The sequence below is a fragment of the Mesorhizobium sp. B2-3-2 genome (assembly GCF_006442295.1).
In the GTDB taxonomy this organism is placed as follows: Bacteria; Pseudomonadota; Alphaproteobacteria; order Rhizobiales; family Rhizobiaceae; genus Mesorhizobium.
In genome coordinates, this window is sequence record NZ_VFWA01000004.1 from 55,188 (window position 1) to 166,618 (window position 111,431).

A 111,431-nucleotide genomic window follows, 5' to 3' on the forward strand; every position below is an offset into this window, starting at 1 on the left:
GCAAAATGTCGGCGCCTTCGGCGACCTGCGCCTCGTGATTGGCTTTCAGGATCGGCAGCCCGGCCTCGCCGGCGAGAATAAGATAGCCGCCCTCGCGAAAACCGATGTCGGCGTCCGCGCCGAATTCTTCCTTCAGCCGGCGGAACAGTTTCAGCGTGAATTGCGACAGGCGGATGTTTTGCGGAATCGAGAATTGCTGGCGGATCGAGGCCATGGATAGCGTCGTCGCCGCATGGGAAAATTGCGGGTCGCGCTCGACCAGGGCGATCGAGCCGGAAAAGCCTTCCTCGCGCAGATAATAGGCGATCGAGGAGCCGACGATGGCTCCGCCGATGATGACGATGTCGTAGCGCACGTTTCAGGCCTTTCCGAATCGAGCCGCGGATGGGAGTCACGCGGTTGGCAAAACAGTGTCGAAGCGCGTGCCGCGCCCGGAGTCAACCAGCCGCATCGTGCCATCCTGCGCTTTCAGGAGGGCCAGCGCGATGGCGAGCCCCATGTAGGTAGCGTCGGTAGAGCGCCGCGCGATGCCGCCTGCTCCTTGCTTCAACCCGCGGCAGGCGGCATAGATTTGGCATGACGACCGATCCCTACCGCCCGCGCCGCTCGGTGCTCTATGTCCCCGCCTCGAACGACAAGGCGCTGGCCAAGATGGCGCAGCTTGCCTGCGACGCCGTCATCGTCGATCTGGAGGATGCCGTCGCCCCGGCCGACAAGGTCGCGGCGCGCGAAAGGCTCGCCGGCCTCTTCAGCAATCGTCCTGATACCAACCATATTGGCCGGCGCTGCGAGATGATTGTGCGCATCAATGCGCTCTCCAGCGAATGGGGCGACGCCGACCTGCTGGCGGCGGCCAAGGCGGAGCCGGACGGCATCCTGCTGGCCAAGGTGGACACGCCCCGCGACGTGCTCGAGGCTGGTGACGTGCTCGACGACAATTCCGTTCCCGACAGCGTGAAGCTATGGGCGATGATCGAGACGCCGAAGGCCGTGCTCAATGCCGGCGCCATTGCCGAACTTGGCCGCGATCCCGCCTCGCGGCTCGATTGTTTCGTTGCCGGAACGAACGACCTGACCAAGGACATCGGCATTCTGACGACGCCGGACCGGCGTTATCTCTTGCCGTGGCTGATGCAGATGGTGCTGGCGGCGCGTGCCGGCGACCTCGATATCCTCGACGGCGTCTTCAACGATTTTCGCGCGCTCGATGCTTTCAGCCGCGAATGCGCGGAGGCGGCCGCCATGGGCTTCGACGGCAAGACGCTCATCCATCCCGCCCAGATCGAGGCGGCGAACCGCGCCTTTGCGCCGTCGGCGGAGGCCGTGGCCAAGGCGCGCGCGGTGAAGGAGGCCTTTGCGCTTCCGGAGAATGCCGGCAGAAACGTGATTGCGCTGGAGGGAAGAATGGTCGAACGGCTGCACCTGGCGCAGGCCGAAAAACTGCTGGCGAAGGCGGCGGCCGTCGGCGCATGATGTGCCGTGTTGGATTGGCGATCGCGGGCGATGGACTGACGACAGGAATTGAATGATGAAACTCTACCGCTTTCTCACCGCTCCGGACGACGCCAGCTTCTGCCACAAGGTGACGGCGGCGCTGAACAAGGGCTGGCACCTGTTCGGCTCGCCCACCTACGCCTACGACAAGAAGACCAAGACCATGCGCTGCGGCCAGGCCGTGGTGAAGGATGTCGAAGGCCAGGAATACGGGCCGGACACCAAGCTCAGCGATTGGTAGGCCCTCGCATCCACAGCCACGCCGCCAGCCAGGCGATCGATGCCGCAAGCGTCGCCAAGCCCAGGTCAAGAGCGAGCTCCGGAACGAACGCACGAAGCGCGATCGGCACCGCGCCAATGAGATAGAGAGCGAGAGGAATGCGCGGCACGCCTCTTGCAACGGCGAGAGAGATCACAAACGCCAGCGTTCCAACCAGAAAAAGAACCGAACTGGCGACCAGAGCGAGACCGAGCGGCCCGGTCCGCAGCTCGACGATGGTTGTGAGCGGAAGCTTCGAGAATACCAGATTGATCACTGCTTCCACGCCTACCAAACTTGCCAGTGCAACGAAGTTGACGACAAACGCGACAGTGCCGAACAGCCCCGCGCGCCGGCCAAATGCAAGAAACAGGCCCACGACGAGGCCAAGCGCCAATATCTCGGCGACTGGCGCGAGAAGTTGCGTCAGATCGGTGGTCGCGATGAGCGAGCTGCGTTTAGCCGCGTTGACCAGAAGAATAAGCGCGCTTCCCATCCCGGCGACGGCGGCAAGCCGATAAAGCGTGAAGCTGGGCACAGTCGCGCTCGACTGAACAATCGCGAAATTCTCCTGCTGAAGTTCTTCGGCTGGACTCTGACGCGAAATGACCGATTGCGGGCGGGGTGGGGCTGTTCTGGCGAGCATGTTCGTCTCCTCAGCGGGAGTTCGGGAGCCGCGAAGACCGCAGGCCTGTTCCGATCCCATCAGTAATCACTGCTTACATGCTCTGGCCGGAATTGTAAACGGCGATTACATAGATCGCGGAATCATGCTACAGAGGCGGGAGCAGCTCCGCGGAACGAAGGGAAAGAGATGGCAAAAGCCAAGGCGCCTCATCGCACTGGTTACCACCATGGCAATTTGCGGGAGGTCCTGATCGATGCCGCGGTTCAACTGGTCGAGGAAGGCGGCCCCGATAATGTGAGCGTGCGCGAAGCCGCAAAACGTGCCGGCGTTTCCCCTGGCGCGCCGTTCCGCCACTTCAGCAACAAGACCGCATTGATGACGGCTGTCGCGGAGCAGGCAATGAGCCGGTTCCGCTCGGAGATCACGGATGCGGTCGAGAAGGTTGCGACGGACGATCCGATCGAACGCTTTGCCGCTGTTGGAATCGCCTATTTGCGCTGGGCAATTCGAAACCCCACCCACTTCCAGATCATCTCGACACGCAATCTTATTGATTGGGATGCTTCAGAGTCGCTGCGTCACGATAACGAAGCGGTGCGTTCGCTGATGGAAGCGTCAATGGCAGAAGCACAGCGACGAAACATGCTCCGGTCGGACGACATGGCAGAGACCCAGATAGCCGCGAGGGCGCTCGTCTACGGGCTCGCACGCATGTACATTGATGGACATTTTGCGCAATGGGCAGTGGCAGGACATACCGGGGAGCAGACTATGCAGAACGTATTAAAACATTTCGTCACACTCATTGTGAAATGACGGTCTGACGTAGAACCGTCACTCGGCCGCCTCTTCGATCTTCTCCATATCGTCGTCCGACAGGCCGAAATGGTGGCCGATCTCGTGGATCAGCACATGGGTGACGATGTCGCCCAAGGTCTCCTCGTTCTCGGCCCAGTAGTCGAGAATGGCGCGGCGGTAGAGCGTGACGCGGTTCGGGCCTTCGCCGGTCTGTGGGTTCCAGCGCTCGGCAATGCCGCGTCCCTCGAACAGGCCGAGCAGGTCGAAGGGCGTTTCCAGCGACAGGTCGTCCATGATCTCGTCGGTCGGGAATTCGGCGATCTGGATGATGATCTCGCCGGTCAGCTTGCGAAAATCCTCGGGCAGATGGGCGTAGGCCTCCAGCGCCAGGAACTCCATCTCGTCGATCGACGGCGAAAGCTGGTCATGCCAGACGCGGGTCTTGTAGATGCGGGCCATGCTTTGTCCTTTGATCCCGGCATATAGGCTTTCGCGCCACAATCGGCAAATGACGCGGGATTTCCCCGGTTCAAACCCGGAGCAGGGAATTGCGCATGGCGCCGGGGGCCGTTTCGCCTGGCTTGGGGGCGCGGCCGGCTTTCCCGGCCAAACGCGACACTCCTACCGGAGAGGAATAAATTCCCCGTGAGTCTGCTTGACTCTTGGGGTCGCCTCTGGAATCAATAGGAACATAACAGGAACAATTGTGAGTGGAAGCTGACCGTCATGGCGATGACCGCCGTGGCGCGGGAGACTGTTTTTGCCCTGCGCCGCCAGATCGCGAAGATCGAGGGAACGCTGCCCGAGCGCCTGCAGGCGCCGGCCGGCGCGGCTTCCGACGACGGCATGGCCGACGCGGACCGCACCGTGGTCCGGCGCGGCATCGCCGTGGCCAGGCCGGATGCTTTCCTGCGCACCGGCGTCGGCCGGCTCGATGCCCTCTTGGGGGGCCATTTGGGCGACGATCTGGGCGGCGGCCTGCCGAAAGCGGCCTTGAACGAAATCCATGGCGTCGAGACCCGCGATGCCGGAGCCGTCGCCGGCTTCGCCCTGTCGCTCGCCAGCCTGATCCTCAAGCCCAGCCTGATCCTCAAGCAAGGATCGCGATTGCCGGTGCTTTGGATCGGCACCCAGGAGGTTTTTCGCGAGGCGGGCTTTCCCTATGCAAGGGGCCTCCACGCCGCCTTCGGCATCGAGCCGGAGCAATTGCTGTTTTCCGAGGCGCCAAGGCTCGCCGATGCGCTGTGGGTCGCCGAGGAGGCGGCCCGCATGACGGCGCTCGCCGCCGTCATCCTTGAAGTCCGCGGCAATCCGCAGCGGCTGGACCTGACCGCGACGCGCCGGCTGCACGCCCGCGCGCAGAGCGCCGGCCGGCCGGTCTTCCTGCTGCGGCAGGCGGCCGAACCCGAACCGACGGCGGCGCCCGTCCGCCTCATCGTCTCGCCGGCGCCGGCAGGGCCGCGCGACATGGTCGCCGGGCCGCTTGCCGGCTCGATCGGCCGCCCCGCCTTCACCATCAACATCGGCAAGAGCCGCATGGCCCTGCCAGGACAATTCATATTGGAGTGGAACCCCGATGAACGCGTATTCGATGAAAGAAAGATTGGGGAAAGAAGGGCCGGGGAAGAACGAGCAAAGAATCCTGTCCCTGTGGTTTCCCTATCTCGCGGCCGAACGGATCCTGCGGCAGCGCCTGGGGCGGTCCTGGCGTTCCCGGCCGTCGGATCACCGGCCGCTGGTGATCAGCCATCGCGACAGCAACGCGCAGCGCATCTTAGCCCTCGACGAGCGGGCTGAGGCGCTGCATCTGAAGTCCGGCATGGGCATTGCCGACGCGCGCGCCATGCATCCGTCGATCGACATAGTGGAGGCCGATGCCGAAGCCGACCGGCGCCTGCTCGAAGGCCTTGCCGACTGGTGCGACCGCTACACCCCGCTGGTGGCGCTCGACGGGACCGACGGCCTGTTCCTCGACGTCACCGGCTGCACCCATCTTTTCGGCGGCGAACGCACCATGCTGGACGAGATCCTGTCGCGCTTCTTCCATCAGGGCTTCGACGTTCGCGCCGGTCTTGCCGCGACGCCCGGCGCCGCCTGGGCGGCGGCGCGGTTCTGCGGCGACCGCATCGTTGCCGGCGGCGAGGAGGAAGCGCTTCTGGCGCCCTTGCCGCTGGCGGCGCTGCGCATCGCGCCGGAAATCCGCGCCAGCCTTGAAAGCGTCGGCCTGCGCACGGCGGGCGCGGTCATGGCCGCGCCGCGCGCGCCGCTCGCCCGCCGCTTCGGCGGCTCCCTGCTGTTGCGCCTCGACCAAGCGCTCGGCCGCCTCGACGAGGCGGTGTCGCCGCGCCTGCCCGTCGCGCCGCTTTCGGTCGAACGCCATTTGGCCGAGCCCGTCACGCTGACAGAGGACATAGAACGGCTGGTGGGCATGCTGGCGACGACCCTGAAGATCGACCTCGAGCGGCGCGGCGAAGGCGCGAGAAGCCTGGCGCTGCTCTTGTTCCGCGTCGACGGCGCCGTCAGCCGCATCGCGCTCGGCACGTCGCGGCCTATGCGCGAACCCTTGCTGATCCAGAAATTGTTTCATGAGAGGCTGGCCGCCCTCGAGCAGCATATCGATGCCGGCTATGGCTTCGACCTGGTGCGGCTCTCGGTGCTGGCGGCGGCCGTCTTCGACATGCCGCAAGCCGACCTGACAGGCGAAGCGACCGACGACGGCGCCGATATCGCGCTGTTCGCCGACCGCATCCGCGCCCGGCTCGGCGAGGGGGCGGTTCTCAAGCCGGTCGCCGTGGAAAGCCACCTGCCCGAGCGTGCCGTCGCCACCATCCCCTTCACCGAAAGCCCGCGCCGCACCACGCCGCCGAAGAAACCGGACAGGATGCAGGCGCCGATGACCATCTTCCCGCCGGAGCGGCCGATCCGGCTTTTCCGCTCGCCCGAGCCGATCGAGGTGCCGGCCACCGAAATGCCCGAGGGACCGCCGCTGAATTTCCGCTGGCGGCGCGCGCTTTACCGGGTCGCCCGGGCCGAAGGGCCCGAACGCATCGCGCCGGAATGGTGGCGTGAATTTTCAAGCGACGACGCGGCGTCGACACGCGACTATTTCCGTATCGAGGATGCCGACGGCCGCCGCTACTGGCTCTACCGGCAAGGTCTCTATGGCGGCTCTGAAATCCCGCCGCGCTGGTTCCTGCACGGGGTCTTCGCATGAACGCGCTGACCGCCATTCCCTATGCGGAATTCGGCATCCAGTCGAATTTCTCCTTCCTGCGCGGCGCTTCCAAGCCGGAAGAGCTGGTCGTCGCGGCCAAGCTCATGGGGTTCTCCGCGATCGGGCTCGCCGACCGCAATACGGTGGCGGGCGTGGTGCGCGCCTGGCAGCAGGCCAAGGTCGAGACGCTTGCTTACCACCCCGGCTGCCGGCTGGTCTTTTGCGACGGCACGCCGGACATTCTCGCCTATCCGCGGAACCGCAAGGGCTGGGGACATCTGTGCCGCATGCTCACGCAAGCCAATCTGCGCGAGGAGAATGAAAAAGGCGCGACCCTTCTGCGGCGCGACGATCTTCTCGAATGGGGCGATCTGATGTCGCTGGCGGTCCTGCCCGACCTGACGGCGGGGGCCGAGGGAGCATTGGCCCTGCTTGGCGAGCTCAAGCATCGTTTCGGCAAAAGCCTGCGGCTTGGCGTTTCGCCCGATTATGCGGGAAACGACCGCTTCAGGATCGAGCAGGCGGCGGCGATGGCGGAGCTGGCCGGCCTGCCCTTGATGGCGACCAACGACGTTCTCTACCACACGGCCGAACGGCGCCCCCTCCAGGATGTGCTGACCGCGATCCGCCTCAACATTCCCGTTTCGGAGGTCGGGCTGGAACTCACGGCGAATGCCGAGCGCCATCTGAAGCCGCCGTTGGAGGTGGCGCGCCTGTTCCGCAGGCATCCGGAGGCGCTGGCCGAAACGCTGCGCTTTGCGCAGGAGCTGACCTTCTCGCTCAGCGACCTTCAGTACAACTACCCCGACGAGCCGACGCAATCGGGCCTCGGCCCGCAGGCGGAGCTGGAAAGGCTGGCGCGGGAGGGGGCGGCCAGGCGCTATCCCTCGGGCGTGCCGCAATCGGTGACGAAGCGCATCGAGGAGGAGCTCGCCCTCATCGAGCGCCTGAACTATGCCCGTTATTTCCTGACCGTCCACGACATCGTCACATTCGCCCGCAGCCAGGACATTCTCTGCCAGGGGCGCGGTTCGGCCGCCAATTCGGTCGTCTGCTTCTGCATCGGCATCACCGAGGTCGGGCCGGAGCGGATCGACACGCTGTTCGAACGCTTCATCTCCGAGGAGAGGAACGAGCCGCCCGACATTGACGTCGATTTCGAGCATGAGAAGCGCGAGACCGTCATCCAGTATATCTACGAGAAATACAGCTCCAAGCGCACCGCGCTGGCCGCCGCCGTCATCAGCTATCGCGGCCGCTCGGCGCTGCGGGAAGTGTCGAAGGCGATGGGCCTGTCCGAGGATGTCAGGGCGTCGCTGTCCGGTTCGATCTGGGGCTGGTCGACCTCCGAACTTGGCGAGAAGGAAGCCCGGGCCGGTGGCCTCGACCGCACCGATCCGGTGTCGCGACATGTGATGGAGCGCGCCAACGAGATCATGGGCTTTCCGCGCCATCTCTCCCAGCATGTCGGCGGCTTCGTCATCACCAGGGACCGGCTCGACGAGATCGTCCCCATCGTCAAGACGGCGATGGAGGAACGCAAGATGGTCGAATGGGACAAGGACGATCTCGACGCGGTGAAGATCCTCAAGGTCGACGTGCTGGCGCTCGGCATGCTGACCTGCCTGAAGCGCGCCTTCACCTTGCTGACGGACCATTATCCGCAGGCGCGAGACCCTTACGGGCAGCCCTATGTCCTTGCCACCCTGCCGGAAGAGGCGGAGCCGGTCTATAAGATGATCGGTCGCGCCGACACGATCGGCGTCTTCCAGATCGAATCGCGCGCGCAGATGTCGATGCTGCCGCGTCTCAAACCAAAAGAATTCTATGACCTTGTCATCGAGGTGGCGATCGTGCGGCCCGGCCCGATCCAGGGCGACATGGTCCACCCCTATCTGCGTCGCCGGCAAGGCAAAGAGCAGCCTGAGTATCAGAAACCGGAGCTGGAGGCGATCCTCCACAAGACGCTGGGCGTCCCTCTGTTCCAGGAACAGGCGATGAACATCGCCATCGTGGCCGGTGGCTTCAAGCCGGGCGAGGCCGACGAGTTGCGCCGCGCCATGGCCACCTTCAAGCGCACCGGCACGATCGGCAATTACCGCCGGCGGATGATCGACGGCATGGTCGGCAAGGGCTACACCCGGGACTTCGCCGAACGCTGTTTCAAGCAGATCGAGGGTTTTGGCGAATATGGCTTTCCCGAAAGCCATGCCGCCTCCTTCGCGCTGCTGGTCTATGCCTCCTGCTGGTTCAAGACCTTCTATCCCGACGTGTTCTGCGCCGCGATCCTGAATTCGCAGCCGATGGGTTTCTACCAGCCGGCGCAATTGGTGCGCGACGCGCGCGATCATGGCGTCGACATCCGCGAGGTCGACGTCAATTTCTCCGTCTGGGACTGCACGCTGGAACAGACGACTTTCGACCCGGCCCGCATCCTGCCGCGCCATGCCGAAATGCGCGGCGTCATCGCGACGCAGCACGCGGTGCGGCTCGGCTTCAGGCAGATCAAGGGACTTTCCGAGGAGCGCATGGAAGCCTTCGTCGAGCGGCGCGGTTCAGGCTACGCATCCGTCCGGGATGTCTGGCTGCGCTCCGGCCTCGATGTCGGCGAGCTCGAAAGGCTGGCGCAGGCCGACGCTTTTCGGTCCATCGGCCTCGACCGCCGCGCGGCACTATGGGCGGTGCGCGCGCTGGACGGCAAGAGCGCCGCCGAGAAGCTGCCGCTGTTCGACCGGCCAGCCCTTGGCCTGCGCGAGCTGGAGCCCGAAACGAAACTGCCGAAAATGCCGCTCGGCGAGCATGTCATCCATGATTACCGCTCGCTCGGCCTGTCCTTGAAGGCGCATCCGGTCGCCTTCCTGCGCGAGCGGCTCGACCGGGCCGGGGTCATCCCCAATGCCAGGTTGGGCTCCGTGCGGGACGGACGGCGCGTCTCGGTCGCCGGGCTCGTTCTGGTGCGGCAGCGGCCCGGCAAGGGCAATGCGGTCTTCCTGACGCTGGAGGATGGCGAGGCCGTCGCCAACGTCATCTTCTGGGAGCGGACCTTCGACCGTTTCCGGCCCATCGTCATGGGCGCGCGCTTCGTCAAGGTCACCGGCAAATTGCAGTCGGAATCGGACGTCATTCACATCGTCGCCGAGAAGATCGAGGATCTGACGCCCTGGCTGACGGTGCTCCTGGAGGAGGTGAAGCCGGACGCGCCGGCCCGGCAGGATATCGCGACGCTGGCGGACAAGGCGGAAAAGGTCATGCCCAGGGGGCGCAATTTTCAGTAGGGCCAGGGCGTGATCTGCGGCAAAAAGAAATCGTCCGATACTGATAAGGCAGCGGGACAGCGCCCCCCTCTGCCCTGCCGGACATCTCCCCCACTTGGGTCCCACTTGGGGGGAAATTGGCAGCTTCGGCTGCAGCGCTCTTTTTTGGACGTTGAAAATTGGCGAAAGCCGTTGTGACGTCCGGTCTCCCCCTCGTGGGAGAGATGTCCGGCAGGGCAGAGGGGGCGCCGTAGAACGCCGGCCTCAATGACCGCCCCGTCACGTCGAGCCGGCCGGCCCGCCCAGTCGGGGCGGCGACAGCACGTCTTCCGCCGGGATGCTCCGCGCCTCCGAAGGCAGCATGATCGGGATGCCGTCGCGCACGGGATAGGCGAGCTTGGCGACCCGCGAGATCAGTTCGCCGCGCTCGGGATCCCAGGCCAGCGGCCCCTTGGTCAGCGGGCAAGCCAGTAGCTCCAGCATCCTGGGGTCGACATTCGCTCTCTTTCCGTCACGCCCATCCGCCGCCATCGTGCCCTCTCTCAACATCCTACTGCAGGCTCGAGCCAAAATCCTCGTTCTCGCGCGCCAGCGCCATTTCGGTGATGGCGATCAGCGTTTCGGCGCGGGTTTTCAGATCGGCCGCTTCGAGCAGTGCCTGCTTCTCGGCTGGTCCATAGGGCGCCATCATCGACAGCGCGTTGACCAGCATGGCGTTTTCGGCCCGGCTGACGCTTTCCCAGTCGGCCTCCAGATCGTTGGCCTGAAGATAGGAGCGGAACGCCCGCAGCAGCGCCGGCCGGTCGACCTCCGCGGCCGCCTGATCCTCGTCGAGATCGGCGAGAAAGGGGGCGATCTTGCCTTGGCGGAACGGCGTCTTGACCGTCAGCTCATGGGTGACACGGAACCGGCACACGCCCTGCAGCGAAATCAGGTAGCGGCCGTCGCCGGTCTCGGAAAGCGCTATGATGCGACCGGCGCAGCCGACATTACAGAGCTCCGGCTCGCCATCGTCGCGCAAGGCGCCGTCGAGGCTGGGCTGGATGACGCCGATCAGCCGGGAGCCGGCGATCGCCTCGTCGACCATCTGCAGGTAGCGCGGCTCGAAGATGTTGAGCGGCATGCGGCCGCCCGGCAGCAGAAGCGCGCCCTCGAGCGGAAAGACCGGAATGGTCGACGGCAGATCCTTGCCGAGCCGGTAGTGAGCGTTTCCCGCCTGCACCTCGTTCCTCCGATCGCTTCGCCCGGGAAGCGCGTCCATGCCGCGATCCGCCTGTCGCCGCCCGGGCTGTTGGCTTCCCGAGGGAAAGGCGGGCCGGATTGGTCCTATCTGGCGCGGCCGGCGCCGGGTGCAAGCCCCGCGCGGCCATTCGGCCGCGCTGGCTCAGGAAAACAGCAGCGACGACAATTTGCGCCGCGCGGCAAGCGTCGCCTCGTCGGTCATGCCCCAGGCCTCGAAGAAGCGCAGCAATTGCGCCCTGGCGCCGTCCTCGTTCCAGCCGCGATCAGCCTTGATGATGGCCAGGAGATTGTCGGCGGCCGCGTGGCGCTCGCCCCTGGCGTTCTGGACCATGGCCAGATCGAAGCGGGCCTGATGGTCGTCGGGATTCTCGGCCAGGCGGCGCTCGAACTCCGCCGGGTTGCCGAGTTCGGACGCTTGCGCGGCCAAGGTCATCCTGGCGCGCAGCGCGGCCAGCGGCGGCGCGTCGGCCTTGGCCTCCGGCGCCCGCGCCAGCATCGCCTCGGCGCCTTCGACGTCACCGGCCTCGAACAGCAATTCGCCCAGCCCCGCTATCGCCTCGATCGTCTCCGGCGCCTGCTCGAGCACGGCGTCATAGATGTCGGCCGCCGTCTGCACGTCGCCGGCCGTGCGGGCCTCGGCCGCCGCCGCCAGCGCCTCGGTCACATCAGGCGCCCCATTGCCCTTGCCGCCGACCTTGTCGATGAACTGGGCGATCTGGCTCTCGGGGATGGCGCCCATGAAGCCGTCGACCGGCTGGCCGTCCTTGAAGGCGATGACCGCGGGAATGGACTGGATGCCGAGCTGGCCGGCGATCGAGGGATGGTCGTCGATGTTCATCTTGACCAGCTTGACCTTGCCGCCGGCGGCGCGGACCGCCTTTTCCAGTTGCGGCGTCAGCTGCTTGCACGGCCCGCACCACGGCGCCCAGAAATCCACCAACACCGGCTGGCGGCGCGATTCCTGGATGACGTCGGCGGCAAACGCCGCGGTGGTGGTATCCTTGATGACGTCGCCGGCGGGCACGGCGCCAGCCGCAGGTTTTTGCGGTTCCGCGCCGCCGCCATACTGCACCGTCGTGGCATACTGGCCGCCGCTATTGCCGAAGGAGCCGCCAAACGGATTGTTGTCACTCATGTCGTCGCCCTTTCGGTGGCGCCAGCGGATCGGCGCACTGTCCTTGGTTGGAAACCGGTTTCGCCATCCATGTGGCGATCATGCCGAGACTTTCAAGATAGCAGCATCGTGCCCGGTTGCCTCGACGAATCTGACGAGGTCGCCCGATGCGATCGACGTCGTCGCCTCATTGGTCAGCGGATGCGCGTTGATCACCGCATGCCGCATCAGCGCCTCGTCGAGCACGACCTTGACCCTGTGCTGCGTGTCGTTGATCAGGCCAAACACCGTGACTGCGCCCGGCGCGACGCCCAGAAGCTCCATCAGCATCTCCGGCTTGCCGAAGGAAACGCGGCCGGCGGCGCCGATCACATGATGGATCTGCTTCAGGTCGACGACAGCGTCCTCGCCGACCGTGACCAGGAAGAAGGCGTCCTTCTTGTCCTTCAGGAACAGGTTCTTGGTGTGGCCGCCGGCGATTTCGCCGCGCAGCTCCTGCGAATCGGCGACCGTATAGAGCGGTGGATGGCGTTTCGTCGAAACGGCGATGCCGAGTTCGGCAAGAAAGGCAAAGAGCTCGGCTTCGGTCCTGGGCATGGGTTCTCGTCTTCGGCTGGTTTTCCAGCCATGCCGTTTACGGCCAATGACATGGTCGAGACAAGACCGCCGCGCGACGCGGCGCCGAATCCTTCCGGCTGCCGCCGGCGGCCCCGCCTGCCTCCTCCGGCGCATTGAAAAAAGCCTGCGATTTCCCTGTTGCAATCGCCGCGCTCTTCAGCCATATAGGCCCGGCTTGCGGCCCAAAGCCGTGCGAGCGGGTGTAGCTCAGGGGTAGAGCACAACCTTGCCAAGGTTGGGGTCGAGCGTTCGAATCGCTTCACCCGCTCCAGTTTCCCTTCAGGGATCAAGCAAACGAAAAGCCGCGGTTTCCCGCGGCTTTTTCGCTTTCTGGCGGACCTCGACAGGATAGGGCGCCGGGGCCGCGGCGGCCCCGCGGTCTTTCGTCGCGATCCTTCCGGTCACGTGCTCCGGTCACATAAGGTTACAGTGAGGAACGGTACCGGTTCAGGCTCGTTAGCCCTGCATCCAATCCAACCATGGAGGAAAACGATGCAGGATATTTCCGGCAAGCGCGTCGCCATCCTTGCGACGAGTGGTTTCGAACAGTCCGAGCTTGAAGTGCCGCTGAGCAAACTGCGCCAGGCCGGCGCCGAGGTCGAAATCGTGTCGCTCGAAAGCGGCAAGATCAAGGGCTGGGACCACAAGGATTGGGGCCGCGAAGTTCCGGTCGACAAGACCTTGGACGAGGCCCGGGCCGATGCCTACGATGCGATCGTTCTGCCCGGCGGCGTCATCAATCCCGACCTCTTGCGGGTCGAGCGCAAGGCGCTGGATTTCATCAGTTCGTTCTGGTCGGCCAACAAGGTCGTCGGCGCGATCTGCCATGCGCCCTGGCTTCTGGTCGAGACCGGGATCATCAAAACCCGCCGCGTCACATCCTACAAGTCGATCAAGACCGACGTGATCAATGCCGGCGGCTTGTGGCAAGACAGCGAGGTCGTCACCGACCAGGGGCTGGTCACCAGTCGCAATCCCGGCGATCTCGATGCGTTCTGCGACAAGCTCACGGAGGAGATCAGGGAAGGGCGGCACGACAGGCGGGCCGCGGCTTAGCACCGAGCCTTGTTCACCAGCCGCGCCGCGAAGGATCTCGGCCGGGGCTGTTCAGGGACTCTTCGCCCCTTCCGCCTTTCGCAGCGACGCCTGATGCACCAGCGACGTCCAGCTGTTGGTCGAGGCAAGGTGGCAGTAGAGCAGGCTGAGCGCGCCTGACTTCCTCAGGTCGAGGAAGGCCTCGTCGCTCAATCTGTTGAAGGCGGCCTCGTCGATCACCTGGAAATCGGTGAGGTTCAGCACCTCGCCTCCTTCCAGCGTCACCTTGCTCTGGCGCGGCGCGAACAGGGCATGCGCGTCGATCTTGTCGACCATCTCGCGGGTCGCCCTGAAGTCGATCTGGAACTGGTTGCAGAAGGCGAGCGCCTGCTTCGTCGCCTCGGTCGCCTCGTTGCCGCTGAAGAACGGCAGCACCTTGTCGTCGCGGAACGGCGCCAGCAGCTGGTCGATGACGCGCTCGCTCGCCCGGTCCACGCACAGCGTCAGCCGGCCGGGCTGCTTGGGATCGTCGGCGAGGATGAAGGGATAGCGGCGGACATAGGCGGGGATATAGTGCGGCCCGGCCCACTTGCCGTCGGCGTCGACGAACAGGTTCTCGTCCTGGCGCAGGCCGGTGATGATGACGGGCGCCTTGGCGGGGCCGATGAAAACGATCGGGTAGGAGCGCATCGCCGCCGGCATCTCCGAGGCCACCACCGGGATGGCATGCGCCGAGCGGGCGAAGGAGAAGTCGCTGCGCGCCGTCAGGCCGAGCGAGCCGTGCCGCGCCGGAGTGAGCGCCTCGGGCCTGGAATAGAACAGCGGCAAGGCCTCGCCCGCCGTTTCCGTCTTCGCACCGCTGTCAGCCATGTGTCCGTTCTCCTCCTCGCGCCGGCCAACCGGGCCGGCCCGTCCAGCATTGAATTCCCAAAGCGGGATCTGTCTTGTTGCGCCGGCCTCGCTTCGAAGCAGTTCCCGCGCAGGACAAAGTCCTACAGCGTCGCCGTCGCGCATAAAAGGACAAGCGCTGTTGTATTTTGGCCTTTGCGCCTTAATCGCCTTGCAGGACGCCCGCAACCATACGGGGCCCTGGAGCGGTTCACCGTTCCCGGAAACGGCGAGCCGCTCTATCTCCTTGTTTTTGCGCAATTCCCCAGGGAAAGCGCTGCGCGCCTTTTCCGGGAAAACCGTACACACTTTTCCTGGAATTGCTCTATGGACAGCTTGCCGCGAAGCGGCGACAGTGGCCTCGCATGGCCAAATTCCGGGAGCCGTAGCGGTCTTGCGTCCGGAATTGCGAGGAAATGAGGAGCCGGAGCGGGGCTGCGCTTGGCCGCCCGCTCCAGCAAGCGCTTTGAGGCGGGGTGGCATGGCGTCGGCATCGGATTTCGAACAGGCGGTCGGGCAGGCATTCACCGTCGAGGCCGGCGGCAGGCAGATCGCGCTCGAATTGAGTGCGGTCAATCGCATCGCCTTCAGCCCGCGCCCGGGCGGCGGTTTTTCGCTGCTGTTCAAGGGCCCGCGCGAAACCGCGCTGCCGCAGGCGACTTACCGCTTCTCTGGCAATGGCGACACCCACGATATCTTCATCGTGCCTGTGGCCGCCGACGCGACGGGGCGGCTTTATGAGGCGGTGTTCAATTAGGGCCTGTTTTTGGACGTCCATCGAGGCCAGTTGCCTTATGATTGGGCGGAGGCCCCTGCCGGCACCTTCTCCCCCGTATAGTGACGGGGAGAAGGAAGACTGCCGCGTCCTCGGCACATTTCTTGCGCCATTGGCAATTGGCGAAATCGGCGGCAACGGCGCATGAGGGGCAGCGCCAACGAATGGCCGGGCACTCACGGATCGCCACCCCGCGGCGGCGCGCACGCCATCAGGTCGTAGACGCCCTTGTCCTCGACCGCTGCGAAGCCGAGCTCGAGATAGAGCCGCCTGGCCGGATTGTTCTTCTCGACATGGATCGAGGCCGATTTGCCCGATGACCATGCCTCGTCGATGAGGTCGCGCAGCAGTGCTGAGCCGTGGCCCTTGCGGCGATGGGCCGGCAGCAAGGCGATGTCGATGATGCGATGCTGGCTCGGCCAGCGCTCGATGTAGAGGCGGCCTACGGGCTGTCCGGCCCGCTCCATCACCAGCCAGTCGGCTTCGGGATAATGCTTGCGGTAATGCGCGTGCTGCGCCTGGAACTGCATGTCGAGGAAGGCGGCTTTCTGCGCCTCGCTCCAGTCCGTCACGTCCAGTTCTTCGATACGGGTCGAGGCGTAGAGCCGCGCCAGGAACGGCATGTCGGCCTCCGTGGCGGGGCGGAAAGTGAGGCCGGCCTGCCGCGACCGCGGCCAGGCCGGGAGCCGCTGCGCCTGTTTCGCTTCTGTCACGCTGCCTGACGTCACACCGGCGGCGTCAGGTCGCGCACCACGGCAATCTGCTTGAGGTTGCTGGTGGCCAGCGCCGTCCAGGTCCACTCCCATTCCGAACTGTCCATGGCCATCTGATTGATGGTCCACAGACCATTCGTGCCGTCGTTCTGGATCATCATCGAGAACAAGGCAAGACGACCATCGGCATTGTAGTCGAGCGACAGGCGGGTGTTGGCGCCGGAGGCGTTGAAATCGCGCCATCCCGACCAGTTCTGGGTTGTGGCGTCGTATTGGGCGTTGAAGGAGTGAACATGCTGCTGGTCGGAGGCGACCAGCACGATGTCGCCGTCGCCCTGGATGCCGGCGCAGAGCGTATATCTGGGAACCCTGCTGTAGCCGGGCGTCGCCCAGGCCGTCCAGGTGTCGGAACCGGCCGGCAATTGCTTGGTGTGCAGGACCTGGCCCTGCTGCGTCATGGCAAAGAGATTGGTGGCGCCCAGCGGACCGACAATCGGCGCCATTTCCGTGAACGGGTAGCCGGCGTCGATCTGCACCCATGGCGTCCAGTCGGCGACCGTCAGCGCCTGCGCCTTGGCCTGCTGGCAGCGATAGAGATGGAGGGCGGAGTTGATGCCGAACAGCGCGATGCGGCCGTCAGCCTGGCGCAGTGCGGTGATCGCCACTAGCTGGCCGGTCAGCTGAATCCAGGCGCTCCACGGCTGTGCCGGCGGCCTGAGCTCGTCGACGGTCACGACGATCGGCGTCGTCGTGCCGGGCGGTGTTATGGTCTTCTGCACTTGAACTATCACATCCGGGTTCTGGTAGATCCACCAGACGCGGCCCAGATTGTCGGTGAGGAAGATCTCGATGCGGCCGTCGGCATCGCGCGCCATGCACAGCTTCTGGTAGCTGGCGGCGCCGGGCGGAGCGCCGATGCCGACCGGCGCGGTCCACTTGTCGATCGGGCCGATCTGGTTGGCATCCTCGGTGATGAAGGACAGGCTGGTGGTGCCCGACGGCTGCGCAACCACGGCGACGCGACCGTCCTTGGTGAGCCCTGCGGTCATGATCACCCAGGCGCCGGGCGCGATGACGGACCAGGCCGACGGCCATGGTCCGTTCGGCGAGGTCTGCGCCTTCTGGATCAGTTGTCCCTTGGCGGAATCGATGCCGACGACCATCAGCCGCGACAGTTCGAAAAAGGACCCGCCGGCGGGCATGTGCTGGTAGGCCGGCGCAGTACCGGGTCGCCGCGAGCGCGCGCTCTCGCGAGCCTTGGAGGCGGCCCTTGGCGCGGCTGCCGGCTTCTTGGCCCCGGCGGCCTTCGATTTTGGTTCTGCTGTCTTGGCCATGATATCGGTCCTGCCCTGTTGGCGGGGAATTTAGCCTCTCGGCGGGAAGACGCCTTGCAGCGCGATGCAGAAGTTACAGGTGAGGTAGGGTTGCAGGTTGTTGTGCGGCTGGTCGCCGCCGGCGGGCGGAAGCGATTGAGGATTCATCTGGGTCAGATTGGTCGCTGAGGTATAGATTGTCGCGTTAGCGGATTTGGCTAGGCTCCGCGTCAACGACGGCGCATTGAGTTCGCCCAGATCGATATCATGGTCGCGCATTGCGTGGGTGTGGTTTGGAATTTCCGATTCGAGCAGGGTGACCGTTTCCGTACCGCCAGGCTCACCAAGGTCATGTAGGGACAGACCTGGTCCTTGTCCCGGGTGCATCGGCGCTCGACCCTGCAGATCGGGCAAGGCAAAATTCGACGTGCCGTTACCACCATAGGTGGTGCCCAGCAGCGAGAACAGCGCCGTGTTCTGCGACAGCGGCAGCAGCTGTCCATCGCACCATGCCCAACCCTTAGGCGCGAAATTGAATGGAAAAATACGGATCTCGGCGACGAATGGGTCGGCCATGATGTCCTCTCAGGTCGGCGACGGAAAGATGCCGAAAAGTGAAATGATAAAGTTGATACAAAGATACGGCTGGAAATTGTTGTGTGGCTGGCTGCCACCAATGGCCGTTACGGCCTGCTGGGCCATGTTCGTGTCGGTACTGTCCTGGATGTAGGGCAGGGCACCGCCACCAATCTGTGCAACGACCTTTCCGCTAGGACTTGTATCTTGACCAATGTTCATGGACGCCATCATCGGATGGCTATGCGAAGGAATCTGAGAAATTGTCAGATTGACGTCCTCTACCCCTCCCGTCTCCGCAAGAATAAAGCCGGCGCCTTGGTGGATGGGCAGGCGGCCTTGCAGATCAGGCAAGGCGAATGTGCTCTGCCCATCGCCGCCATAAGTGGTGCCGATCAACTGGAAGAGCGTCTCGTTCTCCGAAATCGGCAGCAACTGCCCGGCGCAAAACATCCAACCGGCCGGCGCGAAATTCCCGGCAAACATGCGAATCTCACCTACATAAGGCTGTGCCATTTCTGCGCTTCCTCAATTCGGCGACGGGAAAATGCCCTGTAGGGCGATGCAGAAGCTCAGCGTCAGGAACGGCTGCATGTTGAGATGCGCCTGACTGCCGCCGACACTGGTAATCGTGCTCGGGCTCAGCGTCGTCACGTTTGCGAAGTCGCTATACAGCCGCCCAGGAACCACACCCAAAACGTTCCCAGCACCATCTTGGCTACTGCCAGTACCTGTGCTGGCCTGGGCAAAGTGAACGTGTGTCGGTATTTCGGAAATCGATAGCGTATGGCTTTGCGCGCCACCGCGTTCGCCAAGTGTGTGGCTGCTTCCGACGTGGATTGGAGTGCGTCCCCTATAATCAGGCAGTGCAAAATTGACCCTACCGTCACCGCCAAAAGTGGTTCCAAGCAGTGAAAATAGCGCCTGGTTCTGGTTGATCGGCAAAAGCTGCCCGTCACAGAGAGCCCAGCCCTTGGGCGGGAAGACGAATGACATAATCCTGATTTCCGATAGAAATGGCTCGGCCATGTCTCGCGCCCTCACTAAATGTTAGCAAAATACACAGAACGACAGGAAAGTCTACTTAGGTTTTTTTGGACGGTACATTTATGCCGATAATAAATAGTATTTACGCAACAAATGAACAGATAAGCGATGTATATCTTGACATAGCTGAGGAGTGTCGCCCTCAACGCATCCGCTCCGGCATCAGGGGAACGGGGGAGTGGCAAGCCCGGTAAATCCGGTCGAGTCGGCCGTCGTGGTAGACGTAGAAACAACTGTATTGCGGCCGTTGAGATAAGTGATCGCGGCGGCGAGATCCGTGGCACCCCCGGCGTAGCCATTAAGATTGATCGTCCCGTTGTTGCGCTGACGTACCCGGATGTCACCAGCAGCCATGCTGCCGCCAAGCGAATGGGTGAAGGTGTTGGCGAGAGCACCGGTGCCGCCTATGTTCAGATCGACGGACGAACCATCTCCCGACGGCGACGCGATGCCTGACTGAACGAGAATGCCAGCAACTGCATTTCCGGCTCCATCTAGTTTGATGTCAATCGCGTTGCCGGTAATCTGGGCTAGGATGCTGCCGGCGCCGTCTTGGCCGGTCTGGACAAATATGGCGCGTTGCGTGCCCGCATAGTCGATCGTGTTATTTTTGATTCCCACCCGCATGGCGCCACCGCCAGCGTTGAACACCGATATGCCGTCCGCTATCAGCCCGTTGGCGACGGTGATGGTGTTGCTTTCAATTCGAGCATCAAAAGTAAAGCTGTTGTCGAACGCCGACCCGAGCAGGCTCACTGCGACGAAGTCGCCCGCGGCTGTACTGCTCAGCGTGTTGCCTGTGGCGACCAGGCTCACATCGCTGTTGTCGCCGGCGCTGACGGACAGCTGATCGTTGTTGCTGCTCGATGTGCTGTTGATGACGTTCAGGTTCATCGTTGCCGTATCGAAGGCGTCCGCCACGATACCGCCGCTGAAGTTGCCGCTCGAATTGGCCCCCGAGAAGTTGATCGTAGCGTTCGAGGTTCCACGGATGCCGAACAGATAGCCGCTGCCAAGCACGGCGCTGGTCGAGCTACCGCCTGAAATCGTCAGGGCGAGTGTGCCCGACTGTGTCTGCAAATTGAAGTTGTCGTCGCCGCTGCCAGTAATCGTGGTGTTGGTAACCGCGCTGGTGCCGAACATATTGTAGAAATGGATGCCGTCCTCGTCCGCCTCATTGCCGGCGTTCGATATACTGCTGTTGCTCAGCGTAAAGTTCGAAACGATATTGCCGTTGATGCCTTGCTCGGCCCCACCCGAAACGGCGATCCGGTCCAGCGTCACCGTAGAGACATTTTGAAGGTGGATGGCGGCGTTGGTCACGAGGTTGTCGCCGCTAGAAAGTCCCGAATTGTCGGCATCGAGATCAGCGGTGCCGGCATTGGTGAAGTTCATGTTCTTCAACGTGATGTTGCTCGCGTTGATGAAACTGGCGCCGCGCCCGGTTGTGTTCTGAACGGTGCCGCCCGAGCCGGCGGCAGTACCGACACCCGTCACCGTCAATGCACCCGAGCCCGTATTGTTCAGTACGATGCCGTTAGTACCACCATTGGCCGAAATGTTCTGGAAGGTCAGTCCCGAGCCGCCGATCGTCGTGTTGGCGACGTTGAGCGCGGTGCCGGTACCGGATGTTATCGTGTTGCCGGTGCCCATCACCGTCACCGTGCCGCCGGTGGTTGCTGCCGGACCCGCACCGGTGGCGTTGAAGCCGATGCCGCTGGTCGTGCTGATGACCAGGCCGCCATTGGTGAAGTTGACCGTCGCGCCGGCATTGTCCGTCAGGTTGACGGCTGTCGCGCTGCCCGACGTGATCGACTTGGAGGCACCAGAGAAAGTAATCGTGCCGGCGGTGTTGTCGTCCAGGAGGATGCCGGTCTGGCCGGCCACATTGTGGCTGATGTTGCCCGAGAGCGTGATATTGCCGGCGCCAGCGGCGCGGTCCTGGATATCGATTGCACGGCTGGTTCCGCTGGCGATGGTACCGGCATAGGCGAAAGCCGCCGTGCCGCCGGTGTTGGCGCCGCCCGCACCGTCGCCGATGCGGATCGTGGCACTGCCGCCGCCGACCAGCGCGCCACCGCCGAGGTTGACCGTTCCGCCGGTAACGGTGTCGAGGATTACGGCGCTGCCGCTGCCGGCGCTCGTGTTCGTGGAAGCGAAGGTCATGCCGCCGGCGCCGACAGCGACGGTGTCCATGTTAACCGCCGCGCCGCTGCCGGTCGAAATCGTGTTGCCGGACCCCGTGACGCTCACCGTGCCGCCGCCTGTGGCGCTGAAGCCGATGCCGCCTGTGGTGGTGATGGCAAGACCGCCATTGCTGAAGTTTATCGTCGCGCCCGTATTGGTCGCCAGCTCGACAGCGGTGTTGGTGCCGGTGGTCAATGTCTTGGTGGCACCGCTGAAGGTAAACGTGCCGCCCGTGTTGCCATGGACGAAGATGCCGTTGTCCAAGTCGCCGCTGGCGGTGAGATTACCGGCCAGAGTGATCGTGCCGCCGGTGACCCCGGAGATATCGACGATCTTGCCGGCCAGGGTTTTGCCGACCGTACCATTGTAGGTGACGTTTGAAGTGCCGCCATTGACAAGGAAACCGACACCGCTCGGATTGGTGATCGAGGTGCCGGTGCCGAAGCCGAACGTGCCGCCCGACCCGGTCGTGATATCGACGCCGGCATCGCCGCCGGCGAGCGTCGTCGTGCCGTTAAAATTGTAGGTGCCGTCGGCATTGTCGAATTGCAGGCCGGTGCCGTTGGTTGCCGACAGCGTGCCGGTCTGGAAGGTGATCGTTCCCGTGGTGTGGCCGGCGATGGCGATTAGCGCGGCATTGCCGGCCTGGGTGATGTTGCCGCTATAGGTGACGTTCGCCGCGCTTGCGTCGACGTTGAAGGCCGTGCTGTTCGGGGTAACGATCGAGGTGCTGGTGCCGAAGTTGAACGTGCCGCCCGAATTGTTGACGATATCGATGCCGGCGTCGCCGCCATTCAAGGTCGTCGTGCCGTTGAAATTGTAGGCGCCGTCGGCATTGTCGAATTGCAGGCCGGTGCCGTTGGTTGCCGACAGCGTGCCCGAGAAGGTCAGCGTGCCCGTATGGCCTGCTGAAACCGATACCAGAGCCGTGTTGCTCGCCTGGGTGATGCTGCCGCCATAGGTGGTGCTTACGGTGCCACCGCCGACGCTGAATGCCGTGCCACCGCCGCCGCTCAGCGCGCCGGTGCCGAGGCTGGCGGCGCCGGTGACATTGGTCAGGACGACACCGCCGCCGCCGGATGACGTCGAGTCGAGCGTGATGTCGAGGGTGGCATTGGTGAGATCGATCGCCTTGTAGCTGGTGGAATTCACCGTTTCGCTGCCGGCGGTGGCGATGATGTTGATCGTCCCGCCGGGGCCGGTAATGCCAGCGCCGGTGGTGGTGTCGATTGTCAGCCCGCCGTTGAAGCTGGTCGTGCCGCCGCCCTGGAACAGGCCAGCTCCGCTGGTCGTATCTATGTCGGCGAGCCCGCCGACGTTGAGCGTGCCGCTCTCCCAGCCGATGCCGCCGCCCGTCGAGGCCGTGTTGTTCACCGTCACCGTGTTGAAATTGAAGGTGCCAGTGGGATTGCCGGCGTTGGAACTGATGCCGGCGCCCGTCGTGCCGGTGACGGTGGTCGCGCCGGTGACCGTGAACGTGCCGGTGACGCCGTCGAAGATGATGCCGCTGGCGCCGCCGCTGGCGGTGACGCTGGCCACCGTCAAGTTTACGGTCAGCGGGTCGAGATTGAACGCTGCGCCGTTGGTGGTATCGACCGTGCCGTCGCTGCTGTTCAGCGTGAATGTAGTGGCGGGCGGGCCCTTGGTGTCGACGAGCACGCCGGTGCCGCCATTGTTGGCAACGGTGAAGGTGCCGAGATCGAGCGTACCACTGGTGCCCGTGAGGCTCAGGCCGTTCCCCTGGACGCGCGCACCAGTGGTGCCGATGTCGAGCGTGCCGGCGCTGACGAAGCCGCCGGCGCCGTCGGAATCGAAACGGACATTGGTGAAGGCGATGCCGCCGCCGGTGCCGCCGACGACCGTGTTGCCGGAGAAGGACCGGATAGCGATCGAGTTCTGCGTGTCGCTGATGTTCTGGCCGGCGAAGGACGCGGCCAGCGCGGATCCCGTCGATTGCAGCGAATTGCCATCGATCGAAAGCAGCAGCGTGTTGGACGCCGCGCCTGATGTGGAGAAGTCGAGCGCCCTGCCGCCGGCTGATATGTCGTTGTTGCGGAGGAAGAAACTCGACGCGGCCGACGCATCGACGGCAATACCGGCGCCGGTGCCGGTGTTGCGGAGGATGAGATTCTCAATGCCGCCGGTGATCGGGCCTGTACCACTGGTCGCCAGGGTGATCACCGAGCCGGCAGTGTTGCTCTGCAGGATCGGCCGCAGCGTGTCGATGCCGGCCGGTGCGGCGATGATCGGCGAATTCTGCACCGTGGTGAAATGGAATGCCGCCGACGCGCCGCTGCTGGTGTCGACACCGAGCTGCGAAACATCGATGGCCGCATCGTTTTGCCCGAAGGCGAGCAACACCTGCCCGTCATCGAGCTGGAACGACGTGCCGCTCAGGTTGATCGTTTCCTGGCTACCGGTGCCGTTCTTGTCGATCAGCACAATGACATTGGCCGTGGACGCCTGGGCGTTGGCATAGGTGCCTGGATTGAGGAAGCTGCCGTCGCCGCCGCCGGTGGCATCGGTGGTGACGTAGTAGACCTTGTACGCGGACAGGTTCGACGTGTCGCCGGTGAAGGTGACGTCGTTGAAATTGTAGTCGCCATTGGTCGGCAGGGTGTCGGTGGCGTGGATGACCTGGCCACCGGTGGTCGCGATCGTCGATTCGGCCAGGCCCGCGCCGTCGCCGAACACCAGCCTGGCGTTGGTGGCGCTGGAGAACTGGACGCCATAGCCGACATTGCCGATGGTCGAGGTCTGGCCCGCCGGATTGTTGTTGGCGGCGTCGCCGAGCTGGATCGTGCCGGTGCCGGTCGTGCCGGCCATGTCGATGCCGATCGTGCCGGCGAAGCTGCCGCCGTCGACGTCGAAATCGCCCGCCGTGATGGTGCTCGCGCCGAGCGAAGCGCCATTGAGATCGAGACCGATCGCGCTCGGGGCATTGAGGCCTATCTTCAGGCTATCGAAGTCCAACGTCGAGCCGAGCGTGCCCGAAATGTCGACGCCGCGCGAGGTGATGCCTTCCAGGTCGACCGCGCCGAGATCGAGCCCGCCGCCGCTGACATTGTTGAGCGAAACGCCGGTCGCCGCGTCATTGGCCGAAACCGAGCCGAAAGTGATGCCGCCCGCCCCGACGCTCGCGCCGTCGAGCTTGAGCGCGGTGCCTGTCGTGGTGGTGATGGTGTTGCCGGAGCCGCTGACGGTGACCGTGCCGGAGCCGGTGGTGCTGGCGATGAAGCCGGCGCCGCTGGTCGTGGTGATGACGAGACCGCCATTGGTGAAGGCCAGCGTGCCCTTGGTCTGAGGGTCCATTACGTATACAGGCGCTTTGACGATGGCATCGTTGGCGCCGGTGTCGAATTTCTTCGACGTGCCTGAGAAGGTGACTGTGCCGTTGGCGGAGCCGCCGATAGCGACACCTTTGCCGCCGCTGTGGTCGATGGTGCTCGAAATATCGTATATGCCATCGGCATGACCAAAGAAGTCGAAGGCTGTCGATGACGTGGTGGAATTGACTGACCCGCTCATGTTCAGACGGGTGCCGTCGCCGCTGGCGCTCAACACCGCGCCGGCACCGATCGTGATCGAACCGTTGTAGGTCAGCGTGGTAAAGGCCAGGTCATTGCCGCCGCCGAGGCTGAGGGCCGCAAGGGTGGTGTTTGTGATGCTGGCGCTGCCGTTGACGCCGACGTTTACGGTTCCGCCCTGCGAGCTCTGTTTGATGCCGAACTGGCCGCCATCGATGGTCAGGGCGGATCCCGCGACATTGGCGATGTTTATGGTGCCTACCTGAGGCCCACCAATGTCGAACCCGGTATAGCTGACGTCGAGATCGGTCGTGCCGGTGAAATTAACCTCGCCAGTGCCGCTCAGGCCGAACAGCGAGGCGCCTGTGTATCCGGTATCTCTCAGGCCGCCGATGTCGACGTCACCAGCGAGGACAGAGCCCCACAGGAAGACGCCGGCGCCATCGCTGTTGGATTTCGCCGAGATGCTGTCGAAGGTGACGCCATCGCTGCCCACATCGGCGGAGGATATGACCAACCCGTTGCCGTTTGAGGCGGCGATCGTGTTGCCGGCGCCGGACACGCTGACAGTGCCACCATAGCCGGCGACGAAGCCTGTCCCGTCCGTCGTCGTTATGGCCAGGCCGCCCTGGGTGAAGTTGATCGTGCCGTTCGTGTTGGGCGTCGGCGTACCTGCCGGAAAATTGCCCAAGAGGCCGAGATTGACGCCGTCCGTCGCGCCCGAGCTGATCTGCTTGGTCGTGCCGGAGAAGGTGACCGTCGCCGCCGTGCCGTTGTCGATGCCGGCAACGACGACATTACCGCCGGCGGAGGTATTCACGGCGTCGGTCAGATTGCCCGACAGCGTTACAGAACCGCCGGTCAGTTCCTGGATCGAGACCGCCGCGCCGGTGCCGTTGCTGACGATAGCGCCGGCGTAGGATATGTTCGCGTTGCCGCCGCTCGCATTGGTGGCCGAGCCGACATTGAAGGCCGTGCCCGAACCGGTGTTGGTCAGCGTGCCTGTGCCGAAATTGAACGTGCCGCCGAGGTTCTGCAGGTCGATGCCGCTGCCGGAACCGAACGTCGCGCTGGTCGAGGCGAAATTGATGTTGCCGGTGATGCCGTCGAGCGCCACCGCCTGGGCGTTGGTGGCATTGACCGTGCCCGTCAGGACGTTGATCGTGCCGCCGCCGGTGGCGCTGAACGCCGTGGCGCCATTCGTGGAAATGCCCACATCGGTGAAGTTGATGGTTGTGCCGAGATTGTTGGTGAGCGAGACGCCGTTGCCGCCAACGGTCACCTTGTCCGTGAAATTGATCAGATTGCCGCCGTGATTGGCGATCGAGATGCCGCCGCCGGTCAGCGTGCCGGCCGGCCCGCCATTGGGCAAGGTGCCGCGCGTCACGGTGATATTGCCGGCGCCGCCGTTGACGTCGAGCAGCGTGCCGCCGACGTTGACGTTGTTGTTGGTGATCGACAAGTTGGTGTCGAGGCCGGCGACCTTGAACGCCGTCTGGCCGGCGGCGACATTGCTGACCTTGACGCCTTCGATGACGATGCCGCCGGCATTGTTGAAGCTGCCGGCGCTCTGGTCGATGGTGAAGACCGAGCCGCTGCCGCCGGTGAAGTCGAAGTCGGTGTTGCGCACCTGATTGCTGCCGAGCAGATGCAGGGTATCGCTGCCCGTGCTCCTGACCACGCCTGCGTCGCCGGTGACGTCGCCGCCGGTGGCGCCGAGATTGCCCTGCACGTTCACCGGCTGGATGGTGCCGGTCGTGGTGATGGCGTTGCCGTTGCCGAAGCCGGTGATCGACTGGCCGGAATCGAGCGTGAACGGCGTGCCGCTGAGATCGACCGTGCCAACGAAGGCAAAGGTCTGCGTGCCGGCCAGGAGATCGGCATCGGCAACCGAGATGGTATTGACCGACGTGCTGAGCCCAAATGTGCCGGCGGCGATGACGCCGCCATTCTGCGACACCATGGTGGTCCCGCCGACGGCGCTGGCCAGATTGGCGTTGCCGGTGAAGGCAACGTCGTCGAAATCGTAATTGCCGGTCGCGGCGAGGCCCACCGTGTTGACGGTGAAATTGCCCGCCGCCGCGGTGATCGTGGAATTGCGGCCGTTGGCGTCGGCGAATTCGCCGTCGCCGAAGGTGAAGTTGGCATTGGCGCTGGTCGCCGTCGTCTGGCCGGACGACAGGTCGACGCCGATGCCGGCGCCGGAGATCGACGACCCGGTCAGGAAGGTGATGGTGCGGTTGCCTGTCGTCGAGGACAGGTCGATGCCGCGCGAGCTCGCATCGTCATTTCCGGTGATGGTCGTCAGGCCGAAACCGGCCGTCGTGGCCGAGCCGGCGAAGTCGATGGCCTTCTGGTTGGCGCCGGCGCCCAGGCCGCTGACGGTGGTCGTGCCGAAATTCACGTTGTTGTTGGTGCCGCTGAAATTGATGCCGGCCATGTTGGCGGCCGCGCCCATGGTCACATTGGTCGTGCCGAAGCTCACCTGGCCGGCATTGCCGGAAATGTCGATGCCGTTGCCGCCAGCGCCGGTGATCGTGACCGCGCCGAAGGCCGCGCTGGCGGTGCTGGTGACGCCCGCGATCGAAAGGCCGTCGCCGGTCGCGCCGGTGATCGACAGCGTGCCGCTGACCTCGAATGTCGAGCCGCTGCCAAGACTGGTGATCGACGCGCCACCGCCGCCGGTCGCCGTCAGCGGACCCGTGAAGCGGATCGCGGTGTCGGTGGGGGCGATCGTCTCCCCGATATCGAAGAGGCCGCCAGTGCCGGTCGAGGTGATGGAGCCGCCGAATGTGATCAGGCCGCCGGTGGTGCCGTCGATCCTGACGGCTTTCGCCGCGCTGCTCTGGCTGATCGTGCCGTCATAGGCGACGTCGGCCGACGAACTGCCGATAACGATCGCGCTGCCGCCGGTGTTGGCGATGGAGCTGGCCGCCCCGAAGGTCAGGCTTCCGCTCGAGCCGTTGAGGATCGCGATGCCGAGACCGCTGCCGCCTGATATGTCGAGATCGGCGAAATTGGCGGTGCCGTCGAAATTATTGACCAGCAGCGCGATGTTGCTGCCGCCGGCGATCGTGGTGGTGCCGGTGAAGTCGACCGTCGCGGATGTGTTGGCCAGCACGACGCCGTTCGGCACCGACCCCTGGATGGTCAGATCATTGACAGTGATCGCGCCCGACGCGCTGCCGAGGTAAAGCCCGATCACCCCGCCCAGGATCGTCACGCCGGTGCTGGTGAGACCGTTGATCGACGCCGTGCCGTCGATCGCCAGGAACGAGCTGTTGACGCTGAGGTTGGAGACGGTGTTGCCACTGGCGAGGTCGATCGTGTTGCCGGCGCCGTTGTTCAGCGTCGCGCCGCCGAAGCCCGTCGGATCGCTCATCGTCGCGCCCGTGACGACCTCGGCGCCGGTGACGTTGGCGGGCGGCCCGCCCAGGCTGATGGTGGCGCCGTTGGCGAAGGAGACCAGCGACTGGCCGCTGGCCAGCGTGAAACCGTCGGCATCGGTGTCGGTGGTCTGCACCGCCGCCGTCTTGACCAGCACGAAGGTCGTGTTGGCGTTGGTTGTCAGGTCGTCGGCGGCTGCGGCATCGATCAGGTTGGCGACGCTGGAACCGTCGCCGGTACCGGTGCTGGTCGAGCCGACGAAGACGACGTCGGCCGTGTCGAACAGTTGCGGTCCGACCAGGTGCGTGCCGTTGAGGGCATAGGTGCCGCTGCCGGCGAGCAGGCCGCGCATGTCGAGCGAGGCGATGACGCCTGATATCGACGCGCCGCCGGCCGCGCCGAACGAGAACGCCGTGTTGGCGGTGCTTCCGGCCAGGCCGTTGGTGCCCATCTGGACGCCGGTGTCGACACCGGTGATGACGCCGCCGCCGATGCTCACCGAGCCGCCATTGGTGCCCGACAGGTCGATGCCGATCGAGGAGCCGCCGGAACTGCCGCTGATGTCGAGCGTGGCGGCGGTGAAGGTCGAGGTGCTGCCCGAGAGGTCGAGCGCGGTGGAGCAATTGCACAGGCCGGTGATATCGATGTCGTCGAAGCTGATATTGCCGTTGGTGCCGACGACGTCGATGCCGCTATCGAACGGCTGGTCGATGGTGACGGCGCCGCTGAACGAAACGGCGCCGGTGTTGTTTTCCAGCCAGATGCCGTCTCCGGGATCGGACATGTTGACCGGGCCGCTAAAGGTGATCGTGCCGGCGCTGCCGGTGGCGAGGATGCCCTGGTTGTCGATATGGGTCAGGGTGACCGGCCCGCCGAAGGTGACCGCGCCGCCGGAATTCTGGAGGTCGATGCCGACGCCGGTGATGTCCGAGATGTCGACGGCTCCGAAAGTGAAATCGGCGGTGCTGTCGAAGATGCCGAGGCCGCCGAGAGAGGCGTTGCTGACCGTCGTTGCGCCGGAAATGGCGAAGTTTCCGGATACGCCGATGAGTATGGCGCCGAACAGGCCGCCGTCCTGCGTCAGGCTAGCTAGCGTGACGTCGAGATTGGCGCCGAACATGGCGACCCCGCCACCGCCGTTGCCAGAGATCGCGCCGCCCGTGGTGCTGAATGTGCCGGCCGCGGAGAGAACGTTGACGCCGAAGTCGAAATTGTCGGATGCGTTCAGTGTCTGGAACGCGTAATTTCCGTCGCCGGTGATGGACAGGCCGCTGCCGCCATTGCCCGAAAGCCCCGTCGTGCCGTTGAAGGCATAACTGCCGTCGCCGTCGATACGCAGGCCGTCGCCGACATTACCGGTCGAGGTCAGATTGTTGGCGCTGACATTGCTGGCGCCCTCGAACAGCAGCCCGTTCAGGCCGGCGCCGCTGACATTGACGCCGCCTATCGTCACGCCGGTGACGTTGTTGCCATGGATGCCGTTGCCGCCGGGATTGGCGTTCGAGAGGTTGAAGTCGAGCAGCGAGGTGTTGTTGGCCAGCGTGACCGTGTCCGCGCCGGCCGAACTGGTCAGCGTCGCCGCGCCGGCGGCGTCCGAGACGGCGCTGGCGTGCTCGACGTTGTCGCCCGTGACGTTGACCGGGATGCCGCCGAGCGAGAAGGTCCGCCCGTTGCCGAACGAGGCCAGCGTCTGCCCGGCGCTCAGCGAGAATCCATCGGCGTCGTCGATCGTGCCGCGATTGACCAGCACGAAGATCGCGGAGCCGTCGGTGTTGGCATCGGCTGTGGCGATCGAGGCGAGGTCGAGCAGCGAGGAGCCGGTGCCCGAGCCGGTCGCGGCGGCGCCGACGAAGATGACATTCTGCTGGTCGAACAGTTGCGGGCCGCTGAAGGTGGTCGAACCGAAGGCGTAGTGGCCGAGCGTCTGGTTGAGGCCGCGCGCGTCGAGCGAGGCGGTGATGCCTGATATCGAACCGCCGCCGAAGCTGAATTCGGCATTGGCCGAATTGGCGAGCGAGCCGGCCATGCCGAAGCGCACGCCGGTGTCGACGCCCGTGATCACACCGCCATCGGTAATGACGATCGTTGCCCCGCCCGAACTCGGCGAGGCGAGGTCGATGCCGATCGAGCCGGCCGCACTGGTGCCGGCGATGTTGAGCGACTGCGCGGTGAAGTTCGTATGGCTGCCGGAGAAGTCGAGGCCGGTGCCGACGCCGAGGCCGGAGATGACGATGTTGCCGGCCACAACCGCCGCGTTGACGCCGGCAAACGAGATGCCGTCGCCGGCGGGAGCGCTGATATCGATATCGCCGAAGCGGATCGCCGCCGGCGAATCGGAAATGGCGATCGCCGGCCCTGACGTGTTCGAAACGGTAGTGCTGCCGTTGACGGTGAAGCTGCCCGCCACCTGATCGAGCACGACGCCCGACGTGCCGCCGCTCTGAGTAATCGAATCCAGCACAACATGCGCGGTGATCGGATCGATGAAGACGCCGACGCCGCCATTGCCCGACACGGTGCCGCCGATAGTGGTGAAGCTGCCTGATGTCGAGGTGCCCTGAACGGTTATGCCGCGGTCGGCATTGTCCTTCGCGTTGAGCGTCGCGAATGTGTAGGTGCCATGGCCGCTGGCATCGAGCCCGTCGTCACCATTGCCCTGCAGCAGCGTCGTGCCGGCGAAATTGTAGGTGCCGTCGCCTTCGATGTGCAGGCCGTCGAGGCCGTTGCCGGTTGCAGTGAAATTGGAACCGGTGATGCCGGTCGAGGTGCCGGTGAAGGCGGCGCCGTTGCCGCCGCCGCCTGTCACCGTGACATTGGTCAGCGTGGCGCCGGTGATGTTGTTGCCGAAGATACCGTCGGCGCCGCCGGTGATGGTGATGCCGTTCAGCGTGTCGCCGTTGCCGAGCGTGATCACGTTGTTGGCGACGTTGGTGCCTTGGATGGTGCCGTCGCTGCCGCCCAGATTGAAGGTGCCGGTGCCACCGCCGAACAGCTTCGCGGTGACGCTTTGGCCGCCGCCGATGACGGTCTGGCCGTCTGCGAGCGTCGTGCCGGTGGTGGTGATGTTGCCGTTGCCGCCCAGCGCCACCACGAAACCGCCCGCGCCTGCCTTGGTCACCGCGTCATCCAGCGTCGTCGGATCGGCCAGCGTGCCGGCGCCGGCCAGGCCGCCATCGGCGTAGTAGAACTTGCCGAAGGCGGCATTGGTGGCGGCGTTGATGGCGACGCGGGTCGTCGAGCCGCCGGGCAGATCCTGGCTCTGAATCCTGACGCCGATGTCGCCGCGCACCCGCTCGTTGACGCGCTTGCGCAGGCCTTCGCTGACCGGATAGACCGGCTCCGGCCCGCTGTCCGCGCCGCCTTGGCCGGGATTGAACGGGATGCTCAGGCGCACGCTGCCGGCGAACTGGGTGTCGTCGCGATTGTCGTTGCGCACCTCGCCGGTGAAGGTCAGCGCCGTTCCGGTGCCGAAGACATCGCCGATCTCATATTCGATGCCGGCCTTGACCCCGGTGACGCCGCGGTCATCGCCATGCGGATCCTCGAAATGATAGCCGCCTATGTCGAGCCGCAGCGAATGCTTGTCGGGAAGGTTGAGCGGCACCCGCGCGCCGACCTCGCCCTCGATGCCCCAGGCCGCGTAGTCGCGATGGTCGAGCACCGAGATCTGCTCGATCAACTGGTTCGAGACCATCGACAGGGTCGAGGATACCGAATGGTCCGTCGTGTCGCCCTTGATCGGCACGAAGACGTTCACATGCGCGTCGAAATGCGGGGTGATGGCCTCGGCCCCGAGCGTGGCTGACGTGAACTGGTTGGAGTTGTAGTTCTCGACATTGAGATAGGCGTAGCCGCCGAGCATCAGGTCGGGATTGACGATGCGGCGAATGCCCAGGCCGACGTCCTGGCCGAACGCGTCCTTGAAATCGTGCTTGGCCCTGACGTCCAGGAACAGCACCGATTCGGCGGTCTGCTTGATCGGGATGAAGCCTTCGAGCGCGGCGTTGCCGCCATTGTTGTCGGCGCCGACGATAGCGCGTATCTGCGGCTGCCAGAGGGCGTCCTCGCCATAGGCGGCCACGCCTGACAACGCCAGCGCCAGCGTCGAAAGCGCCGTCGTCTTCCAGAGATGCCTTGCAAAGCGCGAACGACCATAGGCCACAGGCACGCGGAAATCCTCCCCGCGCGCTGCCATGCCCCCAACCTGCCGAGACGTCTCGGTAGTTCCCATCCCTGGCCGCCCTTTGGGGACTGCTCGCCCCGCACCAATTCTTGCGCGAATTCTATTGTATGGCGAGTCCCCAACGTCGTGACTGCTGTTGTTGCGCCGTAAAGTTCTTACCTGTGACAATACCGCAACAGTAATTTTGCCGGCTCTCCTCGCCGGGGCGCGGCTTCCGGAACAGTCAGGAGTATTGTATCAAGCCGCCGGCAGGAAAATACCTGTCGTTTCGAGAAAAATGCGGGGCATGAAAGAACATGGCAGCCATTTTAGCGCGTGCTAATCTGTTAAATCTGACCGCGACACTGGGCGCCCTGGGGCTGATCGCATCGGTCGCCGCGCCGGCTCTTGCGGAGGACGCCAAGCCGGCGCAGCCCCCGCCCGCTCAATCTAAGCCGGCCGACGCCAATCCATGGGCAGTGAACTGTTCAAGCGGCGCGGCGAACAGCGAGCTCCAGTGCCAGGTTTCGCAGAATCTGACCGAAGCCAAGACCGGACAGCGCGTGCTGACCGTGACCGTGCGCCGCGACAACGGCAATGGCTCCCTCGCCATGCTGCTCGCTTTGCCGCACGGGCTGTTCCTGCCCTCCGGCGCCAGCTACCAGATCGATCAGGGCCAGAAGACGACGATCGCCATCCAGACCAGCGACCAGAACGGCGCCTATGCCGCCACGCCGCTGCCTCCGGAGCTGATCAAGGCGATGAAATCGGGAACCAATCTCAACATCGGCATGGAATCGGTGACCCGCAAGCCGGTCACCATCCCGGTTTCGCTGGCCGGCTTCACCGCCGCCCTCGCCAAGCTGGAATCGATCAAGTAGCGGGCTCGCCGCGCTCCCCTGCCTCCGTCGCCGGGCAATGCTCCAGGCCACGACAAGTTCCATCTTGTGGCGGAGACTACCGGCATCGTGCCGCTTGATTGTCCGCTTCCGCAATGCTCCGATATCGCTTCAGCCATCCGGAGAGAACCATGACCGGCTTTGTCGACCGCCAGCGCGCGACGCAACTGATGCAACGCGCCGGCCTGCAGGCGCTGGTGCTCTCGGCGCCCGAGGCCTTCCACTATGCGACCGGCGCGTCGATCGGCCCGGCGGGGCTGTTCCGACGTGCCGGCGCCGGCTTCGCCGTCATTCCGGCCAAACAAGACCTGCCGATGGGCGTCGTCGTCGCGGACTTCAATGCCGCGCAGCTGCGGATCGCCGCGCCCGAAGCGGTTGTGCGTCCGCACCCGATCTGGATCGAATCCGCGCCAGTCGAGATGGCAGCCCAAGGCCTTCCCCTGGCGGAGCGTATCGAGGCCGGCCTTGTCTCGCTTGGCCGCGCGCCGGATTTCGCGCGGCCCGCCATCCTCGATCTCGCCGGCTCGGTACGCCAGCTGCAAGCCTTGCTTGCCGAATTCGGACTGGAGCGCGCAACGTTCGGCATTGACCTCGACTTTGTTCCGGCCGCCGATTTCGCGGCCCTGCAGGCGCTGCTGCCGCAGTGCCGGATGGTCGACGGCTCCCCGGTCCTGGATCGGCTGCGGGCGATCAAATCGCAACGCGAGATCGAGCTCCTGCAGCAAGGCATCATCCTGTCGGAAGCCGGGCTGGAGCGGCTGCAGGTCGATGCGATGGCCGGCATGCGGCCGGCCGATCTCGTCGCGCTCTACCGGCAAGGTGTTTCCGACGCTGCGACTGGGCTGTCCCATCCGGTGGCGACGGCGGAATATGTGACGCTCGGCGCCCGGGCCAAGGGCGCTGACGCCAAGGCCATATCAGGCGATCCGCTGAAATGCGACATGGTCTGCACGGTCGGCGGCTACGCCTCCGACATGTCGCGCAACTACACCTTCGGACCGCCTTCCGCCGATCAGGCAGGACTGCACGCTATCGCCGAGCGCGCCTTCGAGGACGGGTTGGCGGCACTCATGCCGGGAAATTCGCTCGGCCATGTGCACCGCGTCGCCACCGACAGCCTGGCGCGGCAAGGCCTGCGCTCCTGGCGCCGCGGCCATTTCGGCCACGGTGTCGGGCAGTCTGTATTCTCGGAGCAATGGCCGTTCATCGCGGCCGACAGCGATGTCCTGGTCGAAGCCGGCATGGTGCTGGCCTTCGAGATTCCGCTCTACATCGACGGGTTGGCGAGCTTCAATCTGGAGGATCAGTTCCTGATCACGCCGGACGGGCCCGTGGCCATGAATCGGCTGCCGAGGCGGCTGGAGAGGATTGGATAGCGGCGGCGCCGTAGAATGCGACGGGGGTATTGGCTCCCTCCATTCCGCGCACCTAGCCGCTCACCGGCGGCCTTCTATCCCTCCACGGCATCTCCCGTTCGAGCTGCGCCGATGCTGCCAGCACCGTCGCCTCGTCGCCGTAGCGGCCGACGAGCTGCACCCCGATCGGTACGCCGTCTTTCGACCAGCCGAGCGGCAGGGAGATCGCCGGCTGGCCTGAGATGTTGAAGGGGAAGGCGAACACCGCATCCGACCATTTGGCGTTGTAGCGGTCGATGTCGGTTTCCGACATATCGTAATAGCCGAACGGGCGCGGCAGTTGCGTCAGCGTCGGGGTGATGAAGAGATCGTAGGGCGAAAGGTTGCCGACGATGTCGCGGCCGACCTGCCTGAGCTGCTCGACATCGGAGATGTGCCTGGTGCCGCTGATGGCGCGGCCGCGTTCGATGATCGCCCAGGTCACGGGCTCAACATCACCCGATGTCACCGGTCGGCCGATCACGGTTTCATGGTAGTCGAATGTCGCGGCCGTCTGCACGCAGGTCATGTTGGTGTAGGTTGCCCACACGGAATCCGCGTCGAGCGGCATGTCGTGTTCCTCGACATCATGGCCCAGCCGCTCAAGCCCCGCGACGGTCGCCAGCACCGCCGCCTTCACTTCGGCGTCGATGGCCGTGCCGTTGGGCGGAGTGACGGTGAAGCCGATGCGCAGCTTCTTCGGCGCCTGGGCCGACAGGCTGAGCCAGGAGGCGTCGGGGACCGGCGGCGTATAGGGATCGCCGGGCAGCGCGCCGGATACCGCGTCGAGATAGGCCGCCGTGTCGCGCACGCTGCGCGAGCAGCAGAGAAAGTACGCGCCGCCATACCAATAGTCGCCGAACGGCGCCAGGCTGACGCGTCCGCGCGACGGCTTCAGCCCGACGATGCCGCAGCAGGAGGCCGGAATGCGGATCGAGCCGGCGCCGTCGCTGGCTTCCGCGATCGGCACCATGCGCGAAGCTACGGCCGCCGCCGCGCCGCCGCTCGAGCCGCCCGGCGTGATGCCTTCCTTCCACGGGTTCTTCGTCGTGCCGTAGAGTTTTGGCTCCGTCGTGATCGACCAGCCGTTTTCGGGCGCGTTCGACTTGCCGACCAGCACCAGCCCGGCCGCCTTCATGCGGCGGACCACTTCGGTGTCGAAATCGGCGACCACGTCTTTCAGATAGAAGCAGGAATTGGTGTTCGGCGCGCCGGTCCAGGACGAGGCCAGTTCCTTGAGCAGGAACGGCACGCCGGCAAAGGGAGCGTTCTTGTCGACCGTCTGCGCCTGGGCACGCGCCATGTCATAGAGGCGATGGATGACCGCGTTGAGCGCCGGGTTGAGCTTCTCGACTAACGTGATCGCCGCTTCGACCAGTTCCGCAGGTGAAACCTCGCCCCGATGCACCAAGTCAGCAAGATCCAGCGCATCGGAGTTCGCATAGGTTTTCAGCAGGCTGTCGGTGACCATGTCTCTCCTCCCGGTTTTGTGCCTTGCGCCGCCGCCCGAGCTATCGCTTCGGGCCAACGTTGGCGCCGCCCCTCAGCCGCCTGCCGGCACCTTCTCTCCGTAACGACGGGGAGAAGGAAAGCGCTCTGATGCTACCGACCCGCCTCCCGTTCTTCTCGGGAGAGGGCTGAGTGAGGGGCGGCGCCGACCTGAACTGCTGCCCCCAGCAGCGCGCTTGTCTCACGTCAGCTCGACGGTGCGCCCCAATTCGATGCTCTGTTCGGCGGCGAGCACGATGCGCAGGCTGTTGACGGCGGCGTCCATCTGCTCGGTCAGATCGAGATCCTCGCGGATGGCGCGCAGGAAGAAGGCCTGCTCGCGGTCGCAGAGTTCCTGGTGGCCGGGCTCGTCCTCCATGCTGACGATCTCGTCGGGTTTCGAAAAGTTCTTGTCGGCGTCGACCGCCGCATAATGGATCTTCAGCGCGTCGGTCTTTGTGTGGCGGTCGATGTCGGCCGAGTTCGAGACCTCCGCCGCTTCCGCTGCGCTGCTCGCCTGCTGGCCGGCGACGATCGATACCGCGCCCTTGGGGCCGACCACGTCCTTCACGAAATAGGCCGTCTCGCTCATCATCGGGCCCCAGCCTGCCTCGTACCAGCCGACAGAACCGTCATCGAAGGTGACGTGGAGGTGGCCGTAATTCTGCTTGTCGGCCTCCGCCCAGAGCTTGGCGCCGATGCCGTGCACGCGCACCGGCCTGGCGCCGGTGAGCTGGCACATGACATCGACATAGTGGACGCCGCAATCCACGATCGGGATCAGCGAATCGATCAGGTTCTTGTGCCAGTGCCAAGCGCTGCCGCTGCTCTGCTGGTTGAGGTTGAGGCGCATCACCAGCGGCTTGCCCAGCGTCTTGCCGACCTCAATGAACTTGATCCAGGATGGATGCACTCGCAGGATATAGCCGAGCACCAGCTTGCGGTTCCTGGCACGCGCGGCTGCCACCACCTTCTCGGCATCCTCGATGTTGGTGGCGAGCGGCTTTTCCATGAACACGTGGCAGTTGGCCGCTATCGCCTTCAGCGCGTATTCGGCATGGGTGTTGGGCCAGCTGTTGATCGACACGGCGTCGGGCCTGGTCTCCTTCAGCGCGAGGTCGAAATCCTCGTAGAGCGGATAGCCGGCAAGTTCGGCGGGGATTTTCTTGTTGCTCTTGATCGAGCGGCTCATGATGCCGACGATCTCGAAGCCGTCGGAGCGGTGATAGGCGCTGGCATGCGAGGCGCCCATATTGCCGAGACCCACGACCAGCACTTTTACCTTATCGGCCAAATCAGCCTCCCAATTCTTGATTGAATCGCGAGCGGCAAAGCTCTTGCCGCCGATCTCGGTCATCGAAGCTTGCGCCGCCCCTCATCCGCCGGCCGGCACCTTCTCCCCGTGTAGTGATGGGGAGAAGGGAGACGGCCGCAACTTCCGCGCCTTTTCTTGAGACGCGGGAGACTGGCGAAGCCATCGACGACAGCGTCTTTCTCCGTCACTATACGGGGAGAAATGCCCGGCAGGGCAACGGCGCCGGCGCAGCCATGCCTTGCCCCTACTTCACCGCCGAATCGAACAGATGCGCCTTGATCTTCTCGACATCGAGCGCGGCAAAGCCCTCCGACAGCTTGACGCCGTCGGCATCGGCCTTGACCTTGGCCTTGTCGAAGTCGTTGGCCGCGGGAATGAGATCGTTGGTGCAGACATCCTCGGCCTTAACCGGATTGGTGATCTGGCCGATCTTGTGGATCTCGTCGAAGAAGCCTTGCCAACTCGCCATGTCGTGCGAGCCCCAGCCGCCGCGCTTGTCCATGTCGCCGCGGAAGACGTTGATCTGCTGCAGGATCGATGTGGTGCCGAGCTCCGGCCCGAGGTTCTTGGCCAATGTCGGGAACTGCTCGAACACCGCTTCGACCGCCGCGCGCGGGTTCTGGTAGCCGAATTCGAGCCCCATCGCCCAGCCGCGCAGATATTTTTCCAGGAACGCCTTCTTGTCGGGATCTTCCAGATCGGCCGCGCGCACGACGAAGGTGTTGGCCGGCAGCTTGGAGTTCTTCACGCCGAGCCAGTATTCGAAGTCGAGGCCCTTGGCAATCCATTCGGCGCGCAGCCCCTCCCACGACAAGGCCGCGTCGCCCTGGCCGCCGGCGAGCGCCGTGCCCCAGGTCGGCCAGCCGGCCTCGACATACTTGACCTTCTTGATGTCGACGCCTTGCGCGGCGAGCAGCGGATCAGTGATCGACTGCCAGGCGGCGGAGCCGAGCAGGATGGTCTTGCCTTCCAGCTTCTTCAGGTCGTTCGTGCCCTCGCCCTTGCGGAAGGCGATTGAGAACGTGTCGCGCGCGCCCATGTGGAACACCGACTTCAGCTTCATGCCGTTCTGGATGGCGAAGGAGAACACGCCGGGCGAGGGAAAGCCCATATCGGCCTGGCCGACATCGACGAACTTCACCGTCGCCGTGCCGTCCGACGGGCCCGGCTGCATGTCGGTGTCGAGCCCGTCGAAATAGCCTGCCTTCTTGGCTGCCCAATAGGGATAGTCGTCTAGCACTTCGAGCGTGCCGCGCGGCGAGATCCAGGTGAATTTTCCATAGGCCGCCGCCCTGGCCTTCAAGCCCGATGCACCGAGCGCGGTGGCGGTCACGACGCCGGCCGCGGTCACCTGCAGGAAGGTGCGGCGGGTGATGCCCGTTCTTGTCGCCGTCTGGAATGAGTTTTCGTTAGTCATGGCATTCCCCTTTTGTTGATTGCCCTTTTTATTGATCGATGGCTGTCGCCCGGCTCCCGGGCGCTTATGGTCGCGCTCAAGCCTCCCAGCTCGCCCATTTCTTGCCGATCAGGAAGAACAGCACGTAGATCAGGATGCCGAGCGTCGACAGGATCAGCACCACGGCGAAGAATTGCGGCATCTGGATCATCGACGAATAGGTGGTCAGCCGGTTGCCGAGGCCGAAGCCGCCGCCGACCATCTCGGCGCCGACGGCAGTCAGCAGGCCGAAGATGGCGCCGATCATCAGCCCGACCAGGATCATCGGCAGCGCCATCGGCGCGCGGATCTTCCAGAATATCTGCAAGGTGCTGGCGCCGTAGGAGCGCGCCAGCGCGATCTTGGCGCTGTCGACGCGGCGAAAGCCGGTGGCGGCGTTGATCATCACCATCGGCCCGGCGGCCAGCGCCACAGCGATGATGCGCGGCGTATAGCCGAAGCCGAAACGCAGGATCAAAAGCGGCACCAGCGCCAGCATCGGCGTGGTGACGAGAAGCAATATGTAGGGCGCTACGATCTTCTCGGCGAAAGGGAACTGGGTGATGACGGCGGCCAGCACCAGGCCGACGACGGCGCCGATGGCGAAGCCGGAAACCAGCTCGACCAGCGTATAGCCGAGATGCGGCGCGATCAGCGGGAATTCGTCGAACAGCGCGTAGGCGATCGAGCTTGGTGGCGGCATGATGTAGAGCGGCACGTGGAACAGGCGCAGCGCCAATTCGATGCCGCCGATGATGATCACGGCGACAGCTATGATCGCCGCCACCTCCTTGCCCGACTTGATGCCGGGGCCGCTGGCGAAGGCCGAGAGATTGGTCAGGCTGACGTCCTGCCCATCGCCGGACTTGGCACCCGATTTGGACTTCGAGAATTCCGGGATGGCGTCGCTCACGGCCTGATCCTCACGATCTCGGCGCCGACGCGTTCCTGCTCCGGCGCCTTCGGCCTGACGCGCTCGCCGACGATGTCCATCTTGATCCGGTTGGTGAGGTCGAAAACCTCTTTCGTCGCCATGATCTCCAGCGAGCGCGGCCGCGCGAACGGCACGCGATATTCCCGGGCGACGCGGCCGGGCCGCGCGCTCAGCACAACCACGCGGTCGGAGAGAAAAATCGCCTCCTCGATCGAGTGGGTGATGAAGACAATGGTGGTCTTGGTGTCGAGCCAGATCTCCTCGACGAGACGGTTCATCTCCTCGCGGGTAAAACTGTCGAGCGCGCCGAACGGCTCGTCCATCAAAAGCACGGAGGGTTTTGGCGCCAGCGCCCGCACGATCGCGGCCCGCTGCTGCATGCCGCCCGAAAGCTCGCGCGGGAACTTGCCGCCGAAACCGTCGAGCCCGACGCGGTGGAGCAGATGCGCGATCCAGGCGCGGTCCGGCTTCTCGCCCTTGATCTCGAAGGGGAAGCGGATGTTGGCGTCAAGATTGCGCCAAGGCAGCAGGTTCGCTTCCTGGAACACGATGCCGATGTCGGGATGCGGGCCGTTGATCTTGACGCCGTCGAGCCGGATCTCGCCGCCGGTCAGGCTGTGCAAGCCCGACATCGACCACAAAAGCGTGGTCTTGCCGCAGCCGGAAGGGCCGACGATCGAGACGATTTCATTGGCGTGGACGTCGAGGCTGCAGCGGTCCAGCGCCAGGAGGTCTCCGGATGCCGTGTGATAGATCTTGGTCGCTGCCTGCACACCAAGCTTCGGCGCTGTTGCTTCGCCCGCGTTCATCCGCCCCTCGGAGAGTGCGTCCAATCGACTGCCAAAAATCAGTCTGTAACTATCCTACTTTGGTGTCAAGCGAAGAGCGCGACAGTTCCGCCGTTGAGGGCCGCCTATTCCTCTATATATCTGCTTTCATTGTCTTTTCTTTGTCTTGAAATGCGTGTTGCTTTCCTACATACTCGGGAAAAGCGGCGCCGGAAGACGGATGGCGCAGACCGGTAAAGCCGGCGGCATGCCGCAGCGGCACGCAGCAGTTGCAGCGGGTCACGCGCATGGAACGACAGCGTGCAGCATGGTAAGAGGTCGACAAGGGACCAGGGAAGACCACTTCATGACCGAAGCTGACAGCCGGGAAGGCCTGATGACGGACGGCGAGGCGGACGGGCGCGAGCCTGTCCGGCGCATTCCCGACATCATCTCGCTGGTCAAGGATTCCTATGCCGAGCTGCGTCCGGCCGAGCGCCGCGTCGCCGATGTGGTGCTCGACGACGTCAAATACGCGGTCGATGCCTCCAATGCCGCCCTTGCCCAGCGTGCCGGCGTCAGCGAACCGACGGTGACCCGCTTCTGCCGCGCCATCGGCTGCGAGGGCGTGCGTGATTTCAAGCTGAAGCTGGCGCAGAGCCTGGTCGTCGGCGCGCTTTATCTGGACACCTCGCCGGCCAGGGAGAGCGACACCGGCATGCCGTTCTGGAACGCCGTGTTCGGCGAAGCGCGGCGGGCGCTGCAGGAGGCCGAACGGCAGCTCGACCCGGTCCAGCTGCAGAAGGCCGCCGAACTGATCGCCAAGGCGCGCCAGGTCACCGTGTTCGGACTGGGCGGCAGCTCTTCGGCGCTGGCGCAGGAAACGCAATACCGGCTGTTTCGCTACGGCATATCGATCAGCGCGCAATGCGACCCCTATCTGATGCGCATGACGGCCTCGACCTTGAAACCAGGCGACCTGGTGATCGCCATTTCGGCGACGGGCCGCACGCGTGAGGTGATCGAGGCGGTCGAACTCGCCAAGCACTACCGCGCCAACGCCATCTGCCTGACGGCGCCCGATACCGAGCTCGCCCGCGTCGGCGATGTCAGGCTGACCGTGGCGGTGCCGGAATATCCCGATACGCTGAAGCCGACGGCATCGCGCTTCGCCTTCCTGGCCATGATCGACCTCATGGCGGTGGCTGCCGCCTACAAGCTCGACGGCTCGGCCCGCGAAACGGTGCGCCGCATCAAGTACAACGCCCAGATCCACCGCACCGGCAAGGAGATGGAGCCGCTCGGGGATTGAGGCGCATTTTTTCCTTCTCCCCTTGTGGGAAGGTGGATCGGCGCGCAGCGCCGAGACGGTTGAGGGGTGTTCCAGCGGAGTGAGGCGTTGGCATTCCCTGGAGCACCCCTCATCCGACCTCGCTGCGCGAGGCCACCTTCTCCCACAAGGGGAGAAGGACAGGACGGGCGGCGCTGACTTGAGAAGTAAAGAGGGAAAGAGAAAAATGCTCGAAATGGCACCGACGAAACAGGCGGCCGCATGGCTCGCATCCCTGGCGCAAGCGCTCGAAGCCGGCGATGCTCCCGCCGCGGCCAACCTGTTCGTCGACGATTGCTACTGGCGCGACCTCCTGACCTTCACCTGGAACGTCACCACGATGGAAGGCCGCCAGGCGATCGCCGACATGCTGAAGGCGACGCTGGCGACAACCAAGCCCTCCGCATGGCAGCTCACCGGCGAAGCCACCTCGGACGAAGGCATCATCGAGGCCTGGTTCACCTTCGAGACCGCTGTGGCCTCGGGCCAGGGCATCATGCGCCTGCGCGACGGCCGCTGCCGGACATTGTTCACGGCAATGACCGACCTCAAAGGATTCGAGGAGCGCAAGGGCGCGGCGCGGCCGCTGGGCGTGCGCCACAAGGCCGATCCGGAGCGCGAGACCTGGTCGGAGGCGCGGGCGCGCGAGATCCGCGAGCTCGGCGCTTCGGAGCAGCCCTATTGCCTGGTCATCGGCGGCGGCCAGGGCGGCATCATGCTGGGCGCGCGGCTCAGGCAGCTCGGCGTGCCCTCGATCGTCATCGAGAAGAATGCCCGGCCGGGCGATTCCTGGCGCAAGCGCTATCGCACCCTCGTGCTGCACGATCCGGTCTGGTACGACCATCTGCCTTACATCCCGTTTCCCGACAATTGGCCGGTCTTCACGCCCAAGGACAAGATGGGCGACTGGCTGGAAATGTACACGCGCGTCATGGAGCTCAACTATTGGGTCGCCACCAGATGCGTCAGCGCCAGCTATGACGAGGTCGAGAAGGTCTGGACCGTGGTCGTGGACCGCGTCGGCCAGCACATCACGCTGAAGCCGAAGCACATCGTTTTCGCCACCGGCGCCTATGGTCCGGCGCGGCCGATCGACCTGCCCGGCGCCGATCGGTTCAAGGGCGAGATCCTGCATTCCAGCCAGTATTCCAGCGGCGAGAAATTCCGCGGCAAAAAGGTCGCCGTCATCGGCGCGGCGAGCTCCGGGCACGACGTCTGCGTCGATCTCTGGGAAAGCGGCGCCGAGGTCACCATGATCCAGCGTTCGCCGACAACCGTGGTCAAGTCGGACACGCTGATGGAAGTCGGTTTCGAGATCTTTTCGGAGAACGCGCTGGCGCGCGGCATCACCACCGAAAAGGCCGACATGATCGTCGCCTCGACGCCCTTCGCGCTGGTGCCCAAGGGCCAGCGGGCGCTCTACGACGTCATCCGCGCACGCGACGCCGCTTTTTACGAGCGGCTTGGCGCCGCCGGGTTCGCCCTCGACTTCGGCGACGACGAGACCGGCCTGCTGATGAAGGCCTACCGAACCGGCTCCGGCTACTACATCGATGTCGGCGCTTCGGACCTGATCATCGACGGCAAGATCGGCATCCGCAGCGGTGTGGCGATCAAGTCGCTCACGCCTAGCGGCATCCTGTTCGAGGACGGCAGCGAGCTTGAAGCCGACGCCATCATCGCCTGCACCGGTTATCAGTCGATGAACGAGACCGTAGCGCAAATCGTCTCGCGCGAGGTCGCCGACAAGGTCGGCCCGTGCTGGGGCCTCGGCTCCGGCGTCAAGGGCGACCCCGGGCCATGGCAGGGCGAATTGCGCAACATGTGGAAACCGACGGCGCAGGAAGCGCTGTGGTTCCACGGCGGCAATTTGGCGCTGTCGCGCTTCTATTCGAAATATGTGGCGCTGCAGATCAAGGCGCGGATGGAGGGAATTGCGACGCCGGTTTACGGGGCGGTCAGCAACGCACAGCGGTGACGTTCTATCTCACCCACGAGAGGGGAGATTGGCCAATCATCGCCCGAAATGCCTCGCCGCCACCTCGACATGCGTATGGTTTGCATGCGTCTCGAAACGCTCGGTGTCGCCGATATCGTTCACCGTCTCGTTCGGCCACCAGGCGCCGCCGATGGCGATGCCTTCGCAGACCAGCCGCTGGTCGGCGACCAGCGAGGCGCCGACCGCATCGACGAAAGTGAAGCGGCCGGAATGCTGCCGCAGCAGCGCGACGTCGCCGACTGTTCCGACCTTGAGCGTGCCCAGATCAGGCTGAGCGATCGCCTGCGCCGGCGCTTGCGTGGCGGCGCGCAACACCTCGACCAGCGGCATGCCGAGCGCCAGCAGCTTCGACATGCACACCAATATGTCGAAGGCCGGACCGTCGACGCAGTAGAGATGCACGTCGCTCGAGATGACGTCGGGCGCCAGCCCTTCGGCCAGCATGGCGCGGGCGACCTCGAAGTCGAACGAGCCCATGCCGTGGCCGAGATCGAAGATGACGCCGCGCTCGCGCGCCAGCCGCATGTCGGGCCGCACCGCGCCGGAGGCGAAGACCGGTGCATTGGGAAACGGCCGGAAGCAATGAGTGAGAATGTCGCCGCGGCGCAGGCGCGGCAGCACTTCCGAGCGCCCGGGCGGGGGTTCGTCTATGTGCGCCATCAGCGGCAGACCGGATTTGTCGGCCGCCTCCAGCGCCAGATCGACCGGCGCGATGCCGCTGGCTCCGCCGGCATGCTTGCCGGAGCGGACCTTGACGCCGACGACGACGTCGGTGTGCTCGCGCACCGCCGCCACCACCTCGCGCGGTTCGCAGAGCCTGAGATCGCTGCACTCGCCGACCGACACTGTTTGCGAGAAGCCGAAAATGCCGGCGAAGGAGATGTTGACGTAGGCCAGGATGCGCACCTTCGAGCGCTCCATGACATGACGGCGAAAGCCGAGGAAATTGCCGGCGCCGGCACTGCCGGCATCGATGAAGGTGGTGGTGCCGCTCTTGGCCGCCAGGTGGTCGGCATCGACGCCGAGCGAGGTGCCGCCCCAATAGACGTGGCTGTGCAGGTCGACGAGGCCCGGCGCGACGATGCGGCCCTTGGCATCGATGACGCGGGCCGCGCGGTCGGCGGGAATGTCGGCATCGATGGCGGCGATGCGGCCATCGGCGATGGCGAGATCGCGCGGCGCGTCGAGCCCGGCCGCCGGATCGATCAGCCGCCCGCCCTTGAACAGAAGATCAAATTGCATCGGGCGCGCCTCTCCGCTTCGTTCCATCCTCGTCGACGGCCGTCAGAGCGGCCGATAGGCGACGGCTTCCACTTCGATCTTGATGTCGATCATAAGCCGCGATTCGACCGTGGTGCGGGCCGGCGGGTTCTTCGGGAAATGCCTGGCATAGACGGTGTTGAAGGCACCGAAGTCGCGCGCGTCCTCCAGCCAGACGGTGGTCTTGACGACATCGTCCATGGTGCAGCCGGCCAGCGCCAGCGCCGCCTTGACGTTGGAAAGCACCTGCTCTGTCTGTTCCGCTATGCCGCCCTTGACGACGATGCCGTCGCCGCCGACCGGCACCTGGCCCGAGACATAGACGAAGTCGCCGGCCCGCACCGCGGGTGACAGCGGGACATGCGATGTTCCAAAACATTGTTTGGGCAAGAGCGGACCTCCTCTGATGATATGGCGGGACACTATGGGAGCGCCCGCCTCGGCCGAGATTTACCCCGATCGAGGCGATCCCGATAGAGGCCTTGTTGGAAAGCAACATTCTTGGAAATCCACGTTGCTTTATTACAGAAGCGCTTGCATCGTGCGCTCGCCGGCCGGGCTCCAAGCCATTCGGGCCGGGCGCATTTCCAGAGCGGAGAACCTAGAATGACCTTCGACAAGAATCCGTTTCCATCCGGCGATGCCGACCGCCACGCGCTTTGGGAGATGCTGGTGCGGCGCGACATCGATGCCTTCATTGGCCAGGACTGGCCCATGGTCGAGGATGATTTCGTCGCCGAAAGCTTCTTCGGCATGCACGCGCATTTTCTTGCCAACGCCGACGCCTGGCGGCTGCAATTCCCCAGGCTGGAGATCTACCGCGACGAGTGGCTGCGCCAGGCCAAGGAAACGGCGGCGACCAAATTCGCCGAGCCGCTGCGCGAGGCGCTGTTCCGCGTCACCAACCTGCGCGACATCGATGTCGACGGCGACCGCGCGGTGCTGCACAAGAAATTCGACGGCACCGTCGCCAAGGCGGATGGCGGCGTCGACAGGCTGAAATGGCAGACGCTGTATTTCTGCAGGAAGGTCGGCGGCAGCTGGAAGATCGCGGGCTTCGTCGGCTACATGCCCTATCCGCTGGGAGGCTGAGGCGGGCGTATTCATCCGGATCGCCTGTGGGCCGAGTGCTTTAGCGATCGATCCGCGTCGACAGGATGATCGACGACGACGTCCGTTCGACCCCTTCGAGGGCGCCGATCTGGTCGAGCAGCGTGTCCAGGTCCTTGATCGACGGCGCGTCGGCGATGACGATCATGTCGAAATTGCCGCTCACCGAATGCAGCGTCCTGACCGGCGCCAGGGCGCGCAGGCTGCGCACCACCTTGTCGGCGAGCTTGGGCGTCACGGTGAGCAGCACATGCGCCCGCACCAGTCCCTGTTCATAGTCGGGCGCAAGCTTGACGCCGTAGCCGGCTATGATGCCGCGCTGCTCCAGCCGTTCGATGCGGCTCTGCACCGTAGTGCGCGACACGCCGAGCCGGCGCGCCAAAGCGGCGGTCGAGGCGCGCGCGTTCTCGCGCAGCAGGGCAAGCAGGGCCTGGTCGGCATCACTGAGCATTTCAACGAACCTGGTCGGCATATTGATTAAAACTGTACTTCATTTCGCACAATTCCACGCTTCCTTTCGTCCGGCAAGCCGCGATTGTAGCGGGGCAAATCAACTGTCGGGCGAGGGAACCGCATCATGAAGAACATTGTTGTCGTCGGCGCCGGCAAGATCGGCTCGACCATTGCCGAGATGCTGTTTTCAACCGGGGACTATCACGTCACCCTCGTCGACCGCTCGGCCGCGCAGCTTGCCGCGGCCGAACTGCCTGACGGCGTCGAGACGCTGGAACTCGACATCGCGGCCGCGGGCACGCTGGAAGCTGCGCTCGCCGGCAAGTTCGCGGTGCTCAGCGCCGCTCCCTTCCATCTGACCACGCGTATCGCCGAAGCCGCCGCAAGCGCCGGCGTGCATTATCTCGACCTCACCGAAGACGTCGTCTCGACCCGGCGCGTAAAGGAACTGGCGCGTTCGGCCGACAGCGCCTTCATCCCGCAATGCGGGCTGGCGCCCGGCTTCATCTCGATCGTCGCCAACGATCTCGCCAGCCGCTTCGACACGCTGGAAAGCGTGCGCATGCGCGTCGGCGCGCTGCCGCAATATCCTTCGAACGCGCTGAACTACAATCTGACCTGGAGCACCGACGGCGTCATCAACGAATATTGCGAGCCCTGCGAGGCGATCGTCGAGGGTGAGCTGGTCGAGGTGCCGCCGCTGGAGGAGCGCGAGGAATTCTCGCTCGACGGGGTAACCTACGAGGCCTTCAACACCTCGGGCGGGCTCGGCACGCTGGCCGAGACGCTGAAGGGCAAGGTGCGCACGCTCAACTACCGCACCATCCGCTATCCCGGCCACGCCGCCATCATGAAGGCGCTGCTCAACGATCTCGGCCTGCGCCATCGCCGCGAGGTGCTGAAGGATATTTTCGAAAGCGCGCTGCCAGCGACGCTGCAGGACGTGGTCATCGTCTTCGTCACCGTCTCGGGGCGCAAGAACGGCCGCCTGCTGCAGGAGACCTACGCCAACAAGATCTATTCGAAGCGGGTCGGCCAGACGGTGCGCAGCGCCATCCAGATCACCACGGCGTCCGGCATCTGCGCCGTGCTCGACATGCTGGCCGACGGCACCTTGCCGGCGACAGGCTTCGTCAAGCAGGAGGACATCGCGCTCGACGCCTTCCTCGCCAACCGCTTCGGCCGCGCCTACGCCCAGCACGAGATGGTCAGCCGGCTGGCGAGCTGAAGCCCAGCGGACAATCAAGGTCATCGGGACAACCGCCAGCTCCGTCTGGCCTATGGCGGCGCGTGGTTTTTGCCCGCAAAGTGGTTGCGAACACCCCTTTGCGAGAATGCCATGCGAAAGCTGATCTCCACCGGTTCGCCCTTCGAGAAGACCGCCGGCTATTCGCGCGCCGTGGTGCAGGGCGACTGGTGTTTCGTGTCCGGAACGACCGGCTATGACTATGCCTCTATGACGATGCCGGAGACGGTCGAGGCCCAGACGCGCAACTGCCTGGCAACCATCGCCAAGGCCTTGCTGGACGGCGGCTTCGACATGGAAGATGTGGTGCGCGCGCACTACTACATAACCGACCAGGCCTTCGTCGACGTGGTGTTCCCCATTCTCGGCGAGGCGTTCGGCGAGATCAGGCCGGCGGCGACGATGATCGTGTGCCAGCTCAACAAGCCGGAGATGAAGATCGAAATCGAGGTGACGGCGCTTCGGCGCACAGTCTGAGGAGGGCCAATGCCATGAAGGTGCGGCGCATCGTGGCCAATATCGAGACGCGGGACATCGCGGGGGCGAAGCGCTTCTATCACGACGTGCTCGGCCTCGATGTGCTCATGGATCAAGGCTGGATCGCCACCTATGGTTCCGGGGAAAGAATGCAGGCGCAGGTCAGCTTCATGGCGCAAGGCGGGTCGGGCACGCCGGTGCCGGACCTGTCGATCGAGGTCGATGATGTCGATGCCGCGCTCGACGCCATGAAGGCAGCCGGCTTCGCCATCGAATACGGGCCGGCCGACGAGCCCTGGGACGTGCGCCGCTTCTATGTGCGCGATCCCTTCGGCCGGCTGGTCAACATTCTCTCGCATCGGTGAATATCTCCAAAGCGCCGAGGCGACGGCAGACCTGGAAATGTTGGCGGGACAGCGCCCCCCTCTGGCCTGCCGGCCATCTCCCCCTCAAGGGGGGAGATTACGCACTTAGCCGCCTTCGCCAATTGTTCCTCCTTGCGTCGCAACCGCTTGGCGTTTAGCAAGGCCGCGGTCGCACAGCGCCGCGCGCCTCCTTGGCGCGCAAAGGGCTCTGTGCAAAATCGAAGCGAAATCTTTCTGGGACGGTTTCTCCATGGCAACGAAGCATCTTTTCCTGCTCCCCGGCGACGGTATCGGCCCCGAGGCCATGGCCGAGGTCAAGAAGCTGATAGCGGCCATGAACGAGAAGCTCGGCAGCGGCTTCGCCACCGACGAGGGGCTGGTCGGCGGCTCAGCCTACGATGCACATGGTGCCGCGATTTCCCATGCCGATATGGAGAAGGCTGTTGCCGCCGACGCCGTGCTGTTCGGGGCCGTCGGCGGTCCGAAATGGGATGCCGTGCCTTACGAGGTTCGCCCCGAGGCCGGCCTGCTGCGCCTGCGCAAGGACATGGAGCTGTTCGCCAATCTCAGGCCCGCGATCTGCTATCCGGCGCTGGCGGCGTCCTCCTCGCTCAAGCAGGAGGTGGTCGAAGGCCTCGACATATTGATCGTGCGCGAACTGACCGGCGGCGTCTATTTCGGCGAGCCCAAGCAGATCATCGATCTCGGCAACGGCCAGAAGCGCGGCATCGACACGCAGGTCTACGACACGTTCGAGATCGAGCGCATTTCGGGCGTCGCCTTCGAATTGGCGCGCACGCGCAAGAACCATGTCACCTCGATGGAAAAGCGCAATGTCATGAAATCCGGCGTGCTGTGGAACGAGGTCGTCACCCAGACCCACAAGGCCCGCTATTCCGACGTCAAGCTCGACCACATGCTGGCCGATGCCGGCGGCATGCAACTGGTGCGCTGGCCCAAGCAGTTCGACGTCATCGTCACCGACAATCTGTTCGGCGACATGCTGTCCGACATCGCCGCCATGCTGACCGGCTCGATCGGCATGCTGCCTTCCGCCTCGCTCGGCGCGCCGGATGCCAAGACCAAGAAGCGCAAGGCGCTTTACGAGCCGGTGCACGGTTCGGCGCCCGATATCGCCGGCAAGGGCATCGCCAACCCGATCGCCATGATCGCTTCCTTTGCCATGTGCCTGCGCTATTCCTTCGGCATGGTCGATGAAGCCGACAAGCTCGAAGCGGCAATCGCCGCCGTGCTCGATCAGGGCCTGCGGACGAAAGACATCATGTCCGAAGGCATGACCGAGGTCGGCACGGTCGAGATGGGCGACGCGATCATCGCCAAGTTCCTGGGCTGAGCCCATGACGGTCGACGTCCGCCGGGCGACGACCGACGACGCGACGGCGCTCGCCACCGTGCTGTGCGAAATGGCGGTGCAATACGGCAACCGCCGCTCGACCACGCGCGCCTCGTCGGCGGCACGGAAATGGCTCGCGAGGAAGCCCGGCCTATCCGCATTTCGCGCTGGCCTTCGTCGAGGGCAAGGTCAGCGGCCTGGCGTCGGTGGCGATCGCGCATTCCGGCATCGATCTCGAGCGGTTGCTGTTTCTCAAGGACCTGTTCGTGCGCGACAAAGCTCGCAACGCCGGCGTCGGCCGGGCGCTGATCAGCTTTCTCGCCGGCCATTGCCGACGCCACGGCATCAGCTGCATCGACCTGACCACCGAGAACTGGAACGAAGGCGCGCTGCGCTTCTACGACCGGCTTGGCGCCGAACGTCATGGCCAGAAGCTATTTCTCAGGCTTTCGGACGAGGCGCTGGGGGCGATCAAACCCTGACACCGGTCGGCACGGGCCCCCAAGGGTTTTCGCCCAGCTGAGGCGGCATAAGCCCGAAGACTAGCAGGGCGATGCCACCGATGAGCGGGATGAAGCAGAGCAGGGCAAACCAGCCGCTCAGGCCGGCGTCATGCACACGCCGCACGAGGAGCGCAATCCAAGGCAGGATCAATCCCGAAAGGAAAACCAGGAGGGGTATGAATCCTATGGACCCTATCGGCGCCCTGTCCGCGTTGGTTTCGAAGCCGTTGATCGCCAGGTCAACAAGTATCCCGAAGCCGAAAAGCGTGAATATCCCGAGAGTGTAGAATAGCCAGAAGGCCCAGAATTCCTTGCGGCGGGAGCGTCCGTTGAAATTGCTGTAGTCCGCAATCACCGCGCGCCAGAAGTAAGCCCACAGCCCTGTGGGGTAGGCCGGCCGATTTGGGGCAGAACGGCTGGTCTGCCGTGGCTGACCGGTACTAGACGGCGGTGCGGCCGAGGCCACCGCGACTATGTTATGCGCAGTGCCGTCGTCCGGCCGGAACTCGACAAGAGCACCCCTGACTAGGATGAGTTCCTGGCTCAGATCGATACGGGAAAAGATATAGCGTTTGCCGTCAATTCCGTCGATGTAACCATAGTCCTGACCTTCGTCATAGTGGAACACCGCCCCGCGCATGCTCTGCCCCCATTTCACGTTGCGTCGCCACATACTACTCACGATTGCATATATTACAATACGCACGCGATACTACGTTCTGACGCCCGCCGGCACCGCTCTCCCCTGGTGATGAAGCCGAAGCCCTGGGCCTCGTCATAGTGAAGAACTTCGCCGCGCATGTCCCGATCCCCGAACGCCCCGCCCAGACTGTTCAAAGTTCCGGCGGATCGCAAGGGCGGGCATGAAAATGCGACGGCTGCCCTGGCGCCGGAAGACCTCAGCTCGGCCGCTTCTTCGCCTTCTTGTGTTTCGGCGGTCCGGCGTTGTCGAATTTCGGCTTGCCCGGCTTCTTCGCCCAGGGCTTCGCGTCCGATGCGGCGGGGCGCTGGTCGCCAGCCGGCGCGCGCTTCTCGAATTTGCGCTTCGGCGCGTTCGGGTCGAACGGCGCCTTGCCGCGATGCGGTTTCTTGTCGGGGCTTGGTGGCTGGTAGCCGGCGCGCGACAGGTCCGGCGTGCCGTCCAGCCGTTTCACCACGATGTTACCTTGCAGTTTGCGGTCGGGACCGATGGCGGCGAGGAAACGGTCGGCCCAGTCGGCTGATATCTGCACGAAGGTCTCTTCCGGCTGCATCTTGATGGCGCCGATCTCGCGCTTGGTGATGCTGCCGGTGCGGCACAGCATCGGGATCAGCCAGCGCGGCTCGGCATTCTGCCGGCGCCCCACCGAGAGCGAGAACCAGACGCTGGCGCCGAAATCGTCGCGGCGGGCGAAGTTTTCGCCCGCCGGTCTTTCACGCGACGGCGTGAACGGCGCGATTTCCATCAGATCCTCGGGCGCCGAGCGGCTGGAGCGGCACAGCCGCACGAAGGCGGCCGTCACCTGTTCGGCGCCATGCCTGGCGAGAAGCGCGTCGATGAAGGCGCGCTCGTCGTCCTTCACCGGTTCGTCGAAAGCGGGATCGGCAAGGATGCGCTCGTCGTCGCGGCGGATCACGTCGTCGGCGGATGGCGGACTTGCCCATGTCGCGGTCAGCTTGGCGCTCGCCAGCAGCCGTTCGGTGCGCCTGCGCGCGCTGCCCGGCACGATCAGTGCGCTGACGCCCTTGCGCCCGGCGCGTCCGGTGCGGCCGCTTCGGTGCAGCAGCGTTTCCGGGTTGGTCGGCAGGTCGGCATGGATCACCAGTTCGAGATTGGGCAGGTCGATGCCGCGCGCCGCCACGTCGGTGGCGATGCAGACCTTGGCGCGGCCATCCCGCATCGCCTGCAAGGCGTGGCTGCGTTCGTTCTGGCTGAGCTCACCCGAGAGCGCGACGACGGAAAAATTGCGGTTGTTGAAGCGCGCGGTGAGATGGTTGACGGCGGCACGGGTGTTGCAGAACACCAGCGCGTTCTTCGCTTCGTAGAAACGCAGCACATTGATGATGGCGTTCTCGCGGTCGGCCTGGGCGACGCTGAGCGCCCGGTACTCGATGTCGAGATGCTGCTTTTCCTCGCCGGCGGCCGAGATGCGCACCGCGTCCCGCTGATAGCCCTGGGCGAGGGTTGCGATGGAGCGCGGCACGGTGGCCGAAAACATCAGCGTGCGGCGCTCGGCCGGCGCGGCGTCGAGAATGAATTCCAGGTCCTCGCGGAAACCGAGATCGAGCATCTCGTCGGCTTCGTCCAGCACCACCGCCTTGAGCGCCGACATATCGAGCGAGTTTCGCGTGATGTGGTCGCGCAGCCGGCCGGGCGTGCCGACGACGATATGGGCGCCGCGCTCCAGCGCGCGCCGTTCCGTGCGCATATCCATGCCGCCGACGCAGGAGGCGACCGTGGCGCCGGTCAGCTCGTAGAGCCATTCCAGTTCCCGCGTCACCTGCAGCGCCAGCTCGCGCGTCGGCGCCACCGCCAGCGCCAGCGGGGCCGCGGCATGGGCAAAGCGTTCGGCGCCGCCCAGGAGCGTCGGCGCCATGGCAAGGCCGAAGGCCACCGTCTTGCCCGAACCGGTCTGTGCCGACACCAGCGCGTCGGCCTGGCCAAGTTCCAGGACCGCCTTCTGCACCGGTGTCAGTTCGGCATAGCCGCGTTTTTCCAGCGCCTTCGCCAGCGCCGGAACGATACCTTCGAAGTTGGACATCTCGCTCTTTCGGAATTCAGGGTTCTGCGCTCATCATGGAGCACGAGGCGGGCCGGCGCCACGCCAGCCAGACAATCTCAGCCGTTCGTACTTGCTGGCGCCGCTCTTGTACAGGGCAAGCGGCACCGCCTTTCCTTCTCCCGCAAGGAGGGAAGGAAGAAACACCGCTGATTGACTCTTTATCGAAACCGCGTAAAAGCCCGCTTCGAACGGGATCGTTTTTCGATGCGCGGCCTTTTGATGGCTCTTCTTGCATTCGACGCCCCCAGCCTCAATGAGCATCATTGGGCCGGGCATCTCGGCGCGTCCCCCCGTTCCAGCAATATAACGGCCAAAACCACCACCAAAACGGTGTGATTCCCTTGGCCTGACCACCCTCTCCCGGGTTCGGCCCGGGGGACGGAACCCGCACCTGGCCGGCGGGTTTTCTCCAACAACCAAGCGGAGAGGGATAGGAGATCTTTATGAGTTTCAAGGTTGCGGTAGTTGGCGCCACGGGCAATGTGGGCCGCGAAATGCTCAACATACTGGAAGAGCGCGGTTTTCCGGTCAGCGAAGTGGTGGCGCTTGCCTCGCGGCGCAGTCAGGGCACGGAAGTGTCGTTCGGCGACCGCACGCTGAAGGTCCGGGCGCTCGACACCTACGACTTTTCCGACACCGACATCTGCATCATGTCGGCCGGCGGCAATGTCTCGAAGGAATGGTCGCCCAAGATCGGCAAGCAGGGCTGCGTCGTCATCGACAATTCCTCGGCCTTCCGCTACGACGCCGACGTGCCGCTGATCGTGCCGGAAGTGAACCCGGACGCGATCTCCCTGTTCACCCGCAAGAACATCATCGCCAACCCGAACTGCTCGACGGCGCAGCTTGTCGTGGCGCTGAAGCCGCTGCATGACGCGGCCACCATCAAGCGCATCGTCGTGGCCACCTATCAGTCGGTGTCGGGCGCCGGCAAGGAAGGCATGGACGAGCTGTTCACGCAGACACGCGCCGTGTTCGTCGCCGACCAGGTCGACGTCAAGAAGTTCACCAAGCGCATCGCCTTCAACGTGATCCCGCATATCGACGTCTTCCTCGACGACGGCTTCACCAAGGAAGAGTGGAAGATGGTCGCCGAGACCAAGAAGATGCTCGATCCCAAGATCAAGCTGACGGCGACCTGCGTGCGCGTGCCGGTCTTCATCGGCCATTCGGAAGCGGTCAACATCGAGTTCGAAAAGCCGATCACCGCCGACGAGGCGCGGGACATCCTGCGCGAGGCGCCGGGTTGCCAGGTCTTGGACAAGCGCGAGGACGGCGGCTACATCACGCCGCTGGAATCGGCTGGCGAGGACGCCACCTTCATCTCGCGAATCCGCGAGGATTCGACCATCGACAACGGCCTGTCGATGTGGATCGTTTCCGACAATCTGCGCAAGGGCGCCGCCCTCAACGCGGTGCAGATCGCCGAGCTGCTGGTCGAGCGCGGCCTGATCCAGCCGAAGAAGAAGGCGGCATAGTTCTCGCTCACGGGCTCGGCCTTTGGCCGATTCTGGTCTCGCTCACGGGCCGCACCGCCGCTGCCGCGGCTGGCCCTGCGCGGGCGCGCCGGACGACCGGCGGCCTGCGGTCGCAGGCTCGGTCTTTGGCCGTAGCTCCCTTCTCCTCGTCCCTATACGGGGAGAAGGTTCCGGCAGGCGGATGAAGGGTAGCGCAGGCGCATGATGCGATAGGTCACTCCCGGTTCTTTTCCGCCAACCCCACCAATATCGCGATCGCCTCTTCCGCCCGGTCGGCCGGCACGAACAGATGGTCGTGATAGAAGGCGGAGACGGGATTGACGCCCATGCCTGCGGCAGCAAGGCGCGCGGTGATGGCGGCGAGGAAGCCGACGGCTTCCAGCGACGAATGGATGTTCAGCGTTATCATGCGGCAACGGAAAGCGGCTTCCAGCCCGGCTGCCTGCGCCTCGTCTTCGAGCAGGATCAATGTCGTGCCTTCGCGTTCGCGAAACAACATGACCGCTTCGAGCCCTTCCGGAACCGATACGCCCGCCGGCAGCGTGGCGAAGACATGGATGCCGGCAATCAATTCCGGCGTCATCGACGCCAGCAATGCCTTTAGATCTGTCTCTCCGGCCATGTCGCCTGCTCTTGTCTGACGGGCCACGCCCGCCGGCTCTTCATATACGCGACCCAAGCGCGTCGATAGCCGCGCCGGCGCGCTGCACGGACGAATCGGCGAAAGAACTGCGCTATGGCGTGAGAATATCAACCATTTCAAATGCTTGCCGGAGATCGGCATGGCCTTGGCAGGGGCGGCCAAGCGCCGGCCTTCAATGTCTAGGGATCAAATTGGCCGTCTGGGAGTTAAGAACATGGCGGCGAGGACGGCGATCCCCGTGAGAGAGGAACGACTATGAAGAAAATCATGACCATTCTGGTGCTGACGGCAGCGCTTGGCGCCTGCTCGCAGACGGAAAAAGGCGCGGCTGTCGGCGGCCTGGGCGGAGCGGCGATCGGTGCGGCGGTGGCGGGCGATCCCGTCCAGGGCGCCGTGGTTGGCGGCGCGGTCGGCGCCGTGGCCGGCGCTTTGATCGGGCGGGCCAGTGAACCGGGCCGCTGCCGTTATCGCGATAGCCGCGGCCGTGTCTATATCGATCGCTGCCCGAGCGGGTATTGAGAGGCGCCATCCGCCCAATGAATTCGAAATAGCAAACGGCGGGCCCTTAGCCCGCCGTTTCGAAAACGCCGATCGATGATCGATTACTCGGCCGTGGCGGGCTCCGCCGGTGCGGCCGCGGCCGCCGCGACGGCGGCAGCGGCGTCGTCCTGCGCCTTCTTCAGAAGCGCGGCGCGCTCTTGCGCCTTCTTGCCGGGCTCGGCCTTCTTCGGGTTGGAACGGGCGTCGCGCTTGGCGAGGCCGGCCTCGTCGAGGAAGCGCAGCACGCGGTCGGTCGGCTGGGCGCCGTGCGACAGCCAGTGCTTGACGCGCTCGGCGTCAACCTTGACGCGCTCGCCGTCCTTCGGCAGCAGGGGGTTCCACGAGCCGAGCGACTCGATGAAACGGCCGTCGCGCGGCGAGCGCGCGTCGGCGACGACGACGTGGTAGTAAGGACGCTTCTTCGAGCCCGCGCGGGCCAGTCTGATCTTCAGTGCCATTTCTTATCTCCTAAAAGCTCTGATTTCGTTGATAGGGTTGCGGCTAAATCTTTGTCTTCAGCCGGTTTTCGTCACGGCGTTGGCAGCGGCGATCTGTTCGTGGTGGCGGATCACTTCGCGGACGACGAAATTGAGGAATTTCTCCGCGAAATCCGGGTCGAGATGCGCATCATCCGCCAGCTGGCGAAGCCGGGCGATCTGCTGCTGTTCGCGCGCCGGGTCGGCCGGCGGCAAGCCGTGCTCGGCCTTGAGCAGGCCGACCGCCTTGGTGCAGCGGAAGCGCTCGGCCAGCATGTGGATGAGGGCGGCATCGATGTTGTCGATCGATGCACGGTAGCCGGCTAGGATGGTGCGGGCGTCCGCCATGTCCTTTTCCTCGTTCATCCGTATTCTCACTTCTTCTTGCCAAGGCCCGGCAGTCCGCCTCCGCCGAGGCCGGGAAGCCCCGGAAGTTTCATGCCGCCGGGTAGGCCTGGCAGGCCGCCGCCGGGTAGGCCCTTCATGCCGCCGAGGCCGGCGGCCTGCGCCTGCTTCTGCAAGGCTTCAAGCTGCTTGGGATCCATTTTGGAGAGGTCAGGCATGCCGCCCATGCCACCGGGCATCATGCCGCCGAGGCCCATCTTGGAGGCGAGTCCGCCCATCATGCCGCGCATCAGGCCGACGCCTTTGCCCTTGCCGCCCATCGCCTTCATCATGTCGGCCATGCCGCGATGCATCTTCAAGAGCTTGTTGATCTCGGCGGCATCGGTGCCGGAGCCGGCGGCGATGCGCTTCTTGCGCGAATGTTTGAGAATATCGGGGTTGGCGCGCTCGGCCTTGGTCATCGAGGAAATGATGGCGAGCTGGCGGCCAAACATCTTGTCGTCGAGCCCGGCGGCGGCCATCTGGTCCTTCATCTTGCCCATGCCGGGCATCATGCCCATGATGCCGCCCATGCCGCCCATTTTCGACATCTGCTGAAGCTGCTGGGCGAGGTCGTTCAGGTCGAACTTGCCCGACTGCATCTTCTTGGCCATCGCCGCCGCCTGCTCGGCGTCGATGTTCTCGGCGGCTTTTTCGACAAGCGAAACGATATCGCCCATACCGAGAATGCGGTCGGCGATGCGCTTGGGGTGGAACTCCTCCAGCCCGTCCATCTTCTCGCCGGTGCCGATCAGCTTGATCGGCTTGCCGGTGACGGCGCGCATCGACAGCGCGGCGCCGCCGCGGCCGTCGCCGTCCATGCGGGTCAGCACCAGTCCGGTGATGCCGACGCGCTCGTCGAAACTCTTGGCCAGGTTGACGGCGTCCTGGCCGGTCAAGGAGTCGGCGACCAGCAGAATCTCGTGCGGGCTCGACACCTTCTTGATGTCGGCCATCTCGACCATCAGCGGCTCGTCGATATGGGTGCGGCCGGCGGTGTCGAGGATGACCACGTCGTGGCCGCCGAGCCTGGCCGCCTGCACGGCGCGCTTGGCGATGTCGACCGGGTTCTGGCCGGCAACGACAGGCAGCGTCGCTACCTTGACCTGCTCGCCGAGCTGGCGCAACTGCTCCTGGGCGGCGGGGCGCCGCGTGTCGAGCGAGGCCATCAGGACCTTCTTGTTCTGACGCTCGGTGAGCCGCTTGGCGATCTTGGCCGAGGTCGTCGTCTTGCCGGAACCCTGCAGGCCGACCATCATGACAACGACAGGCGCCGGCGCGTTGAGGTCGACGGCGACGCCTTCGGCGCCGAGCATGTCGACCAGTTCGTCGTGCACGATCTTGACGACCATCTGGCCGGGCTTGATCGACTTCAGCACCGCCGCGCCGACCGCCTTCTCGCGCACCTTGTCGGTGAAGGAGCGCACCACTTCCAGCGCCACGTCGGCCTCGAGCAGCGCACGGCGCACCTCGCGCAGTGCCGCCGAGACATCCGCCTCCGACAGCGCGCCGCGGCCGGTCAAGCCGTTCAGGATGGAGCCAAGGCGCTCCTGAAGTGATTCAAACATTCTGTTTCCTTTTCCCTGGCAACCGGATGGTGCCCGAGAAGTAATGCGTTCGCGCCAAGTGTCCAAGTCTCGTGGCAAGCAAAAGCCAAAACCAAAAAGCACCCGGGGGCGCACAGCGCTGCCGGGTGTTGGCCTCCAGGATCTGTTTACAGCAGTTGGCCTCAAAGAGGCCTCGGCGTCCTGGTCGGCTTGCTCGGAGGGATACTCGTCGCGGAATTCGGGGCTGTAGACAGGAAAACGGCCGCGGAGTCAAGACAAGGACCGTTCCGTCGGTCTCCCCACGCAGGAATCAGGTCGCCTTCGTTCCGTCTGCAGGTTCGGCCGAGACCCTCAGCGGCGAGCGCGGATGTAAGAGCAGCAGTATCGTCAGCAGGCTGCAGGCGATGCCGATCATGGCGATGAGGACCGCATCCGACGTCGCCCAGCCCGGCCCTTCGAGAGGTCTGGCGGTAAACAGGGCGAAGGAATTGTAGCTCTCCTGATGCGAGATCAGCAGGAAGCCGGTCAGATTGTTGCCGAGATGGGCACCGAGGGCGGCGCCCAGATTGCCAGTGGCATAGACCACCAGCGTCAAAAGCAGCGCGAAGGCGGCGATCGAGGCCAGCACGGAGGCGTTGATGGCCGCCGAGGAGCTCGGGCTCCAGTGGAGCGAGGTGAACAGCAGGCCCGGCAGCAGCGCCCAGATCAACGGGCTCCTGAAGCGGTACGCCAGACCGCGCAGCAGGTAGCCGCGGAACAGCACCTCTTCCGACGACGTCTGCAGAAAAGTGAACACCAGGATCGGGATCAGGAACAGCAGCCAGGACGACAGGGCAATCGAGCCGCGCGCGATCTCGGGCTGCATCAGGTAGAGCAGGACCTCGGACACGAGCGAAGTGACCAACACCGCGATCAGTCCCTTGACGAAGCCCGATCGCGAAATGCGACGGCTGTTGCCGAGGAGCGCCGACAGCTTCTCGCCATGCACCCAGCGCATGGCGATCCAGAGGCCGATCCAGATACCGGCAAAAGAGGCGAGCGCGGTGAGGATGCCGACGGGCGACGCAAGGAAATCCTGCATGCCGCCGGCTGGCGCAGCCGCGCCTTGCGCTGTCCGCCAGGCGAAAAAGGCGTAGGTGCCGCCCAGCAGCACGACCACCGTCGTCGCGGCCCAGAACAGGAGGACGATCCCGGTCCCGAGAACCAGGCGCGGCAGGGTCGTCTTTTGGTTGGCTGTGTTTCGATAATGCTCGAAGGCGGCAGGATCCGATATCACGATCTCTCGCAAGCTGGTGCTTCGCGTCGCATGATTTATGGGATCGGACGGTTCTGCGCAATCATTCCTGTTCGGTACGCCCCACCAGCCATCGGCGCATTCGCCCCGCCCTCGCCTGCCTGCCGGCAGGCGAAAGGCATGCTCCGATGATTACCCGCGCCTATCCGCTTCAACGCACCACATACACGATGCGCCGCGTTTGCGGGTCGATCAGCGCCGGCTGGCCGTTCACATAGACGTAGCGGTAGTCGTAATCGGGGATCTCGCGCAACTCGACGCTCTCGGGCAATACGGCCCCGGTGACCACCTCGCCCTCAAGGTAGACAGGGTCGACGCGATGCGTGTCGACATAAGTCCTGACTTCGGCGGGAGGCTGCGGGATGGCGTCCTCGACCGGCTCGCCGGCGATGATCGAGCCGGTGTAATCGGTGGAATAACCCTCGGGCGGTGACACGACGGCGACGCTGGAGCCGAGCGGACGTCGCGTCAACACGACCCGGTTGCCGCCGAAATCAGCCGTCACATAGTCCGAATAGACCCAGCCCTGGCCACCGGCTTCGGCGATGGTGCACCATTTGCTGTTTTCGATACAGCCATTGAGCGTCGCCGACTTGCCGGCGGCGAGCACACCGATGACAGGATATTGCGGGCCTGGGCCGGCGCGGACGTTGAGATCGGTGATTGCGGAGACGGGGGTGTCGGCCATGGCGGCGCCCGAGAAGAGCGCGAGCATTCCGGCAACCGCGGGAAACAATAGGGATTTCATGGTTTCTCTCCGTTTCATGGTCCCTCGGCAGCGAAAACGGGAGAGCGGCGCATGCGTTCCAGCTAAAATGTTGAAGCCAACTCACGATTTGTTCCCGTTTCTTGCGGCAGGCCGGTCAGAAGGTCGTGAACGAAGGCCAGCTTGCGCGCGGCGACATCCGAGATGACGAAGGGGTAGAGGTCGGGCAGACCCATGCAGCGATTGATGGAATTGGAGGCTTCCGACAGCACCAGCCAGCGGGACAGAATCCTTTCGAACGGCTCGGGAGCGGGTGTCGGCTCGGACGGCGCTGGTTGCAGCATGCCCCCGGTGTCGCCCTGGGGCAATTCGTTGGCTTCCACCGTCTCCAGCCGGCCGAGCGGGAAGTTCAGCGCATGGACCATTTCCAGCGTGTCGGTGATGTGCAGGTGGTGGGCCCAGCTTTCGGCCCAATCCTCCCAGGGATGGGAGGTGGCATAGGGCGAGATGTGGCGTTGCTGCCAGCCGGGTGGGGCACCATTGGCATAGTGGTTCTTCAATGCCTGCTCGTAGCCGGTGCGCTCGTCGCCGAACAACGCGCGGAAGGCGTCAAGCCTTTGCGGATTGTCGCGGATCAGCCGGTCCCAGTAGTAGTGGCCGAGCTCATGGCGGAAATGGCCGAGCAAGGTGCGATAGTTCTCGCCCATTTCAACGCGCCGCCTTTCGCGCTCGGCGGAGTCGGCTTCGGCGACGTTGAGGGTGATCAGGCCATTGTCGTGGCCGGTCAGGATGCGCTCGCCGCCCGGGCCGCCGCCGATCGGATCGGCAAGGAAGTCGAAGGCAAGGCCGGCCTCGTCCGCGGGGTTCTGCTTGGGTGTCACCGGCAGTCCGAAGGCCAGCAGCGAATAGACCGCGCGCTTCTTCGCCGCCTCGACGCGTATCCAGCGGCGGCGGTTGCCGTCGACGGAGAGGTCCGGGATCAGCTGGTTGAGCGCGCAGGCGCGGCAGAAGGGCTGTCCCGCCTCGGCCATCCAGTTGCAGGCGCATTCGTCGGCATTGGCGCATGGGGAGCCGCCGTCGGCACCGGACAGGGCAAAGCGGGCGCGCTGCGGATCGTAGAGCACGGCACTGGAGCAGTTCAGGCACCGGGCGTTCTCGAAATAGAGACGATGGCCGCAATGAGGACAGTCGAAGAGTTTCATCTCGGTCTCGGACCACGGAACAGGGGAAAGCGCGTCGTGCAAAACGCCGGCCGACAAACGTCGTTCCCCCTGTGACGTCATTGAGCAACATGGCGCAAGGATCGTCAGGCCATGGGCGGTTCTTGCCATAATAATTGCTTGATCGTAGGCAAATTCCCATCCATTGGCCAGCTTGCGCGCGCGACAGTGACAAGTGCGCGTTTCACTGGCAAATTCCGGCCGGGACGTGATTCAGGCAACCAGGAGAGAACAACATGGCATTTCTTGCCAAGGGTAAGATGTTTGCAGCGGCCACTGTGGTGGCGATGCTTGCGCTGGCGACGGGCGCACAGGCGGCGGCCAGCTGCGGCAAGACCGGAGCCGGCTTCGATGCCTGGAAGCAGGACTTCGCAGCGGAGGCCAGGGCCGAGGGCGTGGGTTCGAGAGGGCTGGCCGCCCTGGCCGGCGCGACCTACGCGACCAGGACCATTTCCGCGGACCGCGCCATCCACAAGGCTTTCAGCGGCTCCGTGGAAGCTTTCATGAAGCGCCGCGGCGGGGCGGCGATCATTTCCAGGGGCCGGGCGTTGAAGAAATCGAATGCGGCGCTGTTCGACAAGATCGAACGGACCTACGGCGTCTCGCCGGGCGTGCTGCTTGCCATCTGGGGCATGGAGACGGGCTTCGGCGCCTCCATGGGCAACCAGAACACGGTGTCCGCCATTTTGACGCTTGCCTATGACTGCCGCCGTCCGGACTATTTTCAGCCGCATGCCATTGCGGCCCTGAAGCTGGTCGATCGCGGAACGTTGACCGCCGCGTCGGTCGGGGCCATGCATGGCGAGATCGGCCACACGCAGTTCCTGCCCGGAAATGTCCTGAAATATGGGGTGGGCAGCGGAAACCTGCGCGACAAGAGCATCGCGCTGGCATCCACGGCCAACTTCCTCAAGGCGCATGGTTGGCAGGCCGGCGCGAGCGCTCAGTCGAATATGGGTGCAATTGCTGGCTGGAACTCGGCGAGTGTCTATCAGCAGGCCATCGCCCGTATCGCCACCGCAATTGACGGCGAGTAATCGTCAGGGCAGTTCACCGTTTCACGGAAACGGCTAAACGCTCCATGTCTTTGTTTTTGCGCAATTCCCAAGGTAAAGTGCTACGCGCTTTTCCCGGAAAAACCGTACACTTTTCCTGGAATTGCTTTCCAGCAGAAAGCCCGGCCGCGATGCCGGGTTTCCTGTTCGCTGACCGGGTGAGTGGTCAGCCCCGGCGGTTGCGTGCGGCCAGCGTGCGCAGCCTCAGCGCATTGAGGCGGATGAAGCCCGCGGCGTCCTTCTGGTCGTAAGCGCCGCGGTCGTCCTCGAAGGTCACCAGCGCGTCGGAATAGAGCGTCTTGTTTGACTTGCGGCCGGTAACGATGACATTGCCCTTGTAGAGCTTCAGACGCACCGTGCCTTCGACATCCTCCTGGCTCTTGTCGATCATCGCCTGCTGCATCAGCCGCTCGGGCGCGAACCAGAAGCCGTTGTAGATGAGTTCGGCATAGCGCGGCATGAACTCGTCCTTGAGATGGGCAGCTCCCCTGTCGAGCGTGATCGATTCGATGGCGCGGTGCGCTGTTATGAGGATGGAGCCGCCGGGGGTCTCGTAGACGCCGCGCGACTTCATGCCGACGAAGCGGTTCTCGACGAGGTCGAGCCGGCCGATGCCGTTGTCGCGGCCGAGATCGTTGAGGGCGGCCAGCATGGTTGCCGGCGACAGCTTCTTGCCGTTGAGCGCTATCGGATCGCCCTTCAGGAATTCGATCTCGATCTCGGTGACCTTGTCCGGCGCGTCCATGGGCGAGACGGTGCGCTGGTGCACGAATTCCGGCGGCTCGCTCCACGGGTCCTCAAGCACCTTGCCCTCGGAAGAGGAATGCAGGAGATTGGCGTCGACCGAGAACGGCGCGTCGCCCTTCTTGTCCTTCGGCACCGGAATCTGGTGCTGCTCGGCGAAGTTGATGAGGTCGGTGCGCGACTTGAACGACCAGTCGCGCCAGGGCGCGATGACCTTGATGTCGGGATTGAGCGCATAGGCCGAAAGCTCGAAGCGGACCTGGTCATTGCCCTTGCCGGTGGCGCCATGGGCGATCGCGTCGGCGCCGGTCTCCTTTGCGATCTCGACGAGATGCTTGGAGATCAGCGGCCGGGCGATCGAGGTGCCGAGCAGATAGGTGCCCTCATAGACGGCGTTGGCGCGAAACATCGGGAAGACGAAGTCGGCAACGAATTCCTCGCGCACGTCGACGACGCGGATGTCCTTGATGCCCATCAACTCGGCCTTGCGGCGCGCCGGCTCCAATTCGCCGCCCTGGCCGAGGTCGGCGGTGAAGGTCACGACCTCTGCGCCGAGCTCGGTCTGCAGCCATTTCAGGATGATGGATGTGTCGAGGCCGCCGGAATAGGCGAGCACGACCTTCTTGACGTCTTTTGTTTTCGACATTTGGCGGTTTCCGCGACAAGAGTTCTCGGCCGGCGAGGTATCACGCCGTTTCCGGTCACCGCAAGGGGATGAACGCGGCAAGGCGCGGAGAAACAGGCATCCGCGACAGCTGGATCATTCTTTCGGTCGCACAACCGCTGGCAACCACAGTAGCCATTCGTTATAGCAGCGTCTTTAGAGCCAACGGACCGCCCATGTCCTTCATTCCCGACACCGCAACGCTGATCCAGTTCGCCATCGCCACGTTCATCCTGGCGATCACGCCGGGACCGGACATGACGCTGTTCGTCTCGCGCACGCTGAGCCAGGGCCGCGCCGCCGGCTTCGCCTCGATGGCGGGGGCGCTGTGCGGCACGCTGATCCACACCACGCTGGTGGTGGTCGGCGTCTCGGCGCTGATCGTCGCCTCGCCGATGGCCTTCTTCGTGCTGAAGATCTTCGGCGCCGGCTATCTCGTCTTCCTGGCCTGGCAGGCGATCACCAAGGGCTCGGCCTTCTCGCCGGAGAAGAAGACGGGCCCACAAATCTCGCTGTTCCGGAGCTGGATGGTGGGACTGGGCGTCAACCTGCTCAACCCGAAGATCATCCTGTTCTTCATGACCTTCCTGCCGCAATTCGTCTCGGCGCATGATCCGCACGCGCCGGGAAAGCTGTTCTTCCTCGGCGCCATGTTCGTGGTGCTGTCGACCCCGGTGACGACCCCGATGGTGCTGGCGGCGGAGAAATTCTCGGCGGCGATGAAGGCCAGCCCGCGCGTGACGCGGGTGGTCGACTATCTCTTCGCCGGCGTGTTTTCCGCGTTCGCGCTCAAAATCCTGACTGCCCAGGCGAAGTAGGATTTTGCTGTTCGCTGCTGATCTCTTCCGAACCGGAGGTCAGAAAAGCTTCCCCCTTACGCGGGCGCTCGGTTCGGGGTCACGGTTCGGCTTTCCACCAGCTTCCGGCCCAGCGTCCGGCGCTGAGCCAATAGAAGATGCCCCCGACCATGCCGCCGCCGATGACGGCGGCCATGGCGCGCGGCTCGGTGACGGCGAATGGCGTGTCGCCCATCTGGTCGGCGAAGCCGAGGAAGACGGCGGCGACGATCGCACCGGCCAGCGCATAGAACAGCCAATCGCGCCGGCCGAGGATCTCGGCGATCAGAATCGCGAGGGCCGCCGGCATGAAGGCGAAATAGGCGGCAAACAGCGCGACGAAGGGGATCGAGAAATAGAGCGAGGCGGTCGCCGCCGGCTCCGCATGCGCCGGCGTATAGCCGAGCGAGGCCAAGAACAGGACATTGAGGAACGCGCTCGCCGCCAGCGCGGCGACGGCATAGCCGAACAGGATGACGGCAAGGCGCACGATATAGGCGACGAGACGGGTCATTGCTGATCCCGGCGTGTGAGATGACCGGACTTGCGCCCGGCCAGAAACCAGTAGACCGAACCGGCGGCAATGCCGGCGGTGGCCAGGAAGCCGAGAAAGCCCGGGTTGAAAACAAACCCTCCGGCCGAGCCCGGGATGAGAACCCCGAACGCGATGGACGTGATCGCGCCCGTGGCCGCGAAGTAGAACCACCCCCGAAGCGACAAGCGTTCGGCCATGAAGATCGCGGGGCCGACGATCAACAGGGCGCAGACCGCCACTGTCACTACCGTGAGCGGGAAGGAAACCAGCCAGTCGAACGCGAAAACGATGGACCAGTTGCCATATTCGAGCCCTTCCAGAAGAGCGATCAGCAGCACAGGCACCAGGATCGAGGTCAGCACGGCGGCGATATAGCCGACTGCTATGAAGACGAAGCGCTTGAGCCCGGCGACGAGACGCCTCACGCCTCCCCGTGCCCCGCGATCATCATGGCTTCCAGCGCCAGCCGGTCGACCTTGCGCATGCGCTCCGATTCCGACTTGAGCTGGCCGCAGGCGGCGAGGATGTCGCGGCCGCGCGGCGTGCGGATCGGCGAGGCATAGCCGGCATTGTTTATGTAGTCGGCGAATTTCTCGATCGTCTCCCAGTCCGAGCACTGGTAGTTGGTGCCAGGCCATGGGTTGAACGGGATCAGGTTGATCTTGGCCGGAATGCCCCTGAGCAGCTTGACCAGCGCCTTGGCATCGTCGAGGGAATCGTTGACGTCCTTCAGCATCACATATTCGAACGTGATGCGCCTGGCGTTCGACAGGCCAGGATAGGCGCGGCAGGCGGCGATCAGCTCCTTGAGCGGATACTTCTTGTTGATCGGAACCAGGAGGTCGCGCAGATCGTCATTGGTGGCGTGCAGCGAGATGGCGAGCATGACGCCGATCTCCTCGCCGGTGCGGAAAATCTCCGGCACCACGCCGGAAGTCGACAGGGTAATGCGGCGCTTGGAGAGTGAAAGACCGTCGCCGTCGGAGGCGATCAGCAGCGCTTTCTTGACCGCCTCGAAATTGTAGAGCGGCTCGCCCATGCCCATCATGACGATGTTGGACACTTTGCGGCCCTCGGCCGGCACGATGGCGCCGTCGGGCGTGTCGCGGTCGGGGAAGTCGCCGAGCCGGTCGCGCGCGGTGAGCAACTGGGCGAGGATTTCCTCGGCCGTCAGGTTGCGGACCAGCTTCTGGGTGCCCGTGTGGCAGAAGGAGCAGGTCAGCGTGCAGCCGACCTGCGAGGAGATGCAGAGCGTGCCGCGGCCTTCCTCGGGAATGTAGACGGTCTCGATCTCGACCGGGCGGCCGGCGCCGCGCGGCGGAAAGCGGAACAGCCATTTGCGCGTGCCGTCGGCGGAGATCTGTTCCTCGACGATCTCGGGCCGCGCCACGGTGAAATGCTTGTCTAGCTCGGCGCGAAGATCCTTGGAGATATTGAACATGCCGGCGAAATCGGAGACGCCGCGCACATACATCCAGTGCCAGAGTTGCTGGGCGCGCATTTTTGCCTGACGCTCCGGCACAATGCCGGAAGCAATGAGGGCCTCGCCGAGCTCGGCGCGCGTCAGGCCGATCAGCGACGCTTTTTCGGCCGGCACGGCGCGGGCGCGCAAGGCGTCACGGGCGCCTTCGGCGGTGAGGTCGAATGAAAGGGTCATGGTTGCACTGATATAAGCGGTTTGCGGCCGATTTCATCCATCGGCCCGATATGAAGCGCGGCCCATAGCACAGCTTGGCGGCGGAGTCATGCGATGGCGAGGCGATCCGTGTGCCGACCGATTGATAGATGCGCTGGCCGGTCAGGCCTGCGGTCCGTGTTTTTCGACTGAAAACGGATCACTTGATCGTGTTGAAGTAACGGTTCTCACCGCGTGTTCGAACCCCTGGATGGGGCAACCATGCCCCGACAAATGGGAGTATGCAGCATGAACTCTATCAAGCTCGCCGTCATTGCCGGCTTCGTCGGCCTTTTCGCCTCGCAGGCATTTGCCGAAGACGCGATGGGCACGATGACCATGATGAAAGCAGGGCAAGTCACGGCAATCATGCCGGACGGGCATATGGGCACCATGACGCCGGATGCGAAAACGAGTGCCGAGATGATGAAGATGGCAAAGCCGATCAAGCACTGCATGATGATGATGACCGACGCCAAGGGCAAAGCCTTCATGATCGACACGTCGACCAAGAAGGCTCAGGCGGAATGCGAAAAAATGGCTATGTGAGGCCTGCCATCGATCGATGTTCCCGCCGGCTCGGAGGTCGGCGGGGGCTATTCGAGCCTTGTCCCCGGAGGCCGATCGGAAAACGATCGGGATCATTGCGGCGAACCGGGCATAGCTCATGGTTCCTTGTTCATGGTCCCAAACCGCCGCCATGGACATTTAGTCAGGTCCGTCGTCCAATCCACGTTCGATGCGAATGCTTGATCGAGGTCATGCCTGTGTTAGGGCTGGGTTCCGTCGAGAGGACAGACATGGCCGGTACAGTGCGAAAATACCCCTTGCTGCGGCGTTCGCGCGCCATGTGGGGCTCTCGCCGGGTGTGGCAGCCGCGGCTGGTGTTCTGGGCCGGCGCAATCTGCATCGGCATGATCAGCGTTATGTTCGCGGTGCTGGCCGACAAAGCGCAGGCGTTGTTCCACGCCATGATCGGCGATGACGGCGGCTGGCGCTTCTATCTGCCTTTGGCGATCACGCCGCTCGGCTTCGTGCTGTGCGCCTGGCTGGCGCAAGCCTTCTTCCCGGGCTCGCAAGGCAGCGGCATTCCGCAGGCGATCGCCGCGCGGCATCTGCGCGACGACGACGACCGCGGCCATATCCTGTCGCTGAAGCTGGTGGCGGGCAAGATCGCGCTCACCCTGGTCGGCCTGTTCTGCGGCGCTTCGATCGGCCGCGAGGGACCGACCGTGCAGGTCGGCGCGTCGTTGATGCTACAGGCGGCACGCTGGGGCGGCATGGCGCAGGCGCGCGGCCTGATCCTGGCCGGCTCGGCCGCCGGCATCGCGGCCGCCTTCAACACGCCGCTCGCCGGCATCGTCTTCGCCATCGAGGAAATGGGCCGCACCTACGAAGCGCGGACCAACGGGCTGGTGCTGACGGCGGTGATCCTGGCCGGCATCGCCTCGCTCGGCCTGCTTGGCAACTACACCTATTTCGGCGTCTCGAAGGAGACGATCTCGTTTGCCGCCGAGTGGCCGCTTGTCATTGCCTGCGGGATCATCGGCGGCGGCTTCGGCGCGCTGTTCTCGCTCCTGGCGCTGAAGGCAACGCGCCGGATCCGGCGCTGGAACACGGGGCAGCCCTTGCGGCGCGCCTTGCTGGTCGCCGCCATCTGCGGGCTCGGCGTCGCGGCGATCGGCATCGCCTCGGGCGGCTTGACCTTCGGCACCGGCTACGCCCAGGCGCGCGGCGCCGTTGAAGGCACGCCGCTGCCCTGGTTCTTCTTCGCCGAGAAGTTCCTTGCCGGGCTGCTGTCGATGGTCTCTGGCATTCCGGGCGGTATCTTTGCGCCTTCGCTTTCGGTCGGCGCCGGCATCGGCAGCTCGCTCGGCCTCGTCTTCGGCGCCAGCACGGGTGCGGCCGCGTTGCTCGGCATGGCCGGCTATTTCGCCGGCGTCGTGCAGGCGCCGATGACGGCCTTCGTCATCATCCTGGAGATGACCGGCAATCACGACAATGTCATCGCGCTGATGCTGGCCTCGATGCTGGGCTACGGCACGGCGCGCATGATCTCGCGCGAGCCGCTCTATCATGCGCTGTCGCGCGTCTTCATCGCGGAAGCCATCCGCCGGCGCAGGGCGGAGGCGGCGCCGGAACAAGGCCCGGCCTGAAAAGCAAAAGGCCGGACTCAGCGGTCCGGCCCTCTGTTCAAGCGAAGCTTCGACTATTTGCAGTTGGCGATCGAGGACAGCGCCGCCGAGATGCCTTTCAGCGAGAACACATAGGAGGTGGTGTTGCCGCGGCCGGACTTGGCCTGCACCTTCATGTCGGTGCCGGATTTCATGGCGGCGATCAGCACCGGCTCCTCGGCGGCGTTCTCGACCCAGGCCGACTTGCCGCGCGTGAACATCGAAAACGTCTTCTTATCGATGGTGACGGTGGCCTTGGAGTTTTCCTGGAAGGTGTAGCCGGCGATGAATTGCGGCTCGTAGGACACCTGCTGGCCGGGCCGCTGGCTGACGAAGAAGAACATGTCGCCATGGTCGAGCGTCGGCGGCTGCTTGTCGGTCGGCACGGTGAGGACATAGCAGACCTTGCCGCCCGATGCCTGGTAGCTGTAGGTGCCCCAGGCATTGTGCTGGCCGATCTTGGTCGCCTGCTGCGCCATCGCCGGCGCTGCGAAGGCCACCAGGACCAGGCTCGAAACTGTAGCAATCAATCCGCGCATCGTTTTTCCCGTATTCCAAATGGTGCGGAGGCAGGCCGCGTGGCGTCCTGCCGTCGCTTCATTTTGATTTAATCTGGGTTACCAAACGGTGAATACCTCTGAGAAAAGGACGCTCACCCCAGGAAACCGCCGCCGTCTTCGCGCCGCCGCCTTTCAAGCGGCTGGCGCGATGTCCCTTCGGCGACTTGGAGGGCATGAAAGCGGCAAGAGTTTGACTTTTCCACAAGCCCTCTGAACGCTGGTGTCCAGAGCGCGCGAAGGCGGTGCCAGGGCTCAACCCCTGTCTGATATGGCATCCTTGGCGGCCTGCCGGTGCGCCGGCGTGATATGGGCGCTGACGGCGGTGATCGCTGCGGTGAGCACGGCGATATCATCGGTGAAGCCGAGGCCGAGGACGAAGTCGGGGACCATATCCACCGGCAGGACGAAATAGCCGAGTGCCGCCACCAGGATGCCTTTCGCGCGCAGCGGCGTGTTCTTGTCCATGGCGCAGTAATAGGCCGCGACGACATCTTCCATGAACGGGATCTGCCGCGCGGCCTTCTTGGCCGTGCGCCAGAATTTCTCGCGCACCTCGCCCTCGCCGCCCAGCCGGTCGCCAAAGCCGAAGAAATCAAAACCGGATTTTTGCGCCATCAATTTCTCCTTGCGGGCTCAAGCGCTTGCCTGCGCATGGCCGCGGGGCAAAATGTGGTGAAACCCGACGCTTGCTGCAAGAGCTTGGCGGATCGCTAGGCTGAAAATCGGAATCAGTCTTGACCGCGTCGAGCCGAAGTTTAGGGACGTTGTACCGCGTCGCCCACCACCTAGCCGACAAAGCGGTTCATCTTCTTCGCCAACTCGATGTCAAGCGCCGTGACGCCGCCGGCATCGTGGGTGTTCAGCGTCACGTCGACGGTTTTGTAGACATTGGACCAGTCGGGATGGTGGTCCATCTTCTCGGCAGCAAGCGCGACGCGGGTCATGAAGGCGAAGGCTTCGGAGAAATTCCTGAAGGTGAACGTCCGGTTGATGGAAGCGCCATCCGCAGCCAGCGACCAGCCTTCGAGGCCTGTCAGCGCCGCGATGATGGCTTCCTTGCCAAGTTTCTCTCTCGTCATGTCCGGTTCCTGTGCTATTTCGAAGATGACCTTCACCATAGCGCGGATCGATGAGCACGAAGCCCATAAAATCCATTCTGTTCGTTTGCCTGGGCAACATCTGCCGCTCGCCGCTGGCGGAAGGCGTGCTTCGTTCCGTGCTGACGGAACGTGGACTGGGCCGGGACATAGTGCTCGATTCGGCCGCAACCAGCGACTGGGAGGCGGGCTCCGCCCCTGATCGGCGTTCGATCGCCATCGCGTCGCGCCACGGCATCGACATATCGGAACTGCGGGCACGCAAGATCACGCCCGAGGATTTCTCGCGTTTCGACCTGATCTTCGGCATGGACAGCTCGAACGTCGCCGACCTGAAGAGGCTGGCGCCAGCCGCCGTGCGCGACCGCGTCCACCTCTTCCTGGAATTTGCACAGGGAAAGGGCCGCGACGTGCCGGATCCCTATCACCACGGCGAGGAAGCCTTCGCCGAGGTCTACCGCATGATCCGCGAAGCGTCGGAGGCGCTGGCGACCCGGCTTGCCGCGCGCGTATCGGCGCCGGACAGCGGCCAGGCTTCCTCCACGATGTAGGGGCCGCCGCCGACCGAATCGCGCGACGACATCAAGACGAACCGGCTGATGCGGAACGGCAAGGTCGAAAAATTGCCGCGCGCCGAAAGATACTGGGCGACGTCCAGCGGGCTCGAATTGCGCAGGCGCGCCAGTGTGACATGCGGCATGAACTTGCGCGGATCGGCCGGAATGCCGAGCCGCTGGCAAATGCGCTCGATTTCAGCCTGAAGCGCCGCGAGGTCCGGCGAGGCAGAGACCCCGGCCCACACGGCATGCGGTTTCTTCTGGCCGAAAGCGCCAACGCCCGACAGCGTCAGCGGGAAGGAGGGACGGTGGACGCGGTCGAGCGCGTTTGCGATCTCGTCGGCGACATGGCCTTCGACATCGCCGATGAAGCGCAGCGTCAGATGGTAGTTCTCGACGTCGATCCAGCGGGCCCCGGGCAGGCCGCCCCTGAGCAGGGACAGCGAAAGGGCGGCGTCACGCGGAATTTCGAGGGCGGTGAAAAGACGCGGCATGAAGAGCCTCCCTTCCTCGAATCGAACTGTGCCCCTAGCGAATCATCGATAATCAAGCGGGGCAAGAGATTTGTTGGTCACAGGTCTCGTCGAAAGATTTCCCCAACGGAAAGGTCTCCCCCGCTCACGATCCTCCAGGCACCGCCGCGATGGCCTTCTCGACCGCGGGCAATATACGCTCGACCATCTGGGCGACCCCCTTGGCGTTCGGATGCAAGCCATCCTCAAGCTGCAGGGCGGACCGGCCGGCTACGCCGTCGAGAAAGAACGGGTACAAGGTAACGCCGTATTTTGCGGCCAGTTCCGGAAAGATGGAGTCGAAGGCGTTCTGATAATCGGCGCCGAGATTGGGCGCTGCGCGCATGCCGGCCAGCAGCACGGCGATCTTGCGCTGTTTCAGCTTGGCCAGCATCGTATCCAGGTTCTTGCGGGTGATGTCGGGCGAAACGCCGCGCAGCATGTCGTTGGCGCCGAGTTCGAGGATGACAAGCTGCGTGCCGTCCGGCACCGACCAGTCGAGCCGCGCCAGCCCGCCGCTGGACGTATCGCCCGAAACGCCGGCATTGGCGACGATTACATCCCTGCCCCTGGCGCGCAGCGCCGCCTGCAGCCTGTCGGTAAAACCTTCTTCCGGTCCGAGCCCGAAGCCGGCCATCAGGCTGTCACCGAAACCGACGATCTTGAAGGGCTCGGCGCGTGCCGACGAAATGGCGCCGCAAATGACGAGGAAAACGATCAGGCCTGCGGCAATTCTGCGTTGGAAAGACATGCGGCAGGTCCCATATGACAGAGAATTCTTCCGGCAACGGCCCGGCGGGCGGAGCCTTCATCTCCATATAGGACGCTTTCATTTTGACAGAAGCCGTCATCGAGCTGAAAGACGTATCGCTGACATTGGGCGAAGGCGCCTCGTCCGTCCATGTGCTGAAGGGCGTCAGCCTCGATGTGGCGCGCGGCGAGGCGACCGGCATCGTCGGACCGTCGGGGTCGGGCAAGTCGACGCTGCTCATGGTCCTCGCCGGTCTGGAAAGGGTCGATTCGGGCACGGTACGAATTGCCGGCGAGCTGCTCAACGACAAGAGCGAGGATCAGATCGCATCGTTCCGTGGGCGAAACGTCGGCATCGTCTTCCAGTCCTTCCATCTCATTCCCAATATGACGGCGCTCGAAAATGTCGCCGTGCCGCTGGAGCTGGCCGGCCATGCCGATCCGTTCTCGGTGGCGGAACGCGAGCTGGCGGCCGTCGGTCTGAGCGACCGCGTCACGCACTATCCCGGCGAACTTTCGGGCGGCGAGCAGCAGCGCGTCGCGATCGCCCGGGCGCTTGCGCCATCGCCGCGCATCCTCATCGCCGACGAGCCGACCGGCAATCTCGACCATGCGACCGGCAAGCAGGTCGCCGACCTGCTGTTCGCCAAGGCGGCCGAGCGCGGCATGACGCTGGTGCTGGTCACGCATGATCCGGCGCTCGCGGCGCGCTGTTCGCGCCAGGTCTCTATGCGCTCCGGCAGGATCGAGGCGCCCGCGCCGACCAAGGCCATCGCCTGATGTCGCCGGCGCGGACGTTAAAACTCGCCGTCCGCTTCTCCTTGCGCGAGATGCGCGGCGGCCTGGCCGGCTTTCTGATCTTTCTTGCCTGCATCGCGCTCGGCGTCGCGGCGATCGGCGGCGTGAATTCCGTCGCGCGCTCGATCAGTGCCGGCGTTGCCAACCAGGGCCAGACGCTGCTTGGCGGCGATCTGCGCTTCCAGCTTAACCAGCGCGACGCAAGCGACGCCGAACGCGGCTCCCTCGATGGGCTGGGCACCGTGTCGAGAACCGCCAGCATGCGCTCGATGGCGCGGCTTGCCGACGGCTCCGATCAGGCGCTGGTCGAGGCCAAGGCCGTCGACGAGGCCTATCCGCTTTACGGTGCGCTGGAAACCGAGCCGGCGTTAACGAAGCAGGAACTGTTCGGCGAACAGTTCGGTGTTTTCGGCGCGGCCGCGCCCGACCTGCTGTTCGAACGGCTGCATGTGAAGCTCGGTGATCGACTGAAGCTCGGAACCGCCACCTTCGAACTGCGCGCCAGGCTGGTCACCGAGCCCGATGCCGTGTCCGAAGGCTTCGGTTTCGCGCCGCGCCTGATGATCTCGACGGAGGGCCTGGCCGCCACAGGGCTGGTCCAGCCGGGCAGCCTGGTCGAGAATTCCTACAAGGTCCGGTTGGCCGCCGACGCCGACGAGGCGCGGCTCAAGGCCATCCAGGAGGAGGCCGCCAAGGATTTCCCGGAGGCCGGCTGGTCGATCCGCACGCGCAGCAATGCGGCCCCGGCGCTCTCTTCCAACATCGAACGCTTTTCGCAATTCCTGACCTTGGTCGGGCTGACGGCGCTGGTGGTCGGCGGTGTCGGCGTGGCCAACGCGGTGCGCGCCTATCTCGACGGCAAGCGCGGCGTCATCGCCACCTTCAAGAGCCTGGGCGCATCCGGCGGCTTCGTCTTTGCCGTTTACCTCGTGCAGATCCTGATGATCGCGGCCCTCGGCATCGCCGCCGGTCTGGTGCTCGGCGCGCTGATGCCCTTCGCCGCCAGCGCCGCACTTCAGTCGGTCGTTCCGGTGCCGGCGCAAGGCGGCTTTTATCCCGGCGCGCTCGGCATGGCGGCGCTGTTCGGGTTGCTGGTGACGCTGGCTTTCGCGCTGCTGCCGCTGGGCCGCGCCCGCGACGTGCCGGCGACCGCGCTGTTTCGCGAGATGGGGCTGGAAGGCCGCGGTTTTCCACGCGCTATCTATGTCGTTTGGGCGCTCGGCATCGCAGTGCTGCTTGCAGCGCTCGCCATCCTGTTTTCGGGCGACCAGCGCATCGCTTCGATCTTCGTCGGGGCCACCATCTTCGCCTTCCTGGTGCTGCGCCTGGTCGGCGCGCTGGTGCAATGGTCGGCAAGGAAGAGCCCGCGCGTGCGCTTCGTGGCGCTCAGGCTCGCCGTCGGCAACATCCATCGGCCAGGCGCGCTGACGCCGTCGGTGGTGCTGTCGCTGGGGCTTGGGCTGACGCTGCTGGTGACGCTGGCGCTGATCGACGGCAATCTGCGGCGGCAGATCTCCGGCAGCCTGCCGGAGCGGGCGCCGAACTTCTTCTTCGTCGATATCCAGAGCAGCGATGTCGACGGCTTCTCCAGTCTGATCAGCAAGGAGGCCCCGCAGGGGACGCTGGCCAAGGTGCCGATGCTGCGCGGTCGGGTGATGGCGCTCAACGGCGTTGCCGTCGACAAGGTCAAGGTGCCGGCGGAGGGCGCCTGGGTGCTGCGCGGCGATCGCGGCCTGACTTATGAGGCCAAGCAGCCGGACAACGCGACGCTGACCGAGGGGAAATGGTGGCCGGCCGATTATACCGGCGAGCCGCTCGTCTCGTTTTCCGACAAGGAAGGCAAGGAAATCGGGCTGAAGCTCGGCGATACCGTCACCGTCAACGTGCTCGGCCGCAATGTCACGGCCAGGATCGCCAATTTCCGCCAGGTCGAATGGGAGACGATGGGCATCAACTTTGTCATGATCTTCTCGCCCAGTACATTTGCCGGCGCGCCGCATGGCTGGGTGGCGACGCTGACCGAAAAGAGCGCCACTCCGGCCGACGATGCCCGCATCCTCAATGCCGTCACTCGCGCCTTCCCGGCAGTCACCACGGTGCGCGTCAAGGACGCGCTCGACATCGTCAACCGGCTGGTGGGACAGCTCGGCGCGGCGATCAGGGCGGCGGCCGGCGTGGCACTGATCGCGTCGGTGCTGGTGCTGGCCGGCGCGCTCGCCGCCGGCAACCGGGCGCGCATCCACGACGCGGTGGTGCTGAAGACGCTGGGCGCGACGCGGCTGACGCTGATATCGGCCTTCTCGCTGGAATATATGCTGATCGGCCTCGCCACGGCGGTCTTCGCGCTCGCCGCCGGCAGTGCCGCCGCATGGTTCGTTGTCGCCCGCATCATGACATTGCCGTCGCATTTCATGCCGGAAGTGGCGGTGGCGACCATTCTCTTTGCGCTGGTCATCACCGTCGGCATCGGTCTCGCCGGCACCTGGCGGGTACTCGGCCACAAGGCATCGCCCGTGTTGCGCAACCTCTGAGTCCGCATCGGCTCCACCCCGCCGACGGCCGCCATTTGGTTAAATCGGCGTAATGTTTCGCGGCCAAAGGGCTGGAAAACCGCGCCATACGTGCCTCACGAAGCATTACACCCGGTTACGGTCTTGTTCTTGACGCGAATAACCATCATATTTCGCCGCAGGCATGCTGGAGTCCCGCCAGCGGCGCCTGGGTCCGGGTGGACCCGACACCGGACGGGGCAGAAGCAATAGAGGACCACAATGGCTGAACCCATTCGCAACTATCAGACGCGCGCCGTGCCCGGCGCAGCCGTCGACATCGATCAGGGCCTGCGCGCCTATATGATCAAGGTCTACAATTTGATGGGGCTTGGTCTCCTCATCACTGGTCTTGCCGCCGTCGGCACGATCATGCTGGCCACAACCACCGATCCGGCCTCGGCTGTCGCGACGCTGCCGAGCGGCGAGATGCTGACCTCGTTTGGCTACGCGATCTTCGGCTCGCCGCTGCGCTGGCTGGTGATGCTGGCCCCGCTGGCCGCCGTGCTGTTCCTGTCGTTCCGCGTCCAGTCGATGAGCGTGTCGGCGGCGCAGACGACGTTCTGGGTCTATGCGGGCCTGGTCGGCCTGTCGCTGTCGTCGATCTTCCTTGTCTACACCACCGCCAGCATCTCGCAGACCTTCTTCGCCACCGCCGCGGCCTTCGGCGCGCTGTCGCTGTTCGGCTACACGACCAAGCGCGACCTGACGGCGATGGGCTCGTTCCTGATCATGGGCGTGTTCGGCATCATCATCGCGATGGTGATCAACATCTTCCTGCAGTCGTCGGCGCTGTCCTTCGCCGTCTCGGCGATCGGCGTGCTGGTCTTCGCCGGCCTCACTGCCTACGACACGCAGAAGATCAAGGAGATGTATTTCGAGGGCGACGCTTCCGACGTCGCCGGCCGCAAGGCCATCATGGGCGCGCTGACGCTCTATCTCGACTTCATCAACCTGTTCATGTTCCTGCTCCAGTTCATGGGCGACCGCCGTTAAGGCCTGGTCCGCGTCATGGTCTGACTGGACCATCGGGTTTGGAAGGGGCGGCCCAACGGCCGCCCTTTTCTTTTGCGCCGACCTTTGCTGTTATTGCAGGCAGACAAAGAGGCCTGCATAAAGAATGAGCATTATCGTTATACGGGCCGCACGCGCGGCCGACCTCGACACTATTACGCAAATCTATGCCGACGCTGTGACCCGCGGCACGGCGAGCTACGAACTGGAGCCGCCGGGCCGCGCCGAAATGGGCACGCGATTCGACACGCTCCAGGCCGGCGGCTTCCCTTACCTTGTGGCGGAAAAGGCTGGCGCCGTGCTCGGCTATGCCTATGCCGGTCCCTTCCGGCCCCGCCCGGCCTACCGCTTCATCGTCGAGGATTCCGTCTATGTCGCGCCTGATGCCAAGGGCCAAGGTGTCGGCCTCAAGCTGATGCAAAGCCTGATCGCGGCGGCCGAGGCGGCGGGCTTTCGGCAGATCGTCGCGGTGATCGGCGACGGCCATCCCGACAGCGCTTCCGTCAAGCTGCACGAAAAGCTCGGCTTTCGTCATTCCGGCCGCCTCGAAGGCTCCGGCTACAAGCACGGACGCTGGCTGGACACGGTGTTCATGCAACTGGCCCTGAACGGCGGTGCATCGGTGCCGCCCGATCCGGACTCGTTGCCGGAACGAAAGTTCCGCGAGGCGTCAGAGAGAACTGAAGAACTGAAGAATTGAAGAATTGGCACTCAGCGTCTGACATGCCGGCCGTCTTCTTTGTTCTTCAGTTCCCCAATTCTTCAGTTCCTAGCTCAGGCCTCGACCAGCTTCAGCTTGCTGTCGAAGACGCCGAGCACACGGCCAAGCTCCTGCCCGCGCTTGAGGATGCGGCCGCCCGCGGCAATGACGGCGAAGGCGCCTTGCTTGCGTGCCAGCTTCGGGTCCTTGACGATCTGGAACAGCGGCACCTCGCTGGCCCGGCGGAACACCGAAAACACGGCCCTGTCGGTGAGATGATCGATAGCGTAGTCGCGCCATTCGTTGGCAGCGACCATGCGCCCGTAGAGTTTCAGGATCTGGTCCAGTTCGCGGCGCTCGAAGCGCACCGGCTGGTCGAGGCGCGCACGGCGTGCCTCGTGGAGCGGGATCAGTATTGCGGATGCGTCGCCATCCTCCGTCCCGCCGCCGTGATCGGTCATGCCTCGATCCTTCAAAAATGAACCTTTGCCAACCAAAGTTGGCGCTTTCGCTATCGAATTGCAAGTGCCGGCGAAGCGGTGCGGAGCCGCGCCATTTCCGTCGCGTCCAGTCACGTTTGCAAACGACATGTTGGAATTGGTGATGCTCCGCCACATTCTCGCCATTTTTTATCCGCGCTCATGCCCCAATGTCCGACGAATTTACCGGCGTTGCCTGAGACGGTTCGGTCCGGCACCGGCTCGTAAACCCCAAGCCCCCCGCCCACGGGTCTGCGTCGGATCGAACCAACCTCGGCTTTTCCTCGGAAGAGCCGGGTGCGACGATCCCAAAACCTAAATGACCGACGTCAGAAGCAAGCTGACGTCGGTTTTTTCATGCCTGGATGGCCGCGACGGCGGATTTCCCGCCCCATAGGCGGTTTCCAGTCCGCTCCCGGTGCGACCGACAGGATCGATGCGCGCTGAAATCTTGGCACGCCGCCGTCGCTTGCCAACGCCATCGCCACTTAATAAGGTGTTAAGTGAAACGGGAGCGGCAATGCCACGCATATCGGACTCCACGGCGAAAGAGGTGAATGGCACGGCCGCGGTCGAGGCCGGCGGCGTCGGTCCCCGCATCAAGGCGCTGCGCATGGCAAGGCGCGTCTCGCTGCGCCGACTGGCCGACATGACCGGCACGACGGCGAGCTTCATCAGCCAACTCGAGCGCAATCTCTGCGGCGCCAACACAGGCACGCTGCTCAAGATCGCCGCCGCTCTCGATCTCGGCATCAACGACCTGTTCGAAGACTCCGGCCGTCCGTTGCACAAGGTGCTGAGGCGCGCGGAACGGCCTGTCGTTCCCGTCGGCGTGCGAGGCCGCAAGATGCTTTTGTCGCGGCGGCCGATCCACCAGTTCGAGGTCTATGCGGGCCATTTCGAGGTCGGCGGCTCGACCGGCGAGGACGCCTATGTGCATGGCGGCGAGCATGAGATGTTCATGGTGCTCAAGGGAACCGTCGAACTGACGCTTGCCGAAGAGCGCCATCTGATGCGCGAGGGCGACAGCGTCGAATACGCGACCTCGGTGCCGCACCGCACGGTCAATGTCGGCGACACGCCGGCGGAGGTGCTCTGGATTATCGCGCCGCCGACCGCCGGCGCGCTCGAACTTGATCAGTACAGGCCCGGAAACCGCTCGCATCCGGGTGAATGAGAACAAATGCGAGTTCTGGAATGGGAGAGTTGACGATGAGAGTGAAATTTGCACATGCGGCGTGCCTGGGCGTGCTTCTGACGGCGACGGCCGCGCTCGCGCAATCGAAGCCGGTTGCCGGAGAGGTGGCCGAAGGCTCGCTGAAGGGCAAGACGCTGACCTTCGTGTCCTATGGCGGCATCTACCAGGACGGCCAGGCGGCGGCGCTCAAGGAGTTCGTCGACAAGTCGGGCGTCAAGCTGCTCAATGACGGCCCGACGGAGATCGCCAAGCTGCAGGCGCAGGTCGAGTCCGGCAATGTGACATGGGACGTTGTCGATACCGACGATCTGCCGCCCTATGTCTATTGCGGCAAACTGTTCCAGAAGCTGGATCTCTCCAAACTCGACGTCTCGAAAATTCCCGAGGGCCAGGTCGGCGAATGCTCGGTGCCGGCGATGAACTACGGCGTCGTGCTGATGTACAACACCGAAAAGTACAAGGACAATCCGCCCAAGAGCTGGGCCGACTTCTTCGACACGCAGAAATTCCCCGGCGTGCGCGGAATCGACGGCTCCGGCAGCCCGACCGGTGGCTTGTTGGAACAGGCCTTCAAGGTCGCCGGTGGCGACCCGAAGGCGATGACGGTGGCCGATATCGACAAGGCCATCGATGTGGTTCGCAAGCTCGGCCCCGATACCATCTTCTGGAAGACGGGTGCTGAATCGCAGCAACTCGCCGAATCCGGCGAGGCCGACATGCTGATGATGTGGACGGGCCGCGCCATGACCGCGGTCAAGAACGGCGCCAAATACGCACCAGCCTGGCAGGACTGGCTGGTGGTGATGGATCAGATGACGATCCCTGTCGGCGCCAAGGACACGGAGGCATCCTACGCGCTGCTCAACGCCTATCTTGGCAAGCACGCGCAGGAGGTGTTGACGGAGCAAACGTCTTACACGCCGATCAACAGTGAAGCGCAGCCCAAGGTCGACGCTTCCGTCTCCGCTTTCCTGACCAACACGCCCGAACGCCAGAAGCAGGGCTATAAGCAGAACTTCAAGTTCTGGGTCCCGAATTTCGCGGTGGCGCAGGAGAAGTGGTCCGCGCTGATGTCCGGCAACTGACCGGCTGAGGGAGACCAAAAGCCGTGAGCGCGTCCGAGCCAATCATTTCGGCCGAAAGGCGCCGGGCATGGCGGCCGTTCGCGCTCACGCTGCCGGCGCTGATCCTGCTCTTCGCGGTGATCGGCTATCCGCTGCTCACCATCGTCGTGCGCAGCCTGTCGGAGCCGCAGTGGGGCCTGCAGAACTATATCTGGTTCTTCGGCGCGCCCATCAACCTGGCCGTGCTCCAGCGGACCTTCCTCATTTCAGCGTGGGTCACGCTGGTCTGCGTGGTTTGCGCCTATCCCTATGCCTATCTGATGACCGCGGTCCGACCAGGCGTGCGCTTGGTGCTGCTGCTATGTGTGCTGATCCCGTTTTGGGTGAGCGGCGTGGTACGCACTTTGTCCTGGGTGATACTGCTGCAGGATTCGGGGGTCATCAACTCGATCCTGCGGGCGCTCGGGTTCGGTGGCATCAGGCTGATCCGCACCCAGACGGGCGTGGTCATCGGCATGGCGCAGGTGCTTTTGCCTTTCATGATCCTGCCGCTCTATTCGGTCATGAAAGGCATCGATCTCAGGCTGGTGCAAGCCGCGCGGAGCCTCGGGGCGAGACCGTCGCGCGCGTTCCTCACGGTGTATCTGCCGCTGTCGCTGCCTGGCGTCTATGCCGGCGCGATTATCGTCTTCATCCTGGCGCTCGGCTTCTACATCACGCCGGCCCTGCTCGGCGGACCGCGCTCGACGATGCTGTCCACGCTGGTGCAGACACAGGTGCTCAGCCTCCTGCAATGGGGCAGGGGCGGCGCCATGGGCGTGGTGCTGCTCGTCACGACCTTCGTGCTGCTGGCGCTTGCCGCGCCCATGATGCGGTCCAGCCATCGGCAAGCGGGGCGGCCCTGATGGAGATGAAGCCGCTCACCCGCGTCATGCTGGGCCTTGTCTGCCTGCTGGTAGCCATCTGGCTGGTGGCACCGACGCTTGTCGTGGTGCCAATGTCATTCAACGAGAACAAATCGCTGGCATTTCCACCCCAGGGCTTCTCCTGGCAATGGTACGAAAATTTCGTCATCAATCCGGATTGGTCGACCAGCTTTCTCAATTCGCTGAAGGTCGCATCGATCGTTGCGGTTCTGGCAACAGTGCTCGGCACCCTTGCCGCCTTCGGCATCGACCGCATGCAGGCGCGGCCGGCAAATCTCCTGCGCATGCTGATGCTGACGCCGATGGTGGTGCCGGGCGTGGTCCTGGCCATCGGCATCTACGCCGTCTATCTCGACACGCGGCTTGTCGGTACGCTGCTTGGCTTCGTGCTGGCCCACACCATCCTTGCGCTGCCTTTCGTGCTGATCGCCGTTTCGGCCAATCTCGAAGTGTTCGACAAGCGGCTGGAGGCAGCCGCGGCGAGCCTGGGCGCAGGCTCGCTCACCACGTTCCGCACGGTGACGCTGCCGCTGATTGCCCCCGGGGTATTGTCCGGCCTGCTGTTCGCTTTCGCTACCTCCTTCGACGAGATCGTCGTGTCGCTGTTCATCACCAATCCCTATCTCAAGACGTTGCCGGTGCAGATCTTCGCTTCCATCACGCGCGACGCCGATCCGACGGTCGCGGCCGTCGGCACGATCCTCTTATGCGCAACGACACTCCTGATCGGCGGCGGCATGCTGATTCTTGGCCGTGAGCGGAAGGGAGGCTTATGACTCGGAAGGCGGAAAATCGTGGTGCGGCGATCGACCTGGAGTCGGTAAGCAAGGCCTATGGTTCCTTCAAGGCGCTCGACGGCGTGTCGTTGCGAATCGAGCCGGGCGAATTCATGACGCTGCTCGGTCCGAGCGGCTCAGGCAAAACGACGACGCTGAACGTGATCGCCGGCTTTACCGACCTGACCAGCGGCAAGCTGCTGGTCGGGGGAAAGAGCGTGGTCGGCGTGCCGGCGCACAAGCGCAACATCGGCGTGGTCTTCCAGCATTATGCACTGTTCCCGCACATGACGGTCGGCCGCAATGTCGCCTATCCGCTGAAGCTGCGCGGCGTCACCGGGGCAGAACGCGAACGCCGCGTCCGCCACGCGCTCGACATGGTCAAGATGGCCGATTTCGGCCACCGCTTTCCGAGCGAGCTTTCGGGCGGCCAGCAGCAGCGCGTGGCACTGGCCCGCGCCATCGTCTTCGATCCGCCGCTGCTGCTGATGGACGAGCCGCTCGGCGCGCTGGACAAGAAACTGCGCGAATGGCTGCAGCTCGAGATCAAGCGCATCCACCGCGAACTCGGCACCACCTTCGTCTATGTGACGCACGACCAGGAGGAGGCGCTGGTGCTCTCCGACCGCATCGCCGTGTTCAACCGCGGCCGCATCGAGCAGATCGGCACCGGCCGCGAACTCTACGACGAGCCGGCGACGCTTTTCGTGGGCAAGTTCATCGGCGATTCCACCGTGCTGCGCGGCCCCGCCGTCACTTCCGGCAACGAGACGGCGATCGAGATATCAGGCCAGAGAGTGGCGACCGCCAAGCGTCTCGCCGATGGCGGCAAGCCGGTGATGCTGCTGCGTCCCGAAAAGCTGGCGCTTGCGCGTCGCGGTGCCGGCGGGGATGGCCGCAACCGGCTCGCAGGGCGTATCGGCGAGGCCATCTATCTCGGCTCCGGCTCCAAATACGAGGTGGAGCTCGCCGACGGCTCGAAAGCCATCGTGCGATCGACGCTCGAGGCGGATACTTTTGCCATTGGAGACGAGGTCTACGTGCTCTTCGCCGGCGGCGACGTGAAGCTGCTTGCCGATGACGACAAGGCCGATCTTACCCTTACCTGAAAATCCGAAAGCGAGATCGCAATGCAAGCCCAGCGCAATGGCGACGTGTCGTTCTGGTATGCCGACATAGGCGGCCCGCCGGCCAGCCGCCCACCCTTGCCCGGCGACATCGAGGCCGATGTCTGCATCGTCGGCGCCGGCTATACCGGACTGTGGACGGCCTACTATCTCAAGAAAGCGGAGCCCGCGCTGCGCATCGCCATCGTCGAAAAGGAGTTCGCCGGCTTCGGTGCCTCGGGCCGCAATGGCGGATGGCTGTCCGGCGGCTTCAGCTGGTCGCGCGAGAAATATGCAAAAACCTCGTCGCGCGGCGCTGTGATCGACATGCAGCGCGCCATGTCCGGCACGGTCGACGAGGTGATCGCGATCGCCGCCGCCGAAGGGATCGACGCCGATATCCGCCGCGTCGACAACATCACCGTAGCCACCAACGCCGCGCAGCTTGAGCGCGCCAAAGCCGAGTACGAAGAGGCCCGGCACTGGGAAATGCCGCCGGAACGGCTGGCCTTCCTCGGGGCGCAGGAAGCGCGCGAGCGCATCGCCATCGACAATGTACTGGGCGCCTTCGTCGTGCGCGACGTCGCGCGCGTGCAGCCGGCCAAGCTCGTGCAGGGTCTGGCGGCGGCGGTCGTTCGGCTCGGTGTTCCGATCTACGAGCAGACGCAGGTGCTGGCGCTCGAGAAGGGCAAGGTCACAACCGATCGCGGCATCGTGCGGGCGCAAAAGATCGTGCGCGCCACCGAGGGCTTCACCGCCGGCATTGCCGGTTACGAGCGTCTCTGGCTGCCGCTGAACAGCGCCATCGTGGTGACCGAGAAGCTGCCGCAGAAGCTCTGGGATGAAATCGGCTGGAGCGGCTACGAGGTGCTGGGCGATGCAGCGCATACCTATTGCTATGCGCAGCGCACGCGGGAAGGCCGGATCGCCATGGGCGGCCGCGGCGTGCCCTACCGCTTCGGGTCACGCACCGACACACGCGGCAAGACACAACAGGCGACCATCGATCAGCTGCACGAGATCCTGACCAGACTGCTGCCACAGACCAAAGGCGTGCGGCTCGACCATGCCTGGTGCGGCACGCTCGGCGTGCCGCGTGACTGGTGCACGACATGCGGCTTCGATCGCGAAAGCGGCATCGGCTGGGCCGGCGGCTATGTCGGGCTCGGCGTTTCCAGTTCGAACCTGTCCGGCCGCACCTTGCGCGACCTGGTGCTTGGACACGACACGGAACTGACCCGGTTGCCCTGGGTCAACCGCACGGTGAAGAAATGGGAGCCGGAGCCGCTGCGCTGGCTCGGCGTCCACGCCATGTACCAGCTCTACCGCATCGCCGACCGGCGCGAGGCGAACGGCCTAGGGCGGACGTCGCGCCTCGCCGCTTTCGCGGATCGCCTGACCGGCCATTGAGGCAGGTCACTCAAACGTGATTCCATTTGGTCGACAGGCATGAATGGAGACCGACAGCGCGTCGCATCATTTCCGTTCTCGGCGGCGCGCTTCAGAGCCTTCGATCGAACGGCGCCTCGGAACCGGGGCGGTGAATGAAGGCGGCGCCCAGGATGGGGCCCGGCAGGCCATCCTTGCCTACGGACTGCAAAAGCACGGCGCAGCCGCCCTTCTTGGAAATCTCACTCATCGGCAATTCGTAGCGCTGCGCCTTGCCGTGCCAGATGCCGGCGGTCTGGATGCCGGTCACCGCGTTCCAATAGGTCATCTTGCGGCCCGTGTTCTCGCCCTGGCCGATCGTGACCGTCTGCGGCGGTTCGAAATAAACGATGACGACATGGGCATCGCTGGGACCGGTCCCGCCATCGCCGGCATCGATCATGACACGGTCGCTGGTCCGGCTGACCTTGATGGCGACCCGCATGTCTTCGCCGATCCTTGCCATGCGAGCGAGCTGGCCATCGACCTCGCCGCGATTGGCGCCGTTGACATGAACCCGGCCGTTGATGACCGCTTGCGGCGTATAGACCGAGCGGTTGCCGAAGGCCCGCATATACTCATATTGCCGCTCGGTGTTTTCCTTGCTGCTCAGCGTGTCCCGCCAGCCGAGATAATCCCAATAGCCGACGTGATAGGAGAGCGCGACGAGATCTTGCCTGGCGGCAAGTTCGGAGAAGAAGGCGTCGGCAGGCGGACAGGAACTGCAGCCCTGGCTGGTGAACAGCTCGACCACGCCCAAGGGCCTGTCGCCCTGGAGCTTGTCGGCCGGGAGCTTGCCGGACTCGCCGGCGTGCCCGGCACCGGCAAACGCCGAGAAGGCCAGCGCGAACGCTGCCAGCCACAATGATCTACGCGAGGCCATGACCATTCCAATTCCCGCCGGTGATGCCGGCTTTGTTTTGATTGGCCGAAATATGTGGCAGAACCGGAAGTCAACGGGAAGTCACGTTGCGGTGAAATTTTGCCATTGCAAGCCTGGGTAGGGCGGCAATAGGAGAAGCCACTGCATTTCAACCGGCGGTTCGATTCGGGAGCGGGATCATCATCATGTGGCAAAGTTTCCTGGCTCCGGTCGATCTCTATTGCGAGCGAACGGGTCCTGAACTTTGGGCAGAGCCGGCGAATGCTTTGACCAACCTGGCTTTCATTGCCGCAGGACTATGGGGCGTCCGCGAAGTGCGGCGATGCAGGACCGGCATTTTCGCCGAGGTCCTGGCTTGGTGGGTCGTAGCGATCGGCGTCGGCTCGACGATCTTTCACATCTTCGCCACCAAGGGAACGGTCTGGGCCGACGTGGTGCCGATCGCCGGCTTCACGCTGGCCTACACGTTGTTCAACCTGCGGCGCTTCCTGCGCCTGGAATGGGGCAAGGCAATCGCGGTCTTCGTCAGCTTCTATGTCGTTGCCGGGCTTGTCACATTCGCGGTGCCGGACTGGCTCCGCCAGGCGTCGAACGGCACCACAGGCTACCTGCCGCCGTTCCTGGCGCTCGCCTTCTTCGGTGTCTGGGTGGCAGCGAGCGGCAATCGCGCCGGCTGGTATAATCTGGCCGGATCGGCGATCTTCGTGCTGTCGGTCATCTGCCGCATGGTCGATCCGCTGGTCTGCACCAGCTTCCCGCTCGGCACACACTTCCTCTGGCACCTGCTCAACGGGCTGATGCTGGGCGTGCTGCTGGCCGCCGCGGCGCGCTACGGCGCGCCACAGCGAGGCAGTAGGGCAGTAGGGCAGTAGGGCAGTAGGGCAGTAGGGCAGTAGGGCAGTAGGTGCCTTCCTTCCCTACTCCCTTACTGCCTTATTCCCTTACTTATGCTGCCAAATCGCGCAGCACGTACTGCAAAATGCCGCCGTTCTTGAAGTAGTCGAGTTCGTCAAGCGTATCGATGCGGCAGATGATCGGCACGTTCTTCACCGTGCCGTCGCCATAGGTGATCCTGGCTGCCATCTTCTGGCGCGGCTTGATGGCGTCCAGGCCGTCGATCTCGACCAGCTCATCCCCTTTCAGGTTGAGCGAAGCCCATGAGGTGCCCTCCTCGAAGACGAAGGGGATCACTCCCATGCCGACCAGGTTGGAGCGGTGGATGCGCTCGAAGGACTGGGCGATGACCGCGCGGACGCCAAGCAGATTCGTTCCCTTGGCCGCCCAGTCGCGCGACGAGCCGTTGCCGTATTCGACGCCGGCGAAGATGACCAGCGGCACGCCTTCCTTCTTGTATTGCATCGCCGCGTCGTAGATCGATTCCTCTTCCTTCGAGGGATAGTGGATGGTGTAGCCGCCTTCCCTGCCGTTCTCGCCCAGCATGTGGTTGCGGATGCGGATGTTGGCGAAGGTGCCGCGCATCATCACCTCATGGTTACCGCGCCGCGTGCCGTACTGGTTGAAGTCGGCAACGCCGACGCCATGCTCGGTGAGGTATTTGCCGGCCGGCGAGGCGGCCTTGATCGAGCCCGCCGGCGAGATGTGGTCGGTGGTGATCTTATCGCCGAACAGGCCCAGCACGCGGGCGCCCTTGATGTCGCCGATCTTGCCGAAGCCGGTGGTCATGCCGGCGAAATAGGGCGGGTTCTGCACATAGGTGGAATTGTCGTCCCAGGCATAGGTCTGGCCTTCCGGCGCCTTGACGTTCTGCCAGTTCTCATCGCCCTTGAAGACGTCGGCGTATTTGCGGGCGAACAGCTCGCGCGTCACGTTCTTCTCGATGAACTCCTGGATCTCCGCCGAGCTCGGCCAGATGTCCTTGAGGTAGACCGGCTTGCCGTTCCTGTCCTCGCCGAGCGGCTCGGTGGTCAGGTCCTTCGTCACCGTGCCGGCAAGCGCGTGTGCCACGACCAGCGGCGGCGAGGCGAGATAGTTGGCCTGCACGTCCGGCGAGACGCGGCCTTCGAAGTTGCGGTTGCCGGAAAGCACCGCGGCGGCAATCAAGCCCTTATCGTTGATGGTCTTCGAGATCGGCGCCGGCAGCGGGCCGGAATTGCCGATGCAGGTGGTGCAGCCGAAGCCGACCAGGTTGAAGCCGATCTGGTCGAGCTCCTTCTGCAGGCCGGATTTCTCGAGATATTCGGCGACCACCTGGCTGCCCGGCGCCAGCGAGGTCTTTACCCAGGGCTTCTGCTTGAGGCCGAGGCGATTGGCGTTGCGGGCGAGCAGGCCGGCCCCGATCAGCACGCTGGGGTTCGAGGTGTTGGTGCAGGAGGTGATGGCGGCGATGACGACGTCGCCATGTCCGAGATCATGGCCGGCGCCTTCGACGGCATAGCGCTTCGAGATTTCCGCCGCCTTCTTGTATTCGGTGTCCATCGCCTTGACGAAGCCGGCCGGGATGCCTTCCAGCGCGACGCGGCCCTCGGGGCGCTTGGGGCCGGCCATCGACGGCACGACATCGCCGAGATCGAGCTCCAGCAAATCGGTGAAGACCGGGTCGGCGGAGCCTGCGTCACGCCACATGCCTTGCGCCTTGGAATAGGCCTCGACCAGCGCGATGCGGCTTTCCTCGCGGCCCGACATGGTCAGGTAACGGATGGTCTCCGAATCGACCGGGAAGAAGCCGCAGGTGGCGCCATATTCAGGCGCCATATTGCCGATGGTGGCGCGGTCGGCCAACGTCATGTTGGAGAGACCGGGGCCGAAGAATTCGACGAACTTGCCGACGACGCCCTTCTTGCGCAGCATCTGGGTAACGGTGAGCACGAGGTCGGTGGCGGTGACGCCCTCCTTCAGCTTGCCGGTGAGGCGGAAGCCGATGACCTCGGGCAAAAGCATGGAGACGGGCTGGCCGAGCATCGCCGCCTCGGCCTCAATGCCGCCGACGCCCCAGCCGAGAACGCCCAGGCCGTTGATCATGGTGGTGTGCGAATCGGTACCGACGCAGGTGTCGGGATAGGCGGTCGTTTCGCCGTCCTCGGTGTTGGTCCACACCACCTGGCCGAGATATTCGAGGTTGACCTGGTGACAGATGCCGGTGCCGGGCGGCACGACGCGGAAATTGCGGAACGCCTGCTGGCCCCATTTCAGGAACTTGTAGCGTTCTTCGTTGCGCTCATATTCGAGTTCGACATTGCGGGCGAACGCCATCGGCGAGCCGAACTCGTCGACAATGACGGAATGGTCGATGACGAGGTCAACCGGCACCAGCGGGTTGATCTTTTGCGGGTCGCCGCCGAGCGAGGCCATGGCGTCGCGCATCGCCGCAAGGTCGACCACCGCCGGAACCCCGGTGAAATCCTGCATCAGGACACGGGCAGGGCGATAGGCAATCTCGACGCCGGCCGTCCCCTTGTCGGTCAGCCAGCCGGCGACCGCCTTGATCGAGTCCTTGGTGACGGAGCGGCCGTCCTCGTTGCGCAGAAGGTTCTCCAGCAGAACCTTCATCGAATAAGGCAATTGGGCGATGCCGGTGAGGCCGTTCTTCTCGGCCTCGACGAGATCGAAATAGGCATATTCGGCGTCGCCCGCTTTCAGCGTGCGGCGGCAATTGAAACTGTCGAGGGATTTTGACACGTGCGATCCGTCCTTGTCTGTTCAGCCTGAAAGGGAACGGACGCCGATGGCATGCAATCACGCGCAAAGGTGCGGGTACGGCCATTTCCGCTGTCCGCTCCCAAGCAACCCGAGCCGTTCAAGGCGGCGCGTGCGCTGGTTCGGCGCTAGTTCTGTTCCCGCGCCGACCGCTGGCACGGATGCACCGCATATAGAGAATTTTCTGGAATAGTTCTAGACAGTTAAAAAGCAAATTTGTGCGATGCGGCAGGGGCCGAGGCGGATTGTTTCAGGGCGGGCGAGGGATGCGGCTTATCGCCGAAAATCTAGGCGGCGAACGCGGCGGCGAGGCGGTGTTTTCGGGCATTGGCTTCGACCTTGATCAAGGCCAGGCGCTTGTGGTCACCGGGCCGAACGGATCAGGCAAATCGACCTTGCTCAGGATCGTGGCCGGACTGCTGCCGAAGGCTGAAGGCAATTTGCTGATCGAGGGCGGCGGGGATGAATTTCCGTCGATCGCTTCGGCCTGCCATTATCTCGGCCATCAGAACGCGATGAAAACGGCGCTCAGCGTGACGGAAAACCTGCGCTTCTGGCGCGACTTCAACGGCGATGGATCCGTCGGTATCGCGGAGGCGCTGGAGACGGTCGGACTGGGCGGCATCGGCCATCTGCCGTTCGGCTATCTCTCGACCGGACAAAGACGACGCGCGGCGATTGCGAAACTGCTGGTCAGCCACCGGCCCTTGTGGTTGCTGGACGAGCCGACGGCGGGGCTGGACAGAGCGTCCGAGGAGCGGTTTGCCGGGCTGATGGCGAGGCATTGCGGGGATGGCGGGATTATTATCGCGGCGACGCATTTGCCGCTGGGATTGGATGGGGCGGCGGAATTGAGGATGGGGGAGCCCGGTTGATGTTGGTGCTCTACGGCGCCCCCCTCTGTCCTGCCGGACATCTCCCCCTCAAGGGGGGAGATCGGCTGTCATCCCTGCTTTCGCCAATTACAACAGTTGAAAGATTGGCGCGACACCGAAGCTGCCAATCTCTCCCCTTGAGGGGGAGATGGCCGGCAGGCCAGAGGGGGGTGTTCAAGCGCGGGCATCTCCAATCATGCTAGCCCTCCTCCTCCGCGATATCCGCCTCTCGATTCGGGCCGGCGGCGGGGCGCTGACGGGCGTGATCTTCTTCCTCGCCGTGATCGCCACCATCCCCTTCGGCGTCGGGCCGGACCTGAAACTGCTTGCCCGCATCGGCCCGGCGATCCTGTGGATCGGGGCGCTGCTCTCTTGTCTGCTCGGCCTCGACCGGCTGTTCCAGGCCGACCGCGAGGACGGCTCGCTCGATCTCTTGGTGCTCGGCAACGACCGCCATATGCTGGCGCTGACCGTGCTCACCAAATGCCTGGCGCATTGGGCGGGCAGCGTGCTGCCGTTGGTGATCGCCGCGCCGCTGCTCGGCCTGTTCATGAATATGGAGCCGGCGGCAATAGGCGCCACGGCGCTTACGCTGCTGGTCGGCACGCCGGCGATCACTTTCATCGGCGCCGTGGGTGCGGCGGTGGCGGTGGCGCTGCCACGCGGCGGGCTCCTGATCTCGGTGCTGGTGCTGCCGCTGACCATCCCGGTGCTGATCTTCGGGGTTTCGGCGAGTTACGGCGCGACGGCCAATCCCGATCCGTTCCTGCAACCTTTCCTCATTCTTGCCGCGCTGACGTTGTTTCTTGCCGTGCTCGGACCGCTGGCGGCGGCGCTGGCGCTGCGCCATGGCACGGATTGAGGCAGCCACGACCGGCAGGGGCTGCGGCGCGGCGGCCAATTGCGCGGTCACCGGCGTGGGGCTAAGGGGAAGGCATGATCGAGCGCGGCAGAAGGATCGACCTGGCGGGCGGCATGCCGACGAGGCAGCCGGCATGAGCCCGCATGCGCTCTACGTCACCGCCGCCTATGCTGTCACAGCGATTGCGCTGGCCGGGCTGATCGGCTGGATCCTGCTCGATCAGCGGGCCCGCAAGCGCGAACTGGCCGAACTCGAGGCGGCGGGCGTGCGCCGACGCTCCGACAAGGGCGGGGAGCGCAAGTCATGAGCACGGATATGCCAACGCCGGCGCCGCCCCGGCGCCGCCTGTTCGTACTGTTGCCGCTGCTGGTCTTCCTCGGGCTGGCGGGGCTGTTCCTGGCGCAACTCCTGTCGGGGCGCGACACTTCGGAGGTGCCGTCGGCGCTGATCGGCCTGCCGGCGCCGTTGACCAACCTGCCGCCGCTGGACGGCACGAACCTGCCGGGGCTCGATTCGAAATCCTTCGCCGGCAAGGTGACGCTGGTCAACGTCTTCGCCTCATGGTGCGCGCCTTGCCGCGAAGAGCACCCGGTGCTTTTGGGGCTGGCGCAGGACAGGCGCTTCACCATGGCGGCGCTGAACTACAAGGACCGGCCGGAAAATGCCCGCCGGTTCCTCGGTGATCTCGGCAATCCGTTCCAGGCGATCGGCGTCGACGAGGCCGGCCGCACGGCGATCGACTGGGGCGTCTATGGCGTGCCGGAAACCTTCGTCATCGGGAGGGACGGGAAAATAGCCTACAAGCATGTCGGCCCGCTGACGGCCGAGACGGCCCGGACGCTGCTGTTGCCGCAGATCGAGAAGGCGCTGGCCGCGCCAAACTGAGGTGACCGGCCGTCTTACTTGCCTGCCTTGGCCCGCTCGATCGCGTCGACGATCATCTTCTTGGCGTATTTGGAATCGTGCCAGCCCTCGATCTTGACCCATTTGCCGGGCTCGAGATCCTTATAGTGCTCGAAGAAGTGCTGCACCTGATCGCGGGTGATCTCCGGCAACTGAGTGTATTCCGTGACGTTCTCGTAACGCAGCGTCAACTTCGGCGACGGCACGGCGATGACCTTCTCGTCCTGGCCGGCATTGTCTTCCATGATCAGCACGCCGATCGGCCGCACATTGATGACGCAGCCGGGCACCAGCGCGCGCGTGTTGCAGACCAGCACGTCGATCGGATCGCCGTCGCCAGACAATGTGTGCGGAACGAAGCCGTAATTGCCGGGATAGCGCATCGAGGTGTGCAGGAAACGGTCGACGAACAGCGTGCCGGCCTCCTTGTCCATCTCGTATTTGATCGGCTCGCCGCCGATCGGCACCTCGATGATGACGTTGACGTCCTCGGGCGGATTCTTTCCGGTGGCGATGGCTTCAATACGCATGACTTATCCCTCTCTCGATTGGCAGACCGATAGCGGGCGGCGCAAAATGGTGCAATGCGGCGAATGGTGCTCAAGAACGCCCAGCAAGACGCAATGGCATTCAACGCGTTCAATCATTAGCAGAAGATGTTTCAGTCTCGTGATTGCGCAGGTTGCGCTTCGCGCCGCTTACGCGATCGTTCCTCGCCGGTCATTCCCAGACGAAAGCAACCTTTTTCAGCGCCTTCTGCTCGAATATCTCGACGCCTTCGGCGATATCGCGGCCGCCGGCACCGGAATAGAAGGCGAGCGCGTTCTGATTGTCTTCCAGCGCCCACACCACCGTGCCCTTCAACCCGTGGTCGGCAAGCCGCGCCCGTGCCGCCTTGAAAAGCCGGCTGCCGAGCCCGATGCCCTGATATTCCGGCCGCAGGTACAATTCATAGATCTCGCCCTGCTGCTTGAGTTCGCGGGCCCGGTTCTTGCCGATCGTGGCATAGCCGGCAACCGTGCCGCCGATCTCGATCACGAGAACGGTGGCTGCGCGGCGGATGGCATTGGCCCACCAGTCGGCGCCGCGACGGTTGATCATCGATGTCAGGGTGCGGTGCGGGATGATGCCGCTATAGGCGCCGCGCCAGGCCTGCAAATGCACATCCGCGATCGCCGCGGCGTCGCGCGATTCGGCTTTGCGGATATCGATGCTCAGCGTATTCATGATTTGTTAACCATAAACCCGCATCGCTCGAATGCAAGAGTCCGGGCGGCCCGGCGGCCGCTTTCTCACAGGCCGTCATCGCCTGCGCAATGCGCGTTCTAGGCTGTCGGTGAAGCTCAAATCTCGACCAGATGATCGTCGAGCTCGTTGGTGTCGCCCGACGTGACCGGGAAGTGCTCGGCGAGCACCGCTCCAACCGATTGGATCGCCTTGACGAAGCCGTCGGCAAGCCGGTCGTCGCCGGCATGTGCGGTAAGCTCGCGCACCACATCATCCCAGACATGCTGGCCAACCTTGGCGTCAATGCCTGAATCGGCGACCACCTCGGCGTAGCGCTCGGTGACCGAGACGAAGACCAGCACGCCGGTGCGCGCGGTCGTGCGGTGGACGTTGCGGGCCAGGAACTGCTTCAGTGCGTTGTCATGCGCGGTCTGATAGCGCAGCCGTCTCGGCACCATATGGATGCGCAGCCCCGGAAAGGCCCATAACAGCAAAAGAAAGCAGGCAAGCGCCAGAAGCTGGGCAATCACGAAGTGGGGCAGGCGGATGGTGAGCCACCAGGCCTCCAGCCCATAGGCGACGGCGAGGCTGACCAGCAGAGTGGCGAGAGCCGCCACGAAGGCAGCCGGAAAGAAGTAGTTGCCGCTGGCATGCGCCACCACGCAGTAGATTTCGCCGTCGGTCCTCGATTCGGCGGCGCGAATCGCCCCGGCGATGCGCTCATGGTCCTGCGGACTGATCGGTCGTATCGCCATGATCCCTCTCACCAGCTTCCCGAAGAGCCGCCGCCGCCGGAAGAGCCGCCACCGCCGGAGAAACCGCCGCCGCCACCGCCCGAGGACCAGCCGCCGCCGCCCGACCAGCCGCCGCCACCTGACGACCAGCCGCCACCTGACGAGCGCCGGCTCGGCTCGAACGTCATGCCGAGCCAGCGGTAACGGCCGGGACCGATCTTCTGGCCGAAGATCGGCGGCAACACCGAGGCCGCTATGCTGCCGAAGAAGATGAGCGCCCAGATGCCGATGAAGATGGCGAAGAACAAATCGTCGGAATTGAACGGCGCCTGCTGGTTGCGCTTGCCGCGTGCTTCCAGCTCCTCGGGATTGCCGTTGAGCACCATGATCATGTCGTCGACGGCCTTGGTGATGCCGCCGGAGAAATCGCCGGCACGGAAGGCCGGCACCATGTCGTTTTCGATGATCAGCTTGGTGTGCAGGTCGGTCAGCGTGCCTTCCAGCCCGTAGCCGACCTCGATGCGCATCTTGCGATCGTTCGGCGCGACCAGAAGCAGCACGCCGTTATTCTCTTTCGCCTGGCCGAGTTTCCAGAACCGGTACAGCCGGTTGGCATAGGGTTCGATCTCTTCGCCGCCGAGGCTGGGGATGGTGGCGACGACGATCTGATCGGAGCCTTTCGTCTCGAAATCGGCAAGCTTCTGCGTCAGTGCCGCCCTGGTCGCCGCATCGATGATGCCTGCATTGTCGACGACACGGCCGGTCAGCGCCGGGAGCTCGGCGGCGAGGGCCGCAAATGGCAGCACGAGAACGAGGAGCAGGACCGCGACGCGACACATGGCGCGTCGTCCCTTATTGGCGGGCAGGATCACCACGTCGGAATCCGGCAATCATCCGCCCTGTTTCGTGCCGAAATCGACCTTCGGCGTCTGCAATTTGTCCTCCTCGACCGTGAAATTGGCGAAGGGCTCGTTGCCGCGGAACCAGAACGTCGCCCACAGCACCGAGGGGAAGGTCCGCAGCGTCAGATTGTAGTCCCTGACCGCCTGGATGTAGTCACGCCGCGCCACCGCGATGCGGTTCTCTGTGCCTTCGAGCTGCGCCTGCAGCGCCAGGAAGTTCTGGTTGGCCTTCAGGTCCGGGTATGCCTCCGACACAGCGAGCAGCCGCGACAGCGCACTGGTCAGCCCTGCCTGGGCATCCTGGAACCTCTTGAGGGCTTCGGGATCCTTCAACGTCTCTGGCGTTACCGTGATCTGCGTCGCCTTGGCGCGCGCCTCGACCACGGCATCGAGCGTGTCCTTTTCGTGCGAGGCGTAGCCCTTGACCGTCTCGACCAGGTTGGGGATGAGGTCGGCGCGGCGTTGATACTGGTTCAGCACCTCGCTCCATGCCGCCTTGGCGTTTTCCTCCGCCGTCGGGATGGTGTTGTAGCCGCAGCCGGCAAGCAGCGGCAGCATGACGGCTATCACCAACAAGGCGGGCAGCGTGCGGAATGTCGGGAAAGCAAGGCGCTGGGCAAACATGATCGGTCCCCTCGGTAGAAGTTGCATGCGAAGCATTACCACAATCGGCGCGCAAGAAAACGACCTCGGCGCAGACGGTTGTCGATGGGGTTACGGTCGGCCGCAAGGCGCTGTAATTGACGGGGCGAACGCGGTAAGGTCGCCACGAAACAGGACAGCATCATGGCGCAGCGCCAGGACAGCGACACCGAATCGCGCCGCATCCTCGAGCGCGTCGCGCGCGAGAGCGATCCGGCCGCAACCTCGCTCGCGGCGCGGACCGCGAAGGCCGTGCGCGACCACGTCGCCGCCGCCGATGCCGACCGCGCCGATCCGATCGAAGTCTGGGGCACGCGCATTGGCCGGATAATTGGGCTGCTGCTGGCGCTGGGCCTGATGGTCTGGCTCGTGCTTTTCCTCACCCGGGGCAGTTAGGATTCCAATGAGCACCGGGCAAGCCAACGCGCCGCGCGCGGTCATCGTCATTTCCAGCCATGTCGCACGCGGCTCGGTCGGCAATCGCGCTGCCGTCTTTGCGCTGGAATCGCTGGGTTTCCCGGTATGGGCGGTGCCGACAATCATCCTGCCCTGGCATCCCGGCCATGGGCGCGCGACCCGCATCGTGCCGCCGCTCGATCAGTTCAAGGCATTGATGGCCGATCTGGAGCGCGCGCCGTGGCTGGGCGAGGTCGGGGCGGTGCTGTCGGGCTATCTCGGCGAGGCCGGCCAGGCCGAAGCCGTCGCCTCGCTGGTCGCCGCGGTCAAGGCGAGAACGCCTGATGCCGTCTACATATGCGATCCGGTGATGGGCGATTCGGGCGGGCTCTATGTGCCGGAGCCGACGGCGATCGCCATGCGCGACCGGCTGATGCCGATCGCCGACATTGCCACCCCTAACCGCTACGAGCTGGAATGGATGGCCGGCGTGCCGTTGCCCGACCTGAAGTCGGTGATGGCGGCGGCGCTCCATGCCGGGCCGTCGACCATGCTGGTCACCTCGGCGCCGTCGATGATTTCAGGCGGCACCGGCAATCTTCTGCTCGACGGCAGCCAGGCGCTGCTTGCCGAGCACCGCGTTATCGAAAAGCCGCCGAACGGTTTGGGAGACCTGACAGCGGCGGTCTACCTGGCGCGCATCCTCTCCGGCCAGCCGGCGATCAAGGCGCTTCAATCGACGACGGCGGCGGTCTACGAAATCCTGGCGCGCACGGCCAAACGCGGCGGCGACGAATTGCAGCTCGAAACCGATGCGCAGAGCCTGTCGCACCCGATGGCGATGGTGCAGCTTCGCCATCTCACGCATCCGGGGCGGGACCGCCGCGCGTGACATCGGCACGGGTGCTGGTCGGCGCGGACGGCTGCAAGGCCGGCTGGGTCGCCGTGCGGAGCGCTCCGAACGCGGCGCCCTCGGTCAAGGTCTTCGCCAGCTTCCCCGCGCTGCTGGCGGCGGTTCCCGACGACGCGATCGTCGCCGTCGACATGCCGATCGGCCTGCCTGAATTTTCGAGCAAGGGCGGGCGCGGGCCGGAGGCGCAGGTCAGGCGGCTGCTCGGGCCACGCCAATCCAGCGTCTTCTCGATCCCGTCTCGTGCGGCACTCTACGCCGATACCGCCGAGTTCACTTCGATCGAAGCCTGGTACGCCGCGCATCGCCGGGCGAGCGACGTGGCCAGGACCACTTCCGATCCGCCGCGCGGCGTTTCGATCCAGGCATTCGGCATCTTTGGCAAAATACGCGAGATCGATACGTTGCTGATCGCGCGGCCCGAACTGCGTCGCCGCGTCTTCGAATCGCATCCGGAAGTGGCTTTCTGTCGGCTCAACGGCGGGCAGGCCATGCTGCTGCCGAAGAAGGTCAAGGGCAGCATCAATCCGGCCGGCATGGCGGAACGCAAGGCGCTGCTTAGCCGGCACGGCTATGACTTGAACTTCCTCGATCAGGCGCCGCCGCGCGGTGCGGCCGCCGACGATTTCCTCGATGCGGCGGCGATGATGCTGATCGCCGGCCGCGTCGCCGCCGGCACGGCAAGGCCGTTTCCCGACCCGCCACTCACCGACGGCTTTGGCATACCGGTCGCCATCTGGGCGTGACAACATTGGCCAGCCTCGCGCCTGACGCATGGCATTTCTCGCCAACCCTACAATTCTGCATTGCTCGCGACGGCCTTTTACCGCTAGAGCGTTTCTCGACCGCAACGCGCTGCCGCCCTCCAACCGGAAAGCCGCCCATGCCTCACCTTCCCGATCACCTTCTCACCGGCTACCGCAATTTCATGAACGGTCGCTATCTCACCGAGAGCGGCCGCTATCGCGAGCTCGCCCGGGAGGGGCAAGCGCCGGAAACCATGATCGTCGCGTGCTGCGATTCCCGCTCGGCACCCGAGGCGATCTTCGACGCAGGGCCCGGCGAACTCTTCGTGCTGCGCAATGTCGGCAATCTGGTGCCGCCTTACGAGCCGGACGGCGAGTTCCACTCGACCTCGGCCGCGCTCGAATTCGCGGTGCAGAGCCTCAAGGTCAAGAACATCGTCGTCATGGGCCATGGCCGCTGCGGTGGTATCCGTGCCGCGCTCGACGCCAATTCCGCGCCGCTGTCGCCGGGCGACTTCATCGGCAAATGGATGAGCCTGATCGCGCCGGCCGCCGAGACCGTGTCGGCCAGCACCTTCATGACGGCGACGGAGCGCCAGACGGCGCTGGAGCGCATCTCGATCCGCTATTCCCTAGCCAATCTCAGGACCTTTCCCTGCGTCTCGATCCTTGAGGGCAAGGGGCGGCTGTCGCTGCACGGTGCCTGGTTCGACATTTCGACCGGCGAGCTCTGGGTGATGAACAAGGAGACCGGCGATTTCGAGCGCCCGGTGCTGGAGTGACCGAAACGGCACGCCAGGCGATGAGCATCCGGCCGGTCATGTTCACCGCCGCCGCACTGCTGATGGCGATCATGGCCGCCCGCGCCGATGACGGCGCCATCATCAGCCGCTGGTATTCGGCCTTGCTGGTCGCCGACCGCACCGAACTTTCCGACCTGCTCGCCGACAATGTGCGTATCGAACTCGACGATCTCGGCATCGTGCAGGGAAAGCAGGAGTTCATCGCCTCGCTCGACGAATGGAAAGGTGCGGTTGCGGGTGCCGCGATCCGACACCGGATCGAGAAGAACGAAGGCGGCATCACCACGGTAATCGCCTGCTACGACTTCCCCAACAATGACATGCTGATGCATGAGACCTTCGCCATAGCGGGCGACCGCATCACGGCCAGCACGCAGAAAGCGCTTGCGGAAAGCTGCGAAGCCTACTGACCGGCGGCGCTGTTGCGCGCGCCGGACGAGCGCCCTACATCGGTGATTTCAGCCCTTCCCGACCTGCCAGCCCGAAAGACAATCCATGCCCGCCACGAAAGCCGTCGACCTCGCCGCTCATCCGCTGACCACGTGGCAAGGGCCGCTCGGCCTGCCCGATTTCGCCCGATTTGGCGACGATGAGTTCGCACCCGTCTTCGACGCGGCGCTGAAGGCGCATGAGGCCGAGATCGAGGCCATCGCCGCGAACGAGGATACGCCGACCATCGAGAACACGCTTCAAGCCCTGGAGCTCGCCGGCGAGGCGCTCGACCATGTCTCGTCGATCTTCTGGTGCCGCGCCGGGGCCCACACCAACGAGGATATCCAGGCGCTGGAGCGCGACATCTCGCCAAGGATGTCGAGGCACTTCTCGGCGATCTCGATGAATGAAAGGCTCTTTGCCCGCATCGACGACCTTTACCAGCGCCGCGAGACGCTCAAGCTCGATGCCGAGACGCTGCGGGTGCTGGAAAAGACCTGGAAGGGTTTTGTCCGCTCGGGTGCAAAACTTGACGCCGAGGGCAAGAAGCGACTGGCAGGGATCAACGAGGAGCTGTCGTCGCTCGGCACCAGCTTCGGCCAGAACGTGCTTGCCGACGAGCGCGACTGGGCGCTGTTCCTCGACGAGGCCGACCTGGCCGGCCTGCCGGACTTCGTCAAGAGCTCGATGGCCGAAGCCGCCGAAATGCGCGGCCAGAAAGGCGGCTATGCCGTCACTTTGTCGCGCTCGATCTACGAGCCGTTCTCGACCTTCTCGGAGCGGCGCGACTTGCGAGAGATCGCCTTCCGCGCCTTCACCATGCGCGGCCAGAATGGCGGCGCGACCGACAACACGGCCGTGGTGCGCGACCAGCTGAAGCTGCGTGCCGAGAAGGCGAAGCTGCTCGGCTACGGCTCCTTCGCGGCGCTGAAGCTCGACGACACCATGGCCAAGACGCCCAAGGCGGTGCACGACCTGCTCGATCCCGTCTGGGAAAAGGCGCTGGCGAAGGCAGCCGCCGACCAGAAGGAATTGGAGCGGCTGGCGGCGGAAGCCGGCAGCAACGAAAAATTCGCCGCCTGGGACTGGCGCTTCTACCAGGAGAAGCTGCGCGCCGAGAAATTCGCCTTCGACGAGGCGGAACTGAAGCCCTATCTCCAACTCGACCGGATCATCGACGCCTGCTTCGACGTCGCGACAAGACTGTTCGGCATCACCTTCGAAGAAAAGAAAGGCATTGCCGCCTGGCATCCGGACGCGCGCGTGTTCGTGGTGAAGAATGCCGATGGCAGCGAGCGCGGCCTGTTCCTGGCCGATTACTTCGCCCGGCCGTCGAAACGCTCCGGGGCCTGGATGAGCGCGCTGAAGTCGGGCTATCGCCTGGGCCACGGTGCGAGCCCGATCATCTACAACATCATGAACTTCGCCAAGCCACCCGTGGGCGAGCCGGCGCTGCTGTCGGTGGACGAGGCGAAGACCTTGTTCCATGAATTCGGCCATGCCCTGCACGGCATGCTGACCGACGTCACCTGGCCTTCGGTGTCGGGCACGTCCGTCAGCCGCGATTTCGTCGAACTGCCCTCGCAGCTCTACGAGCATTGGCTGACCGTGCCGGCGGTGCTGGAAAAGCACGCTTTGCATGTCAAGACCGGCAAGCCGATGCCGAAGGCGCTGCTCGACAAGATGCTCGCCGCGCGCACTTTCGGGGCCGGCTTCGCCACTGTCGAATTCACCGCCTCGGCGCTGATCGACATGGCCTACCACGCGCGGCAGGACGGCCCGCAGGAGCCGCTTCGTTTCGAAGCCGAAACGCTCGAAGAACTCGACATGCCCGACACCATTGCCATGCGCCACCGCACGCCGCATTTCGGCCATGTCTTTGCCGGCGAGGGCTATTCGGCCGGCTACTATTCCTACATGTGGTCGGAAGTGCTGGACGCCGACGCCTTCGCCGCTTTCGAGGAGACGGGCGATCCCTTCAATCCCGCGCTGGCCGAGCGGCTGAGAAAGAACATCTATGCCGCCGGCGGCTCTAAGGATCCGGAAGAGCTCTACACCGCGTTTCGAGGCAAGATGCCCTCGCCGGAAGCCATGATGGTGAAGCGGGGATTGGTGTAGCGCCTTTTTCCTTCTCCCCTTGTGGGAGAAGGTGGATCGGCGCGCTAGCGCCGAGACGGATGAGGGGTGTTCCAGCGGAGTGAGGCGTTGGTGTTCTCTGGAGCCCCCTCATCCGTCGCCTTCGGCGACACCTTCTCCCACAAGGGGAGAAGGGGGAGCCTTATCCTTCCACGGATCCGCTACCCTTGGCCAAATCGCCCGCTTCAGTTTCCTGTAATCCGTCACCGCCGGATTGCTGGGGTACGCGCTCGGCGCCGAGACATAGATAATCTCGGCAGCGATCGGTTCGAAGCCGGCGTAGAAATGGTTGGTCGATTTGATCAGCAACATGTCCTTGGCCAGCGGATCGACGCCGATGTTGGAAAAAATGTCCGGCTCGAAGGTCTGCGTGCGGTTGGTGTTGAGGATGATGTCGACCTCGGTGCCCTCGATGCGGACCAGCGCGGCTGGCCCAAGCGTCACCCGGCTGGGTCCAAAGCTCTGCCAGCCCTCGGCGACAGCTTTCAGCGCCGTGACGCGGGCGTCGATCGGCTCGCCGGCCTGGGGGCCGGCCTTGCCGCCGAAACGCAGGTCGATGACGGCGCCCTCGCCCGCGGCCTGGCAGAAGGTCACGGCGACCGGATCCCAGATCGTCGCCACGCCGACCTTATCGATGCCGCGCGCTAAAAGCTCCCGCAGCACGATGGTGCCATCGCCCGGCACGCCGCCGCCCGGATTATCCCAGATATCGGCGATGACCACCGGCCTGCCGTGCTTTTCAGCGCGAACGGCCAAGGCGCGCTCGATGCCGTCCTTGGCGCTCAGCATCGTCATCGCCGTCTTTTCGCGCATTGCGTAGAGCTCGCGTCCCAGCGTTTCTGCCAGCGCGTCGCCCTTGGCCTTGTCATTGTCGGTGACGACGAGGATGCGCGTGCCCATTTCGGGCACATCCGCGGCCATGAAGCCATGGACGACCGAGATCGACAGCACGCCATCCTTGCCGTGCAGCGCCTTGATGCGGTCGACGAAGGAGCGCATCGGCTCGCGGCTGGTCGGCAGCACCTGGATCATGCGGCAGTCGAAGGTCGAGATGACGGGCTTGATCTCGCCGCGCGCCGCGGCGAGGCCGAGCTCGACGACATGCTCGCCGCGCTCGTAGAAGTCGGTGTGCGGGAATTCGAGGAAATAGGCCATGACATTACAGGCCGCCGCGCGCTTGGGCGTGAGATGGCTGTGCGGATCGAACTCGCAGGCGATCACCACGCCGGGCCCGACGATCTCGCGCACCCGTTCAAGCAGGTCGCCCTCACAATCGTCATAGCCTTGCGCCACCATGGCGCCGTGCAGGCCGAGAATGACGGCCTCTACCGGCAGAGCCGCCCTGAGTTGGCCAAGAATCTCGTCGCGCAGCGCCTCGTAGGTCTGCCGCTGCACCAGGCCGCCGGGTTCGGCCCAGGTGGCGGTGCCCTCGACGACGTCAAGACCTTCCGCGGCCGCGCGCCGACGCAGCGCGACGATCGGCGAGGAGCACAGTGTCGGCGTCTCCGGATGCTTGCCCGGCCCGGCATAGAAGGCCATCTCGAACGATGCCCTGTCGGTCGGCACCGGCGAAAAAGTGTTGGTTTCCGTCGCCAGCGAGGCGGTGAAGATGCGCATGAAAACTCCGTGATGGACTTTCTTGTTTTCGCAATTCCGGGGGGAAACCGCCGCACGCTTTTCCTGGAATTGCTGGGTTGCTATTTGACCGCCCCGAGCGCCAGCCCCCGTACCAGGTAGCGCTGCAGCCAGATGAACAGGATCGCCACCGGTAGCGTCGCCAACAGCGTGGCGGCCATGACGTGATGCCATTCGATCGTGTAGCGCCCGGCGACCAGCGAGAACACCTGGATCGGCAGCGTATAGCTCTCCTGGCTGCGCAGCATGGTCAGCGCCACGACGAATTCGTTCCAGGCGTTGATGAAGGTGAAGATGGCGGTGACGGCAATGGCCGGCAGGCAGAGCGGCAGGAAGACTTTGCGTAACGTCAGCCAGCGCCCGGCGCCTTCCATCCAGGCCGCCTCCTCGAGATCGCGCGGGATGGTGTCGAAATAGCTCTGCAGCATCCACACGGTGAAAGCGACGTTGAAGGCCATATAGATGAAACCGAGCGCCGTCGTCGATTCGACAAGGCCCCAGGCGGCCATCAGCCGGAACAGACCGAGCACCAGCACGATGGGCGAGATCATCTGCGAGATCAGCAGGAATTGGCGGAAGGCGCCATAGCCGGCAAAACGAAAGCGCGACATGGCATAGGCCGCCGGCACCGAGATCAGGATGGCGCCGACCGTGGCGATGACCGAGACATAGAGCGAATTGGCAAGCGCCCGGCCGAAGCCGGTCGCCACCCACATGTCGGCAAAATTCGACCAGCGGAATTCGCTCGGCCACCAGGTCGGCGACAGCACCTCCTGCCGCGGCTTGACCGCGGTCAGGAACATCACCGCGAAGGGGAAGATCGTCACCACGATCAGCGGCGCCAGCAGCAGCCAGGCGATGACGGTTCGCTTCAGCTTGCCCGCCATGCTCCTCATGCGCGCTGCTCCCGCATGGCGAGGCGCACATAGATCATGGTGAAGACCAGCAATATGGCGAACATCACCAGCGACACGGCGGAAGCCTCGCCCAGTTTGCCGATGCGGAAGGCGAGCTTGTAGAGGTGAGTGACCAGTATGTCGGTCGAATTGGCTGGCCCGCCCTGCGTCATCACCCAGATGATCGGGAACGAATTGAAGACGTAGATGGTGTTGAGCACGATGGCGATGTTGATGAACGGCTTCAGGAGCGGAAAGGTGATTTCGCGAAACTGCTGTGCCGGCGTCGCTCCTTCAAGCGCGGCGGCCTCGTAGAGATCGTCCGGAATCGAAGACAGACCGCCGAGGAAGATCGTCGTGGTGAACGGCACCGTCACCAATATACCGATCAGCACCTGCATCGGGAACGCCGTCTCGGCGCTGGCCAGCCATTGGACATTGTGATCGATCAGGCCGAGGCCGAGCAGCGCCGAATTCAGCATGCCGCTTTCGCCGCTCAGCGCCCAGCGCCAGACCACCGCCGTCATGGTCAGCGACACCGCCCAGGGCAGCATGATGATGACGCGGGCAATGCCGCGGCCGTAGAAATCAGTGTTGAGGATGATGGCGACCGGGATCGACAGAAGCAGCGCGCCGCCAACCACCAGTACGGTCCATACCGCCGTGCGCCACAGTGCCGCGACGAAATCGGGATCGGCGGCGAGGGCCGCGAAATTGGCAAGGCCGCTGAATTCGCGCAGCTGGCCGAAGCGGTTGACGTCATGGGTTGCGATCTGGATCAGGTCCCAGACCGGCCAGAAGATGACGACCGCCGCCAGGAACAGACTGGGCAAGGTCAGCAGATAGGGCAAGAAACGATTTTGCATCGGCTGGCCTGGGTTCCGGCGCGCTGGATCGGAAGGTCTATGCGAATTTTCGGATCCGCCGCAGCAGGCGTGAACCAAGAGAGTGGCGCGCTCCACCTGAGTGGGGCGCGCCACGGGCGCAGGGAGATACGCCCTATTTCTTCAGCACCGCGTTGGCCTTGGCCGCCGCATCCTTCAAACCTGCCTCCGGGTCGCCGCCGAGATAGATCTTCTGCATGGCGTCCGACGTGATCTGGGCGATCTCCTCCCAGCCCGGAATGACCGGCGCAAAGCGGGCGTCGGGCAGAAGCGCGGTGAAGGCGGCGAGGTCGGCATTGTTGACGTAATAGTCCATCTTGGCCTCTTCCTTGTTCACCGGCAGGAAGCCTTCGCCTTGCGTGAACTTGGCGCGCTGTTCCGTGGTGAACAGGAAGTCGAGCAGCTTCCAGGCCTCGTCCTTGTTCTTGGAGTTCTTGAACATGATGATGGAATCGGTGACGCCATAGGTGCCGCGCGCGCCCGTCGGGCCGGCCGGTATAGCCGCCACGCCATATTTCAGGCTCGGCGCTTCTTCCTTGATCTGGTTGGACAGGAAGGGCGCGGTGATCATCATGCCGACCTTGCCCTGCTTGAACAGGTTCTGGACGTCCTCACGGTTGTTGGAGGTGACGCCGGGTTCCGTCAGGCCTTCGTCGATCATCGACTTGTAGAGCTTGGCGGCTTCGAGCGCGCCTGGCGTGCTCAAGCCCGATGTGCCGTCCTTATTGAGGATCTCGGTGCCGTATGACCACATCGCATAATAATAATAGACGTCGGTCTCGATCTCCTTGCCCTGCAGGCCGAAGCCGAATGTGCCGGACCCCAGCGCCTTGATCTTGCGGGCGTCCTCCTGCAGCTCGGTCCAATTGGCCGGCGGTTTGGCGATGCCGGCCTTCTCGAACAACTCCTTGTTGTAATACATGGCGCGCGCCGAAGCGGCGATCGGCAGGCCGTAGGTCTTGCCGTCCATGATCGAAGGCGACAGGAACGTGTCGATGAAACGGCCCTTGAAATCTGGCGTGATATAGCTGTCGAGCGGCTCGGCGACGTCCTGCTGCACGAAGTCGATCAGCCATCGCGTGCCGATGATCGAGAGATCCGCATTGGTGCCGGCGGTGATGTCGGTGGTCAGCTTCTGCAAGAGCACATCCCATGGCACCACTTCGAACTTGACCGTGATGCCGGGGTTCTTTGCCTCGAACTCCTTCTTGACCTCCTCGAAATAGGGGCCGGTCTTGGCGCTGTATTCGGCGACGGTGACGCGCACCTCGCCGGCTTGCGCCTGTGCCGCGAAGGCCAGCATGCTCATTCCGGCCATCAAGCCGGCAGTCCATTTCGCAATGCTCATCCGATCTCTCCCATTTTGTTCCGCGCTTTGCGCTCCTCACGCCGATGTGGGCGCAGGATTATGTGACTTTCCTACATTATCGAGGAACTGGCCGCACGCAAGCAGATTATCGTGTTGCTTAATTACATTCCATTCACTAGCCTGCCGACATCTGCCTGACATGCGGAGGAGCGCGCATCGTGGTTTCGAGAGCCGAGTTCGAGGGCAGGACTGTCGTCGTCACGGGTGCCGGCGGCGGGCTCGGCTCGGCCATCGTCGCGTTGCTGGCCGGAAGAGGCGCGCGGGTGGTCGGCTGCGATCAATCGGAGGAGGCTTTGGAAAGCCCGCACCTCGCCTCGCGCCATGTCTTCAACCTTCTCGACCGGGTTTCGGTCGAGGCAGCCGTCGCGGCCGTGCTCGACAAAGACGGCGTGCCCGACATCCTGATCAACAATGCCGGCTGGACGCGCGCGGAGACGCTTGGCGCATTGACGGCCGACAGGATAGAGCAGGAACTCGATCTCAACCTGACCGGCGTGATGACGTTCGCCGATCCGCTGGTCAAGGCGATGGCGGCGCGCGGTTCGGGCAGCGTCGTCTTCATTTCCTCCGTCAACGCCGTCGCCCATTTCGGCAACCCGGCCTATGCCGCCGCCAAGGCCGGCATCAACGCCTATGCCAAGGCGATCGCCGTCGAGCTCGGCCGCAGCGGCGTTCGCGCCAATGTCGTCTGTCCCGGATCGATCCGCACCCCCGCCTGGGACCATCGCCTGGCCAAGAACCCCGATATTCTCGGCAAGCTCCAGCGGCTCTATCCGCTCGGCCGCATCGTCAATGCCTCTGAGGTGGCGGAAGCCGTGGCGTTCCTTGCCTCCGACCGGGCGTCGGGCGTAACGGGCGTGGTGATGCCGGTGGATGCCGGCCTGACCGCCGGCTGCCTGCCGTTCATAGACGACATAGTGGGAGCGTGACCATGACCGACGTCCAGTTCCGCGGCCTTTCGAAATCCTTCGGACAGCACAGCATCCTCGAGAACATCAATCTCGACATCGAGAGTGGCGAATTCGTCGTGCTGGTCGGCCCGTCCGGCTGCGGCAAGTCGACCCTGCTGCGCATGCTGGCCGGACTGGAAACGATAAGCTCGGGCGATCTGGTCATTGGCGGCGTGCGCGCCAACGACCTGCCGCCGCAGCAGCGCAACATCGCCATGGTCTTCCAGTCCTACGCACTGTTTCCGCATCTCAAGGCCTCCGACAATATCGGCTTCGGACCGAAAATCCGCGGCGAGAGTCGCGCCGCGGTCGAGGACAAGGTCAAGAAGGCATCCGGCGTCCTCAACCTGTTCTCCTATCTCGACCGCTTCCCCCGGCAATTGTCGGGGGGCCAGCGCCAGCGCGTCGCCATGGGCCGCGCCATCGTGCGCGAACCCTCGGTCTTCCTGTTCGACGAACCGCTGTCCAACCTCGACGCGCAATTGCGGGTGCAGATGCGCACCGAGATCAAGGCGCTGCACCAGCGACTGAAATCGACGGTCGTCTACGTCACCCACGATCAGATCGAGGCCATGACCATGGCCGACCGCATCGTGGTGATGGATCGCGGCCGGATCCAGCAGGTCGGGCCGCCGCTGGAGCTCTATGACCGGCCGGCCAACAAGTTCGTCGCCGGCTTTCTCGGCTCGCCGTCGATGAGTTTCGTTTCCGGGTCCCTCAAGACGACGGCCACGAACAGCTGGTTCGAATCGACCGGCGGCGGAAGGCTTGCGCTTGCCGGCAAAGAGGTACCGGCAGGTGGTGCGGTGGAGGCCGGCATCCGGCCCGAGCATTTTGTCATCGGCGAAGCTGCCGACGCGATGACCATCAAGGTGGACGTCGTCGAGCCGACGGGCTCGGAAACCCATGTCTACGGTGCTATTGGCAACGATACGGTGCGCGTCGTCTTCCGCGACCGGATGCAGGTGAAGCCGGGCGACCGCCTGCCGGTCTCGGTCGAGCCGCGCAACATCCATCTTTTCGACAGGGCGACGGGCCTGCCTCTATGAAAGCACAAGCGTGAAGACACCGGCCGACATCATCACCCGGTTGCAGCTGATGTCGCAGGACGGCACCAAGTCGGATCGTCGGCTGGCCGGCCTGGTCCTGTCCGATCTCGATTTCGCCTCCAAGGCGGCGATCTCGGAGATCGCCGCGCGCGTCGGCGTCAGCGAGCCGACGGTGACCCGCTTCTGCCGCAATCTCGGCTGCGAAGGCCTGCGCGACTTCAAGTTCTATCTGGCGCAGGCGATCGCCATCGGCGGACAGTATCTGTCGCCCGAGCCGCTGAGCCGCGACGCCCGTGAGCAGCGCATCGCATCGGCCATCACCGAGGCGGCGATATCGGCCATCCAGCGCGCCAGCGAAAACCTCGACATGACGACGCTGGTCGACGTCGCCGCGCGCATTGCCACGTCAGGCAACGTGCTGTGCGTCGGCTCCGGCGGCATTTCCTCGATGATGGCGACCGAAATGCAAAACAGGCTGTTCAGACTGGGCCTGCCCGTGCTGGCGCAGATCGACGGGCAATTGCAGCGCATGTACGCCGCCGTGGCCACGCCAGAGACAACGCTGGTCGCCTTCTCGGTTTCCGGCTATGCGCGGTCGGTCATCGAGGCGGTGCAGGTCGCGCAGCAATATGGCGCCACAACGGTCGCCGTCACCGCGCCGGACTCGGCATTGGCCCGGGCCGCCGACACCGTCATCCATTTGCAGCCGCTCGAGGACGGCAACATCTATAAGCCGACATCGTCGCGCTATGCGCTGCTGGCGATCGTCGACATGATCGTCACGTCGGTGGCCGAGACGCGCGGCCCGAAGGTGCTGGAGAATTTGCGTCGCATCAAGCAGAGCGTGAACACGCTGAAGGTCGACGATCCGCGTTTGCCGCTGGGCGATTGAACTTCAGGCCGAAGCACTGAGCGCCTCGATACGCTGCATCAGCACCTCGGGTTCACCCGTCACGCGCAGCGTCTTGAGCCGTGCCGTGGCGCCGGCGACAACCGAAACGGCCGAGGTCGGCACGCCGAGCGTCTTGGCGGCCAGCTTCTCCAACGCTTGATTGGCGGCGCCGTTTTCGGGCACGGCGCGGACCCGTGCCTTCACATGATTTCGCCCGTCAGCCGATGTCTCGATGCCTTCGAACCTGTCAATGGAAGACTTCGGCGTCAGCCGGACAAACAGCTCGATGCCGTTCTCGCGGATGCGGAACGGGGCATTCATGCGATCGTCGGGCTCACAGCACCAGCGGTGCCACGGTGGTGAGCAAGAACTGCCGGAGGAAGAACAGGATCAGCAGCAGGATGATCGGCGAGATGTCGATACCGCCAAGGTCCGGCATGAAACGCCGGATCGGCCTGAGCGCCGGCTCGGTCAGCCGGTAGAGCATGTTGCCGATGCTGCCGACAAACTGGTTGCGCGAGTTGACGACGTTGAAGGCGTAGAGCCAGGAAAAGATCGCCGAGATGATGATGACCCACCAATAGAGGTCGAGCGCCATGACGATTGTTTGAATGAGGGCGAGCATGCCGGTCTCCAATTGTTGCCGACATGTAGCCATTGCGCGCGAAACCGGCAAGGGCAGGCTTCGGCCGCCAGGATTTCGGCAAAACGTCGCCTTGACAGAAAACTGCCGTGCCCGATAAATGCGCCATCCGCTGGACGGGGCTGTAGCTCAGCTGGGAGAGCGCGTCGTTCGCAATGACGAGGTCAGGGGTTCGATCCCCCTCAGCTCCACCAGCGGAATAATCCATTTTCCGTTTGTCGCTGCGTTGCAACAGCCGAAGCCACGTCGGGTGGCTACGGTGCGAAATGTCACGATACCGGCGCTCCTTTCGGCCCGCCACGGTCGATTGCGAGAGCCTCCCGGGGCAAACGCCTGTCAATTGGACTTATGACGGTGATCGCTATCGAATCGCGCTATTTTTTTTGGAATCCACCCCATTAGAGTGGCATTACCAAATCAGTTTTTTCTGTGTGTTGTAGCAAGGCGTTTCGGTGGGGGCGGCTGAAGGCGCTATACGGATTTGGAAGTCGATATGAAGAACCCGCCCGCGGAAGCAAAACGTGTCAATTCGCGAGTATCTCGCTGCAAATCTCAGACGGCTCTGTAAGGAGCATGCCTCGGTAAGCGCGGTATGCCGGGAACTGGGCATCAATCGGACGCAGTTCGAACGCTACCTTCAGGGACAGTCCGTTCCGAACAAAGCGACAGCCAAGCTGATCTGCGAGTATTTCCGCATCGACGAAGCCGAATTGTACCGGGAACCGGGCGCGCCGAAGCCTACGGTTCGCGGCCTGCCACCGATTTCCGAAAGCCTGTTCAACCAAATGATCCGGCCGCCCGCCCCGTCGATCGCGGGCGGCACCTACTTCACCTATTTTTCGATCCCGGCTCGCCCCGACCTGTTGATGCGGTCGGTGACCTTCGTGCGGCGCGATGCCGAGCTGGTGACGTTCCGAAGGGTCACTGGATGGTCGGAGCGCCGGGGAACGACATGGGCGCGGGCGCGCGGCAATCATTACGGCGTGGCGATCTCGCGCCTGAACTGGATCTACTTCAGCGGGGTCAATCGCCGCCAGACCGGTGAACCATCGCTGATCTCGGTGCAGTGGGCTCCCATCTCGGAACCGGTGCTGATCGGCAAGGCCATGCTTCTGACGGAAGCCGGGCCGGCCTTCGTGTCGGTCATCATGCGGCAGGACGTATCCATCCGCCCGCGGCAGGCGATCCGCATGGCGCACGTCGTCAAGCTCGACGACCCGAGCCTCGACCAACTCGTGGTCAGCCTCGCGCGGGACGGGCTGGACTGACCGCGTCAGAATCTTCCCTTGTTACGCTAAATAAGAATAATCCTATCCGGAAAGAGCGTATGCCGGCAATCATCTACTCCGTATACGAGTAAAATCGATTTTTTGTACTTTAAGGCCATGAAAGATAATTTAGATTAATTCAGTTTTACTACTATTTTAACAAACCATTAACTCTTTCGATCTTACCTTCCGCCCGTGGATCCCGTTTTGGGGATCTTTTCAACAGATCCCATTTGGGGTCAGGAAGGGATGAAAATGGCGAAGAAAGTGAACGCTGCTCCGAAGCTGACGATTGCCGCAGGCACCCAGACCGTCTTCTTTTCGCAGGGCATGCACTACAACAAGCGCTGAGCTGCCCGAGGCGCCGGCGACGGTGTTGGTCGGCGCCTCGCCTTCGCAATGAGATTTCTGCATTGGCTTTCGGCATCATGAAAATGCGCTCCGCAAAAACGCTTGTCTTCTATCCCGGCGCCAACAAGGTCACTGCGTGCAATTTCCTGACCAGAAGCGTGTTCGAATGCAGTTCCGAGGTGATCGGTCTTCTCGCATCCTGGGACAAATGGGCATCCGCGGCGGAGATCGCGCGGGACCACGGATGGTCGCGATCAGAGCTGGATGCCGTCATCCCCCAATTGCTCGATTTTTCCGCACTGGTGACCGCCGGGTCGCAACTGGCCGAACAGGAAACCCAATTCTCCGGACAATGGAACTGGGGCATTCCGACCGCGCTGATGCATTTCTGCGTTCAGGACAGCGAGTTCATGACCATAGAGCAGGCGGAGGCACGACAGATCGAACGCGCCGGTCACAGCGTGCAGCCCGACCTCGTGCTCAGAAATTCCGCGGCGGCCATCCGGCTGCCGGACGCGCTGGGCAACAATGAACTCCTTGCCTTGATGGCGCAGCGCCGCACGAACCGAACGGCGGCGGCGC

At 64.3% G+C, this 111,431-nt stretch carries 106 protein-coding genes, 2 tRNA genes and 1 pseudogene (2 of these 109 cut by a window edge); 53 read left to right on the forward strand and 56 right to left on the reverse strand.

The features are described from left to right. Positions 1-355, reverse strand: partial view of an FAD-binding oxidoreductase gene (locus FJ964_RS11780; protein WP_140550556.1) — the 5' portion only. 812 nt of this gene lie to the left of the window's left edge; only the first 355 of its 1,167 coding nucleotides appear in the window; the start codon lies at positions 353-355; the stop codon falls past the left edge of the window. 221 nt (positions 356-576) lie between these two features. On the opposite strand from FJ964_RS11780, the gene FJ964_RS11785 reads away from it, so the two are divergent. After that, on the forward strand, positions 577-1,473 hold the full coding sequence (locus FJ964_RS11785) for a CoA ester lyase (protein WP_140550557.1): 897 nt from the start codon (positions 577-579) through the stop codon (positions 1,471-1,473). A 55-nt stretch (positions 1,474-1,528) separates the two neighbouring features. Beyond that, a complete protein-coding gene (locus tag FJ964_RS11790; protein WP_140493464.1) occupies positions 1,529-1,735 on the forward strand; it encodes a DUF1737 domain-containing protein in 207 nt (68 codons plus the stop codon). Here the strand turns inward: FJ964_RS11790 and FJ964_RS11795 are convergent. Further along, complete coding sequence (locus tag FJ964_RS11795; RefSeq protein WP_210243368.1) at positions 1,722-2,399, reverse strand: hypothetical protein; 678 nt, start codon at positions 2,397-2,399, stop codon at positions 1,722-1,724. The genes FJ964_RS11790 and FJ964_RS11795 overlap by 14 nt on opposite strands. Before the next feature lie 168 nt (positions 2,400-2,567). Between FJ964_RS11795 and FJ964_RS11800 the strand changes: the two genes are divergently transcribed. Next, positions 2,568-3,197 (forward strand): TetR/AcrR family transcriptional regulator, encoded by a 630-nt coding sequence (locus FJ964_RS11800; protein ID WP_140550558.1) that lies wholly within the window; start codon positions 2,568-2,570, stop codon positions 3,195-3,197. Between the two features lie 18 nt (positions 3,198-3,215). On the opposite strand, the gene FJ964_RS11805 is transcribed toward FJ964_RS11800, so the two are convergent. Then, complete coding sequence (locus tag FJ964_RS11805; protein ID WP_140550559.1) at positions 3,216-3,638, reverse strand: metallopeptidase family protein; 423 nt, start codon at positions 3,636-3,638, stop codon at positions 3,216-3,218. A gap of 267 nt (positions 3,639-3,905) precedes the next feature. On the opposite strand from FJ964_RS11805, the gene FJ964_RS31325 reads away from it, so the two are divergent. From FJ964_RS31325 to FJ964_RS11820, 3 genes are read left to right on the forward strand one after another with little or no spacing between them, the layout of a single operon-like run. Beyond that, a complete protein-coding gene (locus tag FJ964_RS31325; RefSeq protein WP_140550560.1) occupies positions 3,906-4,976 on the forward strand; it encodes a hypothetical protein in 1,071 nt (356 codons plus the stop codon). Further along, on the forward strand, positions 4,918-6,393 hold the full coding sequence (locus FJ964_RS11815; protein WP_140550561.1) for a DUF6504 family protein: 1,476 nt from the start codon (positions 4,918-4,920) through the stop codon (positions 6,391-6,393). Before FJ964_RS31325 ends, FJ964_RS11815 begins: the two co-directional genes overlap by 59 nt. Further along, positions 6,390-9,668 carry an error-prone DNA polymerase gene (locus FJ964_RS11820; protein ID WP_140550562.1) on the forward strand — a complete coding sequence of 1,093 codons (3,279 nt, stop codon included), beginning with the start codon at positions 6,390-6,392 and terminating at the stop codon, positions 9,666-9,668. The genes FJ964_RS11815 and FJ964_RS11820 overlap by 4 nt, the downstream gene beginning before the upstream one ends. A gap of 258 nt (positions 9,669-9,926) precedes the next feature. On the opposite strand, the gene FJ964_RS11825 is transcribed toward FJ964_RS11820, so the two are convergent. The 4 genes from FJ964_RS11825 to FJ964_RS11840 all read right to left on the reverse strand — a co-directional run bounded on the left by FJ964_RS11825 (position 9,927) and on the right by FJ964_RS11840 (position 12,600). Further along, positions 9,927-10,178, reverse strand: a complete 252-nt coding sequence (locus FJ964_RS11825) for a Trm112 family protein (RefSeq protein ID WP_140550563.1) — start codon at positions 10,176-10,178, stop codon at positions 9,927-9,929. A gap of 19 nt (positions 10,179-10,197) precedes the next feature. Continuing rightward, the gene (locus tag FJ964_RS11830; RefSeq protein ID WP_140550937.1) at positions 10,198-10,869 is read right to left on the reverse strand and encodes an LON peptidase substrate-binding domain-containing protein; all 672 of its coding nucleotides are present in this window, start codon (positions 10,867-10,869) and stop codon (positions 10,198-10,200) included. Between the two features lie 162 nt (positions 10,870-11,031). Beyond that, positions 11,032-12,024: a thioredoxin gene (trxA, locus tag FJ964_RS11835; protein WP_140550564.1), complete on the reverse strand. Its 993-nt coding sequence runs from the start codon at positions 12,022-12,024 to the stop codon at positions 11,032-11,034. Positions 12,025-12,102: 78 nt separating this feature from the next. Then, positions 12,103-12,600 carry a prolyl-tRNA synthetase associated domain-containing protein gene (locus tag FJ964_RS11840; RefSeq protein ID WP_140550565.1) on the reverse strand — a complete coding sequence of 166 codons (498 nt, stop codon included), beginning with the start codon at positions 12,598-12,600 and terminating at the stop codon, positions 12,103-12,105. Between the two features lie 217 nt (positions 12,601-12,817). Between FJ964_RS11840 and FJ964_RS11845 the strand changes: the two genes are divergently transcribed. Beyond that, positions 12,818-12,892, forward strand: a tRNA-Gly gene (locus FJ964_RS11845). 221 nt (positions 12,893-13,113) lie between these two features. Then, a complete protein-coding gene (locus FJ964_RS11850) occupies positions 13,114-13,677 on the forward strand; it encodes a type 1 glutamine amidotransferase domain-containing protein (RefSeq protein WP_140550566.1) in 564 nt (187 codons plus the stop codon). A gap of 51 nt (positions 13,678-13,728) precedes the next feature. Here FJ964_RS11850 and FJ964_RS11855 read toward each other — a convergent pair whose 3' ends face one another. Further along, on the reverse strand, positions 13,729-14,526 hold the full coding sequence (locus FJ964_RS11855) for a SapC family protein (protein WP_140550567.1): 798 nt from the start codon (positions 14,524-14,526) through the stop codon (positions 13,729-13,731). A 499-nt stretch (positions 14,527-15,025) separates the two neighbouring features. Between FJ964_RS11855 and FJ964_RS11860 the strand changes: the two genes are divergently transcribed. Next, a complete protein-coding gene (locus FJ964_RS11860; protein ID WP_140550568.1) occupies positions 15,026-15,301 on the forward strand; it encodes a hypothetical protein in 276 nt (91 codons plus the stop codon). A 194-nt stretch (positions 15,302-15,495) separates the two neighbouring features. On the opposite strand, the gene FJ964_RS11865 is transcribed toward FJ964_RS11860, so the two are convergent. From FJ964_RS11865 to FJ964_RS11890, 6 genes are all read right to left on the reverse strand, one after another. Next, positions 15,496-16,032 (reverse strand): GNAT family N-acetyltransferase, encoded by a 537-nt coding sequence (locus FJ964_RS11865; RefSeq protein WP_224713196.1) that lies wholly within the window; start codon positions 16,030-16,032, stop codon positions 15,496-15,498. Between the two features lie 11 nt (positions 16,033-16,043). Then, positions 16,044-17,366: a hypothetical protein gene (locus FJ964_RS11870; protein ID WP_140550570.1), complete on the reverse strand. Its 1,323-nt coding sequence runs from the start codon at positions 17,364-17,366 to the stop codon at positions 16,044-16,046. Between the two features lie 30 nt (positions 17,367-17,396). Continuing rightward, positions 17,397-17,921, reverse strand: a complete 525-nt coding sequence (locus tag FJ964_RS11875; protein ID WP_140550571.1) for a tail fiber protein — start codon at positions 17,919-17,921, stop codon at positions 17,397-17,399. A 9-nt stretch (positions 17,922-17,930) separates the two neighbouring features. After that, positions 17,931-18,437, reverse strand: coding sequence for a tail fiber protein (locus FJ964_RS11880; protein ID WP_140550572.1), 507 nt, complete (start codon positions 18,435-18,437; stop codon positions 17,931-17,933). Between the two features lie 12 nt (positions 18,438-18,449). Then, positions 18,450-18,950 carry a tail fiber protein gene (locus FJ964_RS11885; protein ID WP_140550573.1) on the reverse strand — a complete coding sequence of 167 codons (501 nt, stop codon included), beginning with the start codon at positions 18,948-18,950 and terminating at the stop codon, positions 18,450-18,452. Positions 18,951-19,130: 180 nt separating this feature from the next. Next, positions 19,131-32,264: an S-layer family protein gene (locus FJ964_RS11890; RefSeq protein WP_140550574.1), complete on the reverse strand. Its 13,134-nt coding sequence runs from the start codon at positions 32,262-32,264 to the stop codon at positions 19,131-19,133. Positions 32,265-32,548: 284 nt separating this feature from the next. Between FJ964_RS11890 and FJ964_RS11895 the strand changes: the two genes are divergently transcribed. Beyond that, a complete protein-coding gene (locus FJ964_RS11895) occupies positions 32,549-33,112 on the forward strand; it encodes an invasion associated locus B family protein (protein ID WP_140550575.1) in 564 nt (187 codons plus the stop codon). Between the two features lie 149 nt (positions 33,113-33,261). Continuing rightward, entirely contained in the window at positions 33,262-34,506 is a 1,245-nt protein-coding gene (locus FJ964_RS11900) for a Xaa-Pro peptidase family protein (protein WP_140550576.1), read from the forward strand. Positions 34,507-34,558: 52 nt separating this feature from the next. On the opposite strand, the gene FJ964_RS11905 is transcribed toward FJ964_RS11900, so the two are convergent. From FJ964_RS11905 to FJ964_RS11925, 5 genes are all read right to left on the reverse strand, one after another. Continuing rightward, the gene (locus FJ964_RS11905) at positions 34,559-35,995 is read right to left on the reverse strand and encodes an amidase (RefSeq protein ID WP_140550577.1); all 1,437 of its coding nucleotides are present in this window, start codon (positions 35,993-35,995) and stop codon (positions 34,559-34,561) included. Between the two features lie 219 nt (positions 35,996-36,214). Further along, a complete protein-coding gene (locus FJ964_RS11910; protein ID WP_140550938.1) occupies positions 36,215-37,306 on the reverse strand; it encodes a Gfo/Idh/MocA family oxidoreductase in 1,092 nt (363 codons plus the stop codon). 265 nt (positions 37,307-37,571) lie between these two features. After that, the gene (locus FJ964_RS11915) at positions 37,572-38,744 is read right to left on the reverse strand and encodes an ABC transporter substrate-binding protein (RefSeq protein WP_140550578.1); all 1,173 of its coding nucleotides are present in this window, start codon (positions 38,742-38,744) and stop codon (positions 37,572-37,574) included. A gap of 76 nt (positions 38,745-38,820) precedes the next feature. Continuing rightward, entirely contained in the window at positions 38,821-39,675 is an 855-nt protein-coding gene (locus tag FJ964_RS11920) for an ABC transporter permease (protein WP_140492076.1), read from the reverse strand. After that, positions 39,672-40,505 (reverse strand): ABC transporter ATP-binding protein, encoded by an 834-nt coding sequence (locus FJ964_RS11925; protein ID WP_140550579.1) that lies wholly within the window; start codon positions 40,503-40,505, stop codon positions 39,672-39,674. Before FJ964_RS11925 ends, FJ964_RS11920 begins: the two co-directional genes overlap by 4 nt. A gap of 325 nt (positions 40,506-40,830) precedes the next feature. On the opposite strand from FJ964_RS11925, the gene FJ964_RS11930 reads away from it, so the two are divergent. Next, a complete protein-coding gene (locus tag FJ964_RS11930) occupies positions 40,831-41,775 on the forward strand; it encodes a MurR/RpiR family transcriptional regulator (protein ID WP_140550580.1) in 945 nt (314 codons plus the stop codon). Between the two features lie 205 nt (positions 41,776-41,980). Further along, a complete protein-coding gene (locus tag FJ964_RS11935) occupies positions 41,981-43,771 on the forward strand; it encodes an NAD(P)/FAD-dependent oxidoreductase (RefSeq protein ID WP_140550581.1) in 1,791 nt (596 codons plus the stop codon). Positions 43,772-43,807: 36 nt separating this feature from the next. Here the strand turns inward: FJ964_RS11935 and FJ964_RS11940 are convergent, their stop codons facing one another. Together FJ964_RS11940 and FJ964_RS11945 are read right to left on the reverse strand one after the other, a co-directional pair. Further along, a complete protein-coding gene (locus FJ964_RS11940; protein WP_140550582.1) occupies positions 43,808-45,034 on the reverse strand; it encodes an amidohydrolase/deacetylase family metallohydrolase in 1,227 nt (408 codons plus the stop codon). A gap of 42 nt (positions 45,035-45,076) precedes the next feature. Then, complete coding sequence (locus FJ964_RS11945) at positions 45,077-45,442, reverse strand: RidA family protein (protein WP_140550583.1); 366 nt, start codon at positions 45,440-45,442, stop codon at positions 45,077-45,079. A gap of 216 nt (positions 45,443-45,658) precedes the next feature. Here FJ964_RS11945 and FJ964_RS11950 point away from each other — a divergent pair, with 216 nt between their 5' ends. Continuing rightward, complete coding sequence (locus FJ964_RS11950; RefSeq protein WP_140550584.1) at positions 45,659-46,144, forward strand: hypothetical protein; 486 nt, start codon at positions 45,659-45,661, stop codon at positions 46,142-46,144. Positions 46,145-46,184: 40 nt separating this feature from the next. Here the strand turns inward: FJ964_RS11950 and FJ964_RS11955 are convergent, their stop codons facing one another. Beyond that, on the reverse strand, positions 46,185-46,613 hold the full coding sequence (locus FJ964_RS11955) for an Lrp/AsnC family transcriptional regulator (protein WP_140492118.1): 429 nt from the start codon (positions 46,611-46,613) through the stop codon (positions 46,185-46,187). Positions 46,614-46,739: 126 nt separating this feature from the next. Here FJ964_RS11955 and FJ964_RS11960 point away from each other — a divergent pair, with 126 nt between their 5' ends. The 5 genes and pseudogenes from FJ964_RS11960 to FJ964_RS31330 form a co-directional block, all read left to right on the forward strand. Further along, positions 46,740-47,843 carry a saccharopine dehydrogenase family protein gene (locus tag FJ964_RS11960; protein ID WP_140550585.1) on the forward strand — a complete coding sequence of 368 codons (1,104 nt, stop codon included), beginning with the start codon at positions 46,740-46,742 and terminating at the stop codon, positions 47,841-47,843. Positions 47,844-47,954: 111 nt separating this feature from the next. After that, positions 47,955-48,338 (forward strand): RidA family protein, encoded by a 384-nt coding sequence (locus FJ964_RS11965; protein WP_140550586.1) that lies wholly within the window; start codon positions 47,955-47,957, stop codon positions 48,336-48,338. Positions 48,339-48,352: 14 nt separating this feature from the next. Continuing rightward, entirely contained in the window at positions 48,353-48,703 is a 351-nt protein-coding gene (locus tag FJ964_RS11970) for a VOC family protein (protein ID WP_140550587.1), read from the forward strand. A gap of 250 nt (positions 48,704-48,953) precedes the next feature. Then, entirely contained in the window at positions 48,954-50,057 is a 1,104-nt protein-coding gene (gene leuB / locus FJ964_RS11975; RefSeq protein WP_140550588.1) for a 3-isopropylmalate dehydrogenase, read from the forward strand. A gap of 155 nt (positions 50,058-50,212) precedes the next feature. Beyond that, a pseudogene (locus FJ964_RS31330) lies at positions 50,213-50,539 on the forward strand (GNAT family N-acetyltransferase); the annotation flags it as partial. On the opposite strand, the gene FJ964_RS11985 reads toward FJ964_RS31330, so the two are convergent. The 3 genes from FJ964_RS11985 to FJ964_RS30965 all read right to left on the reverse strand — a co-directional run bounded on the left by FJ964_RS11985 (position 50,529) and on the right by FJ964_RS30965 (position 53,586). Next, positions 50,529-51,200, reverse strand: a complete 672-nt coding sequence (locus tag FJ964_RS11985) for a DUF805 domain-containing protein (RefSeq protein ID WP_140550589.1) — start codon at positions 51,198-51,200, stop codon at positions 50,529-50,531. The pseudogene FJ964_RS31330 and the gene FJ964_RS11985 sit on opposite strands and share 11 nt — an antisense overlap. Positions 51,201-51,459: 259 nt before the next feature. Next, entirely contained in the window at positions 51,460-53,301 is a 1,842-nt protein-coding gene (locus tag FJ964_RS11990; RefSeq protein WP_140550590.1) for a DEAD/DEAH box helicase, read from the reverse strand. Between the two features lie 33 nt (positions 53,302-53,334). Next, a complete protein-coding gene (locus FJ964_RS30965; RefSeq protein ID WP_181172445.1) occupies positions 53,335-53,586 on the reverse strand; it encodes a hypothetical protein in 252 nt (83 codons plus the stop codon). Between the two features lie 179 nt (positions 53,587-53,765). Between FJ964_RS30965 and FJ964_RS12000 the strand changes: the two genes are divergently transcribed. Beyond that, positions 53,766-54,800 carry an aspartate-semialdehyde dehydrogenase gene (locus FJ964_RS12000; protein ID WP_140550592.1) on the forward strand — a complete coding sequence of 345 codons (1,035 nt, stop codon included), beginning with the start codon at positions 53,766-53,768 and terminating at the stop codon, positions 54,798-54,800. Between the two features lie 214 nt (positions 54,801-55,014). On the opposite strand, the gene FJ964_RS12005 is transcribed toward FJ964_RS12000, so the two are convergent. Then, the gene (locus FJ964_RS12005; RefSeq protein ID WP_140550593.1) at positions 55,015-55,422 is read right to left on the reverse strand and encodes an ACT domain-containing protein; all 408 of its coding nucleotides are present in this window, start codon (positions 55,420-55,422) and stop codon (positions 55,015-55,017) included. Between the two features lie 276 nt (positions 55,423-55,698). Between FJ964_RS12005 and FJ964_RS12010 the strand changes: the two genes are divergently transcribed. After that, entirely contained in the window at positions 55,699-55,962 is a 264-nt protein-coding gene (locus FJ964_RS12010) for a YMGG-like glycine zipper-containing protein (protein ID WP_140550594.1), read from the forward strand. A gap of 83 nt (positions 55,963-56,045) precedes the next feature. On the opposite strand, the gene rpsP is transcribed toward FJ964_RS12010, so the two are convergent. From rpsP to FJ964_RS12040, 6 genes are all read right to left on the reverse strand, one after another. After that, a complete protein-coding gene (rpsP, locus tag FJ964_RS12015) occupies positions 56,046-56,441 on the reverse strand; it encodes a 30S ribosomal protein S16 (protein ID WP_140550595.1) in 396 nt (131 codons plus the stop codon). 57 nt (positions 56,442-56,498) lie between these two features. Next, positions 56,499-56,825: a chorismate mutase gene (locus FJ964_RS12020; protein WP_140550596.1), complete on the reverse strand. Its 327-nt coding sequence runs from the start codon at positions 56,823-56,825 to the stop codon at positions 56,499-56,501. An 8-nt stretch (positions 56,826-56,833) separates the two neighbouring features. Next, entirely contained in the window at positions 56,834-58,411 is a 1,578-nt protein-coding gene (gene ffh / locus FJ964_RS12025) for a signal recognition particle protein (RefSeq protein ID WP_140550597.1), read from the reverse strand. A 289-nt stretch (positions 58,412-58,700) separates the two neighbouring features. After that, on the reverse strand, positions 58,701-59,666 hold the full coding sequence (locus FJ964_RS12030) for a type II CAAX endopeptidase family protein (RefSeq protein ID WP_140550939.1): 966 nt from the start codon (positions 59,664-59,666) through the stop codon (positions 58,701-58,703). 169 nt (positions 59,667-59,835) lie between these two features. Next, complete coding sequence (locus FJ964_RS12035; protein ID WP_140550598.1) at positions 59,836-60,432, reverse strand: DUF1236 domain-containing protein; 597 nt, start codon at positions 60,430-60,432, stop codon at positions 59,836-59,838. Between the two features lie 62 nt (positions 60,433-60,494). Next, positions 60,495-61,592, reverse strand: coding sequence for a putative zinc-binding metallopeptidase (locus FJ964_RS12040; protein ID WP_140550599.1), 1,098 nt, complete (start codon positions 61,590-61,592; stop codon positions 60,495-60,497). 254 nt (positions 61,593-61,846) lie between these two features. On the opposite strand from FJ964_RS12040, the gene FJ964_RS12045 reads away from it, so the two are divergent. After that, positions 61,847-62,647: a lytic transglycosylase domain-containing protein gene (locus FJ964_RS12045; RefSeq protein ID WP_140550600.1), complete on the forward strand. Its 801-nt coding sequence runs from the start codon at positions 61,847-61,849 to the stop codon at positions 62,645-62,647. Between the two features lie 184 nt (positions 62,648-62,831). Here the strand turns inward: FJ964_RS12045 and FJ964_RS12050 are convergent, their stop codons facing one another. Next, on the reverse strand, positions 62,832-64,055 hold the full coding sequence (locus FJ964_RS12050; RefSeq protein WP_140550601.1) for an argininosuccinate synthase: 1,224 nt from the start codon (positions 64,053-64,055) through the stop codon (positions 62,832-62,834). Between the two features lie 194 nt (positions 64,056-64,249). Between FJ964_RS12050 and FJ964_RS12055 the strand changes: the two genes are divergently transcribed. Continuing rightward, positions 64,250-64,891: a LysE family translocator gene (locus FJ964_RS12055; protein WP_140550602.1), complete on the forward strand. Its 642-nt coding sequence runs from the start codon at positions 64,250-64,252 to the stop codon at positions 64,889-64,891. A gap of 79 nt (positions 64,892-64,970) precedes the next feature. Here FJ964_RS12055 and FJ964_RS12060 read toward each other — a convergent pair whose 3' ends face one another. The 3 genes from FJ964_RS12060 to rlmN are packed head-to-tail and all read right to left on the reverse strand — an operon-like array spanning position 64,971 to position 67,101. Beyond that, on the reverse strand, positions 64,971-65,423 hold the full coding sequence (locus FJ964_RS12060) for a hypothetical protein (protein WP_140550603.1): 453 nt from the start codon (positions 65,421-65,423) through the stop codon (positions 64,971-64,973). After that, positions 65,420-65,869, reverse strand: coding sequence for a hypothetical protein (locus FJ964_RS12065; protein ID WP_140550604.1), 450 nt, complete (start codon positions 65,867-65,869; stop codon positions 65,420-65,422). The genes FJ964_RS12060 and FJ964_RS12065 overlap by 4 nt, the downstream gene beginning before the upstream one ends. After that, positions 65,866-67,101 (reverse strand): 23S rRNA (adenine(2503)-C(2))-methyltransferase RlmN, encoded by a 1,236-nt coding sequence (rlmN, locus tag FJ964_RS12070; RefSeq protein ID WP_140550605.1) that lies wholly within the window; start codon positions 67,099-67,101, stop codon positions 65,866-65,868. The genes FJ964_RS12065 and rlmN overlap by 4 nt, the downstream gene beginning before the upstream one ends. A gap of 267 nt (positions 67,102-67,368) precedes the next feature. Between rlmN and FJ964_RS12075 the strand changes: the two genes are divergently transcribed. After that, positions 67,369-67,668 (forward strand): hypothetical protein, encoded by a 300-nt coding sequence (locus FJ964_RS12075; protein WP_140550606.1) that lies wholly within the window; start codon positions 67,369-67,371, stop codon positions 67,666-67,668. Positions 67,669-67,919: 251 nt separating this feature from the next. Beyond that, entirely contained in the window at positions 67,920-69,275 is a 1,356-nt protein-coding gene (locus tag FJ964_RS12080) for a chloride channel protein (protein ID WP_140550607.1), read from the forward strand. Positions 69,276-69,328: 53 nt separating this feature from the next. On the opposite strand, the gene FJ964_RS12085 is transcribed toward FJ964_RS12080, so the two are convergent. From FJ964_RS12085 to FJ964_RS12095, 3 genes are all read right to left on the reverse strand, one after another. Then, positions 69,329-69,832, reverse strand: coding sequence for an invasion associated locus B family protein (locus FJ964_RS12085; RefSeq protein ID WP_140492199.1), 504 nt, complete (start codon positions 69,830-69,832; stop codon positions 69,329-69,331). A gap of 273 nt (positions 69,833-70,105) precedes the next feature. After that, positions 70,106-70,468 carry a YkvA family protein gene (locus FJ964_RS12090; RefSeq protein ID WP_140550608.1) on the reverse strand — a complete coding sequence of 121 codons (363 nt, stop codon included), beginning with the start codon at positions 70,466-70,468 and terminating at the stop codon, positions 70,106-70,108. 170 nt (positions 70,469-70,638) lie between these two features. Continuing rightward, on the reverse strand, positions 70,639-70,932 hold the full coding sequence (locus tag FJ964_RS12095; RefSeq protein ID WP_140550609.1) for a 4a-hydroxytetrahydrobiopterin dehydratase: 294 nt from the start codon (positions 70,930-70,932) through the stop codon (positions 70,639-70,641). 50 nt (positions 70,933-70,982) lie between these two features. Between FJ964_RS12095 and FJ964_RS12100 the strand changes: the two genes are divergently transcribed. Further along, complete coding sequence (locus FJ964_RS12100; RefSeq protein ID WP_140550610.1) at positions 70,983-71,501, forward strand: low molecular weight protein-tyrosine-phosphatase; 519 nt, start codon at positions 70,983-70,985, stop codon at positions 71,499-71,501. On the opposite strand, the gene thpR is transcribed toward FJ964_RS12100, so the two are convergent. Continuing rightward, the gene (thpR, locus tag FJ964_RS12105) at positions 71,405-72,001 is read right to left on the reverse strand and encodes an RNA 2',3'-cyclic phosphodiesterase (protein WP_140550611.1); all 597 of its coding nucleotides are present in this window, start codon (positions 71,999-72,001) and stop codon (positions 71,405-71,407) included. The two genes, FJ964_RS12100 and thpR, sit on opposite strands and share 97 nt — an antisense overlap. 124 nt (positions 72,002-72,125) lie before the next feature. Beyond that, entirely contained in the window at positions 72,126-72,770 is a 645-nt protein-coding gene (locus tag FJ964_RS12110; protein WP_140550612.1) for an arylesterase, read from the reverse strand. A gap of 83 nt (positions 72,771-72,853) precedes the next feature. Here FJ964_RS12110 and FJ964_RS12115 point away from each other — a divergent pair, with 83 nt between their 5' ends. The 4 genes from FJ964_RS12115 (at position 72,854) to FJ964_RS12130 (ending at position 77,830) form a co-directional block, all read left to right on the forward strand. Next, the gene (locus FJ964_RS12115) at positions 72,854-73,549 is read left to right on the forward strand and encodes an ABC transporter ATP-binding protein (protein WP_140550613.1); all 696 of its coding nucleotides are present in this window, start codon (positions 72,854-72,856) and stop codon (positions 73,547-73,549) included. Further along, positions 73,549-76,098 (forward strand): ABC transporter permease, encoded by a 2,550-nt coding sequence (locus FJ964_RS12120; protein ID WP_140550614.1) that lies wholly within the window; start codon positions 73,549-73,551, stop codon positions 76,096-76,098. Before FJ964_RS12115 ends, FJ964_RS12120 begins: the two co-directional genes overlap by 1 nt. Before the next feature lie 240 nt (positions 76,099-76,338). After that, positions 76,339-77,112: a Bax inhibitor-1/YccA family protein gene (locus FJ964_RS12125; protein WP_140492223.1), complete on the forward strand. Its 774-nt coding sequence runs from the start codon at positions 76,339-76,341 to the stop codon at positions 77,110-77,112. A gap of 124 nt (positions 77,113-77,236) precedes the next feature. Then, complete coding sequence (locus FJ964_RS12130; RefSeq protein ID WP_140550615.1) at positions 77,237-77,830, forward strand: GNAT family N-acetyltransferase; 594 nt, start codon at positions 77,237-77,239, stop codon at positions 77,828-77,830. Between the two features lie 74 nt (positions 77,831-77,904). Here the strand turns inward: FJ964_RS12130 and FJ964_RS12135 are convergent, their stop codons facing one another. Beyond that, the gene (locus tag FJ964_RS12135) at positions 77,905-78,291 is read right to left on the reverse strand and encodes a DUF2794 domain-containing protein (RefSeq protein ID WP_140514020.1); all 387 of its coding nucleotides are present in this window, start codon (positions 78,289-78,291) and stop codon (positions 77,905-77,907) included. Positions 78,292-78,624: 333 nt separating this feature from the next. Continuing rightward, positions 78,625-78,840, reverse strand: a complete 216-nt coding sequence (locus tag FJ964_RS12140; RefSeq protein WP_140550616.1) for a hypothetical protein — start codon at positions 78,838-78,840, stop codon at positions 78,625-78,627. Here FJ964_RS12140 and FJ964_RS12145 point away from each other — a divergent pair. Genes FJ964_RS12145 through FJ964_RS12170 form a run of 6 tightly spaced genes read left to right on the forward strand, consistent with a single transcriptional unit; the run spans position 78,830 to position 84,789 of the window. Then, entirely contained in the window at positions 78,830-79,486 is a 657-nt protein-coding gene (locus tag FJ964_RS12145; protein WP_140550617.1) for an XRE family transcriptional regulator, read from the forward strand. The genes FJ964_RS12140 and FJ964_RS12145 overlap by 11 nt on opposite strands. 35 nt (positions 79,487-79,521) lie before the next feature. After that, positions 79,522-80,592, forward strand: coding sequence for a PotD/PotF family extracellular solute-binding protein (locus FJ964_RS12150; protein WP_181172446.1), 1,071 nt, complete (start codon positions 79,522-79,524; stop codon positions 80,590-80,592). A 23-nt stretch (positions 80,593-80,615) separates the two neighbouring features. After that, a complete protein-coding gene (locus FJ964_RS12155; protein WP_140550619.1) occupies positions 80,616-81,476 on the forward strand; it encodes an ABC transporter permease in 861 nt (286 codons plus the stop codon). Further along, positions 81,476-82,273 (forward strand): ABC transporter permease, encoded by a 798-nt coding sequence (locus FJ964_RS12160; RefSeq protein WP_140550620.1) that lies wholly within the window; start codon positions 81,476-81,478, stop codon positions 82,271-82,273. The genes FJ964_RS12155 and FJ964_RS12160 overlap by 1 nt, the downstream gene beginning before the upstream one ends. Further along, a complete protein-coding gene (locus FJ964_RS12165; RefSeq protein WP_140550621.1) occupies positions 82,270-83,382 on the forward strand; it encodes an ABC transporter ATP-binding protein in 1,113 nt (370 codons plus the stop codon). Before FJ964_RS12160 ends, FJ964_RS12165 begins: the two co-directional genes overlap by 4 nt. A 21-nt stretch (positions 83,383-83,403) precedes the next feature. After that, complete coding sequence (locus FJ964_RS12170; RefSeq protein WP_140550622.1) at positions 83,404-84,789, forward strand: FAD-binding oxidoreductase; 1,386 nt, start codon at positions 83,404-83,406, stop codon at positions 84,787-84,789. A gap of 91 nt (positions 84,790-84,880) precedes the next feature. Here FJ964_RS12170 and FJ964_RS12175 read toward each other — a convergent pair whose 3' ends face one another. Continuing rightward, positions 84,881-85,696: a thioredoxin family protein gene (locus tag FJ964_RS12175; protein WP_140550623.1), complete on the reverse strand. Its 816-nt coding sequence runs from the start codon at positions 85,694-85,696 to the stop codon at positions 84,881-84,883. Between the two features lie 179 nt (positions 85,697-85,875). Here FJ964_RS12175 and FJ964_RS12180 point away from each other — a divergent pair, with 179 nt between their 5' ends. Beyond that, positions 85,876-86,562 carry a ceramidase domain-containing protein gene (locus tag FJ964_RS12180; RefSeq protein WP_140550624.1) on the forward strand — a complete coding sequence of 229 codons (687 nt, stop codon included), beginning with the start codon at positions 85,876-85,878 and terminating at the stop codon, positions 86,560-86,562. Positions 86,563-86,635: 73 nt separating this feature from the next. On the opposite strand, the gene acnA is transcribed toward FJ964_RS12180, so the two are convergent. Then, the gene (gene acnA, locus FJ964_RS12185) at positions 86,636-89,326 is read right to left on the reverse strand and encodes an aconitate hydratase AcnA (protein WP_140550625.1); all 2,691 of its coding nucleotides are present in this window, start codon (positions 89,324-89,326) and stop codon (positions 86,636-86,638) included. Positions 89,327-89,610: 284 nt separating this feature from the next. Here acnA and ccmA point away from each other — a divergent pair, with 284 nt between their 5' ends. The 4 genes from ccmA to FJ964_RS12210 all read left to right on the forward strand — a co-directional run bounded on the left by ccmA (position 89,611) and on the right by FJ964_RS12210 (position 91,966). Continuing rightward, positions 89,611-90,219 carry a heme ABC exporter ATP-binding protein CcmA gene (gene ccmA, locus FJ964_RS12190; protein ID WP_140550626.1) on the forward strand — a complete coding sequence of 203 codons (609 nt, stop codon included), beginning with the start codon at positions 89,611-89,613 and terminating at the stop codon, positions 90,217-90,219. A 196-nt stretch (positions 90,220-90,415) separates the two neighbouring features. Further along, positions 90,416-91,081 carry a heme exporter protein CcmB gene (gene ccmB, locus FJ964_RS12200; protein ID WP_140550940.1) on the forward strand — a complete coding sequence of 222 codons (666 nt, stop codon included), beginning with the start codon at positions 90,416-90,418 and terminating at the stop codon, positions 91,079-91,081. 133 nt (positions 91,082-91,214) lie between these two features. After that, complete coding sequence (gene ccmD, locus FJ964_RS12205) at positions 91,215-91,388, forward strand: heme exporter protein CcmD (protein ID WP_140550941.1); 174 nt, start codon at positions 91,215-91,217, stop codon at positions 91,386-91,388. Further along, a complete protein-coding gene (locus FJ964_RS12210) occupies positions 91,385-91,966 on the forward strand; it encodes a DsbE family thiol:disulfide interchange protein (protein WP_140550627.1) in 582 nt (193 codons plus the stop codon). Before ccmD ends, FJ964_RS12210 begins: the two co-directional genes overlap by 4 nt. 14 nt (positions 91,967-91,980) lie before the next feature. Here FJ964_RS12210 and ppa read toward each other — a convergent pair whose 3' ends face one another. From ppa to FJ964_RS12235, 5 genes are all read right to left on the reverse strand, one after another. Next, positions 91,981-92,514 carry an inorganic diphosphatase gene (ppa, locus tag FJ964_RS12215; protein ID WP_140514009.1) on the reverse strand — a complete coding sequence of 178 codons (534 nt, stop codon included), beginning with the start codon at positions 92,512-92,514 and terminating at the stop codon, positions 91,981-91,983. Positions 92,515-92,704: 190 nt separating this feature from the next. Next, positions 92,705-93,211 carry a GNAT family N-acetyltransferase gene (locus FJ964_RS12220; RefSeq protein ID WP_140492466.1) on the reverse strand — a complete coding sequence of 169 codons (507 nt, stop codon included), beginning with the start codon at positions 93,209-93,211 and terminating at the stop codon, positions 92,705-92,707. Positions 93,212-93,327: 116 nt separating this feature from the next. After that, a complete protein-coding gene (locus FJ964_RS12225) occupies positions 93,328-93,966 on the reverse strand; it encodes a TPM domain-containing protein (RefSeq protein ID WP_140524615.1) in 639 nt (212 codons plus the stop codon). Positions 93,967-93,974: 8 nt separating this feature from the next. After that, a complete protein-coding gene (locus FJ964_RS12230) occupies positions 93,975-94,784 on the reverse strand; it encodes a YgcG family protein (protein WP_140550942.1) in 810 nt (269 codons plus the stop codon). A 51-nt stretch (positions 94,785-94,835) separates the two neighbouring features. Further along, entirely contained in the window at positions 94,836-95,471 is a 636-nt protein-coding gene (locus tag FJ964_RS12235) for a LemA family protein (protein ID WP_140550628.1), read from the reverse strand. Between the two features lie 162 nt (positions 95,472-95,633). Here FJ964_RS12235 and FJ964_RS12240 point away from each other — a divergent pair, with 162 nt between their 5' ends. The 6 genes from FJ964_RS12240 (at position 95,634) to FJ964_RS12265 (ending at position 100,894) form a co-directional block, all read left to right on the forward strand. Further along, on the forward strand, positions 95,634-95,885 hold the full coding sequence (locus FJ964_RS12240) for a hypothetical protein (RefSeq protein WP_140550629.1): 252 nt from the start codon (positions 95,634-95,636) through the stop codon (positions 95,883-95,885). A 7-nt stretch (positions 95,886-95,892) separates the two neighbouring features. After that, positions 95,893-96,777, forward strand: coding sequence for a pyridoxal kinase PdxY (gene pdxY / locus FJ964_RS12245; RefSeq protein ID WP_140550630.1), 885 nt, complete (start codon positions 95,893-95,895; stop codon positions 96,775-96,777). Beyond that, positions 96,774-97,541, forward strand: coding sequence for a DUF429 domain-containing protein (locus tag FJ964_RS12250; protein ID WP_140550631.1), 768 nt, complete (start codon positions 96,774-96,776; stop codon positions 97,539-97,541). The genes pdxY and FJ964_RS12250 overlap by 4 nt, the downstream gene beginning before the upstream one ends. A 137-nt stretch (positions 97,542-97,678) precedes the next feature. Beyond that, on the forward strand, positions 97,679-98,323 hold the full coding sequence (locus FJ964_RS12255) for a carbonic anhydrase (protein ID WP_140550632.1): 645 nt from the start codon (positions 97,679-97,681) through the stop codon (positions 98,321-98,323). Between the two features lie 20 nt (positions 98,324-98,343). Then, entirely contained in the window at positions 98,344-98,754 is a 411-nt protein-coding gene (locus FJ964_RS12260; RefSeq protein ID WP_181172459.1) for a nuclear transport factor 2 family protein, read from the forward strand. 85 nt (positions 98,755-98,839) lie between these two features. Next, positions 98,840-100,894 (forward strand): M3 family metallopeptidase, encoded by a 2,055-nt coding sequence (locus FJ964_RS12265; protein WP_140550634.1) that lies wholly within the window; start codon positions 98,840-98,842, stop codon positions 100,892-100,894. A 108-nt stretch (positions 100,895-101,002) separates the two neighbouring features. Here the strand turns inward: FJ964_RS12265 and FJ964_RS12270 are convergent, their stop codons facing one another. The 4 genes from FJ964_RS12270 to FJ964_RS12285 all read right to left on the reverse strand — a co-directional run bounded on the left by FJ964_RS12270 (position 101,003) and on the right by FJ964_RS12285 (position 105,675). Continuing rightward, a complete protein-coding gene (locus FJ964_RS12270) occupies positions 101,003-102,529 on the reverse strand; it encodes a M81 family metallopeptidase (RefSeq protein WP_140550635.1) in 1,527 nt (508 codons plus the stop codon). An 80-nt stretch (positions 102,530-102,609) separates the two neighbouring features. After that, positions 102,610-103,434: a carbohydrate ABC transporter permease gene (locus tag FJ964_RS12275; RefSeq protein ID WP_140524682.1), complete on the reverse strand. Its 825-nt coding sequence runs from the start codon at positions 103,432-103,434 to the stop codon at positions 102,610-102,612. A gap of 5 nt (positions 103,435-103,439) precedes the next feature. Next, positions 103,440-104,309: a sugar ABC transporter permease gene (locus FJ964_RS12280; protein ID WP_140550636.1), complete on the reverse strand. Its 870-nt coding sequence runs from the start codon at positions 104,307-104,309 to the stop codon at positions 103,440-103,442. A gap of 133 nt (positions 104,310-104,442) precedes the next feature. Next, complete coding sequence (locus FJ964_RS12285; protein ID WP_140550637.1) at positions 104,443-105,675, reverse strand: sugar ABC transporter substrate-binding protein; 1,233 nt, start codon at positions 105,673-105,675, stop codon at positions 104,443-104,445. A gap of 179 nt (positions 105,676-105,854) precedes the next feature. Between FJ964_RS12285 and FJ964_RS12290 the strand changes: the two genes are divergently transcribed. The 3 genes from FJ964_RS12290 to FJ964_RS12300 are packed head-to-tail and all read left to right on the forward strand — an operon-like array spanning position 105,855 to position 108,587. Next, a complete protein-coding gene (locus tag FJ964_RS12290) occupies positions 105,855-106,625 on the forward strand; it encodes an SDR family oxidoreductase (RefSeq protein WP_140550638.1) in 771 nt (256 codons plus the stop codon). Between the two features lie 2 nt (positions 106,626-106,627). Continuing rightward, positions 106,628-107,695 (forward strand): sn-glycerol-3-phosphate ABC transporter ATP-binding protein UgpC, encoded by a 1,068-nt coding sequence (gene ugpC / locus FJ964_RS12295; protein WP_140550639.1) that lies wholly within the window; start codon positions 106,628-106,630, stop codon positions 107,693-107,695. Between the two features lie 10 nt (positions 107,696-107,705). After that, positions 107,706-108,587 carry a MurR/RpiR family transcriptional regulator gene (locus FJ964_RS12300; RefSeq protein WP_140550640.1) on the forward strand — a complete coding sequence of 294 codons (882 nt, stop codon included), beginning with the start codon at positions 107,706-107,708 and terminating at the stop codon, positions 108,585-108,587. A gap of 3 nt (positions 108,588-108,590) precedes the next feature. Here the strand turns inward: FJ964_RS12300 and FJ964_RS12305 are convergent, their stop codons facing one another. Both FJ964_RS12305 and FJ964_RS12310 read right to left on the reverse strand, forming a co-directional pair. Continuing rightward, a complete protein-coding gene (locus tag FJ964_RS12305; RefSeq protein ID WP_140550641.1) occupies positions 108,591-108,908 on the reverse strand; it encodes a DUF167 domain-containing protein in 318 nt (105 codons plus the stop codon). Between the two features lie 13 nt (positions 108,909-108,921). After that, positions 108,922-109,212, reverse strand: coding sequence for a YggT family protein (locus tag FJ964_RS12310; protein ID WP_140492518.1), 291 nt, complete (start codon positions 109,210-109,212; stop codon positions 108,922-108,924). A 136-nt stretch (positions 109,213-109,348) separates the two neighbouring features. Here FJ964_RS12310 and FJ964_RS12315 point away from each other — a divergent pair. The 3 genes from FJ964_RS12315 to FJ964_RS12330 form a co-directional block, all read left to right on the forward strand. Then, positions 109,349-109,424: transfer RNA gene (locus FJ964_RS12315), tRNA-Ala, on the forward strand. A 327-nt stretch (positions 109,425-109,751) separates the two neighbouring features. Next, positions 109,752-110,498: a helix-turn-helix transcriptional regulator gene (locus FJ964_RS12320; protein WP_140550642.1), complete on the forward strand. Its 747-nt coding sequence runs from the start codon at positions 109,752-109,754 to the stop codon at positions 110,496-110,498. Between the two features lie 434 nt (positions 110,499-110,932). Further along, a protein-coding gene (locus tag FJ964_RS12330; protein ID WP_224713198.1) for a SagB/ThcOx family dehydrogenase crosses the window boundary here: on the forward strand, positions 110,933-111,431 show its 5' portion. The gene runs 560 nt beyond the window's last position; the window shows 499 of its 1,059 coding nt (coding positions 1-499); it begins with the start codon at positions 110,933-110,935; its stop codon lies beyond the right edge, outside the window.

What these genes read in the sequence shown, in the direction of transcription:
- FJ964_RS11785 (WP_140550557.1), top strand. Translation starts at nt 577, where the DNA reads ATGACGACCGATCCCTACCGCCCGCGCCGCTCGGTGCTCTATGTCCCC.
- FJ964_RS11790 (WP_140493464.1), top strand. Translation starts at nt 1,529, where the DNA reads ATGAAACTCTACCGCTTTCTCACCGCTCCGGACGACGCCAGCTTCTGC.
- FJ964_RS11795 (WP_210243368.1), bottom strand. Translation starts at nt 2,399, where the DNA reads ATGCTCGCCAGAACAGCCCCACCCCGCCCGCAATCGGTCATTTCGCGT.
- FJ964_RS11800 (WP_140550558.1), top strand. Translation starts at nt 2,568, where the DNA reads ATGGCAAAAGCCAAGGCGCCTCATCGCACTGGTTACCACCATGGCAAT.
- FJ964_RS11805 (WP_140550559.1), bottom strand. Translation starts at nt 3,638, where the DNA reads ATGGCCCGCATCTACAAGACCCGCGTCTGGCATGACCAGCTTTCGCCG.
- FJ964_RS31325 (WP_140550560.1), top strand. Translation starts at nt 3,906, where the DNA reads ATGGCGATGACCGCCGTGGCGCGGGAGACTGTTTTTGCCCTGCGCCGC.
- FJ964_RS11820 (WP_140550562.1), top strand. Translation starts at nt 6,390, where the DNA reads ATGAACGCGCTGACCGCCATTCCCTATGCGGAATTCGGCATCCAGTCG.
- FJ964_RS11825 (WP_140550563.1), bottom strand. Translation starts at nt 10,178, where the DNA reads ATGGCGGCGGATGGGCGTGACGGAAAGAGAGCGAATGTCGACCCCAGG.
- trxA (WP_140550564.1), bottom strand. Translation starts at nt 12,024, where the DNA reads ATGAGTGACAACAATCCGTTTGGCGGCTCCTTCGGCAATAGCGGCGGC.
- FJ964_RS11840 (WP_140550565.1), bottom strand. Translation starts at nt 12,600, where the DNA reads ATGCCCAGGACCGAAGCCGAGCTCTTTGCCTTTCTTGCCGAACTCGGC.
- FJ964_RS11850 (WP_140550566.1), top strand. Translation starts at nt 13,114, where the DNA reads ATGCAGGATATTTCCGGCAAGCGCGTCGCCATCCTTGCGACGAGTGGT.
- FJ964_RS11855 (WP_140550567.1), bottom strand. Translation starts at nt 14,526, where the DNA reads ATGGCTGACAGCGGTGCGAAGACGGAAACGGCGGGCGAGGCCTTGCCG.
- FJ964_RS11860 (WP_140550568.1), top strand. Translation starts at nt 15,026, where the DNA reads ATGGCGTCGGCATCGGATTTCGAACAGGCGGTCGGGCAGGCATTCACC.
- FJ964_RS11870 (WP_140550570.1), bottom strand. Translation starts at nt 17,366, where the DNA reads ATGGCCAAGACAGCAGAACCAAAATCGAAGGCCGCCGGGGCCAAGAAG.
- FJ964_RS11875 (WP_140550571.1), bottom strand. Translation starts at nt 17,921, where the DNA reads ATGGCCGACCCATTCGTCGCCGAGATCCGTATTTTTCCATTCAATTTC.
- FJ964_RS11880 (WP_140550572.1), bottom strand. Translation starts at nt 18,437, where the DNA reads ATGGCACAGCCTTATGTAGGTGAGATTCGCATGTTTGCCGGGAATTTC.
- FJ964_RS11885 (WP_140550573.1), bottom strand. Translation starts at nt 18,950, where the DNA reads ATGGCCGAGCCATTTCTATCGGAAATCAGGATTATGTCATTCGTCTTC.
- FJ964_RS11890 (WP_140550574.1), bottom strand. Translation starts at nt 32,264, where the DNA reads ATGGCAGCGCGCGGGGAGGATTTCCGCGTGCCTGTGGCCTATGGTCGT.
- FJ964_RS11895 (WP_140550575.1), top strand. Translation starts at nt 32,549, where the DNA reads ATGGCAGCCATTTTAGCGCGTGCTAATCTGTTAAATCTGACCGCGACA.
- FJ964_RS11900 (WP_140550576.1), top strand. Translation starts at nt 33,262, where the DNA reads ATGACCGGCTTTGTCGACCGCCAGCGCGCGACGCAACTGATGCAACGC.
- FJ964_RS11905 (WP_140550577.1), bottom strand. Translation starts at nt 35,995, where the DNA reads ATGGTCACCGACAGCCTGCTGAAAACCTATGCGAACTCCGATGCGCTG.
- FJ964_RS11915 (WP_140550578.1), bottom strand. Translation starts at nt 38,744, where the DNA reads ATGACTAACGAAAACTCATTCCAGACGGCGACAAGAACGGGCATCACC.
- FJ964_RS11925 (WP_140550579.1), bottom strand. Translation starts at nt 40,505, where the DNA reads ATGAACGCGGGCGAAGCAACAGCGCCGAAGCTTGGTGTGCAGGCAGCG.
- FJ964_RS11930 (WP_140550580.1), top strand. Translation starts at nt 40,831, where the DNA reads ATGACCGAAGCTGACAGCCGGGAAGGCCTGATGACGGACGGCGAGGCG.
- FJ964_RS11935 (WP_140550581.1), top strand. Translation starts at nt 41,981, where the DNA reads ATGCTCGAAATGGCACCGACGAAACAGGCGGCCGCATGGCTCGCATCC.
- FJ964_RS11940 (WP_140550582.1), bottom strand. Translation starts at nt 45,034, where the DNA reads ATGCAATTTGATCTTCTGTTCAAGGGCGGGCGGCTGATCGATCCGGCG.
- FJ964_RS11950 (WP_140550584.1), top strand. Translation starts at nt 45,659, where the DNA reads ATGACCTTCGACAAGAATCCGTTTCCATCCGGCGATGCCGACCGCCAC.
- FJ964_RS11955 (WP_140492118.1), bottom strand. Translation starts at nt 46,613, where the DNA reads ATGCTCAGTGATGCCGACCAGGCCCTGCTTGCCCTGCTGCGCGAGAAC.
- FJ964_RS11960 (WP_140550585.1), top strand. Translation starts at nt 46,740, where the DNA reads ATGAAGAACATTGTTGTCGTCGGCGCCGGCAAGATCGGCTCGACCATT.
- FJ964_RS11965 (WP_140550586.1), top strand. Translation starts at nt 47,955, where the DNA reads ATGCGAAAGCTGATCTCCACCGGTTCGCCCTTCGAGAAGACCGCCGGC.
- FJ964_RS11970 (WP_140550587.1), top strand. Translation starts at nt 48,353, where the DNA reads ATGAAGGTGCGGCGCATCGTGGCCAATATCGAGACGCGGGACATCGCG.
- leuB (WP_140550588.1), top strand. Translation starts at nt 48,954, where the DNA reads ATGGCAACGAAGCATCTTTTCCTGCTCCCCGGCGACGGTATCGGCCCC.
- FJ964_RS11985 (WP_140550589.1), bottom strand. Translation starts at nt 51,200, where the DNA reads ATGCGCGGGGCGGTGTTCCACTATGACGAAGGTCAGGACTATGGTTAC.
- FJ964_RS11990 (WP_140550590.1), bottom strand. Translation starts at nt 53,301, where the DNA reads ATGTCCAACTTCGAAGGTATCGTTCCGGCGCTGGCGAAGGCGCTGGAA.
- FJ964_RS30965 (WP_181172445.1), bottom strand. Translation starts at nt 53,586, where the DNA reads ATGATGCTCATTGAGGCTGGGGGCGTCGAATGCAAGAAGAGCCATCAA.
- FJ964_RS12000 (WP_140550592.1), top strand. Translation starts at nt 53,766, where the DNA reads ATGAGTTTCAAGGTTGCGGTAGTTGGCGCCACGGGCAATGTGGGCCGC.
- FJ964_RS12005 (WP_140550593.1), bottom strand. Translation starts at nt 55,422, where the DNA reads ATGGCCGGAGAGACAGATCTAAAGGCATTGCTGGCGTCGATGACGCCG.
- FJ964_RS12010 (WP_140550594.1), top strand. Translation starts at nt 55,699, where the DNA reads ATGAAGAAAATCATGACCATTCTGGTGCTGACGGCAGCGCTTGGCGCC.
- rpsP (WP_140550595.1), bottom strand. Translation starts at nt 56,441, where the DNA reads ATGGCACTGAAGATCAGACTGGCCCGCGCGGGCTCGAAGAAGCGTCCT.
- FJ964_RS12020 (WP_140550596.1), bottom strand. Translation starts at nt 56,825, where the DNA reads ATGAACGAGGAAAAGGACATGGCGGACGCCCGCACCATCCTAGCCGGC.
- ffh (WP_140550597.1), bottom strand. Translation starts at nt 58,411, where the DNA reads ATGTTTGAATCACTTCAGGAGCGCCTTGGCTCCATCCTGAACGGCTTG.
- FJ964_RS12035 (WP_140550598.1), bottom strand. Translation starts at nt 60,432, where the DNA reads ATGAAATCCCTATTGTTTCCCGCGGTTGCCGGAATGCTCGCGCTCTTC.
- FJ964_RS12040 (WP_140550599.1), bottom strand. Translation starts at nt 61,592, where the DNA reads ATGAAACTCTTCGACTGTCCTCATTGCGGCCATCGTCTCTATTTCGAG.
- FJ964_RS12045 (WP_140550600.1), top strand. Translation starts at nt 61,847, where the DNA reads ATGGCATTTCTTGCCAAGGGTAAGATGTTTGCAGCGGCCACTGTGGTG.
- FJ964_RS12050 (WP_140550601.1), bottom strand. Translation starts at nt 64,055, where the DNA reads ATGTCGAAAACAAAAGACGTCAAGAAGGTCGTGCTCGCCTATTCCGGC.
- FJ964_RS12055 (WP_140550602.1), top strand. Translation starts at nt 64,250, where the DNA reads ATGTCCTTCATTCCCGACACCGCAACGCTGATCCAGTTCGCCATCGCC.
- FJ964_RS12060 (WP_140550603.1), bottom strand. Translation starts at nt 65,423, where the DNA reads ATGACCCGTCTCGTCGCCTATATCGTGCGCCTTGCCGTCATCCTGTTC.
- rlmN (WP_140550605.1), bottom strand. Translation starts at nt 67,101, where the DNA reads ATGACCCTTTCATTCGACCTCACCGCCGAAGGCGCCCGTGACGCCTTG.
- FJ964_RS12075 (WP_140550606.1), top strand. Translation starts at nt 67,369, where the DNA reads ATGAACTCTATCAAGCTCGCCGTCATTGCCGGCTTCGTCGGCCTTTTC.
- FJ964_RS12080 (WP_140550607.1), top strand. Translation starts at nt 67,920, where the DNA reads ATGGCCGGTACAGTGCGAAAATACCCCTTGCTGCGGCGTTCGCGCGCC.
- FJ964_RS12085 (WP_140492199.1), bottom strand. Translation starts at nt 69,832, where the DNA reads ATGCGCGGATTGATTGCTACAGTTTCGAGCCTGGTCCTGGTGGCCTTC.
- FJ964_RS12090 (WP_140550608.1), bottom strand. Translation starts at nt 70,468, where the DNA reads ATGGCGCAAAAATCCGGTTTTGATTTCTTCGGCTTTGGCGACCGGCTG.
- FJ964_RS12095 (WP_140550609.1), bottom strand. Translation starts at nt 70,932, where the DNA reads ATGACGAGAGAGAAACTTGGCAAGGAAGCCATCATCGCGGCGCTGACA.
- FJ964_RS12100 (WP_140550610.1), top strand. Translation starts at nt 70,983, where the DNA reads ATGAGCACGAAGCCCATAAAATCCATTCTGTTCGTTTGCCTGGGCAAC.
- thpR (WP_140550611.1), bottom strand. Translation starts at nt 72,001, where the DNA reads ATGCCGCGTCTTTTCACCGCCCTCGAAATTCCGCGTGACGCCGCCCTT.
- FJ964_RS12110 (WP_140550612.1), bottom strand. Translation starts at nt 72,770, where the DNA reads ATGTCTTTCCAACGCAGAATTGCCGCAGGCCTGATCGTTTTCCTCGTC.
- FJ964_RS12120 (WP_140550614.1), top strand. Translation starts at nt 73,549, where the DNA reads ATGTCGCCGGCGCGGACGTTAAAACTCGCCGTCCGCTTCTCCTTGCGC.
- FJ964_RS12125 (WP_140492223.1), top strand. Translation starts at nt 76,339, where the DNA reads ATGGCTGAACCCATTCGCAACTATCAGACGCGCGCCGTGCCCGGCGCA.
- FJ964_RS12130 (WP_140550615.1), top strand. Translation starts at nt 77,237, where the DNA reads ATGAGCATTATCGTTATACGGGCCGCACGCGCGGCCGACCTCGACACT.
- FJ964_RS12135 (WP_140514020.1), bottom strand. Translation starts at nt 78,291, where the DNA reads ATGACCGATCACGGCGGCGGGACGGAGGATGGCGACGCATCCGCAATA.
- FJ964_RS12145 (WP_140550617.1), top strand. Translation starts at nt 78,830, where the DNA reads ATGCCACGCATATCGGACTCCACGGCGAAAGAGGTGAATGGCACGGCC.
- FJ964_RS12140 (WP_140550616.1), bottom strand. Translation starts at nt 78,840, where the DNA reads ATGCGTGGCATTGCCGCTCCCGTTTCACTTAACACCTTATTAAGTGGC.
- FJ964_RS12150 (WP_181172446.1), top strand. Translation starts at nt 79,522, where the DNA reads ATGAGAGTGAAATTTGCACATGCGGCGTGCCTGGGCGTGCTTCTGACG.
- FJ964_RS12160 (WP_140550620.1), top strand. Translation starts at nt 81,476, where the DNA reads ATGGAGATGAAGCCGCTCACCCGCGTCATGCTGGGCCTTGTCTGCCTG.
- FJ964_RS12165 (WP_140550621.1), top strand. Translation starts at nt 82,270, where the DNA reads ATGACTCGGAAGGCGGAAAATCGTGGTGCGGCGATCGACCTGGAGTCG.
- FJ964_RS12170 (WP_140550622.1), top strand. Translation starts at nt 83,404, where the DNA reads ATGCAAGCCCAGCGCAATGGCGACGTGTCGTTCTGGTATGCCGACATA.
- FJ964_RS12175 (WP_140550623.1), bottom strand. Translation starts at nt 85,696, where the DNA reads ATGGTCATGGCCTCGCGTAGATCATTGTGGCTGGCAGCGTTCGCGCTG.
- FJ964_RS12180 (WP_140550624.1), top strand. Translation starts at nt 85,876, where the DNA reads ATGTGGCAAAGTTTCCTGGCTCCGGTCGATCTCTATTGCGAGCGAACG.
- ccmA (WP_140550626.1), top strand. Translation starts at nt 89,611, where the DNA reads ATGCGGCTTATCGCCGAAAATCTAGGCGGCGAACGCGGCGGCGAGGCG.
- ccmB (WP_140550940.1), top strand. Translation starts at nt 90,416, where the DNA reads ATGCTAGCCCTCCTCCTCCGCGATATCCGCCTCTCGATTCGGGCCGGC.
- ccmD (WP_140550941.1), top strand. Translation starts at nt 91,215, where the DNA reads ATGAGCCCGCATGCGCTCTACGTCACCGCCGCCTATGCTGTCACAGCG.
- FJ964_RS12210 (WP_140550627.1), top strand. Translation starts at nt 91,385, where the DNA reads ATGAGCACGGATATGCCAACGCCGGCGCCGCCCCGGCGCCGCCTGTTC.
- ppa (WP_140514009.1), bottom strand. Translation starts at nt 92,514, where the DNA reads ATGCGTATTGAAGCCATCGCCACCGGAAAGAATCCGCCCGAGGACGTC.
- FJ964_RS12220 (WP_140492466.1), bottom strand. Translation starts at nt 93,211, where the DNA reads ATGAATACGCTGAGCATCGATATCCGCAAAGCCGAATCGCGCGACGCC.
- FJ964_RS12225 (WP_140524615.1), bottom strand. Translation starts at nt 93,966, where the DNA reads ATGGCGATACGACCGATCAGTCCGCAGGACCATGAGCGCATCGCCGGG.
- FJ964_RS12230 (WP_140550942.1), bottom strand. Translation starts at nt 94,784, where the DNA reads ATGTGTCGCGTCGCGGTCCTGCTCCTCGTTCTCGTGCTGCCATTTGCG.
- FJ964_RS12235 (WP_140550628.1), bottom strand. Translation starts at nt 95,471, where the DNA reads ATGTTTGCCCAGCGCCTTGCTTTCCCGACATTCCGCACGCTGCCCGCC.
- FJ964_RS12240 (WP_140550629.1), top strand. Translation starts at nt 95,634, where the DNA reads ATGGCGCAGCGCCAGGACAGCGACACCGAATCGCGCCGCATCCTCGAG.
- pdxY (WP_140550630.1), top strand. Translation starts at nt 95,893, where the DNA reads ATGAGCACCGGGCAAGCCAACGCGCCGCGCGCGGTCATCGTCATTTCC.
- FJ964_RS12255 (WP_140550632.1), top strand. Translation starts at nt 97,679, where the DNA reads ATGCCTCACCTTCCCGATCACCTTCTCACCGGCTACCGCAATTTCATG.
- FJ964_RS12260 (WP_181172459.1), top strand. Translation starts at nt 98,344, where the DNA reads ATGAGCATCCGGCCGGTCATGTTCACCGCCGCCGCACTGCTGATGGCG.
- FJ964_RS12265 (WP_140550634.1), top strand. Translation starts at nt 98,840, where the DNA reads ATGCCCGCCACGAAAGCCGTCGACCTCGCCGCTCATCCGCTGACCACG.
- FJ964_RS12270 (WP_140550635.1), bottom strand. Translation starts at nt 102,529, where the DNA reads ATGCGCATCTTCACCGCCTCGCTGGCGACGGAAACCAACACTTTTTCG.
- FJ964_RS12275 (WP_140524682.1), bottom strand. Translation starts at nt 103,434, where the DNA reads ATGGCGGGCAAGCTGAAGCGAACCGTCATCGCCTGGCTGCTGCTGGCG.
- FJ964_RS12280 (WP_140550636.1), bottom strand. Translation starts at nt 104,309, where the DNA reads ATGCAAAATCGTTTCTTGCCCTATCTGCTGACCTTGCCCAGTCTGTTC.
- FJ964_RS12285 (WP_140550637.1), bottom strand. Translation starts at nt 105,675, where the DNA reads ATGAGCATTGCGAAATGGACTGCCGGCTTGATGGCCGGAATGAGCATG.
- ugpC (WP_140550639.1), top strand. Translation starts at nt 106,628, where the DNA reads ATGACCGACGTCCAGTTCCGCGGCCTTTCGAAATCCTTCGGACAGCAC.
- FJ964_RS12305 (WP_140550641.1), bottom strand. Translation starts at nt 108,908, where the DNA reads ATGAATGCCCCGTTCCGCATCCGCGAGAACGGCATCGAGCTGTTTGTC.
- FJ964_RS12310 (WP_140492518.1), bottom strand. Translation starts at nt 109,212, where the DNA reads ATGCTCGCCCTCATTCAAACAATCGTCATGGCGCTCGACCTCTATTGG.